The 115,343-nt window shown below is 43.9% G+C and carries 98 protein-coding genes, 2 tRNA genes and 2 riboswitches (2 of these 102 running past the window's edge); of the genes, 44 read left to right on the top strand and 56 right to left on the bottom strand.

Translation table 11 applies throughout. The features are described 5' to 3' along the window. A protein-coding gene (locus QE357_RS09315) for a response regulator (RefSeq protein ID WP_309706903.1) crosses the window boundary here: on the bottom strand, positions 1-1,892 show its 5' portion. Its footprint begins 1,717 nt before the window's first position; only the first 1,892 of its 3,609 coding nucleotides appear in the window; it begins with the start codon at positions 1,890-1,892; the stop codon falls past the left edge of the window. Positions 1,893-1,907: 15 nt separating this feature from the next. Further along, a complete protein-coding gene (locus QE357_RS09310; RefSeq protein WP_106635004.1) occupies positions 1,908-3,488 on the bottom strand; it encodes a response regulator in 1,581 nt (526 codons plus the stop codon). A gap of 271 nt (positions 3,489-3,759) precedes the next feature. On the opposite strand from QE357_RS09310, the gene QE357_RS09305 reads away from it, so the two are divergent. The 3 genes from QE357_RS09305 to QE357_RS09295 all read left to right on the top strand — a co-directional run bounded on the left by QE357_RS09305 (position 3,760) and on the right by QE357_RS09295 (position 7,011). Continuing rightward, a complete protein-coding gene (locus QE357_RS09305; protein ID WP_106635005.1) occupies positions 3,760-4,095 on the top strand; it encodes a winged helix-turn-helix domain-containing protein in 336 nt (111 codons plus the stop codon). A gap of 82 nt (positions 4,096-4,177) precedes the next feature. Further along, positions 4,178-5,242 (top strand): glycoside hydrolase family 76 protein, encoded by a 1,065-nt coding sequence (locus tag QE357_RS09300; RefSeq protein WP_309706901.1) that lies wholly within the window; start codon positions 4,178-4,180, stop codon positions 5,240-5,242. Positions 5,243-5,850: 608 nt separating this feature from the next. Further along, positions 5,851-7,011, top strand: a complete 1,161-nt coding sequence (locus QE357_RS09295) for an iron-containing alcohol dehydrogenase (RefSeq protein ID WP_309706899.1) — start codon at positions 5,851-5,853, stop codon at positions 7,009-7,011. A gap of 142 nt (positions 7,012-7,153) precedes the next feature. Here the strand turns inward: QE357_RS09295 and QE357_RS09290 are convergent, their stop codons facing one another. The 3 genes from QE357_RS09290 to queG form a co-directional block, all read right to left on the bottom strand. Further along, entirely contained in the window at positions 7,154-8,167 is a 1,014-nt protein-coding gene (locus tag QE357_RS09290; protein WP_309706897.1) for a GRP family sugar transporter, read from the bottom strand. Positions 8,168-8,308: 141 nt separating this feature from the next. Beyond that, the gene (locus tag QE357_RS09285) at positions 8,309-8,950 is read right to left on the bottom strand and encodes a porin family protein (protein ID WP_309706896.1); all 642 of its coding nucleotides are present in this window, start codon (positions 8,948-8,950) and stop codon (positions 8,309-8,311) included. A gap of 94 nt (positions 8,951-9,044) precedes the next feature. Next, positions 9,045-9,995 (bottom strand): tRNA epoxyqueuosine(34) reductase QueG, encoded by a 951-nt coding sequence (gene queG, locus QE357_RS09280; RefSeq protein ID WP_307142837.1) that lies wholly within the window; start codon positions 9,993-9,995, stop codon positions 9,045-9,047. A 227-nt stretch (positions 9,996-10,222) separates the two neighbouring features. Here queG and QE357_RS09275 point away from each other — a divergent pair, with 227 nt between their 5' ends. Together QE357_RS09275 and dnaJ are read left to right on the top strand one after the other, a co-directional pair. Then, entirely contained in the window at positions 10,223-10,783 is a 561-nt protein-coding gene (locus tag QE357_RS09275; protein WP_106635011.1) for a nucleotide exchange factor GrpE, read from the top strand. 69 nt (positions 10,784-10,852) lie between these two features. Continuing rightward, entirely contained in the window at positions 10,853-12,004 is a 1,152-nt protein-coding gene (gene dnaJ / locus QE357_RS09270) for a molecular chaperone DnaJ (RefSeq protein WP_106635012.1), read from the top strand. Positions 12,005-12,277: 273 nt separating this feature from the next. On the opposite strand, the gene QE357_RS09265 is transcribed toward dnaJ, so the two are convergent. The 5 genes from QE357_RS09265 to QE357_RS25005 all read right to left on the bottom strand — a co-directional run bounded on the left by QE357_RS09265 (position 12,278) and on the right by QE357_RS25005 (position 16,929). After that, positions 12,278-12,913: a nitroreductase family protein gene (locus tag QE357_RS09265; RefSeq protein WP_307142836.1), complete on the bottom strand. Its 636-nt coding sequence runs from the start codon at positions 12,911-12,913 to the stop codon at positions 12,278-12,280. Between the two features lie 210 nt (positions 12,914-13,123). Next, a complete protein-coding gene (locus tag QE357_RS09260) occupies positions 13,124-15,334 on the bottom strand; it encodes an alpha-galactosidase (RefSeq protein WP_309706892.1) in 2,211 nt (736 codons plus the stop codon). A gap of 129 nt (positions 15,335-15,463) precedes the next feature. Then, positions 15,464-16,168: a lipocalin family protein gene (locus QE357_RS09255; RefSeq protein ID WP_309706890.1), complete on the bottom strand. Its 705-nt coding sequence runs from the start codon at positions 16,166-16,168 to the stop codon at positions 15,464-15,466. Next, on the bottom strand, positions 16,165-16,329 hold the full coding sequence (locus QE357_RS09250; RefSeq protein WP_106635014.1) for a DUF2256 domain-containing protein: 165 nt from the start codon (positions 16,327-16,329) through the stop codon (positions 16,165-16,167). The genes QE357_RS09255 and QE357_RS09250 overlap by 4 nt, the downstream gene beginning before the upstream one ends. 465 nt (positions 16,330-16,794) lie before the next feature. Beyond that, on the bottom strand, positions 16,795-16,929 hold the full coding sequence (locus QE357_RS25005) for a hypothetical protein (RefSeq protein ID WP_409050263.1): 135 nt from the start codon (positions 16,927-16,929) through the stop codon (positions 16,795-16,797). Between the two features lie 397 nt (positions 16,930-17,326). On the opposite strand from QE357_RS25005, the gene QE357_RS09245 reads away from it, so the two are divergent. Both QE357_RS09245 and QE357_RS09240 read left to right on the top strand, forming a co-directional pair. Next, positions 17,327-17,860 (top strand): hypothetical protein, encoded by a 534-nt coding sequence (locus QE357_RS09245; protein WP_309706888.1) that lies wholly within the window; start codon positions 17,327-17,329, stop codon positions 17,858-17,860. A gap of 31 nt (positions 17,861-17,891) precedes the next feature. Then, on the top strand, positions 17,892-18,209 hold the full coding sequence (locus tag QE357_RS09240) for a hypothetical protein (RefSeq protein ID WP_309706887.1): 318 nt from the start codon (positions 17,892-17,894) through the stop codon (positions 18,207-18,209). 703 nt (positions 18,210-18,912) lie between these two features. Here the strand turns inward: QE357_RS09240 and QE357_RS09235 are convergent. Together QE357_RS09235 and secA are read right to left on the bottom strand one after the other, a co-directional pair. Beyond that, entirely contained in the window at positions 18,913-19,410 is a 498-nt protein-coding gene (locus QE357_RS09235; RefSeq protein ID WP_309706885.1) for a DinB family protein, read from the bottom strand. Between the two features lie 527 nt (positions 19,411-19,937). Continuing rightward, the gene (gene secA / locus QE357_RS09230; protein WP_307142831.1) at positions 19,938-23,303 is read right to left on the bottom strand and encodes a preprotein translocase subunit SecA; all 3,366 of its coding nucleotides are present in this window, start codon (positions 23,301-23,303) and stop codon (positions 19,938-19,940) included. A 418-nt stretch (positions 23,304-23,721) separates the two neighbouring features. On the opposite strand from secA, the gene QE357_RS09225 reads away from it, so the two are divergent. Then, positions 23,722-24,225 (top strand): hypothetical protein, encoded by a 504-nt coding sequence (locus tag QE357_RS09225; RefSeq protein WP_106635017.1) that lies wholly within the window; start codon positions 23,722-23,724, stop codon positions 24,223-24,225. 80 nt (positions 24,226-24,305) lie between these two features. On the opposite strand, the gene QE357_RS09220 is transcribed toward QE357_RS09225, so the two are convergent. From QE357_RS09220 to QE357_RS09210, 3 genes are all read right to left on the bottom strand, one after another. After that, positions 24,306-25,253: a 3-oxoacyl-ACP synthase III family protein gene (locus tag QE357_RS09220; protein WP_307142830.1), complete on the bottom strand. Its 948-nt coding sequence runs from the start codon at positions 25,251-25,253 to the stop codon at positions 24,306-24,308. 406 nt (positions 25,254-25,659) lie between these two features. Beyond that, complete coding sequence (locus tag QE357_RS09215) at positions 25,660-27,552, bottom strand: DUF3857 domain-containing protein (RefSeq protein WP_309706883.1); 1,893 nt, start codon at positions 27,550-27,552, stop codon at positions 25,660-25,662. Between the two features lie 24 nt (positions 27,553-27,576). Beyond that, positions 27,577-29,514 (bottom strand): DUF3857 domain-containing protein, encoded by a 1,938-nt coding sequence (locus QE357_RS09210; protein WP_309706881.1) that lies wholly within the window; start codon positions 29,512-29,514, stop codon positions 27,577-27,579. A 496-nt stretch (positions 29,515-30,010) separates the two neighbouring features. Between QE357_RS09210 and QE357_RS09205 the strand changes: the two genes are divergently transcribed. Then, positions 30,011-31,099 (top strand): alkaline phosphatase, encoded by a 1,089-nt coding sequence (locus QE357_RS09205; RefSeq protein ID WP_157830181.1) that lies wholly within the window; start codon positions 30,011-30,013, stop codon positions 31,097-31,099. Between the two features lie 343 nt (positions 31,100-31,442). On the opposite strand, the gene QE357_RS09200 is transcribed toward QE357_RS09205, so the two are convergent. Beyond that, positions 31,443-31,856 (bottom strand): OsmC family protein, encoded by a 414-nt coding sequence (locus QE357_RS09200; RefSeq protein ID WP_106635022.1) that lies wholly within the window; start codon positions 31,854-31,856, stop codon positions 31,443-31,445. 262 nt (positions 31,857-32,118) lie between these two features. On the opposite strand from QE357_RS09200, the gene lipA reads away from it, so the two are divergent. The 5 genes from lipA (at position 32,119) to QE357_RS09175 (ending at position 39,327) form a co-directional block, all read left to right on the top strand. After that, on the top strand, positions 32,119-33,027 hold the full coding sequence (lipA, locus tag QE357_RS09195) for a lipoyl synthase (protein WP_309706878.1): 909 nt from the start codon (positions 32,119-32,121) through the stop codon (positions 33,025-33,027). 133 nt (positions 33,028-33,160) lie between these two features. Continuing rightward, positions 33,161-34,519 carry a lycopene cyclase family protein gene (locus tag QE357_RS09190; RefSeq protein WP_309706876.1) on the top strand — a complete coding sequence of 453 codons (1,359 nt, stop codon included), beginning with the start codon at positions 33,161-33,163 and terminating at the stop codon, positions 34,517-34,519. Positions 34,520-34,560: 41 nt separating this feature from the next. After that, a riboswitch (SAM-I-IV-variant riboswitch) is annotated at positions 34,561-34,664 on the top strand. A gap of 89 nt (positions 34,665-34,753) precedes the next feature. After that, a complete protein-coding gene (gene metK / locus QE357_RS09185) occupies positions 34,754-36,010 on the top strand; it encodes a methionine adenosyltransferase (protein ID WP_309706874.1) in 1,257 nt (418 codons plus the stop codon). Between the two features lie 220 nt (positions 36,011-36,230). Beyond that, positions 36,231-36,995 (top strand): hypothetical protein, encoded by a 765-nt coding sequence (locus QE357_RS09180; protein WP_309706872.1) that lies wholly within the window; start codon positions 36,231-36,233, stop codon positions 36,993-36,995. Positions 36,996-37,158: 163 nt separating this feature from the next. After that, a complete protein-coding gene (locus tag QE357_RS09175; RefSeq protein WP_309706870.1) occupies positions 37,159-39,327 on the top strand; it encodes a DUF2339 domain-containing protein in 2,169 nt (722 codons plus the stop codon). Between the two features lie 108 nt (positions 39,328-39,435). On the opposite strand, the gene QE357_RS09170 is transcribed toward QE357_RS09175, so the two are convergent. The 3 genes from QE357_RS09170 to QE357_RS09160 form a co-directional block, all read right to left on the bottom strand. Continuing rightward, entirely contained in the window at positions 39,436-41,817 is a 2,382-nt protein-coding gene (locus QE357_RS09170; protein WP_309706867.1) for a glycoside hydrolase family 3 N-terminal domain-containing protein, read from the bottom strand. 433 nt (positions 41,818-42,250) lie between these two features. After that, positions 42,251-43,630, bottom strand: a complete 1,380-nt coding sequence (locus tag QE357_RS09165; RefSeq protein WP_309706865.1) for a D-arabinono-1,4-lactone oxidase — start codon at positions 43,628-43,630, stop codon at positions 42,251-42,253. 146 nt (positions 43,631-43,776) lie between these two features. Beyond that, entirely contained in the window at positions 43,777-44,133 is a 357-nt protein-coding gene (locus QE357_RS09160; protein WP_106638027.1) for an HPF/RaiA family ribosome-associated protein, read from the bottom strand. 193 nt (positions 44,134-44,326) lie between these two features. Here QE357_RS09160 and QE357_RS09155 point away from each other — a divergent pair, with 193 nt between their 5' ends. Next, a complete protein-coding gene (locus tag QE357_RS09155) occupies positions 44,327-45,400 on the top strand; it encodes a hypothetical protein (RefSeq protein WP_309706863.1) in 1,074 nt (357 codons plus the stop codon). A gap of 281 nt (positions 45,401-45,681) precedes the next feature. Here the strand turns inward: QE357_RS09155 and QE357_RS09150 are convergent, their stop codons facing one another. The 4 genes from QE357_RS09150 to metE form a co-directional block, all read right to left on the bottom strand. Next, the gene (locus tag QE357_RS09150; protein ID WP_106638029.1) at positions 45,682-47,367 is read right to left on the bottom strand and encodes a VRR-NUC domain-containing protein; all 1,686 of its coding nucleotides are present in this window, start codon (positions 47,365-47,367) and stop codon (positions 45,682-45,684) included. 235 nt (positions 47,368-47,602) lie between these two features. After that, the gene (locus tag QE357_RS09145; RefSeq protein WP_307142818.1) at positions 47,603-47,815 is read right to left on the bottom strand and encodes a cysteine-rich CWC family protein; all 213 of its coding nucleotides are present in this window, start codon (positions 47,813-47,815) and stop codon (positions 47,603-47,605) included. A gap of 101 nt (positions 47,816-47,916) precedes the next feature. Continuing rightward, positions 47,917-48,303 (bottom strand): acyl-CoA thioesterase, encoded by a 387-nt coding sequence (locus tag QE357_RS09140; protein WP_106638032.1) that lies wholly within the window; start codon positions 48,301-48,303, stop codon positions 47,917-47,919. An 84-nt stretch (positions 48,304-48,387) separates the two neighbouring features. Next, on the bottom strand, positions 48,388-50,697 hold the full coding sequence (gene metE / locus QE357_RS09135; RefSeq protein WP_309706859.1) for a 5-methyltetrahydropteroyltriglutamate--homocysteine S-methyltransferase: 2,310 nt from the start codon (positions 50,695-50,697) through the stop codon (positions 48,388-48,390). A 307-nt stretch (positions 50,698-51,004) separates the two neighbouring features. Next, a riboswitch (cobalamin riboswitch) is annotated at positions 51,005-51,220 on the bottom strand. A 281-nt stretch (positions 51,221-51,501) separates the two neighbouring features. Between metE and QE357_RS09130 the strand changes: the two genes are divergently transcribed. The 3 genes from QE357_RS09130 (at position 51,502) to QE357_RS09120 (ending at position 54,077) form a co-directional block, all read left to right on the top strand. Beyond that, positions 51,502-52,692, top strand: a complete 1,191-nt coding sequence (locus tag QE357_RS09130; RefSeq protein WP_106638034.1) for a phosphoglycerate kinase — start codon at positions 51,502-51,504, stop codon at positions 52,690-52,692. Between the two features lie 201 nt (positions 52,693-52,893). Then, positions 52,894-53,841 carry a trypsin-like serine protease gene (locus QE357_RS09125; protein WP_309706856.1) on the top strand — a complete coding sequence of 316 codons (948 nt, stop codon included), beginning with the start codon at positions 52,894-52,896 and terminating at the stop codon, positions 53,839-53,841. Then, the gene (locus QE357_RS09120) at positions 53,838-54,077 is read left to right on the top strand and encodes a carboxypeptidase-like regulatory domain-containing protein (protein ID WP_309706854.1); all 240 of its coding nucleotides are present in this window, start codon (positions 53,838-53,840) and stop codon (positions 54,075-54,077) included. The genes QE357_RS09125 and QE357_RS09120 overlap by 4 nt, the downstream gene beginning before the upstream one ends. A gap of 475 nt (positions 54,078-54,552) precedes the next feature. On the opposite strand, the gene QE357_RS09115 is transcribed toward QE357_RS09120, so the two are convergent. Next, positions 54,553-55,176: a PolC-type DNA polymerase III gene (locus QE357_RS09115; RefSeq protein ID WP_106638037.1), complete on the bottom strand. Its 624-nt coding sequence runs from the start codon at positions 55,174-55,176 to the stop codon at positions 54,553-54,555. A gap of 220 nt (positions 55,177-55,396) precedes the next feature. On the opposite strand from QE357_RS09115, the gene QE357_RS09110 reads away from it, so the two are divergent. The 6 genes from QE357_RS09110 (at position 55,397) to dapF (ending at position 60,962) form a co-directional block, all read left to right on the top strand. Continuing rightward, positions 55,397-55,951 carry an FUSC family protein gene (locus QE357_RS09110; RefSeq protein ID WP_157830436.1) on the top strand — a complete coding sequence of 185 codons (555 nt, stop codon included), beginning with the start codon at positions 55,397-55,399 and terminating at the stop codon, positions 55,949-55,951. A 124-nt stretch (positions 55,952-56,075) separates the two neighbouring features. Then, a complete protein-coding gene (locus tag QE357_RS09105) occupies positions 56,076-56,846 on the top strand; it encodes a glucose 1-dehydrogenase (RefSeq protein WP_309706851.1) in 771 nt (256 codons plus the stop codon). A 190-nt stretch (positions 56,847-57,036) separates the two neighbouring features. Beyond that, on the top strand, positions 57,037-57,693 hold the full coding sequence (locus tag QE357_RS09100; protein ID WP_309706849.1) for an SGNH/GDSL hydrolase family protein: 657 nt from the start codon (positions 57,037-57,039) through the stop codon (positions 57,691-57,693). Between the two features lie 84 nt (positions 57,694-57,777). Beyond that, positions 57,778-59,109 (top strand): alpha-L-fucosidase, encoded by a 1,332-nt coding sequence (locus QE357_RS09095; RefSeq protein ID WP_309706847.1) that lies wholly within the window; start codon positions 57,778-57,780, stop codon positions 59,107-59,109. Between the two features lie 111 nt (positions 59,110-59,220). Then, positions 59,221-60,111, top strand: a complete 891-nt coding sequence (locus QE357_RS09090; protein WP_106638042.1) for a fumarylacetoacetate hydrolase family protein — start codon at positions 59,221-59,223, stop codon at positions 60,109-60,111. A 71-nt stretch (positions 60,112-60,182) separates the two neighbouring features. Further along, the gene (gene dapF / locus QE357_RS09085) at positions 60,183-60,962 is read left to right on the top strand and encodes a diaminopimelate epimerase (RefSeq protein ID WP_106638043.1); all 780 of its coding nucleotides are present in this window, start codon (positions 60,183-60,185) and stop codon (positions 60,960-60,962) included. Positions 60,963-61,126: 164 nt separating this feature from the next. Here dapF and tyrS read toward each other — a convergent pair whose 3' ends face one another. The 4 genes from tyrS to QE357_RS09065 are packed head-to-tail and all read right to left on the bottom strand — an operon-like array spanning position 61,127 to position 65,207. Further along, positions 61,127-62,413 carry a tyrosine--tRNA ligase gene (gene tyrS / locus QE357_RS09080; RefSeq protein ID WP_106638106.1) on the bottom strand — a complete coding sequence of 429 codons (1,287 nt, stop codon included), beginning with the start codon at positions 62,411-62,413 and terminating at the stop codon, positions 61,127-61,129. 44 nt (positions 62,414-62,457) lie between these two features. After that, positions 62,458-63,447: a hypothetical protein gene (locus tag QE357_RS09075; RefSeq protein WP_309706845.1), complete on the bottom strand. Its 990-nt coding sequence runs from the start codon at positions 63,445-63,447 to the stop codon at positions 62,458-62,460. Between the two features lie 24 nt (positions 63,448-63,471). Further along, positions 63,472-64,692, bottom strand: a complete 1,221-nt coding sequence (locus tag QE357_RS09070; RefSeq protein ID WP_309706842.1) for an S-adenosylmethionine:tRNA ribosyltransferase-isomerase — start codon at positions 64,690-64,692, stop codon at positions 63,472-63,474. 5 nt (positions 64,693-64,697) lie between these two features. Continuing rightward, on the bottom strand, positions 64,698-65,207 hold the full coding sequence (locus tag QE357_RS09065; RefSeq protein ID WP_106638046.1) for a hypothetical protein: 510 nt from the start codon (positions 65,205-65,207) through the stop codon (positions 64,698-64,700). A 302-nt stretch (positions 65,208-65,509) separates the two neighbouring features. On the opposite strand from QE357_RS09065, the gene QE357_RS09060 reads away from it, so the two are divergent. The 3 genes from QE357_RS09060 to QE357_RS09050 all read left to right on the top strand — a co-directional run bounded on the left by QE357_RS09060 (position 65,510) and on the right by QE357_RS09050 (position 68,268). Beyond that, positions 65,510-66,061, top strand: a complete 552-nt coding sequence (locus tag QE357_RS09060; RefSeq protein ID WP_309706839.1) for a cob(I)yrinic acid a,c-diamide adenosyltransferase — start codon at positions 65,510-65,512, stop codon at positions 66,059-66,061. Between the two features lie 64 nt (positions 66,062-66,125). Then, positions 66,126-67,190: a branched-chain amino acid aminotransferase gene (locus tag QE357_RS09055; protein ID WP_307142806.1), complete on the top strand. Its 1,065-nt coding sequence runs from the start codon at positions 66,126-66,128 to the stop codon at positions 67,188-67,190. A 109-nt stretch (positions 67,191-67,299) separates the two neighbouring features. Then, positions 67,300-68,268, top strand: coding sequence for an esterase-like activity of phytase family protein (locus QE357_RS09050; RefSeq protein WP_309706835.1), 969 nt, complete (start codon positions 67,300-67,302; stop codon positions 68,266-68,268). Between the two features lie 121 nt (positions 68,269-68,389). Here QE357_RS09050 and QE357_RS09045 read toward each other — a convergent pair whose 3' ends face one another. The 5 genes from QE357_RS09045 to QE357_RS09025 all read right to left on the bottom strand — a co-directional run bounded on the left by QE357_RS09045 (position 68,390) and on the right by QE357_RS09025 (position 73,318). After that, positions 68,390-69,139, bottom strand: a complete 750-nt coding sequence (locus QE357_RS09045) for an alpha/beta hydrolase (protein WP_309706833.1) — start codon at positions 69,137-69,139, stop codon at positions 68,390-68,392. 115 nt (positions 69,140-69,254) lie between these two features. After that, complete coding sequence (locus tag QE357_RS09040; protein ID WP_157830437.1) at positions 69,255-69,911, bottom strand: hypothetical protein; 657 nt, start codon at positions 69,909-69,911, stop codon at positions 69,255-69,257. Between the two features lie 184 nt (positions 69,912-70,095). Continuing rightward, a complete protein-coding gene (gene clpX, locus QE357_RS09035; RefSeq protein WP_106638052.1) occupies positions 70,096-71,346 on the bottom strand; it encodes an ATP-dependent Clp protease ATP-binding subunit ClpX in 1,251 nt (416 codons plus the stop codon). Between the two features lie 27 nt (positions 71,347-71,373). Then, a complete protein-coding gene (locus QE357_RS09030) occupies positions 71,374-72,465 on the bottom strand; it encodes an acyltransferase (RefSeq protein ID WP_309706831.1) in 1,092 nt (363 codons plus the stop codon). A gap of 157 nt (positions 72,466-72,622) precedes the next feature. Further along, positions 72,623-73,318, bottom strand: a complete 696-nt coding sequence (locus QE357_RS09025; protein ID WP_106638054.1) for a ClpP family protease — start codon at positions 73,316-73,318, stop codon at positions 72,623-72,625. 228 nt (positions 73,319-73,546) lie between these two features. On the opposite strand from QE357_RS09025, the gene QE357_RS09020 reads away from it, so the two are divergent. After that, positions 73,547-73,903, top strand: a complete 357-nt coding sequence (locus QE357_RS09020) for a helix-turn-helix transcriptional regulator (RefSeq protein ID WP_309706828.1) — start codon at positions 73,547-73,549, stop codon at positions 73,901-73,903. Between the two features lie 201 nt (positions 73,904-74,104). Here the strand turns inward: QE357_RS09020 and tig are convergent, their stop codons facing one another. Together tig and QE357_RS09010 are read right to left on the bottom strand one after the other, a co-directional pair. Further along, positions 74,105-75,424 (bottom strand): trigger factor, encoded by a 1,320-nt coding sequence (gene tig, locus QE357_RS09015; RefSeq protein WP_106638056.1) that lies wholly within the window; start codon positions 75,422-75,424, stop codon positions 74,105-74,107. A gap of 175 nt (positions 75,425-75,599) precedes the next feature. Continuing rightward, positions 75,600-75,681: transfer RNA gene (locus QE357_RS09010), tRNA-Leu, on the bottom strand. Positions 75,682-75,965: 284 nt separating this feature from the next. Between QE357_RS09010 and QE357_RS09005 the strand changes: the two genes are divergently transcribed. The 3 genes from QE357_RS09005 (at position 75,966) to QE357_RS08995 (ending at position 80,236) form a co-directional block, all read left to right on the top strand. Next, entirely contained in the window at positions 75,966-78,224 is a 2,259-nt protein-coding gene (locus QE357_RS09005) for a bifunctional (p)ppGpp synthetase/guanosine-3',5'-bis(diphosphate) 3'-pyrophosphohydrolase (protein ID WP_106638057.1), read from the top strand. A 145-nt stretch (positions 78,225-78,369) separates the two neighbouring features. After that, on the top strand, positions 78,370-78,870 hold the full coding sequence (locus QE357_RS09000; protein ID WP_106638058.1) for a Fur family transcriptional regulator: 501 nt from the start codon (positions 78,370-78,372) through the stop codon (positions 78,868-78,870). Positions 78,871-78,946: 76 nt separating this feature from the next. Then, entirely contained in the window at positions 78,947-80,236 is a 1,290-nt protein-coding gene (locus QE357_RS08995; RefSeq protein ID WP_106638059.1) for an adenylosuccinate synthase, read from the top strand. Positions 80,237-80,648: 412 nt separating this feature from the next. Here QE357_RS08995 and QE357_RS08990 read toward each other — a convergent pair whose 3' ends face one another. From QE357_RS08990 to QE357_RS08980, 3 genes are all read right to left on the bottom strand, one after another. Beyond that, positions 80,649-81,350, bottom strand: coding sequence for a DUF4253 domain-containing protein (locus QE357_RS08990; protein WP_309706824.1), 702 nt, complete (start codon positions 81,348-81,350; stop codon positions 80,649-80,651). Positions 81,351-81,966: 616 nt separating this feature from the next. Beyond that, complete coding sequence (leuS, locus tag QE357_RS08985; protein ID WP_309706822.1) at positions 81,967-84,750, bottom strand: leucine--tRNA ligase; 2,784 nt, start codon at positions 84,748-84,750, stop codon at positions 81,967-81,969. A 148-nt stretch (positions 84,751-84,898) separates the two neighbouring features. Continuing rightward, the gene (locus tag QE357_RS08980; protein WP_309706820.1) at positions 84,899-87,292 is read right to left on the bottom strand and encodes an HRDC domain-containing protein; all 2,394 of its coding nucleotides are present in this window, start codon (positions 87,290-87,292) and stop codon (positions 84,899-84,901) included. Between the two features lie 221 nt (positions 87,293-87,513). Here QE357_RS08980 and QE357_RS08975 point away from each other — a divergent pair, with 221 nt between their 5' ends. Beyond that, the gene (locus QE357_RS08975) at positions 87,514-88,767 is read left to right on the top strand and encodes an asparagine synthetase B (RefSeq protein WP_309706818.1); all 1,254 of its coding nucleotides are present in this window, start codon (positions 87,514-87,516) and stop codon (positions 88,765-88,767) included. A gap of 78 nt (positions 88,768-88,845) precedes the next feature. On the opposite strand, the gene QE357_RS08970 is transcribed toward QE357_RS08975, so the two are convergent. The 3 genes from QE357_RS08970 to QE357_RS08960 are packed head-to-tail and all read right to left on the bottom strand — an operon-like array spanning position 88,846 to position 91,241. Then, positions 88,846-89,673 (bottom strand): hypothetical protein, encoded by an 828-nt coding sequence (locus QE357_RS08970; RefSeq protein WP_309706816.1) that lies wholly within the window; start codon positions 89,671-89,673, stop codon positions 88,846-88,848. Beyond that, positions 89,624-89,866 (bottom strand): hypothetical protein, encoded by a 243-nt coding sequence (locus QE357_RS08965; protein WP_309706815.1) that lies wholly within the window; start codon positions 89,864-89,866, stop codon positions 89,624-89,626. The genes QE357_RS08970 and QE357_RS08965 overlap by 50 nt, the downstream gene beginning before the upstream one ends. 40 nt (positions 89,867-89,906) lie before the next feature. Continuing rightward, positions 89,907-91,241, bottom strand: a complete 1,335-nt coding sequence (locus tag QE357_RS08960) for an MBOAT family O-acyltransferase (RefSeq protein ID WP_309706813.1) — start codon at positions 91,239-91,241, stop codon at positions 89,907-89,909. A gap of 338 nt (positions 91,242-91,579) precedes the next feature. On the opposite strand from QE357_RS08960, the gene QE357_RS08955 reads away from it, so the two are divergent. Next, entirely contained in the window at positions 91,580-92,464 is an 885-nt protein-coding gene (locus QE357_RS08955; RefSeq protein WP_309706811.1) for a DUF1684 domain-containing protein, read from the top strand. A gap of 76 nt (positions 92,465-92,540) precedes the next feature. On the opposite strand, the gene QE357_RS08950 is transcribed toward QE357_RS08955, so the two are convergent. The 6 genes from QE357_RS08950 to QE357_RS08925 form a co-directional block, all read right to left on the bottom strand. Next, entirely contained in the window at positions 92,541-93,323 is a 783-nt protein-coding gene (locus tag QE357_RS08950; protein WP_307142795.1) for a DUF2490 domain-containing protein, read from the bottom strand. A 122-nt stretch (positions 93,324-93,445) separates the two neighbouring features. Continuing rightward, positions 93,446-94,513 (bottom strand): hypothetical protein, encoded by a 1,068-nt coding sequence (locus QE357_RS08945; RefSeq protein WP_309706810.1) that lies wholly within the window; start codon positions 94,511-94,513, stop codon positions 93,446-93,448. 2 nt (positions 94,514-94,515) lie between these two features. Next, positions 94,516-94,911 carry a hypothetical protein gene (locus tag QE357_RS08940; protein ID WP_309706809.1) on the bottom strand — a complete coding sequence of 132 codons (396 nt, stop codon included), beginning with the start codon at positions 94,909-94,911 and terminating at the stop codon, positions 94,516-94,518. A 182-nt stretch (positions 94,912-95,093) separates the two neighbouring features. After that, positions 95,094-95,873: a LytTR family DNA-binding domain-containing protein gene (locus QE357_RS08935; protein ID WP_309706807.1), complete on the bottom strand. Its 780-nt coding sequence runs from the start codon at positions 95,871-95,873 to the stop codon at positions 95,094-95,096. A 40-nt stretch (positions 95,874-95,913) separates the two neighbouring features. After that, positions 95,914-96,963, bottom strand: coding sequence for a histidine kinase (locus tag QE357_RS08930; RefSeq protein ID WP_309706805.1), 1,050 nt, complete (start codon positions 96,961-96,963; stop codon positions 95,914-95,916). A gap of 133 nt (positions 96,964-97,096) precedes the next feature. Further along, complete coding sequence (locus tag QE357_RS08925; protein ID WP_309706803.1) at positions 97,097-97,558, bottom strand: Lrp/AsnC family transcriptional regulator; 462 nt, start codon at positions 97,556-97,558, stop codon at positions 97,097-97,099. 171 nt (positions 97,559-97,729) lie between these two features. On the opposite strand from QE357_RS08925, the gene QE357_RS08920 reads away from it, so the two are divergent. Beyond that, positions 97,730-98,905 carry an aminotransferase class I/II-fold pyridoxal phosphate-dependent enzyme gene (locus QE357_RS08920; RefSeq protein ID WP_309706801.1) on the top strand — a complete coding sequence of 392 codons (1,176 nt, stop codon included), beginning with the start codon at positions 97,730-97,732 and terminating at the stop codon, positions 98,903-98,905. Positions 98,906-98,962: 57 nt separating this feature from the next. Here QE357_RS08920 and QE357_RS08915 read toward each other — a convergent pair whose 3' ends face one another. Continuing rightward, positions 98,963-99,262 carry a hypothetical protein gene (locus QE357_RS08915; RefSeq protein WP_157830438.1) on the bottom strand — a complete coding sequence of 100 codons (300 nt, stop codon included), beginning with the start codon at positions 99,260-99,262 and terminating at the stop codon, positions 98,963-98,965. Positions 99,263-99,404: 142 nt separating this feature from the next. Between QE357_RS08915 and QE357_RS08910 the strand changes: the two genes are divergently transcribed. Further along, positions 99,405-99,746: a hypothetical protein gene (locus QE357_RS08910; protein ID WP_309706798.1), complete on the top strand. Its 342-nt coding sequence runs from the start codon at positions 99,405-99,407 to the stop codon at positions 99,744-99,746. 26 nt (positions 99,747-99,772) lie between these two features. After that, entirely contained in the window at positions 99,773-100,054 is a 282-nt protein-coding gene (locus tag QE357_RS08905) for a hypothetical protein (RefSeq protein WP_307142791.1), read from the top strand. Between the two features lie 40 nt (positions 100,055-100,094). Here the strand turns inward: QE357_RS08905 and QE357_RS08900 are convergent, their stop codons facing one another. After that, positions 100,095-100,343, bottom strand: coding sequence for a hypothetical protein (locus QE357_RS08900; protein ID WP_106638074.1), 249 nt, complete (start codon positions 100,341-100,343; stop codon positions 100,095-100,097). A 359-nt stretch (positions 100,344-100,702) separates the two neighbouring features. Between QE357_RS08900 and QE357_RS08895 the strand changes: the two genes are divergently transcribed. The 7 genes from QE357_RS08895 to QE357_RS08865 all read left to right on the top strand — a co-directional run bounded on the left by QE357_RS08895 (position 100,703) and on the right by QE357_RS08865 (position 105,771). After that, a complete protein-coding gene (locus QE357_RS08895) occupies positions 100,703-100,912 on the top strand; it encodes a hypothetical protein (protein ID WP_309706795.1) in 210 nt (69 codons plus the stop codon). 41 nt (positions 100,913-100,953) lie between these two features. Beyond that, positions 100,954-101,286, top strand: coding sequence for a DUF6686 family protein (locus QE357_RS08890; protein ID WP_106638076.1), 333 nt, complete (start codon positions 100,954-100,956; stop codon positions 101,284-101,286). Beyond that, positions 101,283-101,720 carry a hypothetical protein gene (locus tag QE357_RS08885; protein WP_309706792.1) on the top strand — a complete coding sequence of 146 codons (438 nt, stop codon included), beginning with the start codon at positions 101,283-101,285 and terminating at the stop codon, positions 101,718-101,720. Before QE357_RS08890 ends, QE357_RS08885 begins: the two co-directional genes overlap by 4 nt. Then, a complete protein-coding gene (locus tag QE357_RS08880; RefSeq protein WP_309706790.1) occupies positions 101,720-102,649 on the top strand; it encodes a DUF6607 family protein in 930 nt (309 codons plus the stop codon). Before QE357_RS08885 ends, QE357_RS08880 begins: the two co-directional genes overlap by 1 nt. Before the next feature lie 431 nt (positions 102,650-103,080). Beyond that, the gene (locus QE357_RS08875) at positions 103,081-103,920 is read left to right on the top strand and encodes a hypothetical protein (RefSeq protein WP_309706788.1); all 840 of its coding nucleotides are present in this window, start codon (positions 103,081-103,083) and stop codon (positions 103,918-103,920) included. Between the two features lie 487 nt (positions 103,921-104,407). Then, the gene (locus QE357_RS08870; protein ID WP_309706787.1) at positions 104,408-105,121 is read left to right on the top strand and encodes an SDR family oxidoreductase; all 714 of its coding nucleotides are present in this window, start codon (positions 104,408-104,410) and stop codon (positions 105,119-105,121) included. A 5-nt stretch (positions 105,122-105,126) separates the two neighbouring features. Continuing rightward, positions 105,127-105,771: a flavin reductase gene (locus QE357_RS08865; RefSeq protein WP_309706785.1), complete on the top strand. Its 645-nt coding sequence runs from the start codon at positions 105,127-105,129 to the stop codon at positions 105,769-105,771. A 293-nt stretch (positions 105,772-106,064) separates the two neighbouring features. Here the strand turns inward: QE357_RS08865 and QE357_RS08860 are convergent, their stop codons facing one another. Continuing rightward, on the bottom strand, positions 106,065-107,615 hold the full coding sequence (locus tag QE357_RS08860) for a S10 family serine carboxypeptidase-like protein (protein ID WP_309706783.1): 1,551 nt from the start codon (positions 107,613-107,615) through the stop codon (positions 106,065-106,067). A gap of 273 nt (positions 107,616-107,888) precedes the next feature. Further along, the gene (locus QE357_RS08855) at positions 107,889-110,051 is read right to left on the bottom strand and encodes a hypothetical protein (protein ID WP_309706781.1); all 2,163 of its coding nucleotides are present in this window, start codon (positions 110,049-110,051) and stop codon (positions 107,889-107,891) included. Between the two features lie 403 nt (positions 110,052-110,454). Here QE357_RS08855 and QE357_RS08850 point away from each other — a divergent pair, with 403 nt between their 5' ends. Continuing rightward, a complete protein-coding gene (locus QE357_RS08850; protein ID WP_309711349.1) occupies positions 110,455-110,694 on the top strand; it encodes a DUF3738 domain-containing protein in 240 nt (79 codons plus the stop codon). Positions 110,695-110,760: 66 nt separating this feature from the next. Here QE357_RS08850 and QE357_RS08845 read toward each other — a convergent pair. The 5 genes from QE357_RS08845 to QE357_RS08825 all read right to left on the bottom strand — a co-directional run. Further along, a tRNA-Thr gene (locus tag QE357_RS08845) sits at positions 110,761-110,833 on the bottom strand. 498 nt (positions 110,834-111,331) lie between these two features. Further along, positions 111,332-111,970: a hypothetical protein gene (locus QE357_RS08840; RefSeq protein WP_309706779.1), complete on the bottom strand. Its 639-nt coding sequence runs from the start codon at positions 111,968-111,970 to the stop codon at positions 111,332-111,334. A 105-nt stretch (positions 111,971-112,075) separates the two neighbouring features. Beyond that, positions 112,076-113,041: a hypothetical protein gene (locus QE357_RS08835; RefSeq protein WP_309706777.1), complete on the bottom strand. Its 966-nt coding sequence runs from the start codon at positions 113,039-113,041 to the stop codon at positions 112,076-112,078. Between the two features lie 498 nt (positions 113,042-113,539). Then, on the bottom strand, positions 113,540-114,517 hold the full coding sequence (locus QE357_RS08830; RefSeq protein ID WP_309706774.1) for an MrcB family domain-containing protein: 978 nt from the start codon (positions 114,515-114,517) through the stop codon (positions 113,540-113,542). A 15-nt stretch (positions 114,518-114,532) separates the two neighbouring features. Beyond that, positions 114,533-115,343 carry the 3' portion of a hypothetical protein gene (locus tag QE357_RS08825; protein ID WP_309706772.1) on the bottom strand. 404 nt of this gene lie beyond the right edge of the window, so the window shows 811 of its 1,215 coding nt (coding positions 405-1,215); its start codon lies beyond the right edge, outside the window — the gene reads right to left on this strand; its stop codon occupies positions 114,533-114,535.

The following is a 115,343-nucleotide window of genomic DNA, read 5'->3' as shown; positions in this document are numbered from 1 at the left end:
ACCTTGAAATCTAATTTTTTATCTTTCGCTAAAGGAGTAAAGAGGGCTTTTAATTCATCGGTAATTTCATTCGTTGATACATTCATAAATTCGAGCTTCATCTGACCTGCTTCGATTTTTGAAAGATCAAGGATTTCATCAATTAAGCCTAATAGTCCATTTCCAGAGTTATTGATTACCTGAGCATATTCAACTTCATCTTTCGAAAGATGATTTTCATTATTCTCAGCTAACAGACGGCTCAATAATAAAATTGAGTTCAAGGGTGTCCGCAATTCATGGGACATATTCGCTAAAAATTCAGATTTATATCGCGTTGATATTTCAAGCTCTTCGGCTTTTCTCTGAATTTCTTCATTTTTTTCTTCCAGTAATAAACTTCTTTCTTCCAGTTCTGTATTAGACTGTAACAATTCTTCCTGTTGTACTCTCAGCTCTTCTTCTGAAGCCTGTAACTTCTGAGACTGAGCTTCAAGTTCGGCATTCAGGTTCTCTAACTCGTTGTGCTGAGCCTGTAACTCTTCAGCCTGAGCCTGCGTTTCTTCCAGGAAATTCTGAAGTTTAATATAATCTAAAGCGGCGTTCACGCCGACCGCTATATCGTCTGCATTACTTTTTAGCAACTCTAGTTCTAGCTCGTTTGGCGATCGTAAAAAGCCCAGTTCAATAACTCCAATACACATATTGGCGTATACCAGCGGCATGATTACCAGAGAAGAAATGGGCGTTTGACCTAAGCTTGACTCCACCACTAAGTAATTGTCAGGCAGATCATTAACGAGCATTATCTGTTTCTCCTTAATCGCCTGGCCCACCAGTCCTTTTTCAATATAAACGACTTCGGGAGCAGTACTGGAAGCGTAACTTGAGATTAATTTATAACTCAAATCTGATTCCATAAAGTACACGGTACCCACCGGAACACCGATAAAATGAGTAAGTGTATTAATTAAATTACTGGCTAGTTTTCGGGCATTACGTTCGCCATTAATGGCATTATTAATTTCAGCGGAACCCGTTTGAAGCCAGTTTCTACGTTCTAAGTCATTAAAGCTCGTTTCCAGCGATTCGGCCATTGCATTAAGAGCTCTGCCAATTCGCCCTAATTCATCATCCCGGGTATCCTGGCTCCGAGAAGTGTAATCGCCCTGTGCAATTCTTCCGGTAATGCCTTCCATAACCGAAATCCGGCGATTGGCCTCTTCGAAGGCCTCTTCTCTTTTAATTTGCTCTTTTAATTTAGTATCTAATTCATTTTTAATTCTCGTGTATGAAAAGCCGGTAATAAGAATAGAAACAATCGCCGCAATAGCCAGAACGATTGGCGTATACGTTATGTAAAAACTTTGTTTTTCAAGACGGCTTTGCAGGATATTATTTTCTTCTTTTTTAATCTGTTCGATGACGCTACGAAGATTATCCATAATCTTCTTGCCTTTTATCATTTCATTGTTCTGACGAGCCGTATCCCGACTAACAGCCATTCCTTTTCTCCTAACCAGATCAATAATCAGTTGCATCTGGTTAAACTTTGCATCGTATAGACGCTTGGCTTCATCCAGATTTTTCTGTTGAACCTTATTGTCAATGGTCAGATTTTTAAGGGTATTATAACTGCGGTTAGCTTTATCATACGCACCCGTGTAAGGTTGAAGAAAGTCCGGGTCCAGCGTAATCAGGTATCCTCGCTGTCCGGTTTCTGCGTCCTTTAAATGCGACATAATGTTTTCAGATTCCAGCAATACTTCATTGGTATGATTAACCAATTCGGAATTGGTAATCAGTCGCTGGGTGCTGTAAAAAGACGCTACTAAGCTAAAGACTAATAATATGACAGAGATTGAGAAAACAACCTGCAATTGTTTAATTACTGAATAATGAGCTCTAGGCATGGCGAATAGAAATGCTTACTTCAATACGTGGTTAGTTTGATTCACAGGTAAAACAATAATAAAGCTTGTCCCTTCTCCCATCTGGCTTTTGGCTGATATGATTCCGTTGTGCGTATCAATGTTTTTCTTGGCAATGGCTAATCCAATTCCCGTTCCTTCGTAACTACTTTGATCGTTTAATCGCTGAAAAATGATGAAGATTCGGTTCAGGAATTTCTCATCAAAACCAATTCCATTATCTTCTACTATGATCCGACAGAATGCCCCATTTTCTTTTGCCGGGCTGTCAATGGACTTATCTGCGACTAATTCACCAGTAATGTGAATAACAGGAGCTACCGTAGGCTTTGAGAATTTTAAAGCGTTACTAATCAGGTTTTGGAACACCTGCCTGATCCGGCTCGGCATCGCTGAAATAACTGGTAAATTACCTACGGATACAATGGCTTCTTTACGGGATATTAAATCGTCAAAATCGATTAATAACTCGTGTAAAATTTCATTTAAATTCGTTTCCTGGAAAGAAGAGCTATTGGATAATCTGGAATACTCTAGCACATCACTGATAAGCCTCGACATCCGGGCTGAAGACTGAATGGAACGATCCAGGTAAGAGATGGCTTCGTTATTGTCTTTTAAATACTTTTCTTTAATTACGCCATTGAAGATTTGAATCTTCCGTAAAGGTTCTTTTAGATCATGCGATACTACCCAGGCAAATTGTTGCAATTCGTGATTGGTTCGCTCTAACTCTACGTTTTTATCCAGTAACTCTTTGGTACGTAATTCTACTTTTTGTTCAAGAATTTCAGCATTGATTTTTTGCTGATGAATATCCGTAAAAGTCCCTACCCAGCGAACCGTTACTTCTTCAAATTTGATAGGGGTAATGCGAAGCAAATGATAGCGGTATTCTCCCGTAGTTAATTCTTTTAATCGTGTTTCTTTGATGTATTCAACTCCCTGTTTCAAATACGTCTCCCACTCCAGATGAATGTTATCATCCGGGTGCATTTCAGGGAATTGATCCAGTTGTCTTGAGTATTTATACCAGTGTTCATTAACATACTCAATCTTCCCTGCTGAAGCAATGGTAAAAGCCATTTGCGGCAGCGATTCTACGATAGACCGTAACTCCTGCATGCCTTTGGCCAATTGCTCTTCGGCTTGCTTTCTAACCTCAATTTCTTTCAGTAGGCTTTCCTGCGTGGCCCTTAATTCCTGCTGCTGCTCGTATAAACGATTGAGTATTTTGACTTTCAACAATAAAATGTCTGGATCAACCGGTTTGGTTAAATAGTCAATTCCACCCGAAGTATACCCTTTGGTAATAAATTCTTTTTCTTTATTGACTGCTGAAAGAAATATGATGGAGGTATCTTTTGCTTTACTATACCCACCGATGAAGTTTGCTACTTCGAAACCGTCCATTCCGGGCATTTGCACGTCCAGAATAATGACGGCATAGTTATTAGCAAGAACTTTCTTCAGAGCCTCTTCTCCAGATTCTGCGGTATCGACAGAAAATTGATGCTGCTCAAGAATTTTCTTCAAAGGAAGAATATTCTCAGGTCTGTCATCTACTATAAGAATCATATCCAAAGAAACTTTTTTCAAAACACTAGAACACTTACCCACAAGGTTGAAACCTTGATTGTGATTTCTTGTTTAAAATTAGTCGTGAATTTAACTGCCCTTCAACTTTATTGTCAGATTAAACAAAATTTTAACCTGAACGAATGATTATTTGTTATCAATTCATAATCCAGTATTAAGCTGGCTTCGTTTCAGCGGGGGAGAGTTACGAATTGCGATCCCTTTCATTTCATCCTTATTTTTGCCGCTGCGAATTCTAATGAGCAATGTTATGGCATTTAAAGTAAACGGGCGAATCTGGATTGAAGGAGAAGAACGCTTCATGGGCATTGGCAGACTGGAATTGCTTCAGCGAATTGAACAGACTGGCTCAATTTCTGCTGCGGCTAAGGGCATGGGCATGTCTTACAAACGAGCCTGGGATTTGATCCAATCGCTGAATAATCAGGCCGCTTCTCCCGTAGTTAGCACGCAGACGGGGGGCGAACGCGGCGGCGGGGCCCTCATCACCCCGGAAGGCAAACGCTGGATTAACCTTTATACGGAGTTGCAGGAACGTTTTCAGGCGTTTGTGGAACAAGAGTCGAGCAAGCTGACCTTAGAATAATTTCTTCGTTGTCAGAGTTCCCAACCGTGACGTATCACTATGTATAGATGAACCATTGACAATTCCTCTATACTTACGTTTTATGAAAAAATCTGCCTTCCTGCTGGCAACATTCCTATCGTTTAGTTTATCCGGCTGGGCTCAAACCGAGCGATTGCATCAAATTCACCAGAATATTCAAAGCGTTTTTTACGAGCCTTCAACCGGGCTCTATAAAGAGACGAATGATACGGCTCACAATGAAAAGCCTCACTCCTACCTGTGGCCGCTTTGTGCTCTGGTTCAGGCGGCGAATGAAATGGAAGTGCTGGAACCCAGAGCATCTTACCTTCAACCCGTTTTGCACACTATTCAGCAGTATTACAACGCCAACCCTCCGGCTCCGGGTTACCAGGCTTATGTCACAAAAGAAATGACAGACACGCGTTTCTATGATGATAATCAGTGGATTGCGATTGCTTGCCTGGATGCTTACAAACGAAACAAACAGCCATCTTACCTCAAAACGGCAGAGCTGATTTATAAATTTATGCTGACAGGTTACAATCAGCGGGGCGGCGGCGGTATCTACTGGAAAGAAGATGATAAAACCACCAAGAATACCTGTTCAAATGGCCCGGGTATTCTCATTGCCTTGCAGTTCTATAAACTTAGGAAAGACCCGAAAGATCTACAAACGGCCCTTGAGCTGTACCGCTGGACGAACCAACAGTTGCAGGCTCCATCGGGCGTTTATTATGATGCAGTGAAGTTACCCAGCATGAAAATCGACTCGGCCATTTATACCTATAATACCGGAACTATGCTTCAGTCTAACGTGCTTTTGTATGAATTAACGAAGGATCAAACGTATCTCAAGGAGGCGAAGCGAGTGGCCGAAGCGGCAAAGAATCATTTTTATCGAAACCATAAATTTCCGGGGAACTACTGGTTCAACGTGGTTTTACTACGGGGGTACGTAGAGCTTTTCGAAGTGGATAAGGACCCGCAGTACCTGCGTTTATTTGCGAAAGACGCTGAGCGAATCTGGAAAGAAGAGAAAGACCAGCAACATTTGGTTGGCCCCCGCCCCTGGAAGTCGCTAATCGATCAGGCCGCCATGCTGGAAATGTACGCCCGGCTGGAAGCTTTGAAAGGGAAAATTTAATCTCTGATTCTGAATACCTTATCAGTAAAGTGCCTCTTCGGGGGCACTTTCTGTTTATGGGTTGAGTTTAGGAGTTCGGGGTTTATGTTTTTTTGTTTAGTGTTTAGGGGTTTGAGTTAATCGATGAATTGACTCCCATCTAATGCGGGGTTGTAAGGGAATGAAGCCTTCCCGAGTTAATGGCCTCAGTAATTACGAAAAAAACAACCCCAGCGGGGTTAAATCACGAATAGCCCCGTATGAAATGCGGGGGTGCCAAGGAGACAACCTACCCGGGTTATAGATCCGGGTAATTATGAAAAAAATAACCCTATCGGGGTTAAATCATGAATAGCCCCGTATGAAATGCGGGGGGTGCAATCCCTCCCCGGTTTAATAGATCCGGGTAATTATGAAAAAATAACCCCAGCGGGTTAAACCATGAATAGCCCCGTATGAAATGTGGGGGTGCCAAGAGAACCTCCCCGGGTTATCACCCGGGGCTATTAGGAATTTAACCCCGCTGGGGTTGTCGTGCAACAATTACAGTTAACTCACAACCCAAAACTCCAAACCCTAAACACAAAACTCTAAACTCCCCCAAATTCCCAACAATTCCTTCAGAGATTATGCTAAATTTTGAATTTAAGAATCCGACTAAAATTATTTTCGGAAAGGGCCAAATTGAAAAATTATCCACCGAGCTACCAGCCCATGCTAAAGTTCTGTTGCTGTACGGTGGTGGAAGTATCAAAAAAAACGGCGTTTACGAACAAGTCATTGCAGCACTCCAAGGTTTTGAGGTAGTTGAATTCGGTGGCGTTCCCGCTAACCCCGAATACGCCGTCCTTTTAAAGGCCCTCCAAATTATTAAGGATCAGTCCATTACTTTCATCCTCGCCGTGGGTGGCGGCTCAGTTATTGACGGAGCCAAGTTTCTTTCGGCGGCGGCTTTATACGAAGGCGACGAACCCTGGGATATTCTTTCCAAAGGCATTCGTTTTGAGAAAGGCTTACCCTTTGCCAGTGTCTTAACCCTGCCCGCTACGGGTTCTGAAATGAATTCGGGTTCGGTCATCAGTCGGGCAGAAACGCAGGAAAAATTATCCTTTGGCGGACCCGGCATGTTCCCGGTTTTCTCCATTCTTGATCCTCAGGTTATTCAATCCATTCCTCCGCGGCAGCTTGCGAACGGAATTACCGATGCCTTTACGCACGTGCTGGAGCAATACATGACGTACCCGATTCATGCCCGTTTACAGGATCGTTTTGCGGAAAGCATTATGCAAACGCTAATTGAAGTGGCCCCGCTGGTCATGGCAAACCCAGCGGACTATTCAGCGGCCGCTGACTTTATGTGGAGTTGCACCATGGCTCTCAATGGACTGATTCAGAAAGGGGTTCCCACCGACTGGGCCGTTCATGCCATGGGTCACGAGTTAACGGCCCTGTATGGCATCGACCATGCCCGTACACTGGCGGTTATTGCACCCAGCCATTACCGTTACAATTTCGAGCGGAAGAAAGAGAAACTCGCTCAATACGGCGAACGGGTTTGGCATATTACGGAAGGAACAACGGAAGAGAAAGCGGAACAGGCCATTGTAAAAACGGAAGAGTTTTTCCATTCGCTGCATATTCAAACCAAATTGTCTGCCTATACCGATCAGTTCGAAAACACGGCTGAGCAAATTGAGCAACGATTTACGCAACGAAACTGGCTGGGCATCGGGGAATATAAAGACCTGAAACCTTCGGACGTGAAGAAGATTGTGGAGATGAGTTACTAAGTAATGGGCAGGACTTGGCAGCCGCCGCTGCGGTCATTAGTTAATAAACTCACAGTCAGAAACTTACCACCAAGCTATTCATTATTAAGTAATTACACGAACTTAATTAAGAACCAGAGCCGGATTTATTCCGGCTCTTGGTTTATCCGGCACTGGCCCGAGCCATGACGATGAGTATTAACCCGACCACGTAAGTTCCGCCCATGATCCATAAATAACGTTTGGCTTTGGCGGGTGCTCCTTCAAATTCCTTCCAGACCAAAAGTCCCCAAAGAACCGACACAACCGTTGCTCCCTGGCTTAATCCGTAAGAAACAGCTCCGCCCGCATCCTGCGAACCCAACAGGAGTGTAATCATTCCAATTCCCCAGATGAATCCACTGCCCAGACTCAGTCCATGTTCTTTGGCAGAAACGTCTCCATACCGCACCTCGTCTTCTCCTTCGAGTAACTTCAGTCGTTTCACGGTCCATTCTATCAGCGGGTTACTGATCAAAATTCCCAACGCAAACAACACAAAGCCTGTGTAGGGCGTAAGCTTTTCAGCTTCAGGTAAAGCAATATCCTCCACAATGGATTGGGTAACCAGTAGAAAAAAGAAACCCGAGAAGACCCCGCCCGCCAGAGCTACCCAAATGCCCTTGGTACTGGAACCTTCGTCTTCCTCCTCTTCTTCATTTTTGGCTTTATAGGCAAACGCACAGGCCGCGATTGAAGCCAGCACCAGGCCGCCCCCAATGGCAAGTAACCCTACGTTTCCTTCAGGTTTAGCTATATAGTTAACAATCAGTCCTAAAGCCAACGACAAACCTGTACCGACGGGCATGGCTACGGCAATACCTGAAATATTAATTCCCACGGTAAGTAACATATTCCCAATATTGAAGATCATGCCTCCTATTACGGCCAGAGCCATATTTCGCAAGGTTGCCTGCTGAATATCGTCTAGAAAGGCTCGCTCGTTGGAACCCAAACTGCCTAGCGTGAAAGCCAATACAAGAGCAGTAATGACAATCCCATAAACGTAATCACGGTAAAAGATGGACAGTGGAGCGGATTGCGTAACGAGTTTCTGACCGCTTGTCCAGGAGCCCCAGCAAAGCATGGTAATGAGGCAAAAGATAATGGCAAGGGTAGCGTTTTCAATAATAACCATGGTTTAGCAGTTTCGTTCTAGTGGATTCCTCCAAACCTTAATAAAACCCGGCCAGTACCCGCACAAAAAAACCGCTGACCTCTACGGCCAGCGGCATATTTCATTAGTTTGAAGGTAAGTTAAAAATCTTTAGCTCTGCTATTAGCGAATTCTACCAGTGCGGGAGTTATAGTTACCCAACGGGAAGCTTAACCCAAGGTTAACGCCCCAGTTGCTGTGGTACACATCGCCGCTTCCTTGAATCGGCTTGGCTACGTCAACCAGCCCTAAGCCGTAACGAACGTCGAAATTCAGCCAGACTTTGTTTTGAATGCGGTAGTTGAATCCCCCGCCCAAGTGCACACCGGCATCAGCCGCCGTCCAGTTCTGACGATTGACGTTGATGTTGTCCCCGTTTTGGTTACGAGCTGCCAGGAGAAAACCAACGTAAGGTCCAGCGAATAGCTTAGGACGCAGGGCATGCCCACGGTCGTTCAGGTAAAAGGTCGCCAGAATTGGGATTTGCAGGTAGTTTAATCTGATCTGCTGATCTGCCAGTCGGTTCTTAGCTCCGAGCTGGGTGTAGAGCACCTGACCACCCACACCAAAGTGTTCGTTTACACTATAGTTGATGAATAAACCGGCGGTTCCACCCGTTTTCCAGGTTGTGTTGCCCGCTCCACCCCCGCGAAAGGTAGCTACTGATAAACCACCCATGGGGCCCCAGGAAAGGTTGTCCTGAGCTTGAGCCTTCGTTCCAATAATGCTTGCAAAGAGGAGGAATAATAAACTGTACTTTTTCATGATTGAAGCAAGTATAAATATTTGTATACTGCGACTTAAAAAAGCTCATTCCAGCCCTTATGTTATGATAATTTGTTGAATAATTTCCCCAATTTTATTTTTCTTCGGTAGTCAGGAATAGCACATTTCGTTGAAGACCTTCGTATTTGGTTCGTTTGAGAGGCGATTTTTTGAAGACTTTTCTGAAGGTTTCTTCGGTAAGTTCTTGCCAATCACGGCTTTGCCAGGATTTCAATTCCTGGGGAAGATCAAAGGCCGATTCGCGGTGCGGTTGGGAAAAACGATTCCAGGGGCAAACGTCCTGGCAGATGTCACAACCAAAAAACCAGTTTTCCATTTTTCCCCGAAATTCATTCGGAATGGCATCCTTTAATTCAATCGTGAGGTAACTAATGCAACGACTGCCATCCACCGAATACGGTTCAGAGATCGCGTCGGTCGGGCAAGCATCAATGCAACGGGTACAGGTACCGCAGTAATCGGCCATTGGGCCGTCGGGCTGCAATTCCAGGTCGATAATTAATTCGGCGATGAAGAAAAAACTGCCGCTTTTTCGAGTGATAAGATTACTATTTTTACCAACCCACCCCAGCCCCGCTTTTTTTGCCCAGGCCTTTTCCATTACCGGAGCCGAGTCAACGAAACAGCGTCCGTCCACCTGGCCGATTTGGTCCTGAATTCGTTGCAGAAACTCTTTCAACCGATCTTTCACTACAAAGTGGTAATCTACTCCGTAGGCGTACTTGGAAAGTTTCAGGTCATCGTCTTCGGCAGGCAAGGTTTCAGAAGGGTAATAATTGTATAACAAAGAAACCACTGATTTAGCCCCTTCTACCAGCAGTCTGGGATCAAGGCGTTTGTCAAAATGGTTTTCCATGTACTGCATCTGACCGTGTTTGCCGAGGGTTAGCCATTTCTCCAGCCGAGGGGCTTCTTCTTCCAGAAAATCAGCCCGCGAAATGCCACAGAAATCGAACCCTAAATCCCGGGCAATTTCTTTGATTGTTAACGCATTGCGTTGCTGAATAATTTCTGATACAGTCATGGCTATCTGGTCAACTCTACGGGTTCCCAGCTGTATAGGTACTGGAGATTCCATTGCAAAGTTACGGCATAATTAGCCAGCATCACTACCCGATGTCGTGGGTTTCAGGACGGTTTGACGCTATGGGTTCCTCAAAAAACTTCATTTAAAATGTCATTCTGTCAGCGAAAACCCAAATGGCAAAGTAATTTTGTAGTTAGGCTAACAGTAACAAGGTACGAAAAGACATGACGAATCCGGAATTTACGCAACCCGAAGAAAACGAAAAGGCTCCTCAGGCTGAACCCGCAACGGATAACTCCGAAGGTACTCCCACCGCTGAAACTTCGGAGCAACCTGTTGATAATAAAGCTGACAAAGCTCAGGCTGAAATTGCAGACCTGAAAGATAAATACGTTCGCCTCGCCGCCGAATTTGATAACTTCCGTAAACGCACCCTACGCGAGAAAGAAGAATTAGTGAAAACTGCTTCGGAAGGAGTTATCAAAGCCATTTTGCCCGTATTGGACGATATTGAGCGTGCTCAGGCAAACTATGGACCAGATGGTAAAGTTGAAACTGAAGGCATTGACCTGATTTTCAACAAACTGGTAAAAGCAGTGGCAGCCAAGGGACTGAAACCTATGGAGTCCAAAGGCCAACCTTTTGATCCTGATTTACACGAAAGTATTACCCAATTCCCTGCTCCTTCCGAAGACCTCAAAGGAAAGGTTGTGGAGGAAGTTGAAAAAGGTTATTACCTGGGTGATAAAGTAATCCGCTTTGCCAAAGTTGTGGTTGGAGCGTAATTGAAATCTAGAGAGACAAAAATTTTCGTTCTCTCCAGTGGTCTTTCTCTCCTCATTTTTTAAAAAACGATGGCACAAAAGCGTGATTATTATGAAATATTAGGGGTAACCAAATCTTCGTCGGAAGACGAGATCAAGAAGGCTTACCGGAAGCTGGCAATTAAATATCACCCGGATAAGAACCCCGATAACCCCGAAGCAGAAGATAAATTTAAGGAGGCGGCTGAGGCTTACGAAGTTCTCTCCGACCCTAATAAGAAAGCTCGTTATGACCAATACGGTCATGCGGGTATGGGAGGTGGTTACTCTGGCCCACAAAATGCAGAAGATATTTTCTCCCAATTCGGCGATATTTTCGGAGAAGGTAGTCCGTTTGGTAGCTTCTTTGGTGGTGGTTTTGGCGGCGGCGGTGGTCAGCGGCAACGCGTGCGTAAAGGTTCTGACCTACGCATCAAGCTAAAACTGGATTTACAGGAAGTAGCTAATGGCGTTGAGAAAAAAATCAAGGTAAAGCGTCACGTTTCCTGTAATGCCTGCGGTGGTAACGGTTCTAAAAACGGAACTTCCCTGCGAACTTGTCCTACCTGTAATGGTCAGGGCCAGGTTCGTCGCGTGCAGCAAACCATGCTGGGCCAGATGGTTACAGCCAGCACCTGCCCTACCTGTAACGGCGAAGGCAAGATCATTGATTCAAAATGTGACGTTTGCATGGGTGAAGGCCGCACGCTGGCAGAAGAGGTAATCTCTATTAAAATTCCGGCTGGGGTTGCCGAAGGCATGCAGCTTTCCATGAGCGGTAAAGGTAACGTTCCTCCTCGCGGTGGCGTGGCGGGCGACTTACTTATCGTCGTAGAAGAAGAAGAAAACGAAGACCTGAAACGCGATGGTAACAACGTGGTTCACGAGTTGTACGTAAACTTCGTTGATGCAGCTTTGGGTACTTCCGTTGAAGTTCCTACCATTGAAGGCCGGGCGAAAATTACGCTTGAAGCCGGAACCCAGAGTGGTAAGATTCTTCGCATGAAAGGCAAAGGCATTCCGCATTTGAATAGCTACGGCAAAGGCGATCAATTGATCTACGTGAACGTCTGGACACCACGCGTGTTATCGTCGGAAGAAAAAGGAATTCTGGAAAGACTCCGCAATTCGCCTAACTTCCAGCCTCGCCCTACAAAAAATGACAAGAGCTTCTTCGAAAAAATGAAGGATTTCTTTAATTAGTTGGAGAAGGTTTAATCAGGTTTGACGTTTGTCTGAAAGTGATTGATCAACGCTAAGTTTGATATACGTTTGAAAGGTTGGCTCAACGCCAGCCTTTCTGCGTTTTATGATTAGTAAACTTTATTTAAGCATTCAAACAAAGCCAACCCTCAAAACACAGAACCCAAACCAATCGAACATTCAAACCTCAATCAAACTCCCTCAAACAAAAAAGACGATTCAGCTAAGCTGAACCGTCCTCATTATTCATGGCTTTCAAAGGGGAAAAGCGTCTTAGCTTAATTCAGTAATGAATTGTTCTTTCGGCTTACGAACTTTCTTCATGCCGTGCAGCCAGTCATTGGCTTCATCACGATAACCCAGCGGTAATAGCGTTACACTGCGAAGGCCTTTTTCTTTCAGATTCAATAACTCATCCAGAGCAGGAGCGTTAAAGCCTTCCATGGGCGTAGCATCTACGCGTTGCTCAGCGGCAGCCGCAATAGCTATTCCGAAACCGATATACGCCTGACGAGCCGTAGCTTGGAAGTTTTCTTCAGCCGTTTTCGATCCGTACACCGATAACAGGTAATTTTTATAGCTATCCATCCGGTCGTCGGGTAAACCGCGTTCGCGAGTGGTGTAGAGAAACATGTCATTAATCCGTTTCGCATCCAGATCATCCCAAGCAGCGAAAATCAGTACGTGTGACGCGTCTGTAACTTGACTCTGATCGTTGGCAATCGCCCGAATTTGTTGTTTCAGTTCAGGATTTGTTACCACCAGAATTTCAAAAGGCTGCAATCCAGACGAAGTTGGAGCTAAACGAGCCGCTTCCAGAATAATGTCTACTTTTTCCTGTGGAACCGCTACACCATTCATTTTTTTTGTAGCGTAACGCCATTCCAGGTTTTCAATAAGGGAACTCATGATGTTCTTTTTTATGAAGGATAAATATTGACTTTCACATTAAATGTCGGTACATATAATACAAAGCCTATTTTGTGAAAATTAGTTTTCGATTGTTGAGATTTTTTAGGAATTGTTTTTACACTTTCCTTTAATCCACTGATAATCAATAAAAAAAAAGAAACTACTCGTCTGAATAGTTTCTTTTCGCAAGGGCAATAATTCGTTCTTTTATTTGACTTCCGTTAATTCAATCATAACACTGGTACGTTTCAGGTTAGCGGCGGGATTGAAACCCACGCTCATCAGGAAATCTCCGGTATAAACGGCGTCAGGCGTAATGCTGGACTTTGTGCCGGGGTATAAGTTCAGTTCTTTCAAAGCGTATTTTTTCTTGGGGTCCAGGCCTTTCAATACGATAGGTCGGCCCGTACCTACGCCATACCGACTGCTTACCATGTAGGTAAACCAAACCGACCGCGATTTATTTTCATTCACGAATAGCAAGGAAGCATACTCATTTTCGCGAGGATTAGCTAGTCGATACAAGTCTCCGTGCCAAACCAGATCGCTGATTTTTTTATAGGTCTCTACCGACTGCTTGCTAAATTCAAAGTCTTTTTCGTCCAGCTTACTTACCACAATATCGTAACCTAACTTACCCATCATTGCCACATCCGTTCGATACTTCAGTGGTTGCTTGCCCCAATCCGTTACGTGATTACAATGAGCAATGGTTGGGAAAAAGTACGAATACTCCCACTGCATAAACACCCTCTCCAGCGGATCAGTATTATCACTCGGCCAAAATTCGGTGAAATATTTAAGTGCCTCATAATCCACGCGGCCACCGCCCCCTGAGCATAACATCATGGGTACTTTGGGGTATTTCGCCCGAACCCGTTCCAATACTTTATACAAGCCTTTCACGTAATCCACGTAAAGCTTCGAGTCGGCCTGTTTGCTGTTTTTCAGATACTCCGAGTGAGCATTATAAATCACCGCATTACAGTCCCATTTAATGAAGGCCAGGTCAGGATTCTTCGTGAATAACTCGTCCAATATACCATATACAAAATCCTGAACTTTAGGATTAGATAAATCCAGTACTAACTGATTACGGAAATAATGTTCAGGACGCTCGGGCTGTTTGATTACCCAATCCGGGTGCTTTTCGTAGAGTTCACTCTTGGGATTCACCATCTCCGGTTCAACCCAAATACCGAATTTTACCCCGGCTTTCTGAGCCTCTTTTACTAGATAACCAAGGCCATGAGGTAACTTTTTGACGTTCTCTTTCCAGTCACCCAAACCCGCGTTATCACCATTCCGGGGATACTTGTTAGCGAACCAGCCATCATCCAACAGAAACAGATCCACGCCTAATTTTTTACCATCTGCGAAAAGTCCGGTTAACTTCTGCTCATCAAAATCGAAATACGTCGCTTCCCAGTTGTTCAGAAGCGTCAGACGCGAGCCTTCGCCGTCCAGAATTCGATACTTACGAGCCCAGCGGTGCATGTTACGACTGGCCTCTCCTTTGCCATGATCCGAGAACGTATAGATGAACGAAGGCGTTTTCAACTCCTGTCCACTGGTCAACGGATATTCCGAGGCATGAGGATTAATCCCCGCGATTACACGAAGATTATTATACGTATCGGTCTCAAAATCAATCTTGAAGTTACCCGACCAGCCCAACGTTCCGAGTAATACTTTCCCGGTTTCTTCCGTAGCCTTTTGATCAAACGAAAGCATGAAGCTCGGCGGTTGAAACAGGTTTGCCCGCGTGCCTAATTTGGAATCCAGCGAGAGAATTCCGGCCTTCAATTCGGTGGTTTCGGGATTCATTTCGTGAGCCCAGCTCCCGTGGTAATGCGTGAGATGGAAAGACTGTCCCACAAAATACAGGTTTGCCGACGCGTATTTATTGAGCGTAATCGTCCCTTTTTCATTGTTACGAATCGTGCTCCATTGCTCCACTACGTTCTCTTTCCGGTAGGTTTTATAATACAGGCTTACCTCAACGGCATAGGCGGGATCTTTCAGTACTACGGTAGTTAGCGTGACGTTATCATCCACTTTCTGTGTTTGATGGCTCTGGTATTGTAACTCCAGCGAAGTATTCCCGTCGGCATGCGTAACTCGAATGGCGGGTTCGAAAAGATTCCAGGTTCCACTGGGGGTATAAGCCGAATTAGAAATACCCGAGTTTTCGTCATTCTGGCGGCTTTCTTTCGTTACCAGAGCATATTCATTCGCTTGTTGCAGCCGCGTACCGAAGTAACTAATCCCCAGCCGTTTGCTACCATCGGTTTGTAATACCAGAGCGTTCTGCTCGGTTTCGATGGGAATGACGGTTTGCTGGGCGTATACGAAGGAAGTGGTAATAATAGTCGCAAGAAAACTGGGAATCCAGCGGGCGGATAAACGGTTTTGCATAGGGTAAGAGTTGAAATGAACCACTAAAAATAAAGCCTGAAATCTTTTCCTGAACACAAAAAAGGCAGCCGTTTCCGACTGCCTCCAAATTGCATCAATAAATGATAAAATACTATTAAACTGTGGTTCTTATTTCGTGCAATTGGTCTTACTCAACGTAATTCCGTTGATAAAGGTAATATTTTTATGATCCTGAAAAACGGTCTTTCCTTCTTTATCATTGACCGGACCAAAACCCTCGACATACGTATCGCCTTTTTTCAGAAAAATCACCTCCCGAACCGACGACCGACCTTCCGCACTGAAGCTATACTCTGCCAGGAGGGTATCTCCCTTTACACGACCATCCAGTGAGCCATGATTGCTATCTTTTTCGTAAAGCTTGTATGTTAAGTCTCCAGTAATGTTTCGGTTCTTTCTGGAAATGTGTAGATAAACAGTGTCTTTAGCGGTCATGTAAGCATAACATTCCTCTTCGTTTTCCTCAGCCGAATCCAGCGTCTTGGTATACGTCAGGGTTTGGCCGTCTTCCGTTTCTACGATCAAGGTATTATCCTTAATCGAGATAACTTTAAGCGTATGATCATAGGGACTAGTGGAACCATTTTGTTGCTTTCTGCCGTGCAGAAGCAGGTTATCCCCCTGCATTTCCCAGGTTTGATAGTCTATATCACCCGCAGGAAAAGCCGATGCAATCCCCTCTTTGTCCAAGGTAAAACCAGTATCCGACTGATTTTCTCCGCTGAGTGTCCATTTTCCAACTACTGAATCTTTGTCTTTGTTTTGACAGGCTAGCAAACTGATGAGCAATAGAAACAGGGCAAAAGGTTTCATAATGTTTCTGACTTGGGTTTGGCTTTTGATTTATTCATCCGGCATTGATCACTGCAATACACCACCTCTTCCCAGTTTTTCTCCCATTTTTTTCGCCAGCTAAAGGGCAACTGGCAAACAGGACAGATTTTGGAGGGAAGGTATGGTTTACGATGCGGCATGGTTGGTTGTACCAATGTTTAATGATAAGCCGTAAATAAACTGTACCATTATCTGTTGCCCAGGCAACCAATGGCGATTTGGAGTCGCTCCATTTGGTAGATTTATTAAAATTTGGATTGATCACCGGTACAAACAATGACCCAAAGCTTTACTATCCACATACTTAAAGACTCTGTTGAAAATCTCGTGTGAAGGATGACATTAGGTAAGCTCAGAAATGTGCGAAGAAATATCTCTTTCTATCTCCATATAGTTGTATTCCTTCATAATCGTTAATTCCACAAATGAAGGCTAGCAGGGCGACTAATAAAATGTCAAGCAGTTAATGTTTATTTTTTCTTCATAAATCCAGCATATCAGCGAAGAAAGTATTCCCAGTTAATACCCAAAGGCCTCATATCAACTCAAAATACCTACTTAAATACGTTTAATCTGTAAAAAATTGATAATGTATTAAAGATAGACTAAATTGATTCAAAAAAGCGATAGTTGATTGCGATACCACTAACCATAGCGTACATAAAACTGGATTTACAAAAGCAAATGACATGTCTAGTTAAACGCTTAACACGTATTTTCAAGTCTAGATGGTTTCGTATAATTTGCTACGTTTTCCGTTTCTTTAATTAATAAATTCTTGCAAGAAGAATATCTTTGTAAGTCCACCAATAGTCAGTACCCATGACGTAACTTGAATTATTTATTGTCTTAATAATTAAATTTTTTTAATAAAACTATCATTTGTTCGGCATCTAAAGCAAATAGTAATACTAATTCTTGTATCGTGATATAGCATTCATCCTAACCAGCATTTATTTCTTTTTATAAACGAAATGGAACTACTAATAGTCTATATTAAAGCACTACCCAAAAAACCAAATAATTTTTTTATTTATTATAATTCAATAGGGCTAATGTTTTTTCAAAAAATTGTTTTCTAATTTTAATTTCTTAAATTTCTACCCAAATATTTTTACAACCTAAACTATCATCCTTATGGTAAATTTTCTTAAAAAGCTATTATTCAACAGCCTTGTAGCAGTTTTTGTTTGTTTTTGGTTAACAAGTTGTAATCAGAAGGAAACCGTAGAGTCTGTTCCTAAAATTAATTTAATTGCTCCCAGCGGAATACAAGTAGCAAGATCCGTTGAACAATTAGAAGCTAAGATTGCTAATATATTCTCAATACATTTTAATGATGTAAATCTTATTAGTGTTGAGTTTTTAGAGGCAAAAGATGGGTATAGCTATCGAGCTAAGTTTGTAAACAAGTTTACCAATGAGACGCAATCCATAGCCTTTGCGGGAGATAAAGAATCCGCTACTTATTTAACTGGAGCAAGAACTGGGTCTATTGTCGCTCCCCCTCCTAGTGAAACCGTTTGCTGGTGTGGATGCGGAAGTGCTAATGCTCCAAGCTCTAGTGGTTGTAATCCCACTGCTACGGCTACCTCTTGTTCATGCACAGCTACTGATAAGTGTGAGCTAGGATGTTACGCACATTTTGTAAAAAAAGAAAAAGAAGAATAATTGAATTTTAACTTCTAATCTTATCATTCTTATGGCAAATTTTCCTAAAAAGCTATTATTCAACAGCCTTGTAGCAGTTTTTGTTTGTTTTTGGTTAACAAGTTGTAATCAGAAGGAAACCGTAGAGTCTGTTCCTAAAATTAATTTAATTGCTCCCAGCGGAATACAAGTAGCAAGATCCGTTGAACAATTAGAAGCTAAGATTGCTAATATATTCTCAATACATTTTAATGATGTAAATCTTATTAGTGTTGAGTTTTTAGAGGCAAAAGATGGGTATAGCTATCGAGCTAAGTTTGTAAACAAGTTTACCAATGAGACGCCAATCCATAGCCTTTGCGGGAGATAAAGAATCCGCTACTTATTTAACTGGAGCAAGAACTGGGTCTATTGTCGCTCCCCCTCCTAGTGAAACCGTTTGCTGGTGTGGATGCGGAAGTGCTAATGCTCCAAGCTCTAGTGGTTGTAATCCCACTGCTACGGCTACCTCTTGTTCATGTGAAGCCAATGATGGTTGTATTTGGGGATGTCATGCTCATTTTGAAAAAAAAGAAGAATAATGTATTCTTCTTGGAATTGCTGAAAATCAATGAGACAGAGAGTAGGATTTAGATGAGTAGTAATGAGCCCGATCAAGAATATCGGGCTCATTGCATTTAAATGCTCCAGGTTGTGTCTAACTTCTCAGGAGCACTCCACTTTCGCCCAACTTATGGATTGACCTAACGCAAACTTGACTAATGTCTGCGTCCTGATGGTAAGTGGCTATGCCTTGTTCAAGTGCCTGCCTATGGGCCGTATTCATCAACAAGAGGATGGGTTTACAGCCTATGACACAAAGTAAAACTCTTTAATATAAATTCGCTTCATTACTTATTCCATCGAACGGTATCCAACATTTAGGATAGCCTCAGGCGACGTAGAAAAACCAATAGTTAGAGGATGATAGAGGTTTGTAACTCATAATCAAATATTTAAAATTCAACAGAAAAAGCCAACCCGAGGGATTGGCTTTTAAGATTTATTTAGAAGACTGCCTACTCTATCTAGTCTTAATGCTGGGTTTCGTCCGCACTTGGACCATAACTTCCGGGAATGGGAATGTTAAGTAACCGCAGGTAAACGCCCAATTGAGCCCGGTGGTGAGTAATTTGAGAAAAAGCCATTCGGATTACTTCGTGTTTAGGATCAACGCTGTAAACAATTTCACCGTTTCGTAAAGTCCAGGGTTTATTCAGGAGGGATTCATTTTCCGGGATTAACTGCGTCCGTCCATTCGCCAGGCTTTCCTCGAAAAAAGCCATCAAATCAGCATTATTCTGAATTTTCTTCTCTTCATAAGGAATTTTGGCAAAGTCCAACTCGTCGGTAGTTAACGCCATGGTTACCCAGGTGGGTAGCTCTGCAATGTGGGTGGCGAGGTTACGCATTTTCATGCTTTTCTGGTGCGGAGCCCAATCCAGCTTATCGTCGGGAATGAGGGTCATAAATTTGCGGGTGGTGAGAGCTTCCTGCTCCATTTCTTTCAAAAACAGGGGAATTAGTTCCATCGTCTGTGTTGTTTTACGGTTCGATTCAAAACTAAAACCGTCCAGTGACAGCCCTATGTCAGTAGGTTTACTGTATCCTATTTTAAATTTCTGTAGAGACGCGATTGATCGCGTCTGGCCGGGAAATGAAAATCATTTAAATGGTAACATCCGCCCTGGTTGGTGTCTCCGCCAACCACTAGGCTTTTAGTAATGGCTGGTAAAGACACCAACCAGGGCCGGAACGAATCACTACTAGTAAAACAGCCGCTTACCCAGACGCGATTAATCGCGTCTCTACCTGATCAGGATAGTAACCGTTGACTTGGATTATCAGGGTTATTTTTATGTGTAGACACATCCCCCCCACCAACCACTAGGCTTTTAGTAATGGCTGGTGAACACACCAACTAAGGCCGGAAATCACTAGTAATAAAATCGTCTCTACCATAAACAAAAAGGTCAGCCTACTATAAGCAGACTGACCTTTCGCAAAAGATAGGTTAGTGCGAGAATTCTACGCACAACACCTTAAACTCAACACAGCATTAGTCGATTACGACACAAATACCACGTTTGACATCTTCCTCTACTTTCTTATACTTCACATCACGCTCGATGCGACCATCGCTGTACTGAACGGAAACCCGTTGGTTAGGTTCAATTTTGTTCACACGAATGGGCTGCTGACGCGGACGTTCTACCACCTCAATTTCCTCCAGTTCTTCTACCGAAGGACCATCGCCACCCGTAAGCCCGCTGACATCATCCTTACTTAATTGCAGTTGAGGCTGTGGTTCAGGACGACGGGGAGGTTGCGGAACCTGTGGCTGTTCTACGTGAAGTTCAGGAACATCGTAACGCATCAACATCTGAACAATGTCAAAGTTTACTTTATTAATGAACTGCTTGAACAGGTCAATCGACTCGAATTTGTAAATCAGCAGCGGGTCTTTTTGTTCGAACACCGCATTCTGAACGGATTGCTTCAGATCATCCATGTCACGAAGGTGCTCTTTCCACTCCTGATCGATTACCGTCAGAGCAATGTTCTTCTCAATCTCACGAGTTACCTCACGTCCTTCGCTGTTCAGTGCTTTCAGGAAGTTCACCTGGAAGCCCATCACGTGCTCGCCATCGGTGTAAGGCAATCCAATTACTGAATTTTCATTCACATTGCCCTGATTGGCTTCGAATAAGTCCTGGAAGAAAGGCTGCATCCGACGAGCGATGTCCGCTCCTTTCGATTGGTAATGTCCTTCTGCCGCGGCATATAACTGCTGCGTGCGTTGCTCAGGCTTCAGACGAACAAATTCATCCTTGGTGAAAGGAACCTGAATCGCCAGTGTTTCGATTACGCGAAGTTCAAATTCTTCGAAACTAGGGTTATTGGAAACCAGTTCTTCGCAAACGTCATAGGTAATGTTGGCAATATCCAGAGCCAGTCGGTCGCCAAACAGAGCATTTTTACGACGCTTGTAAATGGCTTCCCGCTGGTAATTCATGACATCATCATATTCCAGCAGACGCTTCCGAATACCAAAGTTATTTTCTTCTACTTTCTTCTGAGCCCGTTCGATGGACGAAGTAATCATGGAGTGCTGAATTACCTCTCCTTCTTCCATACCCATGCGGTCCATTACCTTCGCAATCCGTTCAGAACCGAACAGACGCATCAGGTTATCTTCCAGCGATACGAAGAATTGAGACGATCCGGGGTCACCCTGACGACCGGCACGACCGCGTAACTGACGATCCACCCGGCGAGATTCGTGACGTTCAGTACCGATAATGGCCAGACCACCCGCGGCTTTCGACTCGGGAGTCAGCTTAATATCCGTACCCCGACCGGCCATGTTCGTCGCAATCGTTACGTTTTGCGAATGACCCGCCGTGGCTACAATCTCAGCCTCGCGTTGGTGTTGCTTCGCGTTCAGTACCTGGTGTTTGATTCCACGCATCCGTAACAGACGGCTCAGGATTTCCGAGTTTTCAACGGAAGTAGTACCTACCAGTACCGGACGACCCGCCTTCACAAGCTCGTCGATCTCCTGTACTACTGCATTGTATTTTTCACGAACCGTTTTGTATACCTTGTCTTCCTGATCCTTACGCGAAATCTTAAGATTGGTAGGAATCGAAACAACGTCGAGTTTGTAAATCTGCCAGAACTCACCTGCTTCCGTTTCAGCCGTACCTGTCATCCCTGACAGTTTGTGGTACATACGGAAGTAGTTCTGAAGCGTTACCGTAGCGTAAGTCTGAGTGGCATCTTCCACCTTAACCCGCTCTTTTGCTTCGATTGCCTGGTGCAAACCGTCCGAGTAACGACGGCCTTCCATAATCCGGCCCGTTTGCTCATCAACGATTTTAATTTTTCCGTCCATGATTACGTATTCCACATCCAATTCGAACAGCGTGTGAGCTTTCAATAATTGGTTGACGGTGTGAATACGCTGGGTTTTGATTGAGTAATCACGGATAATCTCGTCTTTCTTATGTATTTTTTCTACTTCAGAAAGATCCGATTTTTCAATTTTATTCAGGGCAACTGACAAGTCAGGCAGAATGAAGAAGTTAGGATCTTCATTATTTGCCGTCATTACGTCAATCCCCTTTTCCGTCAGTTCAACCGAATTGTTTTTCTCTTCGATCACGAAATACAAGGGAGCATCGGCTTCGGGCATGCGTTTGCCCTGTTCCTGCAAGTATTCGTTTTCGGTCGCCCGCATCACTGCCTGGTTCCCCTGCTCACTCAGATATTTAATCAGAGGCTTGTATTTAGGTAACCCACGGTGAGCCCGGAACAGAGCCAGCCCCCCTTCTTTGGTATTACCAGCGGCAATTAGTCGGCGAGCTTCGGTCAGGAAACCCTGAACCAGTTTCTGCTGCTCTTCTACCAGTCGGGAAATACGGGGATTTAATACTTCAAATTCCTGAACATCATTATCTTTCACCATCGGCCCACTGATAATCAGAGGCGTACGGGCATCGTCAATCAGGACGGAATCGACCTCATCGACCATGGCATAATGGTGTTTTCGCTGCACGAGTTCTTCCGGGCTACGAGCCATGTTGTCACGCAGGTAATCGAAACCAAACTCGTTATTGGTACCGTAAGTAATATCCGCTAGGTAAGCATTGCGGCGGCTATGTGTGTTAGGCTCGTGACGATCAATACAATCAACCGTCATGCCGTGGAATTCAAACAGAGGAGCATTCCACTCGGAGTCACGTTTCGCCAGATAATCGTTGACGGTTACGATGTGAACCCCTTTACCGGCCAGGGCATTCAGGAAAGAAGGCAAGGTAGAAACCAGCGTTTTACCTTCCCCGGTAGCCATTTCTGCAATCTTACCCTGATGTAACACTACCCCACCAATCAACTGTACGTCATAGTGAATCATGTTCCAGGTAATGGGCTGGCCCATGACGTTCCAGGTATTTTTCCAGGTAGCTTTCTCCCCTTCAATCACCACATTTGATTTGCGGGAAGCAACAAAACGGTCATGAACGGTAGCTGTTACCACCAATTCACCGTTTTCAGTATAACGACGACCCGTCTCTTTCACAATAGCGAAAGCACGGGGCAGAATTTCTAATAATACTTCTTCAAGTTTCTGATCAGACTGAACTTCCAGAGCATCAATTTGCTTGAAGAGCGAGTCTTTCTCATTAACGTCCAGATCTGGATTGGATTCAATTCGCTGACGGATGCTATCAACCTGGTCGGTGATAGGAGCCAGTTGTTGCTTGATAATAGACTTCAGAGCAGCCGTTTCCTGACGAAGCTGCTCATCGGTTAACTCTCTTAATTTGGCAAATTCGGCATTAATTTTTCCTACGTAGGGATATAATTCCTTTAGATCCCGATCGGACTTAGTGCCGAAAATTTTGGTGATGAGTTTAAACATAGCTATGTGCTAATGCACCGTTATTCGTGGTTAGTCAGCCGTTTTACCGAGCTGCTCTTTCATAATCCGGCCAGGTTAAGCGGATTTACATGAAACCCCAACCGGGGTACAACAATAGGTAGAATGCAAATTTACTTCATTCTTTTTACCCAAAAACAAAAAAACGATTCCTAAATACAGTTTAGAGTCGAAAGTGGTCAAAACGTTATATCAAAGCGACAAATTGACAGCTTTTCTGAACCGAAGCCCTGAGGCATGAAACTTTCAAACTAAAAAATTCGTTGTAATTTGCCGCCTGATACAAAACCCTAGTGCTGTATCATAGGAAAGTAAGCTTTGAAATTACGACTACTTTGAAACGTTAGTTTGCTTATTAACGTTCTGTAAAAGACACCATAATCCCTACTTCATTTTCACTATGAGCCAAAACCAGCAAGATAATCCGTATTACCGCCCTGTCCACCGTGAGCGTAAGAAAATGTCCATTCCAGGTTTTGGGGGTGGAAAAATGTTCGGTGGCAAAGGCGATAATGAAGGCAGAAAAGATAACGGAGACATCTGGATGAAGTTCATGCCGCTAATTGTGCTGATTTTTGCGGCTTACGCCATGTATGACACTTTCTCGGCTTTCAACAAGAAGGATAAAAATACGGTGGACGAACCCAAGGCCATTCAGGCTATGGAATGGAAACACGAAAAAGTGTATAAGAAATTCGCGGATATTACTCCTCGTTCCAAGCATTATTACCTGGTTATCAGTTACGAAGGAGCCAGCAAGACCATTGATTTTGGTCAGGAAAAAAGTGAATTCTGGGATCAGATTGATACCTATAACTTTTTAACCAAAGCCCCTGGCAGTCTTTCAGTATCGGTGGATGCGTATGACAATTCCCGGGATCGGGTTCTGACTATGAAATTTTAAGCAATCATTGCTTGACAATACAGCAAAAAGGCTAGTCCACAGATTGGACTAGCCTTTTTTTGCTAGGAAATAACGTAGAGTTATTCAACTGCCACCAACATAGCACCGTACGAATAACCACCTCCGAAGGTAGTCACTACGATGTTGTCTCCTTTCTGGAATCGGTAACGGTTTTCGCTGAGACCAATGGCACAGCCCGCACAACCGGTATTACCCAAGTACTGAATGTTAGATAGAAGTTTTTCCATGGGAAGTCCTAATTCCTCCATTACTTTCTTACTGATTCGGAAATTGGCCTGATGAGGCAATACCCAGTCCACGTCTTCCATCGTCAGGCCATTGCGGCCCAAAATCTGACGACTGGCTTTGGGCATGTACTGAACAGCATGAATAAAGACATCGCGGCCATTGGGCATTACAAAACCTTCATCATTGGGTCGCAATACTACACCTTCCAGAGCCTTGCCAACCGTAGCCGCACCGCCCGTCAGAATATCGACCACTTTCAGATCAGAATCAGAAACCCGTTCACTGGACATGAACAGAGCCGCGGCTCCGTCGCCCCACAGGTGACCAGCTACTTTATCAGATTCGTTACTGTAAGCGGTGTTATTATCCGACACGACCACTAAAGCTTTGGTCGCTTTTTTCATGCAGAAGTAGCCTTGCACTACTTCAATCGCATTCAATAAAGACGAACAGGCCGTAGAAACCGACAGAACCGGAATATCTGGAATCTGCAGGTCGTGCTGTACAGCGTGAGCCAGTGAGACAATCGTATCATAAGGGGTGTATGTAGCCCCTACAATCAAATCAATTTCTTGTACTGGGTAAGGTAAAAGGGCTAGGCCCTGACGAACGGCCTCAACGGCCATCGTGTTAGTGTTTTCGTGAGGGGCAGCTTTCCGACGTTCTCGGATGCCCGTCCGCTCCACGATCCACTGGTCAGACAATCCATTCAGTCGGGCAAAATGTTCATTGGTAACAACTTGCTCCGGCAGATAGCTACTTATCGCGTTGATATACATAAGGGTCAAGCGGGGAACAGCTCGTATTTGTACTTTGCCGTGATATTTTGTACTATGCAAAGAATGCGTTTCTTTACGAACTTACCAAATATTTCATTGAATGATTAAATATTTTGTTGGAATAGTTACAGTATTTTTATTAATTACTTAACCTCACCTGTACTTACTACCCATTGAGGTATATTCTCTACTGATCCTCTTGTGCAAAAAAGTTTATGCCTATACGTCCAATTTCACGCTACGTGCGATTTTTCATCTGGTTATTTTAACCCTTTCTAAATTCTTTATAAACCCGGGGAAGGATACACTTCCTGCTCATTGCTTAGCTGAAGGCACCTGCAACATCGAATGAAAAAGCCGAAGCTAATACTACAGCTTCGGCTTTTTTGTTCTAATTAAGGAGAGATTATTGCTTCACAAAGACCGCTTGTGAGCGATCTGCCCGAGCTATTTTCTTGCAAAAATCTACGAATTTAGGGTAAGCTGAAGCGGGTTTACGAAACCGGGGCATTTCCAGCCGCCGGGTATAGACGATAGTCTCGCCCTTTTTAACAGTCTGAGCGGTATAAGTACCAAATTCCGTTTCCAATTTAACAGGTTCGGGCAAGGCTTCCAGCGTATAAGATTCGGGAATATGATAGGTAACCGTATCGGCATCCGTAAAACCCACCGTCCATACCACTTCATGCTGACGATTGGAAAGGGTTTTAGGAATTAGCGTCCAGGGTGTGTACTGATTAACTGACAGGAACATACGATTACCACTCATCGTCGCACTTTTCCGAACCGTCAGACTCAATTTTTCAGTAATCGAAGGAATTCTCTTTACGGGCTTACCCACTTCAAAGACAAAGTCATTCAGATCAAAACTGGCCAGACGCATCCGTTGAATTTTCCAGCGTTTCAGCGTTTCCCCAGCCATCGATTCGGTGGCAGAGCGATAATCATCGTGCTGAATTCCTGAATAGTGGGTAAGCATCTTTGTTGCCGCATTTCCCTCTTTATCCAGGAATACTTCAATGGTACGATACTGCCCATTTTCGGTTTGCTGGTAAGAAGGCGTTTTCACTAGTACCCCACCCTGCGGCGTATTCAGCAAGGCATGTCGGTTACCCGTAAAGCTGCCCATATAACCTGGATCGGCGTGTTGACTCGTACATTCCAGCCAAAGGGTATCCTTCGCCAGTGGTACACACAGAATTTCGTGATTAAAGCGGGCCGATGGAAAATCCGTCAAAACATCAATAGAACTCGCCGAGACCAAAGCGGTGTAAGAAGTCACTCCAGCTACTTTCAGCATTGCCTTCATGTAGTTGGAAAGAGCCTTGCAATCTCCATAGCCTTTCTCAACCACCGTTGCCGCCGGAATACTCTGCCAGCCCCCCACGCCCAATTGAATACTTACGTATCGGGTAGATTGCTGCAAATACTGATATAGTTTTTCTACTTTACGCAGTGGATCGGTTTCTGTTCCAACTACCTTCAAAACGTTAGCCTTAGCGGGTTCGGGTAACTCATCACGATTCACATTCAGGTCATAGAAAAACTGCCCCAGCTCTTTCCAGCTTGCCGCCGAGCCTTTGTTACCTTTCATGTCAAACTGATTGGGAGCTGTCAATACGGCAGGCCCGCAGGAAGCATAAAAATCAACGTATGGCTCTTCTTCTCTGATTTTCAGATTTTTAACCTGCCATTGATACGTCTGAATGCCATCTTTCTCTGATTTCTGAACCGCTCCTACCCCATTCATTTCCCGGAAACGTAATCCCAGCGTAGCAGGAACGATTACCGTGAAAGCTGAATTTTCAATGGCAAGCTCTTCGTCTCGTTGCGGAATCCAGTAAGGGTAAAATAAAGTATTATAAGAAACTAATTCGTAATCAAACTCTACGGTAAACGGATAATTAGCGTACTTAAAGTCAGCCTGCTTTACTTTATTGTCGTCAAACAGTGAATAATCTGAATGAGATGAAACATCAAGAATATCCGATTTTCTTAGTCGTTTTATTTCCTTTCCATTCGCATCATATAACTTACCTTCAAAGTTTTTAACACGGCTCAGCTTATCGTAATACACTTCTTCAGTAGCATATTTATCTCCTTTTTCATTCAGAATGGTAACAACCGTATGTATGCGTTTAACGGCTTCTCCTACCGCTAAAACCTCGAAACTTTCTTCCTGCAAACGAATCACGGCAGAGGCTTCATTTCGTAAATCAGCCGGAATGGACTCTACGGAATACGTCTGAGCGAAAAGGCTCAGCGGAAACAGAAGTAATAAAAATAATACCCTTTTCATAACCAGATTTTTAACCCTATTCAATTATTTCTTTTTAAGAATAATTTGTTCTCCATTTTTTGCAATGGCCATATCCATTAACTGCTTTAAATAAGGATATTCTTCAGAAGAATAAATAGGTTTTTTAAGCTGCAAACGAGTAACAACATTAATAATATCCTCTCCATGCACCTGGACCTGATAGGTAAACCGGCCTCCATCTTCTGGCAATGCTATGACCTGAGTTGCAGGTGAACTTTCCACTACATATCCCTGCGGAATTTTAATATTGGCCATGAAAACTTCTTCACTGGGGCTACCAAAATCGACAGGATACATTCGTTTTTCGTATTTAAAGGGGTTGACGGAAAGAGCTTCCCCCAAGGCAGGGCTTAAGTAAATACGATCGCCCGCTTTATTAAAGGTTTCTTCGTAAGAAACCTCTGTAGTTACAATCAGGGGTTTGTCGATTTCCGTAGCGTTTTCAACTTTGCTTTCGCCTACTTCAGCAGAAGGTTGCTTGATTAGTTCCTTCCCAAACTTCTTAATCCCCGATTTTTGAATAGCATTCCGGTAACGGCAAGCAAGCTCACCCTGCCAGCTATAGGAAATAGATCCTTTGGCTGAACCAGATTCATCGAGTGTATATTGAAGCGTTTTTACCTGTCGAGTTAAGGTGGGTTTGAGGTAAACCCAATTGGCATGTTTAATATCTACAATACGTCCAATTCTGGTTAGACAACGATCTGGTAAAACGCCCAGGGGAAGAAACGTATCCGTTGCGTCTAAAAGCACTTCTTTTCCACCAATGTTCGTTATCCCAACGAGATCGTTGAAGTAGGAAATCATAGGAATTTCCATGAATACAGCTCCGTTCGAGCGGGTACTGAGAATCACGGGGCTGGCCTCAAAACCTAATTCCCGAATCAAACCGATCAGGATTAGATTGATCTCCGCCGAATTACCCGTCTTTTGCTCGAAGATGGTTTTGGGACTGCTGGCCGACCAGTAACTTACGTGCCCGTTCCAGGTCATGTTTGTGCGGATATACCGGTGGGCTTCCTTGATGATTGACAACGTATCCGAGTACTTACTTTTGATTTCCTTAGCCGCTGCTTTCAGGAATGTAGTTTTCCGAATGTAACTACCCACTTCATCGTCGGTAGCCATCTTTTTATCGACATCCAGCCAGCTTTGACTAAACCGCTGTATCCGGCCATTAACCATTGCTTCAACCAGCTCAAAACGCAAACGTGTGGTATAATCATCTATCGTGGTGATGTAGGGTTCAGGCCGTAAAGCCGGTTGATCTTTCACCGCATACCGCATAAATGTTCCCGTATTGGGATTTTCAGAATATTCTTTAATCACCAGATCAACCGGGTTTTGGAAGACCGCCCGATAGCCTAATTTGGGAGGGAAGGTTGCATAATACTCACTATACTTGATAGGAATATCCGTTTGAAAATCCCAGGACGGAAGCTGCAAAATAAAGTCTGACATCAGATCGTATTCATACTCAATAATACAACCTTCCTGCACATGGGGAAGCGTGAACTTCGTCTCGTAAAAGTTTTTGTTAGTTTTGGAAGTAAAAATGGCTGATCTGCTCAGGTCTTCGGATTTAATTTCCCCATTTTCCAGCCAATACGTTTTTCCTTTAATATTGCGAATTACTTCCTCACTATCTGCCCCCCTACGGTATTGATGAACCGATATCGTAGCTCGATCATAAGCTGATTTTTTCAGGATTTTAATGCGTCGAATTCGTCGATGTACCGCATAATAACCTTTAATATCATTATCCGTAATTTCTACGGACCCATACTCTCCTAGAACTACCGCTTCAGCGGCGGAATCCAGAGGATAATACTTGGCGGCCAGATCATCAACTGTTACTTTACTAATTTTAAAGCGTTGGGCAGACGTGGAGAGACTGACTATACATAAGAGTATAGCAAACCAGGCGGACAACCGATTCATAAAGGATATTTATCAGGATAGGTAAAAGAATAAATTTATCTTCAATGAGAGAAGGTCAATTTTTTAGGAGGACTAGCATCTGTACTTAAAACAATGTTAAGTAGTAGGACTTAAGCCTACAACAGTAGTTGGATAGGTGGTGTGAGCATAGGATTAAGGTGGTGAAATGAAGGACATTCGAGGATTGACTCCAACAAATAAAATTAATGGTTTTTATTTTTCCATGTTTTTAACTTAATATTTAGTTTTCTAAAAGCGGGCAGGTTATTAATTAGTAAATTACAAACGAATTCTTATTTATGATCAAAAATCAATTTACATAAAATAAGCATTACTCCTCAGCTATTGGTTTGAAAAGCATTCAGGTAATATTCTTCTATTTATCAATTCATGATATTTAGGTCGCTATTATTAACAATTTATTGACATGATGAGCCGCCGTGAGGTTCAGGAAATAGTGGAATTTTGCAATTCGAAACATTATTCTTTAGTATCTATGAATCGTTACGCACTTCTCTGTTTAGGACTGATGGCCGCCTGTGTGTCGAGCTTTGCTCAAACTACGCCCAAACGACCTAAAAATGTAATCTTACTGATTGGCGACGGTATGGGAGCTAATCACGTTTATGCTGCTCAAATTGCCAATAAAGGCTCTCTTCATATGAATCGTCTTCCTTACATGGGGATGTCGACGACACACCCGGTTAAGGATTTCATCACGGATTCGGGTGCGGGAGGATCGGCCCTGGCTACGGGTGTCAAAACGAAAAACGGAGCTATTGCGGTGGATTCTTCGAACCGTCCTCAGGTAACGTTAGCCGAACTGGCGAAGAAGAAAAAACTGTCAACCGGTATTGTCACTACGTGCGATATTACGGATGCTACACCAGCAGATTTTTATGCTCATCAATCTTCAAGGTCCAAACACGAAGCCATCGCCGAGGATATGGTTACGTCCGATCTTGATGTAGTCATTGGTGGAGGGATGCGGTATTTTACCGAACGTAAAGACCAGAAAAACTTACTAGCGGCTTTCAAAGACAAAGGGTATTCGGTAGCGGATACTTCTGGTGATTTTACGAAACTGGAAGGTAAAAAACTGGTAGCGTTCACAGCCCGCGAAAACCCTAAAAAAGTTAGAGAAGGTCGCGGTGAAATGCTTCGTCAGGAAGTAGAAAAAGCGTTATCAATCCTTTCGAAGAATAACAATGGCTTCTTCCTGATGGCCGAAGGTTCTCAAATTGACTGGGCTGGCCACGCCAACGATTTGGATTACCTCCTCACCGAAACGCTTGATTTTGACAAAGCCGTAGGAGCTGCCCTGGACTTTGCCGAGAAAGATGGCGAAACGCTGGTTATTGTCACTGCTGACCACGAAACGGGTGGTTTATGCCTGACGGGCGGTGACTGGAGAAATGGTAAGGTAGAAGGTAAATTCATCTGGTCGAACCACACTGCCAATCCTGTTCCTGTCTTTGCTTATGGTCCTGGAGCGGAGTTATTCCGTGGTATTTTCCCTAATGTAGAAGTAAATAAAAAAATCCAGCAAGCCTGGTGGGGAGAATCAGTGTTAAGCCGTAAATAAGTGTTGGGATTTTGTTATTAAAACCTTCAGTATTACTCAAAGGAAAAGCCGAAATGATCACTTCATTTCGGCTTTTCCTTTGAGTTGTAGATACTAAACAGCATCTTCAAGCATCGTGGCCGCTGGCAGCAGTGACTTTAGGTCTAAACGCATTCCATAAAGAATTAAACCGATTGCTGCCAGCGAAAAAGCTGGCAGCGGCATGAAAAAAGCCGGAATGAAACAGATCATTCCGGCTTTTTTCTTATAGGATATGATGACAGACAGAATCCCCAAGCACTACTGCCCCTGTGGAGCCGCCACGACGGCAGCGGCACAACATTTAAACTCAAAACGCCAAACCCTACACAACAAATTCAAACGTAACGGCCTTCACTAGGTCGGGATGAAGGCTTTCCGCTACGGGGCAGGTTAAGGCGGCGTTTTCCAGCTTCTTTTTACGAGTTTCAGTTAGGGGCTGACTCGTCTTAACAATCAGTTTAACAGCGATCTCACTGATTCGACGAGGGTTTTCAGCCATACTCTTCGTAACTTCTACCTGCGTCCCCGTAATATCCACCTGGTCCCGCTGGGCAACGATTCCCATGATGGTTAACATGCAGGAACCCAAAGCCGAAGCAACTAAATCAGTGGGAGAAAATGCCTCTCCTTTTCCGTGATTATCCACTGGAGCATCCGTAATAATTTCTGAGCCAGATCTTACATGTGTAGCCTGCGTGCGAAGTTGTCCTAAATACGTAATGGTAGCCGTTGCCATGCCTGTAACTGTTATCTTAATTGAATGAATGAGACGTATTTTCCGAAAAGCTTTTCTCTCACTTTTCCTAAAAAATGCCATTAAAGGTAAGTTATTCTTTCTAACTCATCTTTCTTCACGGGATTATCGCCCTCACAATTCAAGTGAAAAGTTTCATTCTTTTATCAAACGCAACTTTTTATCGTCATTACAGGTTAGCTCATTACCTTTGTACATCTTTTGATAGACCCCACTGTTTATCAAATCAGCAATTGATATTGGGATGATTGAGCTACCCGTAATAACAAAATCCGGTACAGGCACCAAAGGCGAGAACAAGCCAGGTTCCTCTACCCGCAAACCCGACTGGTTGCGAGTGAAACTCCCCACCGGTCCGGAATACCGCAACGTGCGGCAAGTTGTAGATGAATATAAACTCCATACCATTTGTCAGTCAGGAAACTGTCCGAATATGGGTGAGTGTTGGGGAGCGGGTACGGCTACATTTATGATTTTGGGTAATGTCTGTACGCGTTCCTGTACCTTCTGTGCAGTAGCAACCGGACGTCCCAACGAATATGATGCGGACGAACCCCGTCGCGTAGCCGAAGCCATTAAGATCATGGGTGTGAAGCATGCCGTTCTGACTTCTGTAAACCGGGATGAATTGAAAGACCGGGGAGCTGAAATCTGGTATCAGACGGTTCGCCTGACGAAAGAATTAAGCCCCAGCACAACGATTGAAACGCTGATTCCTGATACGAAAGGAAACTGGGCTGCTCTGGAGCGTATGATTGCTGCCGGACAGGAAGTGGTCTCCCATAATATGGAGACGGTAGAACGTCTGTATCGCCCCGTACGTCCTCAGGCGAAATATTCGCGGAGTCTGGAGCAAATCAAACGGACGAAAGACTTTGGCAAACGTACCAAAACGGGCATTATGCTAGGTTTGGGCGAAACGCAGGACGAAGTATTCAAAGCTATGGATGATCTGGTCGCTCATGGACTGGACGTTCTGACGCTGGGCCAATACCTTCAGCCTACAAAAATGCACCACGAAGTTATTGAATGGATTCACCCCGACACCTTCGCGATGTATAAGGAAGAGGGCGAAAAAAGAGGGATTAAATACGTTGAATCGGGCCCGCTGGTACGCTCCAGCTACCATGCCGAACGTCACGTAAACGTATAATTTATATTGATTTGAGTCAAAGGCCTCGTTACCTAGGAGTAGCGAGGCCTTTTTTGTAGAGAGCCGACTTCATCGCGTCTAGTCGGGAGATGGAAATCAGGCAGAGCTAAGAAACTGCCTCTTGCCCTCCGCTATGGTTGGTGTCCTCACCAACCATTATGCTTTATTAATGGCGGGTGAAGACACCAGCCATAGCGGGAGTAACAAAAATTGCCTCTACCCAGACGCGATAAAGTCGCCTCTCTGCATTCAAACAAAATCGAATTTTCCAGGTTCTATTTTCATTCACGAGATTCCCGATTGCTTGAAGTACGACATCATCATAACAGGAGGAGGTATGGCTGGACTAAGTCTGGCCTATTACCTCAATCGTAGTGCTTTACGCGATAAGAAAATTTTGATTATTGATCGTGAAAAGAAAACCCGGAATGACCGCACCTGGGCCTTTTGGCAGGAAGGAGAAAGTGCATTCGAGTCCATCCTCTACCGAAAATGGAATTCCATCTGGTTTCATGGATCTAATGGATTTTCCCGAAAGTTGACCTTAGGCAAGCATCAGTATAAGTTACTTCGCGGAATTGATTTCTACCAGTTTATTCATCACGAACTGGCGACAAACCCTGCCATTGAATTCTTATACAGCCCCATTCAGTCTATTCTGTCTGATAACCAGGAAGCCATTGTTCAAACCGAAGCAGGCGAATACCGGGCAAGCTGGTGTTTCGATAGTACGCACGTTTTGCAAGCCATGAAACCCTTGCCAGCGAGTGGCTTTGTCTACCAAAACCTGTTACAGCACTTCAAAGGCTGGGTCATTCGCACCAATCAACCTGCCTTTGACCCGCAGGTACCGATTATGATGGATTTCCGAATCGACCAGCAGAACGAATGTCGATTCATCTACGTAATGCCTTTTTCTGAAACGGAAGCTCTCATTGAATTCACGCTCTTTACCCCAGCCCTGCTTTCAAAAAAAGAGTACGATAAAGGTTTAAAAAGTTACATTCAGGAATTCACTTCCATTCAGCACTATGAAATTCTGGAAGAAGAATTTGGGATTATTCCCATGAGCGACGAGCCTGCTCAGGAACAGGCAGCTCCACGCGTGATTCGCGTGGGTACTGCGGGCGGTTATACGCGGGCCAGCACGGGTTATACCTTTACCCGCACGCAAAAGCGTTTACAACAATTGGTTCATAACCTGGAACGATCTTTCGACGTTTCGCCCGTAACCCACAAAGCAATCCCTGCTCTGAATTACTTTTACGATCAGGTTTTTCTAAATGTCTTTTTAAAAAAGCGGGTATCTACGGCTGCTATATTTACGGGGTTGTTCCAAAAAAATCCGGCTCCCCGCATTTTCCGGTTTCTGGATGAAGAAAGCAGTCTGGTAGAAGACTTAAAAGTCATTGTTTCCGTACCCATCCTTCCCTTTACAAAAGCCGCCATTGACATTTTTAAACGAAATATTCAGGAATTCCGACAAGGTTAAGCCATCTTGTTTGGTGAATTTCCACGGAATGTACAATTTTGCAAAAGTATCCAGAGGCTCCAGTTAGGGCACCAACCGAGTTTAGAACGCTACGGTGGTTTAACGATACGGGCTTTTTTCTTGAAAATCAGCTTTTTAGAAAAATTCAAAACGTTCAATTCCTTCCTTTGGCCAAGGTTTACGAAACATTACATATTTATCGATTCGTACTCCCAATCAATTAATTAACAGCACATGCCTTATCTATTCACTTCTGAGTCTGTATCTGAAGGACATCCTGATAAAGTAGCCGATCAAATTTCAGATGCCCTCATTGATCATTTCTTAGCCTTCGACCCTCAATCTAAAGTTGCCTGCGAAACCCTGGTAACTACCGGACAGGTTGTTTTGGCCGGTGAAGTTAAATCAACTACCTATCTCGACGTTCAGAGCATTGCTCGTGAAGTAATCCGTAAAATTGGATATACGAAGTCTGAATACATGTTTGAAGCCAATTCCTGCGGTGTTCTTTCTGCTATTCACGACCAGTCAGCGGATATTAACCAGGGCGTGGATCGCTCAAATCCTGAAGAACAGGGTGCGGGTGACCAGGGTATGATGTTCGGTTACGCTACCCGCGAAACGGACAACTACATGCCTTTAGCTCTGGATTTAGCTCACAAAATCCTGAAGGAAATGAGCGACATTCGTAATAATGAGCTGTCGCTGATGCCTTACTTACGCCCCGATGCGAAGTCTCAGGTAACGATTGAATATAGTGATGACAACACGCCTCAGCGAATTGATACCATCGTTGTTTCGACGCAACATGATGATTTCGGTGATGACGAAACGATGCTCACTAAAATCCGCGAAGACATCATTAACATCGTTATTCCCCGCGTGAAAGCTGCTCTGAAACCTGAGTTAAGCCAGTTATTCGAAGGAGAAATTACCTATCACATCAACCCTACGGGTAAATTCGTGATTGGTGGTCCTCACGGCGATACGGGTCTGACGGGTCGTAAGATCATTGTTGATACATACGGCGGAAAAGGTGCCCACGGTGGGGGTGCGTTCTCGGGTAAAGATCCTTCGAAAGTAGACCGTTCGGCAGCTTATGCTACGCGGCACATTGCGAAAAACCTGGTTGCTGCTGGGCTGGCGGATGAAGTATTGGTTCAGGTTTCTTACGCCATTGGCGTAGCAGAGCCTTGCGGTCTGTATATCAACACGTATGGAACTTCGAAGGTGGGATTAACGGACGGAGAAATTGCCTTGAAAGTAGGCGAGATCTTCGACATGCGTCCTTACTTCATTGAGCAGCGTCTGAAACTTCGTAACCCAATTTATTCCGAAACGGCTGCCTATGGTCACATGGGTCGCGAATCGAAAGTGGTAACAAAAACATTCAAATCTCCCGACGGAAAAGTAATCGAGCAGGAAGTAGAATTATTTACCTGGGAAAAACTGGATTACGTGGATCAGGTAAAAGCCAAATTTGGTCTGTAATTCCTTGAATTATATCTCTTTAAAAGGCCCGGATTGTATAAACAATCCGGGCCTTTGGTTTTCTACCCTGTAGAGACGCGACTTCATCGCGTCTGGCCGGGAAATGAAAGTAACGTAGGGGTAACCCAAAACTGCCTCTTACCCAGAAGCGATGAATCGCGTCTCTAGGTTTTTTACCTATCTTAGATTCCTATTCTTTCTTCTCTTGGTCAAATCTGATATGCTGAAAATCCTAACCACTACTTTAGTACTCCTAACTTCCACTTTTACTTTTGCACAAACCACCAAAGTTATCGTTCGGGCCCAGGCCAAAGATGCCAAATTTATTGGCACCGGCATTGGTGGGGCTTATGTCATTATTCGTAATGAGTTGACGGGTGAAATTCTGGCGAAAGGTCTGACCAGCGGAAATTCTGGCAACACGGATTTACTTATGAACCAGCCCTACAAACGCCACAATCGCCTTACCGACGAACAGACAGCCCGATTTGAAGCAGACTTAAAACTGGATGCTCCTACCTTCGTTACCGTCGAAGCCATCGCTCCCGTTAATCGTAAAAGTTCAGCCGTAAAAGCTTCTACCCAGCTCTGGCTCATCCCGGGAAAACCCATCGATGGCGACGGGATTATTCTACAAATTCCCGGATTAATGGTGGACATTTTAGAACCTCAATCTCATCAGGTGATTACCCAAACCACACTAAAGGATAATCAGGTAAAAATTCGGATTAATCTGGTTATGATGTGCGGTTGTGTGATTAATAAAAACGGGTTCTGGAAATCTGATAACATCGAAGTAAAAGCTCTCGTCAAAAAAGATGGCATGAAGTTTGGAGAAATTCCGTTGAGCTTTGCTTCGCAGGATAATATTTTTGAAGGAATGCTTTCCGTTAAAGATAAAGGCATGTACGAAATACAGATTTACGCCTACGACCAGGTAAACAAAAACACCGGAATCGACCGAATTAACTTTGTAATCCAATAAGTTTAGTTTTCTGTTTTCAATTTTTTGCCACAAAGGCTCGAAGACACCAAGGTTCACAAAGTTTTATGCTGAGGTACTCTGTGCAAAACTCTGAGTAACGCTGTGGTTAATCAAAAACAGAAAACTAAGCTCATTACCTTCCAACCTACTCTATCTATTACCTATGAATGAACGTAATCGGATCGATGCATTAGAAGCCGAAGTCCAGCGACTGGCGGAGCAGCTTTCCAGTGCTCAGAAAAATCTTATTCAGATTCAACGGGAGTTAAGTTCACTACGCCCCGACACTACTCCTGTTAAAACCGTTACACAAACCCCCATTGCTCCTCCCTCAGCTCCAGTTTCTGCGGTTTCTCCACCCGTAATAACAAAACCTGCTCCTACGTACGCCAAAACGCCAACGGAAGAATACATCGGAGGGAATTTATTAAGCAAAGTTGGGATTGCCGTCCTAGTGATCGGGATTGCGATTTTCGTTAAATACGCTTTCGACAATGACCTTATTGGCCCCTGGGGGCGACTGGCTCTGGGTTGGAGCATCGGCTCTGCTCTTGTTACGCTGGCCCTATGGCTAAAGCCTAAATACCTGACCTACAGTGCTGTACTACTCAGCGGAGGCGTGGCTACCGTATATCTCACTACGTACGCGGCTTATTACTTTTATCAGTTCTTACCTTCGCCGCTATCTTTTGCACTGATGGTACTCGTTACGCTCTTTACGGTCTGGCAGGCTACGCGTTATGAAGTGCAATGGATTGGCTTATTCGGTCTGGTCGGGGCTTATGCGGTTCCTTTTCTGGTGGGTGGCAATGGGGCCCCCTGGGGACTTTTTGTATACATGACTATTCTGAACGCTGGCGTGCTGAGTCTGGCCTACCAACGCGACTGGCAGTTAATGAACACCTCCGCTTTTTTCGTTACCTGGCTGATATTTATAGCCTTCATCATCAATGGCTTCGACCGTCCAGGCTACGTCTGGATTAGTCTGGTATTCGGCACCATTTTCTTTCTGCAGATGTATGCCAATCAACTGGTTTACCCTTTATTCCAGAAAGCCTACGCTCATCATCGCACGATTTTACAGATTGTATTAAACGCTCTATTTTTTTACATTCCCACGTATTTCATTCTGAAAGAGCAGCATTATTCAACCCTTTCTATCACTGCCTATACGTTTGCCAACAGCCTATTTCACGGGGGAATCGCCTGGTTTTTACGGCAGAGAAATCTGACCTCGTTAGCGGATGCTTCGCTGTCTATGGCCCTTGTATTCCTTATTCTAATGGTTCCTATCCAATTGGAAGGCGATTGGATTACGTTGGTTTGGGCAGGTGGAGCCGCTACCTTATACACGCTGGGCATTCAACGTTCGTCGAAAATTCTGACTCACTTCGGGACGGCTTTGATTAATCTGACAGCCTGTGCCCTACTCATTCACGGATACTCTATTCCCAACCCTTCATTAGATTATCTGCCTTACTGGAATCTTACTTTTCTTACGAATGCCTTATTCCTTGCGGCGGTTATCTTTATGTTAATCCAGTCGATCAAGGCTCAACAAGTTGGTTTTTCAAGAAAATTACTTGGCTTGTTACTGTTTGTAATGGGTTATTACGTGATTTCAATGGAATGGGATCGTTACTTTGCAGCTCAGGGCAATCTTAGATTTCCGCAAGCCGTTCAAAATCTCGTTTTCAGCATTTATACCAGCCTATACATCGGAGCTACCCTAGTAATCATTGCTCCGCGACGATTGTATTTCTGGCAAGTAGCGAGTCTGGTACTCAGTGTGCTGATTTTTATTTATATCTTTTTCCAGAATCCCGTTCAGGCCGTTACCCTGCTTACCATCAAAACCCCAACGGCCTGGATTAACGCCCGTTACCTTCTTTATCTTGGCATTGCAGGCATTACCTATGGTCTATACCGGATGATTCCTGATGATTCTAGTAACTGGAAACAAACCCGAAATCTATTTTTATACGCCATTCACGGCGTTATTCTCTGGGTATTAAGTCAGGAATTGGTAACGCTTTTCATCCTGAATAGTCCCGCCGAAGCCACTGAGCAACGGCTCATGGCGACACAGGCAGGCTTCAGCGTACTTTGGGGCGTTTATTCACTGACCTTGATTGTTCTGGGTTTTAGCAAAAAAATAAAGCGATACCGTCTGGCGGGCATCGCTTTATTTGGGGTCGTATTAATCAAACTGCTGATTTTCGACTTAAGCCGTGTCGCTACGGGCGGAAAAATCATCATCTTCCTAAGTGTCGGTGTGCTTTTACTGGTAACTTCATTTCTCTATCAGAAATTCAAAGACAAATTGCTTTAGAGTTTTTAGTTAGCGGTTTTCCGTTTTCAGTTAAGTATTTCCCATAAAGGTTAATAAAAGAATAACCCCTTTCTAACTAACTAAAGACTGAAAACCGCAAACTGAAATCTATTTCCGAATATCTGATGCTAACTGGAAATCTTTATTTACCCGAATATCATCCGAAGAAGCTCCGACTTGTACGTTGAAGTCACCTTTCTCGGCTACCCATTGGTTTTCCGCATTATACAACATCAGATCTTTAGCCTTTAACTCGAACGTCAGTGTTTTGGTCTCTCCCGCTTTCACATTAACCCGCTGAAACTTTTTCAGTTGCTTCACGGGGCCAACCACCGAAGAAACTTTGTCAGTTAGGTATACCTGAACTACCTCGTCTCCGTCCCGCTTGCTGGTGTTTTTTACCTGAACGGTTACTTTTACCGTTACGTCGTTTTTGGTAGGTGTTACCTGGGTTTGTAAATCGCTGTATTCAAACGTTGAATAACTTAAACCGTATCCAAACGGATACAAAGGCTTGGCGTCCATTTCTACGTAATCGTGCTTAACGGGACTTTTGTAATTGTAATAGACAGGAATCTGACCTATGGATTTAGGAATCGATATCGGCAGACGACCCGCGGGATTATAATCACCGAATAACACATCGGCAATCGCATTCCCGCCTTCTTGTCCGGGATACCAGGCATCAATAACGGCTGGAGCATTCGCCGAAATCCAATTCATGTTCAGCGGACGGCCTTTGATCATTACCACAACAACGGGCTTACCCGTTTTGAGTATCGCTTCCAGCAACTGTAACTGACGTCCCATCAAATCCAGACTCACGCGGTCATATCCTTCCCCACTTTCCATATCACTAATCGATGTTTCAGATGCCTTTACGTGAGCGGCTCCGGTATCCTGGTATTCCGTTTTGAAATCACGGGCACTCGACCCACCGATGACCACCACGGCAACATCGGACTTCCGGGCTGCCTCAATCGCCGCTGCAATCTGAGCCGTCGACGTATCCCGAATACTACATCCTTTGGCGTAGTTGATCTGCGTGGCGTTACCCAGCTTGTTCTGAATTCCTTTGAGCACCGTAATCACGGCTCCGTCCGCCTGCGGTGCCGTGTAATCGCCAAGCTGGTTATAAACGTTGTCCGCGTTAGGTCCAATCACGGCGATGCTTTTCAGGTCTTTTTTGAGGGGTAATAACTCGTTGGTATTCTTCAAAAGGACAATCGCCTCTCTGGATACCTGGCGAGCTAACTGAAGGTGTTCCGCACTGCGAGCTACGTTAGTAACTTTCTGAGGATCAACATAAGGGTTTTCAAAAAGTCCCATTTCGAACTTCAAACGCAACACATGGCTAACGGCAGAATCCAGCACGGCTCCCGACACCTTACCTTGTTTGATGGCTTGTACTAGTGATTTATCGAAACCTGTTCCGCTTAAATCCGCATCCAGTCCGGCGTTAATTGCTAACGCAGCTGCGTCTGTGTTATTGGCCGCGACTTTATGATTGAAAGTTAATCCCTGAATGCTGTTCAAATCTGAAACGGTAAAGCCCTTGAAGCCCCAGTCTTTCCGTAAAATGGACTTTAACAATACCGGATTAGCCGTACAGGGAATACCGTCAATGGAGTTATAGGCGGTCATTACCGACAAAGCTCCAGCCTGAACCGCATCGCGGAAAGGAGGCAAATAGGCCTGATGTAACTCACGATTTCCTGGCGAAACACTACCACCATTGTGCCCTCCGTCGGGAACTCCATAAGCCGTAAAATGCTTCAGCGTCGAAATAATATTTGATCCGCTTTTCAGGTTTTTCCCCTGAAAACCAGTCACCATCGCTATACCCATTTGACCATTCAGGACGGGATCTTCACCATAGGTTTCTTCTACCCGAGACCACCGAGGTTCACGAGCTAAATCCAGCACCGGGCCGTAACCAATGTGAGCTCCCTGCATCCGAGCCTCCTGAGCAATGGCTTTGGCCATTTCGTGAATCAAAGCCGGGTCCCAGGTACTTCCCTGAGCCAGAGCCGTGGGAAAAACCGTCGTGCCAATGGCCATATGCCCGTGTGGACACTCTTCGGATAATAATAAGGGAATCCCTAAACGGGTATTTTCAATGACGTATTTCTGTAAAGCGTTGGTAGCCTGAGCCGCCTGCTCGGGACTCAAGCCCGTTTTTAACGTCTTTTGCGTCCAGGGATCAGCCCGCAGGGTGGCCCAGAGCATGCCGATCTGCTGTTCTTTTACCGCTTTTTTGAATTTTTCACTTACCGTTACCTGCGAGCCATTTTTGTCATACATAAACCAGCCCAGCGGCGTAGCCAACTGACCCACTTTTTCTTCGGTGGTCATCCGCTTGAGCAAGTCCTGTACCCGCCGATGCGTAGGCAACGAAGCATTCTTATACATAGGTTTAGGGTCCGTGAGGGAAGATAAAGACACCAGTGCAAAAAAGGCACCTGCCATGAGAATAGGGGTACGTACCATGCGTTTCATTCCCGAATGATACGGATTATTTAGCAACCGACCGAAGCAGTCGATGATAATTTTTAAATTATTTTATTATATAGAGTATTAGCTTTCCTTATTCTGCTTTTCTGCAAATAGTTCAGACAAAAATGCACTGACAGAAGCTCCGTTCACGAATGGTTTTCTCGCAGTCGCTCGCTTTGCCGAGTGACTGTAAGAAAATACAAAAGACAAATCCATAGACTTCAGCCCAACCGATGCCAGCTTTTTCGCTGGCATCATTCGTCTAACATTCAATTGTTGATACCCAACCCCGCAGTCGCTCGGCTCTAGCCGAGTGACGTTATAGTTTGGTAGACCTCTGGCCGATGTTAGTAAAAAAGCTTTTGTCTGGGAAAGATGTTCTATGATCAGCTACGAGTTTGTACCCTACCGACCAGAGGCGAGTTCCTTAAACTCCATATAAATTCTGCTCTAGAAACTCATTTCTGAACTTCCCTTCCGGGTCATATTCCTTGATTAATTTCTTGAAGTCATCCAGCTTTTTATATTGCGACTGAAGTCTGGATGGCGACATAGTAAATAACTTAGCCCAGTGTGGACGAGCGTTAAAGGGAGCCAGTTTTTCTTCAATCAAAGGTAATACCTGCTTCACTGCCATCCAGTCCTGTTTCCAGGTAAAGTGAATGGCCACGCAATCCTGCTGGTAACAGGGACTCATCCAAAGATCATCAGCAGCGATGGTTCGTACTTCTGAGATTAATAAATGCGGTGTAATTTTTTCATGTAATTCGAAAACAGCAGCCAGAGCTTCAGCTCCATTTTTATACGGAACAAAAAATTCTGATTGTAACTCCTCCCCGCTACTTGGCGTGAAGTTCATTTTAAAGTGCGGTAATCGCTCATGCCAGGGACCGGGAACCCCCATCTGTTCAGTGCAGTTTTCCGCCGAAATTTCTTCGATGGGATGCAGGTTTTTAGTCGCCAGTTTTGATCCGAACCAGTCCGTAGCCAGATTCAGTTTCACGTCTCCCTCAACCTTCCGCTTGACCCACACCTGATTAATATTCTCTTTGGCGTAATTAGTAAATAAACTCACGCTATAACCCGCCGACATTACTTCATCAAAGTGTTTTTTCACCTCCACCAGCGGCATATTCTGGTATACATCCTGTCGTACCTGAAAAGCAGGCTGAATCTTAAGTGTAACTTTTGTAATCGCCCCCAGTGCCCCCAGAGCAACCACCATTCCGGGAAAAGTTTCGGGGCTTAAGGTTCGGGAAGCCCGGAGTAATCTACCAGCTGCCGTAATCATTTCCAGAGCTACCACTTCTGAAGACAAATTTGCATTCTTTACCCCCGAACCATGCGTCGCCGTTGCACAGGAACCCGCCACTGAGATATGCGGCAGCGAGGCCATGTTGTGCAGGGCGTATCCCTCTGAATGCAGGTATTCGGCCAGATCGCCGTATTTTACGTTTCCATCTACGGTAACGGTCTTATTCTCTTTATCAATTACATAAACCGGCTTGATCTTTTGCAGGGAAACGATCTCCTGCGTGCTATCTGCAATGCGATTGAACGAATGCCGCGTACCAAGAATTCTCAGGCTTTTACTTCCCTTAATGAGGCCCTGAATGTCTCGGGCGTATTCGGGATATTGAAAATTCTCCGTACTATATTCAAGGTTACGGGCCCAATTGTACTGTTTGCCACTCTGGGTAGTTGCCCTTGATTCGGTTTGCTTGGTTTGGTTACAGCTCGTCATAGGCGAGAAAAGCGAACCCGTCAGAAAGACGGAAGATAATTTGATGAAAGTACGTTTTTCCATAAGTATCAGGCTGAGTATCAAAACTTCACAAGCTATTTACTTAAAATATGGAGAATATCCACGTTTCGCTGGAAAATCTGATGAACTAGAAAATAAAAGAGGTCGCCTCTGCTATGAAACGACCTCTTTTCCAGATGATGAATGGACTAGAATTCTTCTTCTTCTTCCTCAACGATTAACTCGGCTGCTTTAGGGGCCGTTTTGTCCTTGAGTTTTTCCTTATATTTTTTCACAGTCGTTTTAGCGGCATTCAATACTAAATCTGTAGCCTCTTCGAAAGTGGTTCCGCTTTCTTTAATAAAGATGGAATCGCCGGGTAAATAGAGCTTTAACTCAACGATTTTATTTTGGACCTTGCTCGATTCGCCTTTGTCTAGTTTCAGATAGACTTCGCCATTGGTAATCCGATCATAAAATTGATCTAATTTGTTGAATTTGGCTTGCACAAAGTCGAGCAGTTTGCTATCTGCATCGAAATGAACTGTTTGCACTTGCAGTTTCATACGCACACTCATTTTTAGGGTTTGACCATATTGGCTTGCGTAAAAAAACCATTCTATTCTTCACTAATCGTAGAAAACAGAATAGCTCTTAGCAAGAGTGAACCTAATGACCTCAACCCATAAAGTCAAGCATAAAGTGATTTATTTCATTGCACTTTTTAACTAGCTTTTACGTTCATAGAGGTATAAACCCATGAACTTGAGACATAAACCATCCCTTTGGGGGCTACTATTTTTTCTTGTCGGATTACTAAATTCGGCCCAGGCTCAACGAACGCTTGAGCTACGATCAGAGTCTATTTCGCAATTACCCCATTTATACACAATTCAGGACATTGTAGACGAACGGCCCAATCGGTCCGGTATTGGTTCAATCATTCTGCCCTCGGGTCAGAGCTCTTCTCTTCGCTTTGTGGGAAGTTTGCCCACTACCTTTCAGCGTTTACTGAAGCAGTCGCCCCGGCAGGAACGGGATTATCCGGTTCGAATACGAGTAAAGCAATTCTGGTTTGAGGAGAGAGCATCCAGTCGGATGATTCGCGGTACGTTTCGGGTACAGTTGGCTTTTGAACGTGAAATAGAAGGGCGGTACATTTTATTGACGGAATGCCAGGCAGGGTCTGATTATAATCGCTCGGCTGGCATGGATGGGAATTACGAGATTCAGATCCGGCAAACATTGCAACGCTGTTTGCATGAGTTTGGTAACTGGGTGAAGACGCATGAACTGAAAACCGAGAAACTTGCCCGTCGTGTACAGATTCGGTTTAAGGAGTATGAACCTAAAGGTCGCCTGGGTGATACCGTGTTTTATAGTCCGCAACGAAAGCTAACCTGGAATGATTTCCGAGGTCCGATCCGGCGAGTTAATCCCCGAACGGGAGCTCTGATTTATACCAGTTTTGGCTATGAAGCGATGACAAAAGTTGAAAACGGAACCGTGTTTATTGACATGACGGTCAAGGCATTTATGCTTCAAAATTCGTCCTGGACGGCCGAACCAGCCACAAACATGTACGCTCTGGCTCACGAGCAGTTACATTTTGACATTACGCATCTCATTACGGAACGATTTAAGAAAGCCTTATTAGCGGAAGAGTTGCCGCTGGAAGATTATGATAGCCGGATTCAGTACATTTTTCTGGAGTCTTTCCGGGAAATGAATCGCTATCAGGAATTATACGACGCCGAAACCCGCCACAGCATTAACCACGCCGAACAAGCCCGCTGGGCAGAAAAAGTGGCAACGGAACTAAAAGAATTGTAGGTGAGGATTGTTAAATGCAGGTAGATACGTGACTTTATAGCATTTGGTGGGTAGATGAAAAGAACGGACTAGTCCTAAAAACCGCCTCTTACCCAGACACGACTTCATTGCGTCTCTACAATACTAGTACTAATTTTCCCACTATGGATGGTGAGGATACCAACCATGGCGGAAAGCCGAGCGACTGCGTTACGTCTTTCTGGGAAATGGACATTAATCTAAAGACAGCCCTCCCACCATGGCGGATAAGGCAAAGAAATGGAAATAAGGCAAACCCGTCTCTACTGATCATATCCCCAAACGACGCGTAATACTTTGGAACGGATGCCTGTGGTTTCGAAAAAGCGTAACCAGTATAACTGCTGCGGCGAAAGGTGATCGGTGGGAGATTTCACTTCGATGAAATCATAACTCGTTTCATCCCACACAAACAGGTCGGGAAAGCCCCGCGTATGTTCACGTACGTTGGTGGCCATTTCGATGAGTAACTTCTTCAACAATTCCGCTGGAATCTTTTCTACCGCAATTTTTACCAGTGTTAATAGCTCTGGGAACCAAACCACAAGCGGATTGCTGATACCGTATTTTTCTTCAAAAACGGCTTCCAGAAAATGGAAAGTATCGGCTTTGTTTTCCAGTAAATCCAGACGATCCAGTAAAGCGGGACGGCGTTTTTCGAAGAAGGTAGGTTTATAAATATCCGATGGAGACCGCTGTAAGGGGTGATGAATGGCTGAACTTCCGGCATCAAAAATGATATCCCAGAACAGAAGCCCAAACAGGCCATCAAACAGAAAGTTTTCGGTATGTACCGCCTGTTTTCCTTGTGCCCGAAAATATTCAGCAACGCCCTCCTCTACCCGATACCGCCAGCTAACGTCAATCGTCACACTTTCTGATTTCAACAACCATTCCGTGGTCGATTTACGAGCCCTTTTTTTCTGGCCCTGAGCCGCTTGCTGGTTTTGAAAATCAATTGCAAAAAACTGCTCGTCCGCATTGAAAGGGTTAATCAACATCTCCTCAGCCAGAGCCGTAGCTGCCTCCGGGTCTTTTAACTTCATCAACAACCGAACCTGCCGCTCCCGCGACGGCGGTGCGGTAGTCATCCGAAACAGCACCAGGGCTTCTTCCAGTTTTTTCTGGCGTTCCATGAAACCCGCGATCTTCAGCATCAGGCGATCCAGCGAAGGCTGAGCAATTTCAGCTAGGGGGACATGATTCTCATACCAATCCAGAAACCAGGTATTAATTGCCAAAGGATCTGTTTCGGCGGTTTTCATCAAATGGAAATCTTCCGCCGCCAATGAAACTTTTAGCCGATCTTCGACTTCTTCCCTGGAGGTAAAATGTGGGACAAAACGATCTTCATCAAAGCGTTCAAACCGAATATGGCCGAGATCCCGCACCACAAATTCACTCATATCCGCATGCCGGTTTCCAAAAAATAAAAACTTGAAAAGCATCGTCTGAGCCTCGTAATTAACCTTGACTACGGGTTCGCTTTGGTCAATATAACTGGCTAAATCTGGAAAAGGCACGGATTCTAACAACCAGTCGCTTACCTCGTCTTTTTTGAGACTGGCTTTGCCTTTGGTATCCAACGCCAGTTGTTTGGCAAAACCTAGTACTTCCGGCTTACTGAAAATGTCAAGAATCTCCCCCGCCCGATTCTGGTGATAGTCAGACAAACGGGCGACAAAACCTTTGTTTTCCAATTCAAGCAAAGCCTCCGCCCAGTTATCAATTTCGGGATACTTGATTTTTCGAACCCGAAAAAAGGCCACTCTTCGGTTGGTAAACCGAATAAAAAGGCACTGAGCGTTTTCGCTCAACTGATCGAAATCCTGAAGAAATTCTTTTTCATCGTCGGTTAATAAGTCCAGGTAAAACCGACGCACAAAGGCGAGTAAATAGGTAAAGTAATCGAGGTAATACTTCGGTGGAAGTTCCAGACGTTCAGACATAAATAGCTACGTGGCTTAGAGCTATGATAAGTCTTTTTCTCAGGAAAAAGTTTGATTTGCTATTAGTTTCTGAATATCGTGGCCCGCGTGAACCGACCGGCTTTTTCACTGGTAGCAATACGTTTGATAGGGCCTCACAGGTTGAGTTACCATTATTTCAACTAGTTGCTGCCAGCGAAAAAGCTGGCAGCGGCAGGGCCAGGGCCTTACTTTTTTGTTTCTTTATTTAGTAAGCTTACTCTAATGCCCTCGCCTCCTGCTGTAACTCCTGCAAACAATTCAGACACAAACAGCCGCTGTCATAATCCATGATCGAAATATCGCGGATGTATTGCATTTCCGACGGCGTTAATACGATCTGATTGCAGTCGCATTTTAAGCTTGCATTGAGTTTGCAGGTAAATAACTGCCCACAACGCGGACAGCCTTCAAGGGCATGTTTATTCATATGTTTAGAGTTAGGAGTTTAGGGTTTTGAGTTAATACTTGCGACGTAAATTCTTTTCTTATCAAAATAACTTCCTAACACTAAACTCAAAACCCTAAACATTACTCCAAAATTCGAATTGGTTTTTTATTTGCGTCTATGGCTACGAAGGTGAAGGTGCCGTGTATGGCTAGTTCGCGTCCTTCGGCGTACATGCTTTCTACGTAAATCTCCACGCTCACTCGCATACTGGTGTTCCCCACGTGTACGACGTTCCCAATCAATTCAACCAGCATCCCCGCCTGAATGGCCTGCCGAAAATCAATGCGGTCGCTGGAGACGGTTACCATGGGTTTTCGGGATAAACGGGTCGCAGTAATGAAGGCGATTTCGTCCATCCATTGCATGGCCATACCGCCGTATAAAGTATCGTAATGGTTGGTTGTGTGCGGGAAAACGGCCTTAAACACGCGGGTCTCCGCCGCCTTAATTTTTTCTTCGAGTGACATGGAAAATGGTTTTGAGTTTTGGGTTTAGCGTTTAGAGTTCAATGTAACATTAACTCTAAACGCCAAACCCAAAACGCTAAACTCCTAAGCTTTCACGGTTTGCTGCAATTGTTTAGCGGCAGCGACCATGTGGCGTAGAGCCTGATCAGTTTCGACCCAATGGCGGGTTTTTAGTCCGCAATCGGGATTGACCCACAAGTTACGAGCTGGAATGGTTCGAAGTGCTTTTTCCAGCAAATGTGCCATTTCTTCCACGCTGGGTACACGGGGAGAATGAATGTCATACACTCCCGGTCCGATTTCATTCGGGTACTGGAAGTTCGAAAACGCATCGAGTAACTCCATCTGCGAACGCGACGTTTCGATGGTAATGACATCGGCATCCATGCGGGCGATAGCCTCGATAATGTCATTAAATTCCGAGTAGCACATGTGGGTATGAATCTGCGTTTGATTGGTAACGCCGGCGGCACTGAGTCGGAACGCATCCACGGCCCAGGTCAGGTAAGTGCCCCAGTCGGCTTTGCGTAAGGGTAAGCCTTCGCGAATGGCAGGTTCGTCAATCTGGATGACTTTGATTCCTGCTTTTTCCAGATCCAGCACTTCATCCCGAATAGCCAAAGCGATCTGAAAAGCCGTATCCCTACGCGGCTGGTCATCCCGCACAAACGACCATTGCAGAATCGTTACTGGTCCCGTCAGCATGCCTTTCATTAATTGAGCCGTTTTGGATTGAGCAAACGTCGTCCAGCGAACCGTCATGGCTTCAGGTCGTTCGACATCTCCGTAAATAATGGGCGGTTTTACGCAACGGCTTCCGTAACTCTGTACCCAGCCCAATTGAGTAAACACATAACCCGAAAGCTGTTCGCCAAAATATTCAACCATGTCGTTTCGCTCGAATTCACCGTGAACCAATACATCAAGCCCGACTTCTTCCTGCCAACGAATGGATTTTTCGATCTCTCCCTCCACAAAAGCCTCATACTCTGCTTTGGTAACATCGCCTTTTTTGTACTTCGCCCGCCATTGACGAACCTCTTCGGTTTGGGGGAAAGAGCCAATTGTAGTGGTGGGAAACAGCGGTAACTGAAGGCTTGCTTCCTGAATTTTCTGACGAATCGTAAAGGCTTGCTTCCGTTCGAAATCGCTGGGTTGAACCGCTTGCACGCGGGATTTTACAATTGGTTTATGAATCAGCGAGCTCGTCCTTCGGCTTTCTATGGCCTGCTGATTTTCTGCTAATAGCTCCAGATTTTCGCCTTCGATTAACTGACCCAGCGTGGTTACTTCCTGCAATTTCTGTTTAGCAAATGCCATCCAGTTTTTGATTTCCGGTGTCAGTACCGCTTCGTTTTTCTCTAAATCCAGATCGTAAGGAGCATGCAATAACGAACAGGACGGAGCCACCCAGACACGGGCTTTGCCTAGCTTGGCAATGGCTTCATTCAGCAATTGCAACGACTGGCTGAAATCATTTTTCCAGACATTACGCCCATCCACTACGCCGAGCGAAAGGATTTTAGTGGAAGTAACGAATTCGTGATCCGCCAGAATGGAGGTTAATTGTCCCGATCCACGCACCAGGTCAATATGTAAAGCAGAAACGGGTAATTGCAGGGCCAAAGACTGATTGTCACCTAGTTTTTCGAAGTAAGTCGCCACCAGAAGCTGAACCTGAGGTAATGCTTTTTGAATAGCCTGGTACGCCTGCTGAAAAGCGATTTTTTCATTAGCTGACAAATCGAGCGTCAGGCAAGGTTCGTCAAGCTGTATCCAGGTTGCCCCCCGGTAACTCAGTTCGCGTAATACGTCAATATAAACGGGTAATAACCGATTGAGCAGATCAATTCGGTGGAAACCTTCTTCTTTTTCCTTACCCAATAACAGAAATGAAACCGGCCCCAGAATGACGGGCTTGGTAAGAATACCCATCTGCTTGGCATCTTCGAAGTCGTGAATGACCTTATCGGAATACCGTTTAAACTGCTGATCTTTCAAAAATTCGGGAACGATGTAATGGTAGTTGGTATCAAACCACTTCGTCATTTCCATCGCCTTTATGTCCAGCTCGGCCTTCTGGATTCCGCGAGCCATGGCGAAGTAAATCTCCAGTTCCCGATTGTTTTTTCCATCAATAACCGCCTGATACCTTTCGGGCACGGCTCCCACCATTAATGCAGTATCCAGCACCTGATCGTAATAGGAAAAGTCATTGGAAGGAATCCATTGCAGACCTGCCTGTAATTGCGTCTGCCAGTTTTGTCGGCGAATTTGCCGACCCGCCCACAGAAGTTCGTCTTTCGAAATCTTTCCTGCCCAAAATTGTTCGCAGGCCCATTTCAGTTCGCGTTTGCTGCCCACGCGGGGGTAGCCCAGGTTGTGAGTAACCATGTGTTTTTGTGTTAAAAAGGGTTTATCAAAACGCCTTCGAAACACCCAACCCGCCAAAAACGGTGAATTGTTACGAATCACTGATTCCGCATTAGTAACGTACGAGCCGTCATCCGTTCACGCGAATGACGGAGTTAATGCCTCTGCGATAAGGGTATAGCTTTCCCGGCCCGACTTCGTTGGTTTCGAAATCAGCACAATTCAGGCACAACCGCAAACCTGCCAGTTTCGGGACTAGCAGTGAGCAGAGTTGGGTAATCAGAAATTTGTAAAATCAATGCGTGAATCAGACCCTATGCGTGAAGGTATGACCATTGAGAAGGCTGGCAAGTCTCCTGGCTTGTATCATGCGACTCCCCCCTTCTCATTCCTCAGGGAACAATGGGAAATCTGGGATGCACTTGTTTCGAGGTTCGAAACAGATACTTACAGTAGCACGTCTGCTCGTGATTTTCACACGATTCCTTTTTCATTCCTTTAGCAGCGAAGATCTGCTAATGAAACCAACCATCCGATTGACGGGCGTTACAAAGAACGGGGCAAATATAAAGGATTAAACCCTTTTCCGGTTCTGCCGTTATAATAAAGATGAAGAGGAACAGAGCTTTTTTACTTGGCAAAAGATAAACTAAAGAAGCAAAAATATAACTTATCAAATCTAAATTATCACTTAAAGGCTAAAAAGAAGGGAAGTTTAGGGAAGTTTGGCCGAATGTATAATTTTGTTCCTTTCTCGACCGACTCATCAACACGTATAATAAGAGTTGTCAAATCATTACTCATTTAAACATCTGATTCTTACTGATGAAGACGCTGAACCAGTACAATTTCGCCGGAAAAAAGGCTCTTGTCCGCGTTGATTTCAACGTTCCCCTGAATGACCGTTACGAAATCACCGATGATACCCGTATCAAAGCAACCATTCCGACGATTCAAAAAATTCTTAACGACGGCGGTTCGGTTATCCTGATGTCTCACCTGGGCCGTCCGAAAGATGGACCTACTGAAAAGTATTCGCTTAAGCACTTAGTAAACGCCCTGTCTGTTATCTTCAACCGTCCCGTGAAATTTGCGGATGATGCCATTGGACAGCAGGCCATTGACCTGGCAGCATCTCTGCAACCCGGTGAAATTCTGTTACTCGAAAACCTTCGTTTCTACAAAGAAGAAGAAAAAGGGGACGTAGCTTTCGCCGAAAAATTATCTAAACTGGGTGACGTTTGGGTAAACGATGCCTTTGGAACGGCTCACCGTGCTCACGCTTCTACGGCGGTTATCGGTCAGTTCTTCACGGATAAAGTAAGCGGTTATGTTATGCAGGCCGAGCTGGATAATGCTCAACGCATTCTGGATAACGTAGAGCGTCCTTACACGGCCATTATGGGTGGTGCTAAGATTTCCGATAAAATTCTGGTGATCGAAAAACTGCTCGATAAAGTTGATAACCTCATCTTAGGTGGTGGTATGACGTATACCTTCACGAAAGCTCTGGGTGGTCAGATTGGTAACTCCATTCACGAAGATGACAAAATGGAGCTGGCTCTGGAACTGATTGAGAAAGCGAAAGAAAAAGGTGTAAACCTAGTTATGCCTCTGGATACAGTTATGGCCGATAAATTCTCGAATGATGCTTCCAAAACGACGGTTCCTTCCGGTCAGATTCCTGAAGGCTGGGAAGGTCTGGACATTGGACATCAGTCGATTGCCGTATTCACGGAAATTATAGAACAATCGAAAACAATCCTCTGGAATGGTCCGATGGGCGTATTCGAATTCTCGAACTTCGCCGTTGGAACGAACGCCATTGCAGAAGCCGTAGTGAAAGCAACGGAAGAAAACGGAGCCTTCTCCCTCATTGGTGGTGGTGATTCTGCCGCTGCGGTTAATAACGCGGGTTACGGTGATCGCGTAAGCTACGTTTCTACTGGTGGTGGTGCTCTGTTGGAATACATGGAAGGCAAAACGCTTCCCGGAGTAGCTGCTCTGGAAGCTTAAGAACAAATGCTTAGAAAAAGCCGACTCTGTAAAAAGGGTCGGCTTTTTCTATTTCACACCTTTAATAAAAATCGCGGCAAGCTCTATTCATTCACATGGAATCACTGAATTGTGGTATTTCCTGAAATCCATTTTAGCTGAACCTTTGTCACACCTTACTAATCAGGTAAACGCTTGTTCAACCTAAACCAATTTCAGAAAATGGCTACTAAAAATGGCACCTCCATTCTTTCCAATGACCCTTTTCAGGGTGAAACACTCACGCTCGAAGCTCCTCAAGTAACTGAAGATACACTCGAAAAAGTAGAGGGTTACTTCCCCGGTCGCACAGCTCAGGATGATGATGAAACCGCCAGCTCCAATAATCTCAAAGAATCTGCCTTTAGTACGGAGGAATCCGGTAGCCTGACAGGTCAGCAGGAACCCCTGAAAGATGCCTATTATGCCAGTTACCCCGAAGAAGAACTGCTGTCGGAAGTAGTGATTTACCCGGATGAACGTGTACGAATCACAGCCACCACGACTTACCCCTGGCGAGCTATTGTGGCTTTACGAATGACCGCTCAGGATGGTAGCCGCTGGATTGGTTCGGGCTATCTGGTTGGTCCGCGAACAGTCATTACAGCAGGTCACTGCGTATTCATGCACGAGCATGGAGGCTGGGCGAAAAGTATTGAAGTAATAGCCGGATTAAATGATGCCTCCCGCCCCTATGGCTCAGTTATTGCTACTGATTTTAGAAGTGTGACGGGCTGGACGCAAAGCAAGAACCGTAATAACGATTACGGAGCCATTATCCTTCCTGCCAATGCCCGCCTTGGCGATACCGTTGGGTATTTTGGTTTTGCGATACGAGATGATAATTATCTCAAAGCGAATGCTTTAAACGTTGGTGGTTACCCCGGCGACAAAGGAGGTAATCAGCTGTGGTGGATGGCTCAGAAAGCCTCGTCGGTTTCGGCCCGGGTCATTACTTATCAGATTGATACGGCGGGCGGACAAAGCGGTTGCCCCGTGTGGGTGAAAGTGGGCGAAAGTCGATATGCAGTAGGCATTCACACGAACGGGCACAGCTCGGGGAACTCAGCTACCCGCATTGTGCAGGCGGTATATGATAACATTCAAAACTGGAAAGCCTTAGGTTCATGACCATTGAAGGACAGCTGGTAACTCAGCAAAATCAACCCATTTCGGACGCGACCATTCTGATTCAGTCAGGGCCGGGAGCGTTTGCCGAAGTGGCAGCCTTAACGGATGCGAACGGGAAGTTTAGCCTTTCAGGATTAAATCAACCCGGAGATTATCAGGTACTCGTTACTACAACGGTTCAGCAAAAAAGCTTTACCGTACACGTTCCGGCTACGAGTCAGACATTTGTTTTGTAAGGGAGGAAGGCCAACTAGCCCTGAGTTATTTCAGGGCTAGTTTTTTTATTGTTCTCACAGTTCATAAGTAGAGACGCGACTTCATCGCGTCTGCCGGGAAATGGAAGTTATACAGAGGTAACAAAAACTGCCTCTTACCCAGACGCGATAAAATCGCGTCTTTACCCTTTCAAAACCAAAACTTCGGATTAAACGGCAGTCACTATCACACAGTTTTGCAAGTAAATCCTAGCAGTTACTAATGATAGGTAAGGCCACATCCTCCACCGAGGTTCTTCGCTTCGCTCTGGATGACAGTCCCATAACTTCCTTCATGATTCTCCCCAACGAAGAGACCTTCGCTCTTTCGGATTTGTAATTCGAAAGCTATCTGACAGGGATTTATAATCCCAATCAGCAACAATAACCGCCTCTTACCCAGACGCGATAAAGTCGCGTCTCTACCCTTTCAAAACCCGAAAGAGCGTTTTTTTTATTACTCCTGTATTTTGAACTTCTTCGCCAGGGCAAAAACGTTCTTGAACGATTGCGTGGTTAGCTGAGCGTCTTCCAGGGCATTATGAAATTCCGCATCTTCGCGTTCCAGCCCAAAATAACCCGCAATGGCTTTCAAGCTTAGCGACTTGGGCGTGGGTTTTCCGTTGGCTTTCAGCACTTCGAACGTAAAGTAACCTAGTGTATGTAAATCCAGTAACTTATTGGAAAACGGCCATTTCAGCTTTTCCTCCCGATAGGCAAAACGCAGAAAGTTAATATCGTTGATTACCGACTGACCGCTGATGATAACGTCCCGCAGGTATTGCGAATTATCAACCGTTTGCGTCCGTCCCCGCAAGCGGCCCAGCTTTTCCAGAATCCATTCTTCAAATTCGGGAATGACGTCGTAAATCATGGGAGCATCCTCCAGATCATCCAGACTCAGGCCGTGAATGCGAGCCGAATATTCCGAAAATGCTTCTTCATTTTCCGGGTAAACGTTCGTTAGATACGTTCCTAACTCATTCCACTGGTCGTCGCATAAAACGGCACCGATTTGAATAATCTCATTCCAGCCGGGTTCACCGCCGGTCATTTCAAGGTCTAATACTAAATAAGGCATGCGTTAATCATGAAGATGGCGGTCAAAGATAAGCGGCTGGCGGCGTTAAGCGAGGACGCAGATTAGTAAAATGCTGACAGGCTATTTTGTAAATCTATTTAAAAGATTGCGTAGATTATTAGAATAATACAAATTTATAGAAAACTGAATCGAGCTTTTCTGCGTTAATAATATACAAAGCCACGAAATACACTTCCCTTCAAAAGTTTATATGATTGCTATGATGTCAAGAACGCTGATCAACCCCAAACGCCGACTTATTGAAATAGAAAAAGCTATTATTGCCCAATTTGACCTGAAAAAGGTTGCTTTTTTATACGCTTCCCGGATTCTACTCGGGGCTGCCATTACCTGGATCCTGCTTGATCTACTGCATATTGAGAAAAAAGAATGGGCTTTGATCTCCGTTGCCATCGTTTCTGAACCCGATTTTGGCGATCTTCGCCGTAATACCATTTCTAGGATTATTAATACTATTAGCGGTTGTCTGATTGGTATTGTTTTTATTGTTCTGACGGGTGTCAATATCTACTCGCTTTTCCTCGCCATTGCCGTTGCGATCTTCATGAGTACGATTATCAAGAAATATCCTTCCAGTTGGAAACTGGCTCCGTCGACAGTTATTGCGGTCATGACGCCCGCCATCTTCCAGCAAGCCTCCTGGCAGGATGCTCTTCAAATTGCCTTATTACGCACCTCTGAAGTTATGCTGGGTTGCGTGGTCGCCTTTACGGTAGGCTGGTGTTTTTCCCTCTTCAAAAAGAAAGCCGAATAAAGTTTCCGCTTCTTTCCGGAAATACACGAAACTTGCAAAGTCATAAATTCAGACCGAAAAATCCAGTATTCATAGGGTATTAGCCCGGACGAAAGGGTCTTTAGGTAATAAAAAGCTAAGAAGGATGAGTGTATTTAGTCTTGCCGGAAAAACGGCGGTGATTACGGGCGGCGGCAGCGGCATTGGTCGGGCCATCAGTCTTTTATTTGGTAGCCAGGGAGCCCATGTGCATATTCTTGATTTAAGTGCGGAAGGTGCTCAGACCGTTGCTGATGAAATCACGCAGGCCGGTGGTGTGGCAGCCGTTCATGCCGTAAATGTGGCTAATCAGGAAGAAATACTGGCCGTTTTTGCTCGCATTGGTGCCGTGGATATTCTGGTAAATAACGCTGGCATTGCTCACGTAGGTAACCTCGAAAAAACAACCGAAGCTGACCTTGATCGTATTTATAATGTAAACATCAAAGGAGCCTATAACAGTCTTTTCGCAGCCATTCCCCTAATGAAAGCTCAGGGTGGCGGAGTAATTCTGAACATGGCTTCGATTGCAGCTCTGGTGGGTATCCCGGATCGTTTTGCCTATAGCATGAGCAAGGGTGCCGTTCACGCCATGACTCTGTCGGTAGCAAAGGATTACATCAAGGATAACATCCGTTGCAATAGTATTTCTCCCGCCCGCGTTCACACGCCTTTTGTGGACGGCTTTATCGCTAAAAATTATCCCGGTAAAGAAGAAGAAATGTTCGCGAAGTTGTCGGCTACGCAGCCCATTGGCCGTATGGCGAAACCCGAAGAGGTTGCTCAACTGGCTCTCTTCCTCTGCTCGGATGCTTCGGCCTTCATTACGGGTGTAGATTATCCCATTGACGGCGGTTTCACGACTTTAAATAATTAATACACTGGAATGGTTTGATGAAGATAGGGCTTCTGGTAAATCGCTTACTTTGCGGTTGACCTGGCTAATTTCATCAAACCATTTTAGTAGGTTTTTACCATTAGTTAACCATACAGGGTTCAGTTGTAAAACATGGGCTAGTAACCGCAGCCACTAAAAACAATCAACTACTTACCTCTAATACGCTCCAATGAAAAAAGTACTTGCTTTACTCTGTTTCACCACACTCCTCTTCGCTTTCCGGGCCGATAAGCCTAAAAAGATTATTTTCTTTGGCGACTCCATCACGCAGGCTGGGGTTAGTCCTACCGGATACATTACCAAACTGGGCACCTTACTCGACAAAAACAAGTACGAGTTAGTGGGCAAAGGCATTGGTGGAAATAAGGTCTATGATCTGTACCTGCGACTGGAAGATGATGTCCTTGCTCAAAAGCCCGATGTGGTAGTGATCTGGGTGGGCGTGAATGATGTGTGGCATAAAGCCAGCTCCGGTACGGGAACAGATCCTGACAAGTTCGTCAAGTTTTATCAGGCTTTGATTGATAAGATGAAAGCCCAAAATATCAAAGTGGTATTAACCACTCCTTCCACTATTGGGGAGCGTTACGATAACACCAATCAGCAGGATGGTGACCTTAATAAATACAGTATGTTTATTCGCGAACTGGCCGCCAAGAATAACTTACCTCTGATTGATCTTCGCAAGGCATTCATGGACTACAGCCAGAAAAACAACCCTAAAAACGAAGAAAAAGGCATTCTCACGACGGATCGGGTGCACCTGAATGATACAGGTAATCAGTTTGTAGCAGAGCAGATGGCGAAAGTTTTGCAACAGTTCTAGCACTACCACATGCCGAAAGATGGCGTGCCTCAGTTTACGACTAGGGCGTGCTGCCTTTCGGTACGTTTTTATACCTCATCTCCTATGAAAAAACTATTTATTATCCTTTTCTCCTTGAGCACTCTTCTAGCTCAGGGGCAAGCCTACCAACCTACACCCGAAAATCTGGAAGCCCGAAAATGGTTTCAGGATGCCCGCTATGGTTTATTCATTCACTGGGGCGTGTACAGCGTTTTGGGTGACGGGGAATGGGTCATGAACAACCAGAACATTCCAGTCAAAGCTTACGAAAAGTTACCTAAGTTCTTTAACCCTACGGCGTTTGATGCCAAACGCTGGGTACAGATAGCCAAGAACGCAGGTATGAAATACATCACCTTTACCAGTAAGCACCACGACGGTTTTGCGATGTGGCATTCCAAAATTTCGCCCTACAACATCGTAGATGATACACCTTACCAAAAAGATGTTCTTAAAATGCTTGCGGATGAATGCGAAAAGGAAGGGATTAAGCTTTTTCTCTACCATTCTCATCTCGACTGGCACCATCCCGATTATTTTCCTCGTGGCAGAACGGGCAAGCAAACGGGCCGCCCTGAATCCGGCGATTTTGGCAAGTATCTCACCTATATGGATACGCAGCTAACGGAATTACTGAATGGTACCTATGGTAAAATCGGTGGGATCTGGTTTGATGGCTGGTGGGATCAGTCGGCACACGATCCGAACAATCCTCAAAAAACGGTAGTGGACTGGCAATTACGCCGAACCTATGACCTAATTCATAAGCTTCAGCCTGCTGCCTTGGTTGGCAACAACCACCACGTAGCCCCTTTTGATGGGGAAGATTTCCAGATGTTTGAGCGGGACTTACCCGGTCAGAATCACGCTGGATTTAGCGGTACCAGCAAAATCAGCGAGTTACCCCTTGAAACCTGCGAAACCTTAAACGGTAGCTGGGGCTTTGAACTGAAAGACCAGAATTATAAATCGCCTGAACGACTCATTCATTACCTCGTAGGAGCCGCGGGTCGCAATGCCAATTTCCTGCTGAATGTCGGCCCCATGCCGAACGGAGAAATTCAGCCCGAATTTGTGGAAAGACTCGAATCGGTGGGTCAGTGGCTGAAAAAATACGGCGAGACCATTTATGGAACACGGGGCGGTATCGTTCCTCCTCAGGAATGGGGCGTTAGTACGAAAATAGGCGATTCCCGTCATTTTTTACACATCCTTACCACTCCTCAAACCTCCTCTTTATTTGTTCCTGACTTCAAACCAAAAGTCACTAGTGTTAGTCTCTTTGACGGACATAAAGCTCTGAAATTCAAACAACAACCCGAAGGACTTTTCATCTACCTCAATGGAGTAACGATGGATCCCCGGGATACAATTCTGGAAGTGCAGACCAAGTAATCGCAGATTTAAGCGATAAGCCTGCCGAAGAAAGTATACCTTTGAACGAGTATCAAAGCCCCGAGGGCGAATTCTATTTTAAGAAGTATTATCAAACTTGCATATTAACGAATGAAACTCTTTCGCTACGTTACTGACGAAGATGTCATTCCCGGCATTCTGATCGACGGGAAATCTTACAGCCTGGAACCCTTCTTCGAAGCTTTGGGAGAAGAAACCGGAGCCTATGACTTCGACGAAATCTTTTTCGAAGAAGAAGGTCTGGCCGTTCTGGAAGATTACCTGGATCAATACGGAACCTCTGAGTTACCAGAGTTAACGGGCCCCATCGAATACGCTTCCTGCGTGGCTCGCCCTTCCAAAATTATTTGCATTGGCCTGAACTATGCCGATCACGCGAAGGAAACCAACGCTCCCATTCCAGCCGAACCCATTGTTTTCTTCAAAGCAACGACGGCTCTTTGTGGTCCTAACGATGATGTGATCATTCCCCGTAATTCCGTAAAAACCGACTGGGAAGTGGAATTAGCCGTAGTGATCAGCTCCGAATGCCGTTACGTTTCAGAAGAAGAAGCGGAAGATTACATCGCGGGTTATGCCATTATGAATGACTATTCGGAACGCGAATTCCAGTTGGAACGCGGAGGTCAGTGGGATAAAGGTAAGGGTTGCGATAACTTCGGTCCGCTGGGTCCTTATCTGGTGACACCCGAAGAAATCGAAGACGTTACCAACCTGCCCATGTGGTTAAAGGTAAACGGCGAAACGTTACAAAATTCGTCTACAACTCAGATGATCTTCAACGTTCCCCAAATCATCAGTTACCTCAGCCAGTTCATGACTTTACTGCCCGGTGACGTCATCTCAACCGGCACACCTCCGGGCGTTGGCCTGGGCTTCAACCCTCCCCGTTACCTGAAAGCAGGTGACATCGTGGAGTTAGGTATCGAAGGCCTCGGCGAGCAACGGCAGGTAGCGATTTCCTGGGAAGATGCTTATTAATTTTCGAGGATAAGAATCTATTTTTGCGGGGACGTGTTCAGGCTGGACACGTCCCTCTTTTTCTTGACCAGATGACTATTCCATTTTACAAATACCAGGGCACGGGTAACGACTTCATTATGATTGATGATCGTGAAGGCCTTTTTCCCGTTGCTAAAGAAAAAATTGCTCAGCTCTGCCACCGCCGCTTTGGAATCGGGGCCGACGGGCTGATCTTACTTCAGAAGGATGAGGCGTATGATTTTCGCATGAAATACTTTAACGCCGACGGTGGCGAAGGTTCCATGTGCGGAAACGGCGGGCGGGCGACCGTTCGCTTTGCCCACGACCTCGGCGTTATTGGCGACGAAACTCGCTTCATTGCCGTGGACGGCGAACACGAAGCCTCTGTTACACCCGAACGCATCGCTCTAAAAATGAGTAATGTAAAAGGCCTGGAAGAACACGCTGATTATAGCTTTATGAATACAGGTTCTCCGCATGTCGTAGCGTTTACGGAAGATCTGGAAAATTACAAAGTGTACAACGAAGGTTACGCCATTCGCTACTCAGATGACTGGGTAAAACGCGGGGGCACGAATGTTAACTTCGTAGAGCAACTGGGTGAAGATCAACTGTTTGTTCGCACGTATGAACGCGGTGTAGAAGACGAAACGTATTCCTGCGGAACGGGTGTAACCGCTTGTGCCTTAACGGCTCACGTCAAACGTGGGGTAGCAAGTCCGGTAAAAGTGAAAGTTCTGGGGGGCAATCTGGAAGTGAGCTTCGAACAAACCGGAGCTGATTCCTTCGAAAATATCTACCTAATCGGCCCAGCCGAACGGGTATTTGAAGGAAGTGTTGAAGTTTGAAAGAGTTTGAGTCTTTTAGAGAAAGTTTGATTTAGTGTAAGGTTTTGATGCCTTTGAGAATCACTTTTCTCTTGATACTTAAAAGGTTTGAGGTTTGATTTAAAGTAGTATTCTGCTCTAAATCAAACCTTTTATCAAACAGACTCACACTAGATCAAACCTTCTCAAACCACTTTCACTAAATGGTTTTTCTTGCCTTTGGCAATCAGGAGATATTTACCCTGCAATAACTGAAAATCAACCGTCTGATTCGCATCGGTGATTTTGGCTTTGTTTACTGAAACAGCATTGCCCTGAATCGCTCTTCTAATTTCACCCTTCGAAGGATATACTTCAGCCGCGGCCAACAAGTCCGTTACGTTTGGAGCGGCTTCGTAATCAGCCAGTGAAATTTCCGTTTGAGGAACCCCTTCGAAAACCTGTACAAAGGTCTGCTCGTCGAGCGACTGTAAAGTTTCCAGCGTGCCTTTTCCGAATAACACTTCACTTGCCTGAACGGCCATTTCGTAGGCTTCCGCCGAGTGAACGCGAGTCGTTACGTCTTTGGCAATGGCTTTTTGCAGGATACGTAAATGGGGAGCTTCTGCGTGCTGGGCTTCAAGGGCTTCAATCTCTTCCTTGGAAAGTAAGGTAAATACCCGAATCAAACGACCACAATCGGCATCAGCGGCATTCAGCCAGAATTGGTAAAACTGGTAAGGGCTGGTTCGTTCCGCATCCAGCCAAACATTCCCACTCTCCGACTTACCAAATTTCGTTCCGTCCGCTTTCGTTACCAGCGGCGTCGTTAAGGCGAAGGCACGGCGTTCGGCATCCTCTTCATTTCCCCCTTCTTTACGACGAATAATTTCGGTTCCTGTCGTAATGTTACCCCACTGATCCGAACCACCCATTTGCAGCTTTACCCCACGGGTTTTGTACAAATGATAGAAGTCGTACCCTTGCAACAACTGGTATGAAAACTCCGTGAAAGAAATACCCGTCTCCAGACGCTTCTTCACCGAATCCTTCGACATCATGTAATTCACGCTCAGGAATTTACCCGCTTCACGCAGAAAACCCAGGAATGAAAAATCCTTAAACCAGTCGTAGTTATTAACGATTTCAGCAGCGTTACTTCCGGTAAAATCCAGAAATTGTTCCAGTTGCTTTTTAATACCAGCCTGATTAAGTGCCAGGGTTTCTTCGGATAAAAAGCTGCGTTCAGCGGCTTTAAACGAAGGATCGCCGATCATACCCGTAGCACCACCCACCAGTGCATAAGGCTTATGGCCGGCTCTTTGCAAGTGTACCAGCAACATAATGGTGGCGAGGTTACCAATATGCAGCGAAGAAGCCGTCGGATCGAAGCCAATGTAGGCTGATGTCTGTTCTTTTTCCAGTTGTTCCTCCGTTCCGGGCATCATGTCCTGCAACATGCCCCGCCAGCGGAGTTCTTCAATAAAATTGATTTTCATAAGTGCCAATTCTCGAAATAACTTCGACCAAGGTTTCCCTATAATCGATTCAAAACTTTATTGTATATCTTCTGCAATTTCCGCTTTCCTAACATTTTTGCTATCTGCAATTGCGTTGAAGCAGAATACTGATCCGCATGATAATGCTTGATCATATAGTCTCTGGCCTGTTGCTCAATGTCTTCATAAATGACCCGATTATTATCTGCATCATTCCCATTACTTACAGAACTGAATGGGGCATGGTCTGCATAGTCTTCGTAATAAAGGTTTTCAAATCTTAGGCCATTTAAATACGAATCTCTAAACCAAGCAGCGGCTGTATCACTTCCATTCCAAACTCCACCAAAATAAGGCACTGGTCCATTGGGAATAGTCGTCTTTCGATATAAATCTACGTTAACTAAACAGGCATATTCATTAAGACGGCATTCTGGTAAAGGATGAACAAATCCTTCTGAAACCAATTCCCGACTTCTTTTATACCTGGGTGTTGGATATTGTTCCAGTTGTTCAAGTAACTCCTGTTGGCTAGGTTTATAGTCCTCAAATTTTTCAGGAGTACACAGCTTTGCATAAAACGCCGAACAATTCCAACATTGCCCTATTCTCCCTACTCCTACCAGATTCTCACCTGGATTTCTTTCAAAAACCTGTATCATAGGATGTATTAGATCCTTATGATACAGCATATCATTATGGCAGATTAATAGGTATTTTTTATTCGTTTTTTCCAGAGCGTACTGATAACGTAGACTCAAACGCGTTGTTTCGTCCAATCCCTGAGGCGATACATTTGCCATCCAGGGTACGAATTTATCGAGATGAACGATAATTACTCCCCTCTTTTCAAAAATCTCCTTAATCTTAGGAATGCCCTGCCAGGCATCTTCGTAAGGTTGTTTTTTTTCTATGCAGAGGTATATCTTATCGATATAATTGTTGCTTTGCTCTAATAAACTAAACAGCGTCACCATGGTCTGGTAAGGTTTGCCATAGTAGCTAATTGCAACATCTATTTTTTGCATAGGACTTACGTATTATACTATTTCTTAAAAGTCTGAAGGTAACAACAGCGACGAGTCGCCATAGCTTAAAAATCGGTAATTATTAGTTAGAGCTTCGGCGTACATTCGTTTCCAATCATCACCAATTAAAGCAGCGATAAGTAACAATAAAGTAGAACCCGGCTGATGAAAATTGGTTACTAAACCCTGACAAACCCGAAATTGATACCCCGGAAAAATCATAATCTGGGTTTCGCCCACAATTTCCATTCGGTTCTCTGCTTGCATCTGCTTCAAAATAGCCCGAAAAGCCTCTTCTTTGGTAGGTAACTCCGGGTCAGCGTACTCCTGATGAATAAACTGGGTAATGTAAAACCCATCAGAAAAAGAGGAATACTTCCCCTGTATCACCTGAACGCCAAGCCAGTACATGGACTCCAGCGAACGCATGGACGTTGTCCCTACGGGTATGATACGACTGGCTTGTAATAAATGTTCGAGATTGGCCTGGGTAATAACCAGTTGCTCGCCGTGCATTTTATGCTCCAGAGCATTTTCGGTTTTGACCGGCTGAAACGTTCCTGCTCCTACGTGTAAGGTCAGAAACTCCCGTTTAATACCCTTTTTATCCAGAGCTTCAAAAACGCGATCGGTAAAATGTAGTCCGGCAGTTGGGGCAGCCACGGCTCCCTGTTTTTCGGAATAAACCGTCTGATACGTTTCCAGGTCCGCTTCTTCGGCTTCGCGTTTGAGGTAAGGAGGTAAGGGGATTTTACCAATGGCCTGCACCATATCCACAAACCGAATTTCGTTCGTCCAGCTCAGTCGTACCAGCGATTCGTCGGCACTTACCAGCTCCGCAGAAAGGGTAACCGACTGTCCATCAATCGTCAGTTCTTTCTGCAAAACCTCACCTGACTTCCAGCGTTTCCGATTTCCAATCATACACTCCCAAACGCAGGCCTGTGATTCCTCCATCACTACCGGAATAACCGTACTCGGTTCAACCGGATGCAGAAGAAATAGCTCAATTTGAGCTCCAGTTACTCGCTGAAAATGCAGACGGGCCGGAATAACCCGAGTATTATTGAAAACCAGTAACGTATCTTCCGAAAGTTCACGCACAATCTCGGGGAATTGTGCATGGGTAATCTGTCCTTTCCGGTAGACCAGTAATTTCGAAGCGTCACGTTCGGTCAGCGGAAACCGGGCAATCTGTTCATCCGGTAACTCGTATTCAAAATCAGCAATGGGTAGATTTTGCATACGCTTTACTCTTTTACGGGGCCGGTTAACAGCAAACGCAAGGGGATATATACCATCCACATAATCATCAGGAATGTTCCCGCACTAGTAACCCAACTGAATTGGGGTAATTGCACCGTTTCCTGGGGGTCATTAATAAGGGCCAGAATATATACCGATGCTCCTAATAATACATTCGTGAGGGTTGCTCCGAAGTTCATCCATTCGGTAATGATGTAATTCAGCTGCTTGCGGTAAAACATCCATTTTACCGCTCCAGGTAACTTAATAAATCCGTCGGGTAACTTGGGAAACAAGCGACTCATCCACAAAAACAGCATATTAAGGACCAGCATGGTACCACCCGTAATGTAGAAGATTAACTCCTTCGAGTACATTTCTGTAGCCTCTTTTGAAGGATCAAAGGAAAGTGGAACTTCGGTGGGAAGTTTTTGGTAAGCCATTAAAATAGCCACGATAAATCCGAGAATGGATACGTATCTGGTAATCTGGGAAATGAAATATGCGATAGTCATCTGCTCAATGTTCCTGACCACTTTACCTGTTGCTCGTATTGGCAGGCTGTGGTTTCGGGCCGCAAAGTTACGACGAACTCGTCGTTGAGATTGTGATTACTTCCGAAAACCTTTCATTTATTCCTTGCTTCTGGCTTCATAGGTCACTAAATTTTCCTCATTCCGTGTTATAACATTCATTTTCAAAGAACATCGGGCTAGTTATTAAATTAGTTGTCAAGACAATTAATTTTTAAATTCTACGGACGGGCTTTGCCGAAAACCTTTAGTTTTGCAGTTACTATAACACGCGAAGGTCAGGCATGAAGATTTACACCAAAACCGGAGACACAGGTACTACCTCTTTAATCAGTGGTCGTCGTATTTCGAAGGCCGATTTACGCATTGAGGTATTCGGCACTGTAGACGAACTGAACAGTTACGTAGGTCTGGTTCGGGATCAGGCGGTGAATGAAAACCGCCGATCTCTTTTAAAGGAGATTCAGGATCGGCTTTTTACCATTGGCTCCCATCTGGCAGATGACCCGGAACGGCATTCCAGAAAACCGCTGCCCGACTTACAGCGAGAAGACGTCACGTTAATTGAACTCGCCATCGACGCTATGGAACAGGAACTTCCCGCTCTGCGTCATTTTGTCCTACCCGGCGGCCATCCTTCCGTTTCTTTTGCTCACCTGGCCCGAACCGTTTGCCGGAGGGCTGAAAGACAGGTGGTTCTCCTCAGCGAGAAGGCTCAGGTAGAGGACATCATCATTCAATATTTAAACCGATTATCCGATTACTTTTTTGTACTTTCCCGAAAAATGGCTCAGGAATTACAGGTCGAAGAAGTAAAGTGGATTCCCAGAGTCTAATTTCGAAACCGATTCTGCAACAAAACATAACGCATTCCCATTCATTTTGTAAATTCTTTGCCCCATGATTGACACACTGCCCATAGACATCCAACAGACCAGTCAAAGCCGGATTGGCGAGTTAAATCTTGATCAACTGGTTTTTGGCCGCACTTTTGCCGATCATATGTTCGTCGCGGACTTTGATGGCAAAGAATGGACCGATCTACGTATCGTACCTTACGGCGACATGGCTTTCTCTCCGGCCCTGATGCCCTTACATTATGGTCAGGCTATTTTTGAAGGCATGAAAGCCTACAAATCAGCGGATGGCGAAGTATTAATTTTCCGTCCCCAGGAAAATGCGGCCCGCCTGAACAGATCGGCTCATCGCCTTTGCATGGCCGAGATTCCAGAAGATATTTTTCTGGCGGGGTTGTATGAGTTGTTAAAGCTCGATTCTCAGTGGGTACCCCAACGCGATAACTACTCGCTGTACATCCGTCCGTTCATGTTCGCTACGGATGAGTACATTGGCGTATCTCCTTCTAAAAAATACCGTTTCATCATTTTTAACTGTCCAGTAGGAGCTTACTACTCGAAACCCGTCAAGGTGAAAGTAGAAACGCAGTACGTTCGGGCGGCTCCCGGCGGAACGGGTGCTGCCAAATGTGCAGGTAACTACGCGGCTTCGCTTTATCCCGCTAAACTGGCTCAGGAAGAAGGCTACGATCAGTTGATCTGGACGGATGGTGCCGAGCACAAATATGTAGAAGAAGCCGGAACTATGAACTTCATGTTCGTGATTGACGGCAAACTGGTTACGCCTGCCGTAAGCGACAGCATTCTGGACGGCATTACCCGTAAATCCATCGTTCAGATCGCCAAAGATTGGGGTATGGAAGTGGAAGAACGTAAGGTTTCTATCGCTGAGTTAATCGAAAACCTCGAAAATGGCCGTCTGGAAGAGGCTTTTGGAGCGGGTACGGCAGCCGTAGTTTCGCCAATCTCGACGATTGGTTACGAAGGCAAAAACTTCGAACTTCCCGAAATTAAGGCTGATAGTTTCGCTAATCGCGTAAAAGCGTATCTGGACGATATCAAATACGGTCGTGTAGAAGATACGCACAACTGGATCGTTCGTCTCTAATTCTTTTTTGAGTAGTGATGCGTGTTCAGACTACTTTTTGATTTCATGGGAAAGCCCGCCTAACGGTGGGCTTTTTTCGTATCTTTCTTGAGCCATACCTTACTTAGCTATGAAAACGATAGGATTATTTTTTCTGCTCTGGACCGCCGCTCTGGTAGCCGAGGCCCAACATTTCCGGCTGGAATTATTGAAATGGTATAACCTCAGCGATTCCACCACTCTTCAGAACGATCCCTATTTTGGGGGCTTGTCGGGCATTGAATACGTCCCTAAACTTGGGAAATGGTACCTGGTAACGGATGGAGCCGATTCCACTCGCCAGAGTTACTTGTTTGAATTTGATTCCTTATTTAATACCTGGAATTACAAACGCTGGAAACTTAATAAAATCCATAGTGCCGAGTCGGTTAGATTTGACAAAGCAGATTCTTCGCTGTATTTCACTACTGAATTAGGAGCTGAAAAAACGTACGGGGAGTTTCTGAAATTGAAGAAAGACTCAACCGTTCATACGCTGGCCAGCTACCAGGATTTTGAAGACAATAAAGGTTTTGAAGCCATGGCTCTGGACAGCAACCGGGTTCTGTGGGGAGCCAGCGAATGGCCCCAAACACCCAATAATCCTTACTGTCAGGTAACCGGATATGGACTGAATCAGGGGGATACTTTGGTTCGGGCCTTATATCCGCTGGACCGGAATGCTTGTGGTTATCCCGATAATGGCATTTCTGAAATGTTACTGGCTCGGGATGGGCAGTTATTATTTCTGGAAAGATGCTGGACGGGTGAACGCGATCAAAGTAACTATTCCATTCGTCTGTTCACGACTTACATTCCCAAAACCGGCTCTACCGTAGGTTCACAGTCAACGAGTCTACTGGAAAAGAATCCGGTAGAGGTGAACTGGGGCGGTGTTCATCTGGATAATATTGAAGGCATGTCCTGGGGTCCGATTGTTAACGGAAACCGAACGCTGGTATTAATTTCGGATAATAATTTCAACAAGTTTGATCGGAATAAAACGCCAGAAAATCGCCAGAAATCTCAGCTAATCATCCTGAAAGTGTTACCCGATTAACTTAATAATTCATCGTTTGAGCGTTTGATTTGGGTTAAATGGGTGATAGCGAAGGGTAACTAGAAGCCTCGCTGTTCACTAACTCAACCGATGGATCAAACGCTCAAATCCAATTTTCAAACTATATTTCTTTCAAAGAAGCTTCACGTTCTACTCTTTGCCAAAAAGACTGAATGATTTCCAGACAGTCGTCAGGTTCTTCCGTCATCCCCATGTGACCCGCTTTTTCCAAAATCAACTGACTGCTATTAGGCGTTAACTGCACCTGTTCCATGGCCTCCTCAGGCTTCACGGCTTTGTCTTTCATGCCAATAATAAACAACACAGGATAGGTCGCCTTCTCCAGCACCTGCCGCCGATCCGGGCGGTCTTTCATCGCCTGCATCCCGGCGATGAGGGCTTCTGGTGGCAGTTGGGAGACGTGCGTAATGTGCTCTTCCAGAACACCAGGGTTATTCTCCGCAAATGCATCGCTGTACATATTTTTCACAAATCCCTGAAGAAAACCTGCGGGTCCTTTTTCCTTAATTGCGGCTACATTTTTGTCGCGATTGGCTTTTTTTTCTTCCGTATCCGCATAAGCCGTAGAATGAAACAAACCTAGTCCTTCTATAAACTCAGGATGTTTTTCGGCCAGAGCCAAGGCTATGTAGCCCCCCATCGAATGACCAATTACCACACCCCGCTCCACGCCCTGAGAGCGTAGGTCCTTATACACCGCTTCGGCATATTCGTCAATCGTCTTTAAATCGGATCGGGACGCATAACTGGGTGTTAGTACATTGGTGGCAGGCCAGAAAGCCGCTTTGATGGTGTCCCAGACTTTAGCATCTTCTCCGTATCCGTGTAATAAAATGAGTGGCGTTATCATATCTTTTCCTTGTTAATAGGTTTGAACAAATTTCCGGAAAGTTGTAAAAAAAATACACCCGAAAAAAGATAGGCTCTTTCCCCGGGTGTACGTTGATGAAGTGTGACTGTTATTCCTATACGCTATCTAATAAACCGATCAGCAGGATTACCGCACCAATAACCATCATAATCAAACCAATGATCTGTACCACGTTCACTGGGATAATCAGGAAGATTACGCCGACTAATAACAGAATCAAACCCACTTTAACGTTCTGGCTTAGTGCGTTTGTTTTGTTAGCTTTTTTCGCTTTAGCCAGTTGCTTCTGCACTTTCTTAGTGACCAATTTGGTCATCATTTTATTAGCTACTACGCTTTTCTGAGCAGCATTCAGGTTATCTGAACTAGCTTTTTTCTGAATTTTAGCCAGTTTCTTCTGAATTACTAATGCTTGTTTTTCGAACGCAGTACCCTTCGTCTGAGTTACCAGTCTTTCAGAAGCACTGGCAATCATTTCGGGAGTAACTTTAGGTAACGTAACAGGCTTTTCAGCAGAAGCGGGTTGATCTGTAGTTTTCGCTACCGCTACTGGAGCCTGCGTTTCTGGCGTTTGCACTGGCGTTACTTCCGTGGCAACCGCCTCTGAAGTGGCAGGGGTAGTAGTTTTTGCAGCTACTTGACGCTCGTAAGAAGGAGCGGTAGATTTTTGAAATCCTGTCGTTGCAGAGCGATTACAGGACGTCAACCATAACATCGACCCGACAGTCGATAACAGTAAGATTTTACGCATAGGGAAAGTTGATTTAAATAGAGTTAATACAGGAAATACAGGCACGGACCTAAAAAAACGAATGCCCTAGTCGAAACCAGAGCATTACATTTTAACCTACCTGAATTTTTGTTTATCGACTTTCCCAATATGAGGAATTTATTACTCCAAAAGACGGATCGTCAGTACAACCCGGTAGAAGCTATTACGCAACTTTCTTCATCATAAAGAAAGCCGACCGTTCGAATTTCTCACGGGCATAATTCAGCGAAATCGTGAATTCCTGTACGCCTTCTTCGGAGGGTAATTCAAACATGGCATCGGTCATGATGGCTTCGCAGATGGAACGCAACCCCCGAGCTCCCAGTTTGTATTCATTGGCCTGATCAACGATGTATTCCAATACGTCGTCTTCAAACTGAAGCTGAATTCCCTCCATGTTGAAGAGCTTTTCGTATTGCTTCGTCAAAGCGTTTTTAGGCTCCGTCAGAATTTTACGAAGGGTAAATTTGTCCAATGGGTCCAGCGAAGTAATGACTGGTAAACGTCCCAGCAATTCAGGGATTAGACCATAAGACTTTAAATCCTGGTGGTTAACCATCCGCAGTAATTGCTGAGATTCGAGCAAACGAGACGTATTGTCGTCTTTTGTGAATCCAATTGGGCGAGTATTCAGACGCTTCGAGATGTGACGTTGTACGCCGTCGAAAGCTCCACCGCAAATAAAGAGAATGTGTTCGGTATTAATCGGAACCAGTTTCTGTTCGGGGTGCTTGCGACCACCCTGAGGAGGAACGTTAACGATTGACCCTTCCAGTAACTTCAATAAAGCCTGTTGAACACCTTCGCCAGATACATCACGGGTAATGCTTGGGTTATCCGACTTACGGGCAATTTTATCGATTTCATCAATGTAGACAATACCGCGTTCGGCTGCTTCAACGTCGTAATCAGCAGCCTGAAGTAAACGGCTCAGAATGCTCTCCACGTCTTCGCCTACGTAACCAGCTTCGGTAATAACTGTGGCATCGGCTACAGCGAAAGGTACCTGAAGAATTTTAGCAATGGTACGAGCCAGGTACGTCTTACCCGTACCCGTCTCTCCTACCATGATGACATTGGATTTCTCAATGTAAATGTCATCGTTGGTTTTCTGTTGCTGTAAACGCTTGTAATGGTTATATACGGCTACACTCAGTACTTTCTTGGCATCGTCCTGACCAATCACGTACTGGTCCATGAACTTTTTGATTTCCTGCGGCTTGGGTACTTTTAGAATTTGAAACGCTGGTTGGGGTTCTTTTTTCTTCACGGGTTGTTTAACACCCAGTTCCTCCTGCACCAATTCAAACCCCTGCTCAATACAGAAGTTACAAATCAGAGCGTCCATTCCTGATAATAATAAATCTACATCCTTCTTTTTTCGCCCACAAAACGAGCACGTACTTGCATCCATTCGCATGTCTTTCTCAGGTGATACTATCTATTTTTTTGCCGACTGTTTAGCACTCCCTCTGGACCATTTGACAATGGGCATCTCTACATTCTTGTGGATTTTCCAGCTTAGCCAGAAAATTAGTAACATAAGACCCATGTCTGCCATTCCGAGAGCCCAAACCGAAGAAAAGCCAGCCTTGAAAAGTAATTTATTCGCAAAAACAATGACGGGGAAGTGCATCAGATAAATCACGTAAGAAGCATCTCCCAGGTGAATCAGCAAATTTGGAACCCGATACGCATGAGAACGATCGGCTTCCACAAATCCCCAAACTATCAATAGTGAAGGTATACCCAGATTCCAAACGCGGGTCATATCGCCTCCCGTTCGGGGTGCCAGATAAAAAGCTGCTAAAAGCCCAATCAAAATTACTAACCAAAACTGATTCAAGCGGAATCTTTTGTGGAGATAATAAACCGAAACTCCGAAAAGAAATTCCAAATTAATGGGACTTAGTAAAAAAAATCTGACGATGCCACTGCCAAAAAGCCACCCGTGGGAAAAGATGTAAAAGGAATTAACGATGGTTCCCAGGGTTAAAGCTACTAAAATCCAGGCAGAATGCCGGGACACTAGTAATAAGGCAAATAACAGATAGAAATATATTTCGTGCGACAATGTCCAGGTAACGGCATCGAGTGCAATATGTTCTGGATATAAAGTCAACGTTTTTATTAAGTTAATCCAGTCAAACGGATAAGCATCGGCCACTAACGCGGGTTGTAATTTTTGAATGGCGAGCATTGCCAATAATAAAGGCACTACGAAAAACCAGTAAACGGGATATACCCGATAGAACCTTTTTTCAAGATAAGGAACCAGTTCACGAGGCTGATTAATGTATTTGGCACTGGTATGAGCAATGATGAAACCGCTAATGACAAAAAACAGATCGACGCCCGCATAACCAATGTTGAACCAGTCAAAAAGAAAGGTCTGCTGATAGGTACGGGAGATGTTTTCGGAAATATGATATAAAGTAACGACGATGGCTGCTAAACCCCTCAGCATTTGAATAGAGTTATAACGAACGACAGCATTACTCAACGTTGAAGGGCTCAAGGGGACGGAACTCATGGGTTTGAAATAAACTAGAATTTGCGTGGGTTAAGGGCTTTTATATAAAGTCTATAGTATTCTACTTATTTCCTACTCATTTGTTTTTTTCACAAAGATATAAAAATCCCCCGACCTCTTTGAGAAGCCGGGGGATTCGTTTACCAGGGGTATTCACCTATTTTTCACGGTGTAGTACTTCATCAATTAAACCATAGGCTTTCGCTTCGTCAGCACGGAACCATTTATCACGATCTGAATCAACTTCGATTTGCTCCTTGGTTTGTCCGGTATGGTTCGCCAGGATCGTGTATAATTCATCCCGAAGTTTCACGATTTCGCGAGCCGTGATTTCAATATCTACCGACTGTCCCTGAGCACCACCACTAGGTTGGTGAATCATTACCCGGGCGTGGGGAAGAGCCGAGCGTTTGCCCGCTGCACCACCGGCCAATAATACCGCTCCCATCGAAGCCGCTAAGCTCGTACAAATGGTTGCTACGTCAGGACGGATATACTGCATGGTGTCGTAAATACCCAGACCGGCGTATACAGAACCACCGGGCGAGTTGATATACATCATAATATCCCGCTTGGAATCAGCTGATTCGAGGAATAGCATCTGAGCTACTACAATGTTAGCAATACTATCGTCTACGGGCGTTCCAAAAAAGATGATACGGTCGGCCATTAAGCGGGAAAATACGTCTACTTCACGGAAAGGCATGGGACGCTCTTCGATCACGGCACGGGTCATGTTTTCAATGTGATGGCTAGCTGCTCCTCCTACTTGTTGCAGGTAACGATCAACAGATAAGCCATTCAGACCACGGTGGTGTACGGCGTATTTACGGAATTCTTCAGCGTTCAACATATAATTAGCGTTTGTATTAATTAGTTTCTGATTCTTTATATTGCCGAACCAGGAATGTACGAATCTGTTCACTGAAATCTAAAAAAACAAATCCAGCGAAAAAACAGACGATTTCTGGCCGAAATTCTGACATTCTGTCCGATCTTTTAACTGGTACAAAGTTGCTAGCATCCGCAACAATCTGTCGTTGAAATTTCCGGTAATTCATCGGAATAACTTGAGATCTCCATGAAAATTCACGAAAAAATACGGACACTTCGCCTCGAAAAAGGCTATTCCCAGGAAGCTATGGCCGAGGAATTACACATTTCAACTACGGCCTATGGAGATATGGAACGAGGGAAAACTGAACTGACGATTAGTCGGCTGGAGCAGGTATTACAGATTCTAGGAACCCAGACAGAAGTCTTTTTCAATCCAAATTCCAGCGAAAAAATTATGCTGGAAAATGAGAAACTTCGGATAGAAAACGAAAAGCTAAAACAGGAGAATCGATACTTAAGGGAAAAATTTGAAGAACGCGTTTTGTCTGAGCTCTACCGAATCGGTGCTGCCACCCGCCGCGAACCCATTGGATTTAAATAAATTTGAGGAAGTTTGACATGCGTTTGCTGTGTGAAAGTATGAATGACGGCGAGATTTAGCACCTGCTCTAATGCTCAAACGATTTTTTATCAAACACTCAGCCGATACTCAAACCCAGTAACGAAAAAAGGTTTGAAGCGGTAACGTGTTTTAACGCTCCAACTTCAAACCTTTTTAATCTATACTCAAACTTTCTAATGCTTACTCAGCTAAACCCGACTTTGCTTTGAAGCTTTCTACGTCGATGGGTTGTGCATTGGTTTTAACCTGAGTCAGGATGAAGTCCATCGTTTTGCCACCGTATACGCGGTTAAACACGTTCATGTAGTTCTGACCCTTGTTTTCCTGGAGGTAGTTCTGAGCAACTTTTTTGATTACATCGCCCATTCCGTTGTCATCACCGTAGATACCGAATTGCTGACGAACCATTGCTTCTGCGTACGTATTTACGTCTTCTGCTTCTACTTTGATATCAGCCGCTTCAGCAACTTTGTTACGGATCAGCGTCCAGCGAAGATCACTAGCGAATTTGTCGAAATCTTTCTCAACTTCTTCTTCCGTGATTTCACCCTGATTTGTTTCCAGTAACCACTGCTTCAGGAATTCGTTAGGCAGTTCGATCTGAACGTTTTCCAACAACATTTTCTGAATGTCGTCACGTAACAGGAACTCTGCTTCACGCTTGTAGTTTTCCTGAATAATCTTAGTCAGTTCCGTTTTGAATTCCTCTTCGGAAGAGACTTTTCCAGGGCCTAATACTTTATCAAAAAACTCCTGATTCAGTTCAGCTTCCTGATTACGAGTAATGTCTTCAATCGTGAATTCAAATTCACCAGAAAGATCCTCACGGCTCGTCGCCAGTTTCAGACCATTCGCATCGGCGAATAATTTTTGAATATCGAATGTCAGAACTTCGTCTTTTTTCTTACCTAAGAACCAGCCTAACGCTTCTTCCGTCAATTTGTCCGTAGGGATGGCCGATTTCTCTGTGTACTCCCCTTGTTTGAACGTTCCGTATACGAGGTCGCCAGCGGCTACTTCTTCTACGTGAGCGTGTTCGCCCGTACGTTTTTTCAGGTCAGCCAAGGTATCTTCGTATTCTTTCTCACCCGCCTGGATTTCAAAGGCATTAACTTCAGGAAGTTTCGTAAAGTCAATGTCAAAATCAGAAGCCAGACCTAAGTTGTAAACAAATTCGAATTCTTTCTGCGTATCCCAATCGATTCCGTTAGCCTTCTCACGGTCGGGCATAGGATCACCTACTACTAATAACTTAGATTCACGCAGGTAATCATTTACTGCTTTGGAAAGCGTCTCGTTCACTTCATCTACGAGGATGCTTTTTCCGTATAAACGCTGAATAACCGAAGCAGGAACTTTACCAGGACGGAATCCTTTGATGTTCGCTTGTTTCGTATATTCTTTGATTTTCTTATCTACCTGAGGCTGATAGTCTGCGGGAGTTAACGCAATTTTCAGAGAAGCTTCGGTAGTGCTGCTTTTGTCGAGCGTAATGTTCATGTTGATCTAGAATCGAAATCCGTATCTGAGTCTATTTGCTCTTAAACGTAAGTTCAGATATGAAATGAATACGGAAATTAAAGAATACAAATGGACTAAAAATTAAAAAAACCCTCAGAATCAGGGACTCTGAGGGCTAAATCACCTGCTGCACTCAGCATCGGTTTTTTCTACGTACGGACGGGGGGACTCGAACCCCCACGCCTTGCGACACTAGATCCTAAGTCTAGCACGTCTACCAATTCCGCCACGTCCGTATAACCTGGGATCTTCCGTTTCAAAGTCGAATCTGCAACAGACCTTCCTTTGATTTCGGAACGCAAAGGTAAGCTCTTATTTTACCTTTGTCAATACCTTTTCACACTTTCTTATAATTTTTATTTCAAGTCGCTAATGTTACCATTCTGTTATATATATTAGTTCTATGATGTTTTCTCCGTTAGAATACTTCACTACCTTAATCCCCAAAAACTGAAGAGTTGTTCTTCTTTGTAATAAAAGACTTAACCCTTCTTCAATCCCATTTGATAACAGGGTGCTAATGAGTACTGTGGAACTTACGATTGACCTAGAGGCGGAACGCCAGGAAATACTGAAACGCTACCGCAAACTTTTGCGGACAGCTAAACCTTTTTTGAAGGACAATGATGCCAAATTAATCAAGAAGGCATTTACGCTGGCCGCTGACGCCCATAAGGACATGCGACGCAAAACGGGGGAACCTTACATTTACCACCCCATTGCTGTTGCTCAGATTTGTGTGGAAGAAATCGGCTTAGGAACAACGGCCATCATCTGTGCTCTTATGCACGATGTGGTGGAAGATACCGACATTACACTGGATGATATTGAAGCCATGTTTGGGAACAAAGTGGCTAAGATCATTGATGGCTTAACTAAAATTGCTGGGATTTTTGAACAGGGAGCTTCGGCTCAGGCGGAAAACTTCCGCAAGCTGTTATTAACCCTTTCAGAAGATGTTCGGGTAATCCTCATCAAGCTCGCCGACCGTTTGCATAATATGCGGACACTCAGTTCGATGAGCCGGGATAAACAGCTAAAAATTGCTTCTGAGACTACGTATCTGTACGCTCCCCTCGCCCACCGGCTGGGTTTGTATACGATCAAAACGGAGCTGGAAGATTTATACCTGAAGTATGCAGAGCCCAAGATTTATAAAGAAATCGCGGCAAAACTGAAGTCAACCAAAACCCGGCGACAACAGTTTATTCGGGAATTTATTCGGCCCATTGAGAAAGATCTTCGCAGTGAAAACATTCCCTTTATTATCAAAGGACGGCCCAAGTCCATTCACTCGATCTGGAATAAAATTAAAAATCAGGGCAAAAGCTTCGAAGAGATTTATGATCTTTTTGCCATTCGGGTGATTATTGATTCTACCCCTGATCAGGAAAAGTCGCTTTGCTGGCGGGCTTATTCTATCGTAACGGATCATTATCGTCCTAACCCTGAGCGTCTCCGTGACTGGATTTCTAATCCACGGGCCAACGGTTATGAATCCTTGCATACCACCGTCATGAGTAGCTCTGGTCAGTGGGTGGAAGTGCAGGTTCGTTCCCGTCGGATGGATGAAATTGCCGAAAAAGGGTACGCCGCTCACTGGAAATACAAGGGGAACAACACTAACGTTAACGAAGGCATCGACGCCTGGCTGAATCAGGTTCGGGAAGTGCTGGAGCATAATGATAGCTCAGCCATCGAGTTTATTAATGATTTCCGGGGCCATTTATTTCAGGATGAAGTCTTTGTCTTTACTCCCAAAGGCGACCTGAAAGTATTGCAGGCCGGCTCGACTGCTTTGGATTTTGCGTATTCCATTCACTCTCAAATTGGGTCACGCTGTCTGGGAGCCAAGGTCAATGGCAAACTCGTTGAGATTAGTCATGTCCTGAAAAATGGCGATCAGGTAGAAATTTTAACTTCAACCAAGCAATCGCCCCGCGAGGATTGGCTGAAGTTTGTGATTACGACGAAAGCCCGGGCTAATATCAAAGAAGCCCTGAAGGAGATTAACCGTCAACATGTTAATGAAGGACGGGAAATGGTAAGCAAGAAGCTCAAAAACCTGGGCATTGACTTATCCTTTGACGTAACCAATCAGCTCCGGGCTTACTTCAACGCCCGCGACCCGAATGATTTATTCTACCGTTTCGGGAAAGGCTACCTGCATACAGATGATATTAAACGCTGGAAAATTGCCCGTGATACTCACAAGCGTGCTCTGGAAGCCAAAAACGTCCTTAACAATAGTAATGATGCTCAAGATAGCAAAACCATTGTTAAGGAATTAAAACGGGTACACGGCGACCGGCCCGATTCCGACATGCTGTTGATTGGCGAGGATATGGATAAGTTTGACTATACCCTTTCCGCCTGCTGTCACCCCATTCCCGGCGATGAAGTTTTCGGTTTTGTAACGGTGAATGAAGGCATTAAAATTCATAAAACTACCTGTAAAAACGCCCGTGAGTTACTGTCCACCCATGGCAACCGGGTGATTAAAGCCAAATGGTCAAGCCAGTTAGTAGCCTTTCTGGCGGGTATTCGCATTAAGGGAACCGATCGGGTGGGTCTGGTAAATGATGTGACCAAGGTCATTTCCAAAGAGCACAAAGTGAATATGCGGTCAATTATTGTGGATACTAACGAAGGTGGAATTTTTGACGGAAAAATTAAGTTATACGTCCACGACACCGAGCATTTGAATACGCTGATTTCGAAATTGAAAAAAGTAAAAGGCGTATTCGAGGTTTTGCGTTTTGAATATTCTGAAAATTAAGCAGCTATTCTAACCTCCTCACTACTGAATTATTCATCCAAACTACCACGGACAGGGCTATAATGAATCTAAATTCTTAAGGAGTTGACAATTCTCTGAGATAAAGTCCCAAAATGCCCTTTCTTTGCACTTTATTCTGAAAACAATGCCTCTTAACGAATCGAGTTTTACGACGGTGAGGCAGATCTTCACCGCGTTTCTGGAAAATAAAGGTCTTCGTAAAACCCCCGAACGTTTTGCGATTCTGGAGGAGATTTATTCTCGCGACGACCATTTTGACGTAGAAGAACTTTACGTTTCCATGAAGAACAAAAAGTACCAGGTTTCCAGAGCAACCGTCTACAATACCCTTGATGTATTGGTAGAATGTAACCTCGTAACCAAACACCAATTCGGTAAAAACCAGGCTCAGTACGAAAAATCATATGGCCGTCGCCAGCACGATCACCTGATCTGCACCGACTGTCACCACGTAACTGAATTCTGCGATCCTCGGGTGCAGAACATCCAGAACATGGTGGGTGATATGATGCAATCGAACATCATGCACCACAGCCTGATTTTCTACGGGTCTTGTACCAAGCAGAATTGCGAGAATCGTAAATCAATGCTCACAGGGCAACCTTACGCCCTAACGAACGAATAATACGGGTCAGCACTACATCCGGCTTCACAAACGAAGCCGGATTTTTGTGTTTACTCTCTAAATTTCAAATTGTACAATGAAAGTTGACGTATTGCTGGGCCTTCAATGGGGCGACGAAGGCAAAGGGAAAATTGTGGATGTGTTAGCTCCACAATATCAGGTAGTAGCCCGTTTTCAGGGAGGTCCCAATGCTGGACACACACTGGAATTCGAAGGAAAGAAGCACGTGTTGCACCAGATTCCTTCGGGTGTGTTCCGTTCCGAAGTTCTGAATATCATTGGAAACGGTCTGGTACTGGATCCTATCGTATTCAAGAAAGAAATTGAAGGTCTGAGTGAAAAGTTCGGTATGGATCTGACCAAGAACCTGCTGATTTCTAAAAAAACCGCCATTATTCTTCCTTCGCACCGCCTGTTGGACGCGGCTTACGAAAAAGCGAAGGGTGACTCTAAAATTGGTTCAACTCTGCGTGGCATTGGTCCTACTTATACGGACAAAGTATCTCGTCAGGGTCTACGCGTGGGTGACGTGCTTTCGCCAAACTTTCAGGAAAAATACAACCGCCTGGTAGACACGCATAAAATGATTCTGGGCTTCTATAATTTTGAATACGATCTTGCAGAAGCCGAACAGCAATTCTTTGACTCCATCGAATTCCTGAAGCAATTTAAACTGGAAGAAACAGAATACGTCATTAATCAGGCCATCTCTGAAGGTAAGACCATTCTGGCGGAAGGGGCTCAGGGTTCTTTATTAGATATTGATTTTGGTTCGTATCCTTTTGTAACGAGCTCTACGACAACGACTGCTGGGGTTTGCACCGGCTTGGGTGTTGCTCCTAAAAATGTAGGCGAAGTATACGGAATCTTTAAAGCTTACTGTACTCGCGTAGGAAGTGGTCCATTCCCTACGGAATTGAACGACGAAGTAGGCGAACGCATCCGTCAGGAAGGCCGTGAGTTTGGAGCTACTACGGGTCGTTCCCGCCGAACGGGCTGGCTGGATTTACCTGCCCTCAAGTACGCCATGATGATCAACGGGGTTACGCAATTGATCATGATGAAAGTAGACGTGTTGAATATCTTCGACGAAATCAAGGTTTGTACGCATTACCAATTGCCTGACGGCACGGTAACTGAACAGATTCCTCATGATTTGAACGACATTGAAGTAACGCCCGTTTACAAAACCTTTAAAGGCTGGCAAACGGATCTGAGCAGTTACCACTGCTACGATGAGTTACCCGCCGAACTTTCAGCGTACATCAGCTTCCTGGAAGAGGATTTAAAATTACCCATTAGCTTTATCTCTACAGGCCCTGACCGTGAAGCCATTATTCACCGGGAATCTCAACTGAGTGCGTAAGCATCGTGAGTTTTGAGTTTAGGGTTTAAGTTAAAAAAGAGAAGCCCTTTCCTGAATGATTCAGGAAAGGGCTTCTCTTTTTGTATACACTCTTTTGAATCTACAATCCGAAAGCCCTTTGTAAGGGATTTATAATCCCTAAAGTAACGCTGAATGCCTCTTAATCAGATGCGATTTCATCGCGTCTCTACTTGAAATGCTTGATTGTATCTTTTCGGATTGACAGTCATCCGCCCTAATTGGTGTCCTCACTAAACACTATGCTTTTATATTGATGGCTGGTGAGGACACCAGCCAGGGTGGGAGAAAATTAGAATAGTGTAATCGATCTTGATAGTGGAAGTTATAATATTGATTACAATGGTAATGAAATAGTGCTTAATTGATATTCTGAATTATCAGTAAATCTAGCCTAATCAAACCATAAATACAATCGCTTCGTTTGCTCTAGTTCTTTAGCTAAAGATTCAACATTACCCGCTCCCTGATCTACAATATCGGGGCACAAACGGTATACTTTCTCAGCCACTTTCTGCCAATTGTCGGGTTCTTTTTCGATTTCAAACTCACACCAATCGTAATCCGCACCAATCAGTTTTAAATTTAAGGTTTCATTTAAATCTTTTAAGTGCGTAATTAGTTTAGGGGTATTAAGACCATAATTAGCTCCATGAGTTTGCATGTATACTAATGGAGTCCATTCATCCTCCGAATGAACAACAGCTAATTTGGTAGTAGAATCACTTTCGTCAACAAGAAAAAGTCTATAATTTTTTGATTCAATATATGGACGTAGTTTTTTGATAATTTTTATCCCAGCTTCTTTCGAGCTAATAGGATAATAAATCCCTGGTAATAGCACTGTTTTTTTGTCAGGAAAACTCTGAGGTGCTACTAAAGAATCAGAGATCAAGACAGTTTGTGAAAAATATGTTTTTAAATGCTCCCCTTTACCCTTAGTTTCTTTTTCTAGCAAATTAATCAATGAAATTTCTATTCCTGTTTGAAAAGATAACTCAGGGGTACTAATGCTATACTCAGTGCTAGAAATACTACTGTTGTTCTTACAAGAAATCAATAAAACTAAAGTTGCAAATAAGTATATTTTACTCATAAGATGATGTCAATATATTTGAATCTTAAAAGTAGAAATATGTTTTTTAAATTTATAATACGCTCTTTCGGATTTGTAATCCGAAAGCCATCTGTAAGGAATTTATAATTCCTAAAGTAACGCTGACCGTCTCTTACCCAGATGCGACTTCATTGCATCTTTACATCAATAATCGCCTGTTATTGGGGATTGTAAACTCAAAAACTCCGTCATAGTTGGTGTCTTCACCAACTACCAGGCTTTTAGCAATGGCTGGTGAGGACACCAGCCATTGCGGAAGATTAGCGTATGGGCCAGTCCAACGTTTACCCCGGATTTTATCCGGGGCTACCCATATTGAACCCCTACGGGGTTAGGGTCTCGATATCCAAACGTCTTGCCTACCTTTACAAGTTTTTCCTTCCCACACTCAAAACTCAAAACCGTAGCGACGGTCGCTCAAAACCCATACAAACAAAAAACCTCAGCATTACCGAGGTCTTTCTGCCTAACCATTAAACATTTCAACTTAAACACTAAAGCCGGAAGGCCTCTTGCTTTTGAAGAGACGATCCGGCTTGGGTATTACTCTTAGTTCTGAAATAAAAAATATTTAATTTCAGGATAGTACAGGATACTAGATCACGACGTTAACGATTCGCTTTGGTACAACGACTACCTTTTTCGGAGTCTTCCCTTCGAGCCATCTGATCACCGTTTCATTCGCTAATACCTCAGCTTCAATCTCTTTCGGATTCGCGTCAGCGGGGAACGTTAAGGTTGTTCTTACTTTACCATTAATCTGAACGGGATATTCAAAGGAATTCTCTACCAGATACGAAGCATTGAATTCAGGAAAACTTTGCGTAGTTACCGTTCCGGGTTCATTACCTAAAGCCGTCCATAACTCTTCACTAATGTGCGGAGCAAAAGGAGCCAGAATGCGTACAAAGTCAGCCAGAATAGCTTTTTTGTGGCATTTCAGCGTGGTTAACTCATTGGCAAGTACCATGAAAGCCGGAACTGACGTATTGAATGAAAGTACTTCAATGTCCTCTCCTACTTTCTTAATGGCCTTGTGTAAAACCTTGAGTTCTTCCGCCGTGGGCTGGTCTTCCGTAACCAGATATTTACCCGTCTGATCTTCGTAGAATAAACGCCAAAGTTTACGCAGGAAATTGAACGTTCCACTGATTCCGTTTGTATTCCAGGGTTTGGAATCCGTCAGCGGGCCCAGGAACATTTCGTACAGACGTAAGGTATCAGCACCGTATTTCTCAACAATGTCATCCGGGTTTACTACGTTGAACTTCGACTTTGACATCTTTTCAACTTCCCAGCCACACACGTATTTGCCATCTTCCAGGATAAACACGGCATCGGCGGGAACATCCGTACGTGAAGACTTGAACTTCTCAATGTCCAGCACATCCTGATCTACGATATTTACGTCTACGTGCAATGGCGTTACTTCGTACTGATTTTTCAGGCCCGCACTCACAAACGTTACCGGATTTGATTCTTTCACCCGATACACAAAATTCGAGCGACCCTGAATCATGCCCTGATTCACTAGTTTCTTCGCAAATTCTTCTTGCTCGGCTACGCCAATATCTTTCAGGAATTTGTTCCAGAAACGAGAGTATAGCAAGTGGCCCGTGGCGTGTTCCGAACCTCCCACGTATAAATCAACCCCTTTCCAGTATTGAATCGCTTCTTTCGACGCCAGTTCGTTCTCGTTTTTCGGATCCATATACCGGAACCAATACCAGGACGAACCCGCCCAACCGGGCATGGTGCTTAATTCATATTCGTATTCACCCTTATACTTCCAGTCAGTAGCACGGCCCAGTGGCGGCTCCCCCGTTTCGGTAGGCAGGTATTTATCAACCGCGGGTAACTCCAGCGGCAGGTCATTTTCGTCCAACAGATAAGGCAATCCATCCTTGAAGTAAACCGGAACCGGTTCCCCCCAATACCGCTGCCGACTAAACACGGCGTCACGCATTCGGTAATTGGTTTTGCCTTTACCTAATCCTCGTTCTTCCAGCCACGCGGTTAAGGTTGCCGTAGCTTCCTTATATCCCATGCCGTTAATGATACCGGAATTAATATAGGTCCCCTCTTTGGTAGGATCAGCCTGCTCACCGATCCCTTTCTGAGCATCCAGAATCGGTATAATCGGTAAGCCAAAATGGGTCGCGAAATTCCAGTCCCGCTGATCGCCGGAAGGAACGCCCATGACGGCTCCCGTTCCATAGCCTGCCAATACGTAATCGGCCAGATAAATAGGGACTTTCTCTTCGTTAAATGGATTAACAACGTAGCTACCCGTAAATACCCCAGAAACCTTCTTCACTTCCATCATCCGATCCAGTTCGGAACGGCGTTTGGTCGCGTTTACATATTCTTCGACGGCTTCTTTTTGCTCAGCGGTAGTCAGCTCAGGCACTAATTCATGCTCGGGAGCGATTACCATGAAGCTTACGCCATAAATCGTATCTACGCGAGTGGTGAATACTTCGATGGTCTGATCTTTACCTTCCACCTGAAACTTCACACTGGCTCCGTACGAACGTCCAATCCAGTTCCTCTGCTGTTCTTTGATAGACTCCGACCAATCGATGGTTTCCAATCCATCAATCAGGCGGTTGGCATACGCTGTAATTCGCATCATCCACTGACGCATCAGCTTCTTCTCGACGGGATAACCACCTCGTTCCGAAACACCGTCTTTTACTTCATCATTGGCCAGAACGGTTCCTAAGGCTGGGCACCAGTTTACCACGGCATCCGCCAAATACGTCAGGCGATATTTCAGAGTGATTTCGTACTGCTCCGTTTCGCTTTTGGCATTCCATTCTTCCGCAGTAAACGTTGGTACGTCTTCGTCGCAAACGGCATTCACCGCTTTCGAACCTCCTTCGGCAAACGCCTTTGTCAGCGAAGAAATAGGTAAAGCTTTGTCCGCGTCTTTATCGTAATAGTGATTGAACAACTGCATGAAAATCCACTGCGTCCATTTGTAATAATCCGCATTGGACGTGCGAACTTCCCGGCTCCAGTCAAAGCTGAAACCTACGTTTTTCAATTGCTCAATGTATCGGTTAATATTCTGTTCAGTCGTAATGGCAGGATGTTGCCCCGTCTGAATGGCGTACTGCTCGGCGGGAAGGCCAAAGCTGTCAAAACCCATCGGATGCAGCACGTTATATCCCTTCATCCGCTTGTAACGGCTGAAAATATCACTGGCGATGTATCCCAGCGGGTGACCTACGTGTAAGCCAGCCCCAGAAGGATACGGGAACATATCCAGAACGTAATACTTGGGTTTGTCGGTTTGATCTTCAACGCGGTAAATCTGGTTTTTCTCCCAGAATTCCTGCCATTTTTTCTCGATATCGCGAAAAGCGTACTCCATTTGTTCAGTTATCAGTTGACGGTTACCTCTTCGGAAAGAGATAACGGTTTTCGAGCCGCAAAAGTAGGCAATTTTAAGGGGAGAACCGTGTCCCTCTGATGAATCTTAAGCGGACGTGAAAGTATTCCTGAAAAGAGAAACTTGACTTTTAGGCAGCAGTATGCTCCAGATGGGTTAATACGCCCTTAATTTCCGCCATCGTTACCGTACCGCCCAATGCCTTTTGAATCTTCTTTAATGATCGCTGATTCGTTTCGGTTACATACTCCAAAATGAGGGTAATGTTCCGGCGGCTAAATACATCATAGATATCCAGTTTGCCCGTGCCAATGTATTCGATCAGATAGTCTTCAACGGTTTCTACCTCAAGACTCAGGGCAGTGGCTATCGCTTCGGTATTGATTCCATCCCGATAATAACGCAAAACTTCTGCTTTCGGATTTACCTTTTCGGCTGTAGCCGTTTCTTTAACGATCTCATTTTTAACACAATATTCTTGAATAATCGTAATAATTTCCTCCCCAAACTCTTTCACCTTAGCCTTTCCAATGCCCTTTATTTTACCTAACTCTTCCAAAGTTACCGGCAACTGTTCAGTAATATCAGTCAACGATTTATGAGCCAGGATTTGAAACTCCATCACGTCTTTTTCATACGCTTTATTATCCCGCCATTCTTTAAGCTGATAGTATAAGGCTTGATGGGTATAGCCTTTCACCGCCTCCTTCCCTTTCGGTAATTGAATCATTCCTTTGAATTCAATGTCAGCATTAGCCTTAATCTTCAATAATTCGTTCATCTGAAGGTTACCCATGCCGGATTCCAACATCTTTTTCTTGATAAATAAAAGGCGTTGTAATTTTTCCAGGGCTTCATGAAAGGTCTTCTTAATGGACTGATTATCCGTTTTCACCTCCAGCTTTTGGCTTTCCAGAAATAACCCCGTCTCCAATTTGTCGAAGAAATAAGTAGACGCTTTCTGAACCCGTTCAATAACCGCAGGTTCTTCTTCCGGCAGGTTCGTTTTTTTAGAGAACAAAGTGATTAACTGACGAATGAATTTTTCGGATACCTCCTGTATTTCAATCATCGTCTGACCCATCTGCTGAACTACAGCGGCATCAAACCAGATTTCAGTGGTTACAGCCTTCAAAGACTGATACGCGTAGATTAATTCGTTGAATGTGAATAGCTCTTTTATTACCTTTTCCTGAAAACTAATCTTCTCCGTTAACAACTGCTGAGCCGTTGGTTTATCTTTTTCCGCCTGCCGACTGTAAGCCGAAACTACCCCATCCGTCCGTACGCTTCGACTGCTAATGGGGCTACTTAAGACCATGCCTTCCAAACTTTTGCAGCGACTCAAAGCGACGTACACTTGACCATGAGCAAAGGATAAATTTGCATCAATAATGGCTTTTTCGAAAGTTAAACCCTGACTTTTATGAATAGTAATGGCCCAGGCCAGCTTGAGAGGGTATTGGGTAAACGTACCAATGATCTGTTCTTCGATCTCCTTGGTTTTTTCGTTCAAAACGTATTTTACGTTCGTCCACTCGACAGGTTCTACGGCAATTTCGGCGTAATCGTCCTTGCCTTTGACGTAAATAATGTTGTCAACGATGCGGGTTACTTTACCGATTTTTCCGTTGAAGTATAACTTATCCCGGGATGAATCATTCTTCACAAACATGACCTGAGCATTGATCTTCAAGCCTAGCTTCAACTCCGTAGGATACGCATTTGGAAATTCATCTTTTATCTCCGCATCAAAGGTTCTTAATGAACCCTGCAATTCATCCAGTTTCGTTCTATTAATCTTCTGAGCGGAAGCATTATGAGTCGATAAGGTGATGTAACCTTCCTCGTCGGCAGGTTTAAAATCCGGGATATACCGCTGATTTAAAAGATCTAAACTTTCACGATTCAGTCGATTTTCCCGAACCTGATTCAATAACTCTACAAAAACGGGCTCCGACTGACGATAGATATGCGTTAACTCAATCCGAACGGGATGGGTCTTCTGTAAAGCTTTGCTACCAAAGAAATAAATTGTCTGATAATGGGGTCGCAATAACTCCCATTCCTCGTCACTGATTACCGGAGATAACTGATGTAAATCCCCAATCATTACCAATTGGGTTCCGCCGAACGGAAGGCTCCGGTTTTTATACTTCCGCAGCACTTCATCGATCCCATCCAGTACATCCGCCCGCACCATGCTGATTTCGTCAATCACCAGCACATCCAGACTTTTAATCAGATTAATCCGCTCTTTGGTAAATCCCGTTTGCCGCTGATTTTTCCCATCGGGAATGTAAGGCGTAAAAGGTAACTGGAAGAAAGAGTGAATGGTCACACCACCCGCATTTATCGCAGCAACCCCTGTCGGAGCAACCACTACCATTCGCTTTAGTAAATTCTTTTTAAGGTTATGCAGAAATGTAGTTTTCCCGGTACCGGCTTTGCCCGTCAGAAAAACGTTTTTATTCGTAAAGTGTATAAACTCGGTGGCTAACTCCAGGGGGTTGAGTTGTTCCATGTAATAGCAATCAGACTGATTTTTAAGTATAAAATACTAAATTGGTTCTTTCCAGGAGAATGTTCCAAACCGTTTATGAAGTCTTTGCGTTCGTTTGTTTTTTTCTTTTCATTCAAACGTACCTAAACTTCTATATTCCTTTATAATTCTGTAACTTACAGATACTCTCCCTCTTACCTGTCCATTTTCAGATCTATATCCATTTCGAAACTGCTACGCTTATGGGTAAAATGTGGACTTTCTTTTCGTTACTGGTATTGCTAAGCCCTTCGCTTCTGGCCAATTCTATCCTGATTCCAATGGATGTTCAGCAAACCAATCACCTCAAAGCGTACGGTCTGGCGTATCGGGAGTTGAAAGCCGACCGCGAAGTTGACTGGCTGGTGAATTATCGGGGCGGTAGTTTTCTGATGAAATACACCTCAGAACTGGAACTGGAATGCAAACTACGCAGTGTTTCCTATGAAGTCGTTACGGAGTCAGTGGAACAGTCCATGATTCAGTCTATAACGAATCCGGACGTGAACATGGACGTGGTCAAGTTATACAAAGCTGCAAAAATAGTGGTTTACAGCCCAATTAAGGTCAGTAAGGCCAGTTTTGAAGATACCGATGCGGTACTTCTGGTGCTGAATTACGCTGAAATCCCCTATGAAGTGGTGTACGACGAAGAAATTCTAAAGGGCGATTTACACCTCTACGATTGGCTTCATCTGCACCACGAGGACTTTACGGGCCAATTTGGTCGTAATCGCCGTCGCATGAGTGCGGCTGATCTGGAAGCCCAGAAAGCCATTGCAGAGAAGTATCACTTCAAAAAAGTATCGCAATTGAAACTCGAAGTGGCCCGTACGATTAAAGAATTCTGTGCGGGTGGAGGTTACCTTTTTGCGATGTGCTCTGGAACCGAATCGCTGGATGTGGCCCTGGCCGCTGAAGGTCTGGATATTGTCCCCAGCGTTTTCGACGGTGATGGCGTGGACCCTAAAGCTCAGCAAAAACTGGATTTCAGCAAAACCATTGCCTTTCAGGATTTTGAACTGGAGGTTTCAGATGAAGATTTTCCCGGCATGTCTTTCTCCAGCATTAATGCCTCATCGGGATACGGCTGGGGTGATGAGACCTATTTTTCGCTTTTCGATTTTTCGGCGAAATGGGATGTTATCCCTTCCCTACTGGTCCAGAATCATGAATCTACCATTCGGGAGTTTTTTGGTCAAACCAGTGCTTTTAACAAAAAAACGCTCAAGCCGGGAGTGCTGGTTTTGGGACAGAGCCAGTCAACCTATCGTTACGTCTACGGAGAGCTAGGCAAAGGCCAGTTTACTTTTTACAGCGGGCACGACCCGGAAGGGCAACGCGGTTTCCATCGCATGCCTACCGATTTAAACCTTCATCCCAATTCGCCCGGTTACCGATTGATTTTGAATAATGTGCTTTTCCCTTCCGCCCGAAAAAAGCAACGGAAAACATAAACCAATGAGCCCGGCGAAATACTAGATTTCGCCGGGCTCATTGGTTACTACGTTCAGCATTTGATGTATACTAAAAGATTAGTGTATTTCCGTAGTCTCTTTTTGATTATTTCGAAAAGCAAAGCTGGTTTTTTCGGTTAAACCACATTCCAACATTCGATTAGCCAGCAAATTACTAAACAGCTCCGTACCTGCCTGATTCAGGTGATTGGCATTGAAGAAATAGGCTCTGCTTTGGGCAATGGGATGATCATCAAATTTCCAATAAGGCACGTTTGCTTCCTGGCATAATGCGTCCAGTTTAGAAAGCAGTTGAGAGCGGTTGGTGTGTAAATCCGTATACTCTTTTAACAAAGGAGCTTCATAAACAATGAGTTCAATCCCTTCGGACTTAGCCAGATTAATAAACTCCCGATAAGCTTGTAGTTGTTTTCCTGATACCTTTAGAGCATAACCTTTAGGATTATGACTTTTTATTTCATCAAAGGTATGGTCAAATTTAGTATAGGGTGTGCGGATGTATCCGTTCTGGGCCTGCCATTCTCTTCCCCCACCACTCAGCCAAAGACCCAAGCCAACCATAGCTTCAGGCACTAGAATTGAATTGTAGTGAGCGTATTTCAGCAAAGGGATATATCTGGTATCTACAATTTTCTGATTCTTGTCTTTCAGAAGCGATTGTCCAATCACTTCATCCAGAAACGGCACAAATGAGAAATCATAATAGCCCCGCTTGGGAGTAGCCAGATACTCGGGTGTCGCTTCCAGAAAAACGTACTTGGGTTTCGGACTGTAATGTAACCACAATTTCAGCATGGCTAGCTGATGCTCAATATTATTACCGTTAAGTCCAAAGTCATAACAGCTTAAATTGGTTTTCTTTTCGACAATGCTGGGATCCATCATGTAATCCACCCCGTGAAGGGCCAATTACCAATACATCAAAGGGATTATTACCCGATGCAGCCATAGCCGGCTTGAAGTCGTAATTATGCCGGATACCAAAATCAAGAACTTTTTCAATCGCCCATCCTAATCCATACAAGGACACTAAAATGAAGCTGGCTTTAAGTAAGGTTTTTCTGGTGGAGGTCTTCATAATACATTTAGTTAGGTGAGTATATGAATACTAGGCAATCTTAAAACTGAAAATAAATAAACTGCTTGGCAGTATCAAACAAGGCAAAAAGAAGAAAGAAAATAACCATTAAGGAATACAGTACCGGACGCATCATCCGTAAACCAGCTGTTGGCAGATAGTTCTTCCGGTATTCGATCAATAGATCTCCGATGCCTAAAACCAGTAGTACCAGTAAACTGACTATGATTCGTAAAGGAGGCTTGAAATCGCCTGTTCGCAGTATCCAATACCTAAATCCTTCCCATTCGATAGCCCAGCCTTGCCAGGTAAAAATGGTATCAATGATAGAAAAGGCGTTGGCAACTGAGCTGGCCCGAAAGAAAATCCAGGCAAAAGATACCAGACTAAACGTGGTGAGCATACCCAGCAAATTTACCCACCAGCGATTTGGTAATTGAATGAGTTTAAAATCCCGGCTAATCATGGTGCCCAGATTAAAAACCGAATGAAGAGCTCCCCAAATGAGGTAAGTCCAGTTGGCTCCGTGCCATAACCCACTTATAATAAATACGACAGTAACGTTAAAATATTTCCTGAGCAGTCCTTTTCGGTTACCCCCCATTGGAATATACAAGTAGTCTCTGAACCAGGTAGAAAGGGAAATATGCCAGCGTGACCAGAACATTTGGATGTTTGTAGCGATGTACGGACGCCTGAAGTTTTCCATCAGTTTGAAGCCCATTACTTTCGCTGTTCCAATGGCTACGTCCGAATATCCCGAGAAGTCGCAATAGATCTGAATGGAGAAAAAAGCGGTTGCTGCCATGGTGGCTAGAGCCCCGTATTGACTTGATCCGGGGTTGTCAAAAATCGGATCTACGTACATGCTAAGCCGATCGGCTACCACCATTTTTTTGAATAAACCCCAGTAAATCCATCGTAATCCGTCTACAACGTCTGGGTAATTAAATCTATGTTTTTCGTGAAACTGGTGTAGTATATTCTGTGGCCGCTCAATGGGGCCAGCTACGAGCTGCGGAAAGAACATCACATACAAGGCATAAATCCCAAAATGCCGCTCTGCTTTCTGATTGCCCCGATACACTTCAATGGTGTAGCTCATGGCCTGAAAGGTATGAAACGATAAGCCTACGGGTAATAGAATTTGCAATAATGGGACATGCCGATGATTAGGTCCAATTAGGAAATTAATGTTATCAACGAAGAAATTGTAATATTTAAAAACGGCCAGAACACCGAGATTGGCGATTAAACTAAGAATAAGAAAAAGTCTTCGTTTTTGCCCGGAACTTTGCTCAATCCAGAGACCTGCGAAATAGTCAACAACAATGGTAGCACCTAAGATGACAATGTAGATGGGAATGAATGCCATGTAGAAATAACAACTGGCTATCAGCAACATTAGCCACCGAAATCGATGGGGTAAGGTGTAATATAAAAATACGACTATAGGAAAGAAAATGAGAAATTCAATCGAATTAAAAATCATACCGCAAGGGTCTTCTTCAGGATACTAGGTTAGGCAATCATCACAAAAATATCTAAGTATTTAGAGATATTCCATTGATAAGTATTTTTTTATACTCCGTAAAGCGTAAACTACTAACAGAAAAGCAATTACAAAATTTTAAACTTCTTAACACACATAATCTATATAATTAATAGATATTAAAGTATCTTCGTCTCTCAAATCAAAATAGGTAGTCGCCCATGACTTATCGATCTATCATCGTTCTTTTCACTGTTCTGTCGCTGGCTTCATTTACGCCCGCTTCGGAAGACCCAGCTTATAAAGCTAAACTTGAAGCCTGGCATCAGAAACGGATTAACTCTTTGAAAGAGGAAAACGGCTGGCTGAATCTGGCCGGACTTTTCTGGCTCAAAGAGGGCGATAATACCGTGGGAAGTGTTTCGGATAATAAAATAGTTTTTCCTGCTGGAGATCAACACATTGGGAACTTCCAGTTGAAAAATGGAGAAGTCACGTTCACGCCTGATGCTCAGGCGGAGGTGCTAATGAATGGTGAAAAAATTACCGCAACTCAAACGATTTTTTCTGACCATTCCAGAAATGTGCCTACCCTTCAGCATCAATCGCTGCGTTGGGTGATTATCAAACGCGGCGATAAATACGGCGTTCGTCTGCGTGATCTGGAAAGCGAACAACTGAAAAATTTTCATGGCATAGAGCATTACCCCATCAATGAAACGTATCGGGTGAAAGCTCATCTTGAAAAACCGGCTACGCCAACCACCGTTTCTATCGTAAACATGATTGGTCAGACTTCAGAGCAACCACTAGCGGGCACGCTGGTATTCAAACTCAACGGAAAAACGTACCGTTTGGATGCTACGGGCAAAGGTGAGCTTTTCATTGTATTTGGTGACGCTACCAATAAAACCGAAACCTATGGATCAGGCCGCTTCATTTACGTGGAAGAGCCTGATGCGGATGGCAATACCATTCTGGATTTTAATCAGGCTATCAATCCTCCCTGTGCGTTTACGCCATACGCTACCTGCCCTTTGCCACTCAAACAAAATAAACTGGCGGTGCGAATTCCCGCCGGAGAAAAGCGTTTCGGCGATCACTAATTGCTGATTCCTAAGCATAAAAAATCCCGGTTCGTAAGTGCTATGAACCGGGATTTTTTATGCTAGGCGACTAGGATTAATCGACTTGCGAAGGAAGTTTTTCTGACGCCACACTATTGAGACGATAGTTTAGCGAAATGAAAACATTATTCTTTCCAGAATGGGCGATGGGCTTAAAGATGCCCTGATCGAACGTAGCAGGGCTATAATTGGTCTGATTCACCCAGCCTAACTGAACCGTTACGTGCTTGTTCATCTGGTAACCTAGGCCCGCAAACAGACGATTTCGTTCAAAAGTCGGCCCAATGGGATTAAGGAATATCTCATCGAAGATGGAAATGAAATACGTTTTTTCTTTCAGACTTGAGTTATTAAGCGGAATAAACATATTGAGCCGATAACGTATCCGATTCCGATACGGATGTGTTCCGTCCCGAAAACTAAACCAGCGTTGTTCGACGCGATACCGATGTTCAAAACGAAGTCGGGATAGATACTGATTAATCGTGAATTGCTCCCACAAACGGCCTTCAATGTTGAGTGGCCCATCGGATAACTCCTTATAATCATACGTAGCATAACGTCCTCCAGCAATGGCGGCGGTGAAGTTTTTATTGATGTCGTAGGTAACTCCTCCTTTTAATTCGTTGTAGAAAACCTGCTGAAAAAGGGCGTTACTTCGAAACTGAACTTCCGCGAAACCGCCCCATTTTTTCTCACCGCCAGGAAGAACGACGGTTCCGATAAACCAGGAACCCCAGGGAGCCGGAGAGGTGAGTGAAGTTTGGGCGTGCGAAGCGAGTTGCACACTAATGAATAGACTGACGGTCAGTCCAATACGTACCAGTATCTTGTTCACTTATTGGGAATGTTGAAAACGCTGCAAAAGTACAGCACGTTATCAAATTGTTTTCTCATCCCTATTAATCTTAACAATTACATAATATTTAAATAAAGCTTTATGTCATTGTCTTTCGTGTCTTACTCGCAATAGTTTACTCGTGGATTAGTCGTACGGCTACAGGGGAATTGGTATTTACTTTGCGGGTACTTAGCTACGGGGGAATCCGTTACTTCCAGCGGAGCCATTGTTTGTCCATGATAACTAGGCATGGTTATCTGAGCAAGGGAACCATTGCCTAAAGCAATCTTTTTACCCGCTGGGCTATGGTTGAAACTATAATCCATCATAGCGTCCAGCAAACGATAAACTCCGTAGTAATCCAAGGCATCAAAGGCTTTACGTGAACTAGGCATGACATGATCAGTAGTATACGTGTAGCCTGCTATAGTTGACGATCTGAAATAAATAAAATCCTTTTCACTTTCCTCAATACGGATATTCTTATAGATGTCAATGGCCATGCGATGATCGTTGATTATATCCTCATCGTACACCTGAGTAATCATTTGAGTATTAGCGGGAAAATTCAGTAATTGCTGTTGAGTAGTACGTTCACTATCCCAATTGAAACTATACCAGGGAGCCATAATAAATAAAAAACGGCCCTTTGTTCCCCAGTTTTTTTCCGTAAAAGCTTTATAGGCCAGGTCAATGCTGGCTCCGCCCCCAAAAGAATGCCCCATAAAACCCACTTTTTGCGTATCAATGATAGCTGGATAATCGGTCGCTGCCTTAACAAATCCCTCCCAAAGTGTCTGATAACGGTGCTCTATACCCGTGTCTACGGTACGGTAGGGTACAAAAACCACTACGTACCCTTTTTTAGCAATGAATTTGAATAATTCTATATTGTATTTTTTATCCTCTCCCCCAAAAGGATGAGAAAAAAATATAGTGGCCCTAGGTGAGGTAATGCCCTGAGGATAAAAAATGGATACCTGAGTATCCGTATATTCAGGATTAGTGAAGGCTATTTCAGCAACCGTATAGGATCCCTCGGCACCGTATCCAGACGTAGGTTTTTGTATAGGCCCCCGCAAAGTGCTATCCGGCACATCAGATTGCGTATTTTTTCCTTCGCTATCCTTTGAGCAAGCTGTACTGGAAAGCCATATGGTAATCAGTGCAAAGACGACGATTCTCATTTTCAGTACGTTTTTTTCAGTTGATTTCTGCTTCTCAATTCTTCCTTTATTTCGCTCTGAATGGCTTGGTATTGTTTGAATTGTTCTTTGGAGAAAACCTTTCCCAGCTCCTTCTCTTTTTCCTTTTGTTTGGTTTTCCATTGCCTGAGTTTGGCTATTTTACTTCCCTCATTTTTTAACATGGAATCATTTTCTAGGGCATATTTCAGATTAATTACCTGTACCTGACTGATTTGCTTTTCCGAGAGGTTCAGTTCTTTTTTCATCCATTCGGTCTGCCATTGGGCTTTTTCCTCAGGGGATTTATTTTTTAGTTTTGCAAAATCCTGTGCGGACCCTATGCCTCTGCCAATGACCCAAACCACCAGAAAGGCAGCTATCTTGCTTACATTTTTCACGTTGAGATTTGTTTAGGTGAGTAATGATGCAAAGATGAATCGTTATGATCTAGTTGTTTTTAATGATTCGGCCGAACCTGCTTAAAGAAGGGGCGAATGATCTTAATAACGTAGTAGACTCTATGCGGAAAGAATGGAGAAACAGAAAAAAGCCCGATCTATAAATACCTTTGATAAGTCCGTTAATAATTCATCCAGTTTTTAAAACTCGTAGCCCGTGCCTTACTAATGAGCACGTGTTCTGGAGCGGAAGGCTCAAGTTTTACTAAAAGTCTTCCATTGAAATAATATTCGACTTCCTTTATGCTACAGCGGTTAACGATGTATTGTCGATTGGCCCTAAAAAATAGCTCTGGGTCGAGTTGTTGTTCCAGTTGTTCCAACGTCTCTTCACTAGTAAACTGCTGATTATGCATCGTTTGTAGATAGACCACTTCGTTGGAAGTATAGAACCACGCTATTTGGGCTGACCCTATGGGAATAAGCTTGTTACGGTAATTAATCAGAAAAGATTTTCGGTAAAATTTTGCTGACTGATGGAATAGGTCCGATAGAACTGGCCGCTTCAATTGCCCGGCCATAGATTCCACCGCGTGAACGAGCTTGTAAAATTTACTGAGGGCCCGGCGAAGTTCCTCTTCATCAAAAGGTTTCAGGATATAATCAATACCCTGATTTTTAAAAGCTTCAATGGTATAATTGTCATAGGCCGTTACAAAAATAACGGGTCTGTCAATCGGGATTTGCTCAAAGATCGCAAAAGACAGTCCATCTGTTAGTCGTATATCAGAGAAGATCAGATCGTATTCATCCGGGTTTTCATTGAACCAATCTATAGCCTCATCTATACTCGGTAACAGAGCCATGATATGTACCTTGGCTTCTATGGACCTTAGCAAGTGGGCTAAATTGCGTGCAGTGACTGCTTCGTCTTCTATTATCACGATTCGTAATCTGTTCATATCATCTTATCTGCTCATTTATGACTGATAGCTTTTAGTATTATTTTTCTTTGGCTAAACTCCGGGCTCCTTTTAGTAAAGGTAACCGAACGATGAACCATTCATTTGTACGCTCAATCTCGATTTCACGTTCTGTAAGTAAGCGAAAACGCTCATTTAGGTTTACCAATCCAGTACCCGTACTATAACCTGCATTGATTAAGGGCTGATGGTTATTACGGATGATCAGCCAGCCATCTTCATCGCAGAAAGTCACTACCAAAGGTTTTTTTCGGGTGGCTATGTTATGTTTGGCTACGTTTTCCAGCAAAGGTTGCAAAGAAAGATGAGGCAACCAGGCATTCTGTGCCTCCAAACTAACCTCTATCTGTAGACAGAAAGCTTCTTCGAGTCGCATATAAATCAACTGAGCATACGAATGAATGATAGTCAGTTCATCAGAAACTCGAACCAATGCTGTTTCAGTATTGGTGATCGTATTGCGGTACACTTTGGACAGGTGTAGGATATACGATTGAGCAAGTACCGGATCTTCTCTCACTATCCCTGACAAAGTGCTTAGTGAATTGAACAGGAAATGCGGGTCAAGCTGTCCTTTCAGTAAGGCTAACTGAGCTTGGTAATACGCTTCTTTCAACTGTGCATTCGCATAGTCTTTCTTTTGGCTTTCGCGTATTAGTAATAACAAGCGTACACTAATAGCTACCAATATCGTACTTAACAGAAACCGTGTTATGTAGCCTTTCAATACCAAGCTATGTAAATGAGCATTTGGAAAGAGTATGTGTTGACTTATACTGCCTAAGCCAATCAAGAAAATAACGACAAGAGCATTGAAGAAGTAATACAAGCCTAATTGTCCCCTTTTTCGGTAGCCGGCCAGAAATTCTCTGTTTCCCAAATTGAGCGTGAATAATACGATACAGAACCCATAGTTGAACAGAAATTGGAAGCTGTATTCAGCTACGTTAAACTGCCAGTACCGGGCCATGATTCCATTCTCACGCAAAGCCAGTAATCGGGCTGAATTAATCACCAGCGTAATGAATAATGCCGAATACCAGCAGAGGTTCCGTTCGTTTTTGTCCATTTGACAAATTTGTAGAAACTACAAAAGCAGAATGCATAGACCGAAGGGCGAAACTGCCTTCAGATAGGTTGAACTGACTAAAACAGAAGGTAAAGTGCTATTGTATTTATCTGTAAATGGATCAACTCATCTTTTATAGGTCATATATAGTTGAAACTTTAATTTCGGCCATGACAAAGACACTCTGCGGCCCGCCAATATGGGCTAGAGCTGCCAGTTGCTCCACCACAAAACGACGGTAATCGTCCATGTCTTTTACCACCACTTTCAGTAGATAATCATACGGCCCGGCAATATTATAACACTCCATTACTTCCGGTAAACTACCGATTTTTGCCTCAAATTCTCGGATAAACTCCTGCGTATGTTCTTTTAGTGATACCTGACAAAAAGCCACCAGTTCCCGACCAATTTTCTTGCGGTCCACCAAGGCCACGTAACTCTTTAAATACCCATCCCGTTCCAGACGTTTGACCCGTTCGTGCACGGGAGTCAGGGATAAGCCTACCTGTTGCGAAAGTTCTTTGTTCGAGACAAAAGCATCCCTCTGAAGAATTGCCAGAAGCTGTCGATCAATTTCATCCAGATTTTCCATAGAATATTTTTCTACTAAGGATTTAAAAAACCATTACTCACCAAACATATCTACTGTTTATTACTCATTGTATAGATTTGTTTTCCAAATTAAAAGATAATTACCTGTTTTATATACTAAATCTCGAACTTTGCAGGCAGAAAATTGAATCCAACGAATCTCTTCGCATACATGGCATCTAAAGAAACGCTGGCGATTCGGGCCCAGGCCGAACGCTCTCAAAATCGTGAACACTCTGTTCCTTTATACTTAACCTCCAGCTTTACCTTCGAGGACGCCGAAATGGGCCGGGCGATGTTTGCCGATGAAATATCGGGGAATGTGTACTCGCGTTATTCAAACCCTAACGTCGACGAATTCATTACTAAAGTTTGTCTGCTGGAAGGCGGGGAAGACGGCATTGCCTTTGCCTCTGGAATGGCGGCTATTTTCGCAACCTTTGCGGGAAGTCTGCAAGCAGGCGATCATGTCGTGGCTTCGAAAGCTCTGTTTGGTTCGGCCATTCAGATTTTGAACAAGATTATGCCCAAATGGGGTGTTACGACCACTTTCGTAGATGGCCATAATCTTGAACAATGGGAAGCTGCTACGCAGGAAAATACAAAATTCTACTTCTGCGAAAGTCCTTCAAACCCCGGTCTGGAGCTGACGGATTTACGGGCTCTTTCAGCCATCGCCAAAAAACATAACGTAGCTCTGGCGGTAGACAACTGCTTTGCAACGCCCGTTATTCAGAACCCAATTGAGTTAGGGGCTGATCTGGTTATGCACTCGGCTACCAAATATATGGATGGTCAGGGTCGCGTACTGGGCGGTATTCTGGTAGGCCGTAAAGACCTGATTGAACCCATTCGCTTTTTTGCTCGTCATACCGGCCCTGCGATGTCACCCTTTAACGCCTGGGTTCTATCGAAAAGTCTGGAAACCTTATTCGTACGGATGCGTGCTCACAGCGAAAATGCTCTGACGCTGGCTCGTGCTCTGGAGGGTAACACGGCATTAGCAGCAGTGCATTATCCCTTCCTCGAAAGCCACCCTCAGTATGACTTAGCCAAGCAGCAAATGAAGTACGGCGGAGCCATCCTGACTCTGGAAGTCAAAGGCGGTTTTGCGGCAGTAAACGCCCTTACGCAGCATTTGGAGATTGCTTCGATTTCTCCTAACCTTGGTGATACCCGTACAATTCTGACGCATCCTGCCAGCACAACGCACTCAAAATTGAGTAAGGAAGAACGAGCTGAGGTAGGCATTACCGACGGGTTGGTTCGGGTAGCCGTGGGGCTGGAAGCCATCGATGACCTGGTAGCTGACTTCAAGCAAGCTCTGGACAAAGTAGCGGCTCTGTAGTTTATAGATATAGTAAAAAAGAAAGCGGCAGGAATTCGATTCCTGCCGCTTTCTTTTTTACCTCGGTCCTCTGGTTCTGGGCCCACCACCCCGATTCCCCCGGAATGAATCATTTCTTCTTCCACCATTTGGTGCGGGTCGATAGTTATAATTCCGGTTCCAGTTTTTTCGGTATACCCGAGGAGCGGGAGCTCTATAAACCCGGGGCCGGTAATAAGGCCGGTATCCGTACGATGGGCCATAATAGGGACCGTAATATCCGCTATTGTATCCATATCCATCTGAATAAACCCGAGACGAACAGCCCGTCAGCAAACTGCCGAGAGCTAGTATTCCTATGATCAATAATTTTTTCATGGCTTCAGCTATTTTCTTCCTATGACTCAAATTTCGTGCCTGAGGTTTAAAGCTTTAATTCTCTGCGTGTTAAAAAGAGTTAAGGCTTCGTTCTATACTAGAGGTACGAGTTTTTTGAGTCTAGCGTTTTAAAAAGAGAGCTATGGCTACAGCAACTACAAGACTTCCGAAGGTAACCCAGTCGATGAAAAAGCTGCTGGATTACGCTGAAGATATTCGTCAGAATCATCCCCAAATCTGGAAAAAAGGCGGCAATACGCAGGGGAACGACAGTTACGATACCCTCAAAGAAATTGTTAATCGCGGTCATTTTGAAGAGAAAGACCGTGCGTTTGTACAAACCTGGAATGCCTGGAAAGCCCGCCATCAGAACCACACCAACATTGCAGGTATGGTAGCCAGCTTGAAATGGCTGGCGGTGCCGGAAGTAGGCCTTCGGGAAATGAAGAAAGTGATTACCGAAGAAGTCAAAAAAGAAAAATAACCATCAACCCAGATTAATCTGCTTTTATGAAAAAACTAGAAAATCAAGTGGCTGTAATCACCGGAGGAGCCGGAAGCGTAGCTACAACCCTGGCAGAAATTCTTCGCGAACAGGGAGCAAAAATTCTTTTGGTCGATGAAGATAAAGAAGCTCTACAAACCGCTCTGCATCGACTCGGCGTGGGAAATGGCGATGATCTGGCCTATGAAGTAGGCTCTAACTCAGAAGATCCTTCCCTTTATAAACAGAAAGCAATCGAGCGTTTCGGCCAGGTTAACCTATTCATTACGCTTCACGATACCATCTGATTCTAAACAAAAAACGCCTTCAGTTGAAGGCGTTTTTTGTTTAGAAGTTTGCATACTGATTTGTATTCTTGGCAGGCCTGAATTCCTTACAGGTAATTCCCTTTTTCTGCATGGCCTGAATGATTTCCTGTGACTGTAAACTCTCCGTGTCGATGGTCAGTAGGTGATTCGCTTCCAACAGATCTACACTATAGCGGTAATAACGCCCCCGTAGACCATCCAGACCATACGAAGCCTGAGCCAATCGGGATGGACAATCAATGTTTGTCCGAAAAAGTAATGTTTTCATAAGGCTTATTAGGTTGTGTCTGAAATGTGGGATTGTCTTCCCCGCAACAAATGTAACAGAGTTATTTTATTTATAATCATTCTAAATAAAATAATTTGTGTTTTCTTTACTGCCTACTCATTTCCTGATACACATTCCTATTACTCTGGTTACTTTACTGATAATTAGCTATTTAATTAAAAAATCCATGGTACCGGGGTTACCCAAAGCACTTTTTCTAAAGTTTTAATGAAAAGAGCTTGCCAGAAAAAAAAGTATCATGCACATTTGCATTAATTATATTTAGTCTAAATAAAAGAAGTGGTTTTTAAACATGTAGTACCCTTTACTTGAACATTCCCTTATTCAACTCTACTACAATGAAACAAATCAGCTTTCAAACCAATCTGGATTCGCCTTTGGGGATTCAGCTCATCAAAGAAACACTGGCTTCACTCGGCATTACCCGCTTCAGCGTGGATTTCATTAGTCATTCACTTGAAGTATTCAGTGAGTGGATTGCTCCTGAACGCATTGCTGAAGCCTTGAAGAAACTGGATATTCATTGTCAGCTACTGGCCGTGAAATAAGCCCATCCGATTGTTAGTCATCACGCTCAAAACTGGCTTTTATGCACCAAGATCACTGCTTCCGAACGCTCACGCAGCATCCCAATGGATACATTGGCTATTGTGAAGGCTGTCTTACTTACAACGTCGCCTATAACAATATCCTGCTGATTTTCAACGGAGATGACTATCAGTATTTTCTGGAAATGCTACATGAACGTTCTAATCTGGTGTATTTCCCCACCAGCCACGGCAAGGAATTACTGATGCGTTCGCCAGTTTTGAACTTAAGTATCATTCTTTCCGAAAACGAGCTGGAAGAACTCATCAGCATGATGGAAGAAGTCAGCCTGATTGTAGAAGCTCAACGTATTTTAAACACCTATCCCCAATGATCACCCTTTCCCGTTTACGCATTTTATTTTTCTGGGTTCTGACGACGATATGCATGATTTTGCACTTCAATTTTCACGTTGGCGATCTGTTTTACGGAATTAATATCGTACAGGAAGGGGCGAATGGCCAAAAGCCTACTTCGCTGGTAATCATACGCTTTATCTTCGAAATTTTCCCGCTCATCTGGGCGGTAAGCCTGCTTTATCTTCAATCTATCGCGTGGCGGAGGGTAAACTTCTTTCTGAGCGTTCCATTCACGCTGGCTCATATCAGCCACGTCGTGGGCGAGCTTAAGGAAGGGGACCCTTCGCAACTTTTATTACTCACGTTTGTGATGATCATGAGTTCTTTATTAACCCTCGAATCCTGGAAATGGATGAAATCCCCCGAGTCAATGCCCGTGTCCGAGCAACCATCTAAAATTGTTTATTAATGAAACGTATCTTACTTACCCTAACCTTAGGCGGTTTATTTACCTCAGCTTTTGCTCAAAAATCCGCCGACATTCAGGCCATCAAAGGGCAGTGTGGCTGTCATGCCATTACGTTCAAATACGCCGAGACATTCTCCCCCAATCCTGAATACAAGTTCAAGGAACGGAAAGAAATGGGAGCTCTTGAATATGTTTTCGTGGACGAAGAAACGCCTAACAAGCTGGTGCTGATGCACTTGTTGGTTATTAACGATAGCACGATTATCAAACACTGGCGGGAAGACTGGAAATTTCAGAATACCGATCTGCTCGCTTACGACAAAGAGGCCAGTTGGAAATACAAATCATTACCCACTTCCGAAGCCAAAGGTCAGTGGTCACAACAGGTTTTTGAGGTAGATGACAGTCCACGTTACGAAGGCTCGGCAACCTGGTTCCACGCCGATGGTCGTCACGTGTGGGAAAACACCACAGACGCCCCCCTGCCCCGCCGCGAGTATACTACGCGTAATGATTACAACGTCATGCGTCGTGGCAACCAGATCGTTATTACCGATTACGGCTACCTTCACGATCAGGACAATGGCAAAATCTTACGCACACCCGAAGGCGAAAAAGTAATTGCTTACGAAAAAGGCATTAACGATTACCATCGCGTAAAAGACGCCGCCTGCAATTCTGCCAAAGAATGGTGGAAAACCAATCGTACCTTCTGGGTGGACGTTCGTAACGTCTGGGGTGACCTGATTGCCCAGAAAAAAGGCATCGAACTAGAGAAAAAAGTAGACGGTAAAAGCCTGAATCAATCCCTCGATGCTCTGGCGAGTGCCTATCTGAAAGCACCCAAAGCTTCCGCTGCTAACAAAGCCGAAATCAAAGCTACTATTCAGAAATACCTGAAAAACAAGGATTTGATTGGCATGAAATAATGTCTTGTGTTTGGAGAAGTCAAGCGGCTTTCAGCATTGCTGAAGGTCGCTTTTTTTATGGGCTGTTGAAATGTATATTTTTCTAAAGATCAAGGAATTGTCTAGAGTTATATAATCGCCGGACCTTAGTATAAACGAATTCCCACAGCTGTCTTCTCGAACGCAGGGAGAGAGCTTACCTAGTCTTAGGATAACCTTACCTGACTGAAAGTATATGGAAAGACCCGTAAGTTCCTTCGCTTCGCTCTGGATGACAGGCTTGGAAGAGGCAGGTAGAAACCTGCCGTGATCGTAGGAACGAGAGGATATCTTGAACCAGGGGTAAGCGAGGAAGTTTAGGGTGAAAAAGAACTCTTCATTTTATTTGAAAGTCCTTTTTATCGAGTCTTTGACAATGGTTGAAAAAATATATATTTGGACGCATCCTCACCTTGTCAAATAGTCTAAATGGATCAAAAAGCGTTAAAAATATTAATTACGGAAAGTACATTCGGGAGACAAATTCATATCATATTCCATCAGCTGAAGAGTTTGAATATGCCAAGCGTGCGGGATTAATGTTTGATGCGATAACTTTATCTCATAATCAGGCAATTGACTGGCTATTTGAAGCAAGGGGAAAAGTTACAAAAAGACAAGTAACTTCTGCTTTTGTAGCAAGCTTTTCAAGTAATAGACTGGATTGGAGAAGTGGCTTATCAGCCTACGTTTTAGCTCTGAATTTTCCTGCTCATTCGTATTCTAAACCACTAAATGATTGCAAACCTTGTCCTATTTGTGGAGACTTTTTTTTGGAAGACCCAGAAAGAATCGACTTATCTGGCATTAATAAAGACAGATTCACCCTAGGTTGTGCTTCTACGCCTGACGATCATTTATCGGTTCCACTGCTGGCATTTCACCTAGAGCAGCACTCTCTTTTACCAGAGATAAAACCCACACTAAATGATGTTTCTATACTAAAGGAAATTTTTAATACGGTATCTCAAGCGAAGGAAAATGATACGCCAAATGATTTGGAAAAGTCAATAGCAAGCAAAAAATTGTTTAAATCCAATCACTGGCAAAGAAGATGTGTATTACAAACATTAAGTTTTTGCAATATCATTGAACATCCAAGGGCTCAAGGTTATACGAATCATTTTGTTTCTCCAGAAAAACGTTCAATCAATAATCATATCAGTGAATGGGATTACCCCATTAGACTTTGGAAGGGTAAGTTTGGCATCCATAAAGCTGCACTTGAATATTGGTTTGGTGAGTTCTTTTAATCTTTATAAAGAAAAATACGCCTCTCTTAACACCTCTAATGTGAGATTCCATTACTTGGTTGCTTCCCGAATTTCATCCGGGTCCATCCAGACCGGGGCTATTCATAATTTAACCCCGATGGAGTTGTTGTTAAGATTATTAAAATAGTCTTACGACAAATAACCCCGGAGGGGTTAAACACGAATAGCCCCGGATGGAATCCGGGGACACTTTTCCCACAATCGCTCGGCTCTTAGCTGTAGGCTTGGCCGGTAAGGTGCAAACTAATAGCGGGTCAGAAAATCCCGTTCACAATCAAAACTGGCTTGCTAACCTCGGTCAGAGATAACCGAAACAACTCCTCTGGTGCGAGATTCTATCTCGTTCCTACCCTAAGGCAGGTTCCACCTACCGTTAGATACTCCACCGGAATTAGCTAAACAATGCTTCCCATCGCGGGTTAATGCATTGCTTTTCTACGCAAACACCATTTCATCTCTGCCCCACATGAATTTACAGGGAAAAAATATCCTAATCGCAGGCGGAAGCTCGGGCATTGGTCTTTCGACCGTCAGCTTACTCTATGAACAAGGAGCCAACGTATACATTGTTTCAAGAACCGCTCACGAGCAATGGCCCGCTGAGGTGCATCACCTTGCCCTGGACGTAACCGATCCCGCTGCATCTGTGCAGGGCTTTTTACCCGACGTATTACATGGGTTGGTCTATTCCGTAGGCAGTATTAACCTCAAACCCTTCAACCGACTTACAACAAGTGACTTTTTGCAGGATTATCAGCTAAACGTCCTAGGGGCCGTATCCCTAATTCAGCAAAGTCTGAAACCCCTGAAAGAAGCTAAAGGTGCTTCCATTGTGCTTCTTAGTTCAGTAGCAGCGAAGGTCGGGGTGCCTTTTCATGCCAGTATTGCCTCGGCTAAAGCGGCCATTGAAGGGCTGGGCGTATCACTAGCCGCGGAATTTGTCACTCAGAAAATCAGGGTTAATACCGTTGCTCCTTCCTTAACGGATACCCCACTGGCTCAGTCTTTACTCAATACATCTGAAAAACAGGAAGCATCGGCCAAACGTCATCCGCTGGGAAGAATTGGGCAGCCCGAAGACATTGGTAATTTGATCGCTTTTCTACTTTCCGACCAGAGTTCATGGATAACGGGCCAAGTTATTGGCGTAGACGGAGGCTTGGGCCATTTAAAAAACTAATAGACATGACCATTTTTCGAGACAGTGATATCGCGGCAATGGAGAAGTATTTCCGCATTAACCTGATTAATAGTTTACCGGGTTACAAGTCGCTCAACATGTTGGGTAGCGTAAGTCCTGAAGGAGTAACTAATCTAGCTCTGGTCAGTTCTGCTTTCCATCTGGGGTCAAATCCACCGTTGATTGGATTGATCATGCGTCCTCAGCGACCCGAAAACGACACGCTTCATAACATCAGATCAACCGGCCAGTATACGCTTAATAACGTTCTGCCCGACTGGTACGAAAAAGCTCATCAAACCAGTGCTACCTATCCCAGCGGTGTATCTGAGTTCGAAGCCTGTGGCTTTGAGCCTCTTTATATTCAGGAGTTAAAGGCTCCCTTTGTGAAACAGTCCTCCATAAAAATGGGACTCCACTTACGGGAAATGATTGACATTAAGCTGAACGGAACTACGCTGGTAATTGGAGAAGTAGTGGCCCTGCTGGTAGACGAACCTCTCATTGAACAGGATGGCTTCATTAACCATCATCAGGCGGGTACAGTAACCGTGGCCGGGCTGGATGCTTACTACCTCACACAGCCCTTGCAACGGATGGCCTATGCCAAGCCGGATAAAGAGCCAAAGGCCTTATCCACTCATTCATAACAGACAAGGGAGCAGGTTATTTGTTGGATTTTTAGAGCCTCTCATTCGAGAGGAAAGTTAGAATTAATTTATCTACCGAGTCCCCTGGTGCGAGATACCCTCTCGTTCCTACCCGAAGGCAGGTTCTGCCAGCCGCCATCTCCTCTAAGCCTGTCATCCAGAGCAAAGGACCTTATACCCTTTGCAAACTAACTGGGTCCTAAGGTACTTTACGTCCCTTTCTACGGAGGGTTATATTACATGAAGAGGCCACCAGAAAAATTCCGGTGGCCTCTTTCTATTGCTAACGGGTATTAATACTTCGCAGGCTGTCCAGCTTTTGGAGTGCTTTTCTTAATGAATTCGCGTAAATGCTCGTTACTGGTAGCGAGGTCTTCTTTCCGCAGGTACATCATGTGGCCACTGCGATACCCTTCCCAACTCATCCGGTCTTTCAGCTTGCCGTTGGCGTTAATCTGCCACATGTTATACTTAGCGTTGAAATAATCGCAAGCTCCGTCGTAATAACCCGATTGAACCAGCAGGTGCAAATACGGATTCTGGGCCATCGCTGCACGTAGGTTTTCGCCGGTATGATCGTTTGTGCGATCCCAGGGAAACGTTGGACCGAACATGTAATACTTCAGATCAGTCTTATAATTGAGTTCTTCGCGGAGGTACTGGTTAATGGCCGGAGTAAAGGAATGCAACCACGAAGTTAGTTCGGCATTATAATCAGGGCTGGTTCCAGCATCTTTTACATCGATGCCCAGGTAACGTGAATCCAGACGGCCTACGGTATAGCCTTTATCCCGCAGTAATTCTTTCCAGAAATAATTGGTTGGAATATCCAGATTCTGCTGCAATACTGCTTTCTCGGATAAACCGGAATAACGGGCTACTTTCGTCGCAATTTCCTTCTTTTTCTGTTCAGAAATTGAGCCTCCCATGGCCAATGCGGGAAGGTATTCATTGATGGTGAAGCTTTCTACCTCAGGTAACACTTCTGTCAGATCTTTTTTCTGCAAATCTGCTGCCAGAGCTTTATGATACCAGGCCGTTGCGGCCATGTATGGTAAAGTCAAAGCTCCTTCCGTGGGGCCTTCGCGTTTGATACCCAGATCCGTAGGCGATACCAGAATAACGCCATTCAAATACATCCAGTGACGACTTTGTAACTCCAAAGCAAGTCCAGACACACGAGTGGTGCCATAACTTTCGCCAATGAGATACTTCGGCGATGCCCAGCGATTGTAGCGACTTACGAAGGTATTAATCCAGTCAGCCAGATACTTCACATCGGCATTCACCCCAAAAAACATCTTCGCCGCAGGGACATCTTTGTTGGCGGGACGCGAGAAACCCGTATTAACCGGATCGACGTACACAATATCAGCTACATCCAGAATGGAATTCGGATTGTCCTTCATGCCGTAAGGCTGCACAGGGTAACCCTCATCATCTACTTTCAATATCCGAGGACCGGTATACCCAATCATCATCCAGACCGAAGCTGTGCCGGGGCCCCCATTAAAGGAAATCATCAGTGGCCGCGACGAGCGATCCGTAACGTCGGAGCGTTCAAAATAAGTAAAGAAAACGCCTGCGGCGGGTTTGCCTTCTTCGTCCCAAACCGGGATAGTTCCAACGGTGGCTTTATAAGGCACTTTATGTCCTTTGATGGTAACTTCTCCCTTCGTGACCACCTGAGAATCCAGATTCAGGCTCAGGCTTTGAGTAGAAGATTTATCGTCTTTCGGAGCGGGTTTTTCGGTAGGAGTCGCCGCCGGACGCTGAGAATTTTGAGCATGAGCCACCGTAGCTAATTGCAGAGCAGCCAGTAAACCCAGGAAAACGTGCTTCATGAGGGAAGAAGAATTTTATAGAGGTGATGAGCTAAAAATACTAACAATCCTCTTCAATAAGAAGTATAGTAGAGACGAAAAGTGGATTTTGTAGCGATGAAGGGAGAAATGGGGACTTTCTCCTGCCTATCCTCCGACGTTAGTTAGGCTCAAGTAAAACGCCGCTTTGGCAAAACATCTTTTTACAACAGTTATTAAGAACGTTTCGCTAAACCTCATCAACGATGAGGATATTTAGAGCGGCTTGCTTTAGAAAGCAAGCCGCTCTAAACGTTAATATTTAATTTCTACCATTACCCCTTCCGAAAAATTCTCGAATTTTAATAACAGCGTATGCGTTGCTTCGTCCCAGTTTTGTTCAAAAGGTAAGGCCTTCTTCTGATGCAGAACCGTAATCGTCTGCGGTTTTTTCGGCAGACTTATTCGCATGACGTTATTCGTTTGCGAAGGGCTTTTTGTCAGGAAACTGACAAATTTCGAACCTACTTTAAAATCATACACTCGGGAAGCCGCTGCCAATACCTGAGGCTTTTTCGAAATTCCCTTCAATCGATACACAAAAGCCTGCTGATCGGGCTGAACTACTTTAGAAGCCAGCACCGGCAAACTTGGATCGTATAAGTCAATCACTGGCCCAGGAATGGTTAAGGGCGTTTTATCCGGATGCTCATCCATCACCGCCGCCAGCGTATACGGCCCCCGGTCAAGCTGATACGAGTTTTTAAACCTCAGCGTTCCTGCCTTTGCCTCGCCTTCGTAGGCCTGCTGAATCTGCTGGATAAAAGCCTCATCCCGACCCGGCTGCATGGCCAGCTCCTTCGGGTCCACTTTGGTTATAAACACTTTCCCTTTACCATAAGTATACGAAGCGTCATTCGTCGTTACGGGTACATTCATGAGTTTTAACAGGTGCTCGAGGGGCGTTTTATACTGGTTATCACCCGTATTCCACCATTCCCGCACGTGTTGAAAGGCATCCGTATCCCGTCCATAATATACCAGTACGCCTCCCCCTTTTACCCACTCCGCCAGCTTTTCGTGCACACTTGCCGCAAAAGGTTTCATGTTGGCGTATGACATAATGAGTACTTTCGTGCCTTGCAAAGCTTCAGGGTAACTCAGGTTTTCCATGTGTACCAGATCAACCGGAATGCCGCGTTTAAAGAGCGGTAAAGCCATGCCGTAAAAATTCGATAGCTGTGGATCTTCATACCCCTGATGCGTCGGAAATCGCTGGAACATCATGGAGTTACCCAGCAACACCGAGACCCCCTGACTACCCGTTACTTTATTCGTCGAAGCAGGCATATCATTGAGCGAGTTAATCATCACCTGCATTTGCGTGGCATAAGCCGGAGAAATGGACTGCGGCTCGGGGTTATCTCCCACCTGATACTTTCCTAGGTAAATCCGGTGTGGCCAGGGCATGACCTCAAAATGATCCACACTGGGAAACATTAATTCAGCCGTAAAAGTCGCTTCGTAGTTCCGCTTGTAATCATCCCAACTACGAGTGCCATCTTCGATGGGGTCGGTCAGGAAATATACCGTTTTCTTCGTCGGTGCCGTCATGGATACTACGGAGCTATATTCCAGAAAAGCATTCTCAAAAACCCGCTCCTTTTTGACACCATTAAAATAGTTTGGCACCCGCGACGTGCCCGTCCAGACCTGAGCGATATAGCCATCCATTCCCGGCAAACTCGCCAGACTCGCTTCGGGACTCACAATTTGCCAAGCCGAATAATTCAGCAGCGAATGCGTGGGTACGTAACATTTGATACGCGTGCCTTTGCTCTCGCTGTATTCTTTCGCGTAGAGGAACACTTGCTGAAGAGCCCGGTAATACAGATGATATTTCAGTTTGGAAGACAGATACGTCGCCTCGGGTGATTCATGCTGGGCCTGCCAAGGCGTTTGGTAATACGCCTGCCATTCCTTCTTGAAAGAAGGACTATACCCACCCTGAGCCCAAAATTCGGGTTCTTCCAGATACAAAGCCGAGACGCCCTGGTCAATCGCTTTTTTGACCTGAGCTTTCAGGTAACTGATATAAGACTCGGTGGGTACGATATAAGGCACATCCACACCGTGTAAAATGGGTTTCCCCTCGCGATCCGTCTGTACATCGTCTTCGTGAGTTTTACCGTCGAATGTTCCGTGGAAATAGTCCTGATAATTACCCCAGGATACTCCCGTCATGAATTGCAGATTATAGCCCTTCTCCCGCCAGGACTGTGCCCGGTAGTTAAAGGTACTATCCATGGTATAAAGCATAGCAATGTCCGAACGTATATCATAAGCAGCACTCCAGGGGCGGTCAATCTGCATGGACGTTTTCTCTGGCAATTGCTTCTGAGCCAGTACTGAAGACGCGAAGGGTAATAAAAACAGAGGGATATAGGCTTTTCTCAAACACATGGTAATCAGGGACATTTTGTATGAAAGAACTCGCAAATAAATCACCATTGCAGCATAAAATACAGAATCCCTAATGCGAAGTACTTAAATTACTAAAGGTTCTTTTTATAGTACACAATTATTGTATTATATCCTTTCTGAAGAATAAATTTTTAAAATATCAATAAACTACAAAATAATATTCCAAATCGAATGGTTTGGAATTTACTATTCCAAAGGAAGCCTCTCCGTTCCAAATGTGTAGAATAGCTTAGTAGTAATTAGTCTCTAGCTATATGGTACCGGATTTATCTGACTGATAATGAATGATTACCAATCCATGCTGAATTGCAACTAAATACCGTATCCGTTTATCTGCTAGTCAGACGCAAAGATAAAACTGCTCTTCCTTCTTCAAGTAAACCGTACTCTATGAGTTATAGGGGCAGAGGGCTCCAATCCACCGGAGTTCCCATCGAAGTTTTTACGAAATTATACTGAAATAACACTCAGACGTCCCGTATTGGATGAGACCGACTACTTTAACCAATATGATTTGAATCTGGAACTACGCCTGGAAGACAAAAAGCAAAGCTTACTGGAAGGACTTCAAAAATTAGGTCTGACACTTGTCGAAAGCAAACGACCCATCGAATACCTTATTTTAAGCTCTAAGTAAATAAATGGATAAGAAAAGTATAAAACAAAAGGTTACGAATGACTTCGTAACCTTTTGTTAACTAAGAGCCCCCTATCGGGATCGAACCAATGACCTACTGATTACAAGTCAGTTGCTCTACCAGCTGAGCTAAGGAGGCCTTTCTTTGTTTGACGAAAGCCTATTCGTTCAAACGGGATGCAAAAATAGGCAGGATAAATGCGTTTGTCAAGGGTTAGGGATAAATAAATTAGAATATTTATTGGTTATACTTTTTAATTATCTCATTGTCAGAATAGTACTGAGGTCTCTAGTACAAGAATTAATAACTTCTAATCAGGTCCCTTTCGAGAAGATAATTATGGGAGTTGTTCTGCCTTCAACCTGTCATCCAGAGCGAAGCGAAGAAACTTACTTGCCATTCCCATTAGCTCTTGATTAGAAAAGATTGCCCCAAGCTCAATCAAGATCGTTCAGTGAGTTAGAGAGGATAGTTAGGGCCATTCAGTCCTAACTTATTGATACCGCAAACAATGTTTAGCCTGGCAGCATTACGAACTATTAAAAAAGAAACCCGCCGTTACTGGTGACGCTCCACTAAGCACCCATAACAACAGAATTCTTTTTCACCTATTTTGAGAATAGGATTGTTGTAAATCTACTTTAGCTTATCTAACCATTTGAAACCATACTTCACCTGTAATCCAATTTGATAGCCTGAGCCATAGTTAGCAATAGTCCCACTTCCTGATTGCCCTTGATTGTAAAATGAATAAGAACCTTTCTCTAAAGGAACTGAACTGAGAATATTCCTGACTGTATACTGTCCATACAAAGACAAGTATAAGGATGCAAATATTTTTTTCTCTAACTCTAGTCTTACCTGTGGGAATAGGGTTAAAGTGCTTTTATAGTCACTCTCCGTTTTTAAATTTGAAGAGAAAAGAATATTCCCGTTACCATCCTTAATGTAACCCGTTCCCTGCTGTACATTTAGATACCGATAGTTCCCTACCCCAGCTCCGGCTAAAGCATATATTTTAAATTTTTTATTAGCCTGGTTAATCAATTCCCTTCGATATAAAACCGATAGCAACGTCAAATTATTAGGATTAATATAATCCGAAAAACTATTTTTAAAAAGCATAGCAATCCGGTAGGGATAATTTATCATATCAATTTCAATTCCATTCTTAGTGGGTTGATAGGAAGCTACCAATCCATATGAAAAATATCTACCTTCTCGGTTTTTCACCACATCAAGTCCTTGCTTAGGACTAACCTGTTGAAAACCCATTTTTTGAAACCCAGTCAATCCTACTTGAATTGACTGGGAAAAGCATGAGCTAAGGATTAAAAAGTATAATCCACAAGATAAAACTATATTTTTAACCATATCTAATTATTGATCTTCTCTAAGATCATCGCTATGAACGTTTCCTCTCCAAGTAACTTGACTATTAGCAATAAAATATTTAAAATCAAAAGGACTGTCTATTAGATCAGCTGTAAATCCTGATTCACCAATGCCAATAGACAAAGTAGATCCATCAATATAATTATCAATAAGCCCACAGTTCGTACATGACCTTGCAGGAGGAGAAACATGTCTTAAATCTACAATAGTAGGTAATGTCGATATGTCATAAACTACGTCATAACTCATGTATAAGGCATCTGTATCGTCTTGCCACCAACCACCCCACCATCTTTTATTCTGAAACTTAACTTTACAACCTATAGACTTATAAATCAACCAGTTATCATTATAAATCACTGTAGCCGAACGATGACGATCATCCCAGTCATATATGGTATGATCTACTCCATTGAATAATGTTCTTCCGCCAGCTAATGAAGTACGTTCATGATATACTCTACCGATTTTTATACCATCTTGTATGATGGTTTTATTAGGCTGAATGTTAAGAAAAGCAAAAGGATCAAGTGCTCTAACCTTATCAATTTTATCAAAGGTGCTCATAAACACAATATCAGGAGTAACTCTAATAAACAAATCGCCTACACTAAATTCTCCATTTTTATTTAAGATAGAGGCAAATATCGGATCGAGCATTTCATCATATAGAGCAAGTTGACTTGAATCTACACTAACACGACCACCAGTAGAATAATTATCATTCTTCATATCCAGTATAGATAATATGACAGTAGAATCATTCCATTTCTTAAGTTGTTCAGGAGAAAGAGTTTTCAATTTATCTATTTGATTTTTGAAATCAACGGAAGATGTAAATTTCATAAAATCGGTTACAGAACTTATTGATGTTGGTTGTAATGAATTATAATCTCTACAACCTAAAAGAATAAAAACAATACTAAAGAGAGTAAACACTTTAATTTTCATAATAATTTGATTAAAGGTGATATTTTATTTCCGCCTCTAATCTAGGTTTTTTTATTTTTAAGACATCTTAAGATATAATTAAAACAGAATATCATTAAGCTTTACGATATTACTAATAACACTCCGCTAAGTATTAAATAGAAATAGGAAGCTTAGATTAAGCTTCTTATTTCTATTTTGATGACCTTCGCATCATAATATCTTAAATTATTCATGTTCAGTCATCTCCATTCATGCCATTATAAGTATTTAGGCTAACTGATCGCACGTTCTATAAATTATCAATTATATACCTGTTATCCTTATAAATTATTTTGATCGTATCCTAAATTCTTCCCGCATCTGGTTTATACAAAATATTTAAGCAAGACAAAGGTAAAAACAGAAAGCCCTTACGAGAATCTCGTAAGGGCTTTCTGTTTTTACCGTGATCCCAGCAGGATTAATAAATTACCATATAACAATTTAACTATCAGTAATTTAATACAATAATTATAGTTAAGGGTGTAACTTAGGTGTAATTAATACTTTCAAAGCATGTACATCGCTAGGGTCCTTCAACTTATGAATCATTCTATGACAGTTGGAACAAAGCACAACAAAGTCTTTTCTAGCATCTAATTCTACCTCAATACCGTCTAGCGTAGAAATAGGGACTAGGTGATGTGCTTCAATAAAACTTTTACCTAGCTCTCCGTATTTCTCTTCAAAGTTAAAGTCACACGCTTTGCATGTATAACCTTGAACATTCTTGACCAGCTTTACCAACCGGCCATTCCTTTCCACTGCTTTATGAAAGTTAAATTTCTGTAACTTCTCAATTCCTTTGAATTTTCCTTCTTCATCAGTAACAGCTATATCGATTTCATCAACATTAGCATCACCATTATGAATACTTTCATTAAAGCTTAAGGATTTGTATATGAGCAACATTTCATCGATGTCAGCGAATAGAGTTGTTTCATCTGGCATCATTTGAGCATCGTAGAATTTAGCCAGGATATTACCACTCTCATATAACTCCCCTAGCTTTGAAGCTCTAGAGCTTGAATTAACAAGTTTGATAGGGTCAAAAGTGAAGTTCGCTGAGAGTTTTCCTAACTGAGCTCGATAATCTTCAGCTTTATTTTTAAGAACGTCACTAACCTTCCGCCGATATTTAGCTTTCAAATCCGTAACTCCCTGATTTAGTGAAAAGTATACTCCAGACATATCCTCTTTGAAAAGAAAAACTGGATAGAAACCTGTCTGAGCTGTTTGAGTCACTAAAATATCAAAAATAGCAATCCATGGAATAGTATTCCAGTTTCCTTGACCAGCAGAACCTTTAATTATATATCTACCAGTATCAGATATATGATTTCTAATTATTTGTGGAATAGAGTTTCTTAATAGTTCAGCCGTCGGATGTTTAGCTATAGACTCAGATCGAGCAGTTAAGTAATTATCGAAAACTAAGGTTAGACTATCTTTCATACAGTTGAGCAATACTTAGTAAGACGCTAACTTTGGATTTTGAATTACTGGTTTCGGTAAACCAATTTTATCAATCTGCTCAAACATAAAATATAAAAATGTAACAGCTAAACCAGCCAGTATAATCATAAAAGACCAGTAAAATATTTGTGTAAAAAAAATTTTCCTATTTACAATCTTACTTTTGGGTACTATTTCGCTTAACTTAAGGCCGGACTTATTTTTAATTGTTTCAAAATCAATCTTGAAATCCTTTTTAACTAAAAGTAAATCATGGTAATTATAGGTCTGAACAACTGAACAATAAATCCAATACAGAGAGAAAGCTATAATAATGTATATTATAGTTTGCTTACTTTCTATTTTATAGCTAGAAAATAAAGTAGCCCCGATCGAAATAGGAATAGCAATAAATTGAGCAGACATTTTATTGACTATTTCTCGAATCGATACGAAATATTTATCCTTCTCCTTATCCAAGTCACTTTTCAGTTTATCGAACGAAAAGTTTTTAAGCTGCAATTGATAATTATTGTCTGCTTGTTGTATCAAAGAATCAAGCTTGTCAAATATTGAATTTACTTGACTAATAATATTGTTTGTGCCATTAGAAAATAAAATATTCTTAAAATGATTTTTAAAGTCCTCGTTAGAGCATTTAGTAATTAAATTATTCACCTCCGGCATATAATTAATATTATTATTCAATGGTGCTACTGAACTAGGGTATTTAATTTTTAATATACCCTTAAGTGTTGAATAAATAACTATTTCATTATAGGCCGAGTTATAATAATCGCAAAACTTATTTGATTTTAAATAATCT

The organism is Siphonobacter sp. SORGH_AS_0500 (genome assembly GCF_031453245.1).
Lineage (GTDB): Bacteria > Bacteroidota > Bacteroidia > Cytophagales > Spirosomataceae > Siphonobacter.
The sequence above is the reverse complement of the archived record's forward strand: the minus strand, read 5'-3'. Positions and strand labels throughout refer to the sequence as shown.

Coding starts and splice junctions, on each gene's coding strand:
- QE357_RS09310 (WP_106635004.1), bottom strand. CDS start 3,488: ATGATTCTTATAGTAGATGACAGACCTGAGAATATTCTTCCTTTGAAG.
- QE357_RS09305 (WP_106635005.1), top strand. CDS start 3,760: ATGGCATTTAAAGTAAACGGGCGAATCTGGATTGAAGGAGAAGAACGC.
- QE357_RS09300 (WP_309706901.1), top strand. CDS start 4,178: ATGAAAAAATCTGCCTTCCTGCTGGCAACATTCCTATCGTTTAGTTTA.
- QE357_RS09295 (WP_309706899.1), top strand. CDS start 5,851: ATGCTAAATTTTGAATTTAAGAATCCGACTAAAATTATTTTCGGAAAG.
- QE357_RS09290 (WP_309706897.1), bottom strand. CDS start 8,167: ATGGTTATTATTGAAAACGCTACCCTTGCCATTATCTTTTGCCTCATT.
- QE357_RS09285 (WP_309706896.1), bottom strand. CDS start 8,950: ATGAAAAAGTACAGTTTATTATTCCTCCTCTTTGCAAGCATTATTGGA.
- queG (WP_307142837.1), bottom strand. CDS start 9,995: ATGACTGTATCAGAAATTATTCAGCAACGCAATGCGTTAACAATCAAA.
- QE357_RS09275 (WP_106635011.1), top strand. CDS start 10,223: ATGACGAATCCGGAATTTACGCAACCCGAAGAAAACGAAAAGGCTCCT.
- dnaJ (WP_106635012.1), top strand. CDS start 10,853: ATGGCACAAAAGCGTGATTATTATGAAATATTAGGGGTAACCAAATCT.
- QE357_RS09265 (WP_307142836.1), bottom strand. CDS start 12,913: ATGAGTTCCCTTATTGAAAACCTGGAATGGCGTTACGCTACAAAAAAA.
- QE357_RS09260 (WP_309706892.1), bottom strand. CDS start 15,334: ATGCAAAACCGTTTATCCGCCCGCTGGATTCCCAGTTTTCTTGCGACT.
- QE357_RS09255 (WP_309706890.1), bottom strand. CDS start 16,168: ATGAAACCTTTTGCCCTGTTTCTATTGCTCATCAGTTTGCTAGCCTGT.
- QE357_RS09250 (WP_106635014.1), bottom strand. CDS start 16,329: ATGCCGCATCGTAAACCATACCTTCCCTCCAAAATCTGTCCTGTTTGC.
- QE357_RS09245 (WP_309706888.1), top strand. CDS start 17,327: ATGGTAAATTTTCTTAAAAAGCTATTATTCAACAGCCTTGTAGCAGTT.
- QE357_RS09240 (WP_309706887.1), top strand. CDS start 17,892: ATGGCAAATTTTCCTAAAAAGCTATTATTCAACAGCCTTGTAGCAGTT.
- QE357_RS09235 (WP_309706885.1), bottom strand. CDS start 19,410: ATGGAACTAATTCCCCTGTTTTTGAAAGAAATGGAGCAGGAAGCTCTC.
- secA (WP_307142831.1), bottom strand. CDS start 23,303: ATGTTTAAACTCATCACCAAAATTTTCGGCACTAAGTCCGATCGGGAT.
- QE357_RS09225 (WP_106635017.1), top strand. CDS start 23,722: ATGAGCCAAAACCAGCAAGATAATCCGTATTACCGCCCTGTCCACCGT.
- QE357_RS09220 (WP_307142830.1), bottom strand. CDS start 25,253: ATGTATATCAACGCGATAAGTAGCTATCTGCCGGAGCAAGTTGTTACC.
- QE357_RS09215 (WP_309706883.1), bottom strand. CDS start 27,552: ATGAAAAGGGTATTATTTTTATTACTTCTGTTTCCGCTGAGCCTTTTC.
- QE357_RS09210 (WP_309706881.1), bottom strand. CDS start 29,514: ATGAATCGGTTGTCCGCCTGGTTTGCTATACTCTTATGTATAGTCAGT.
- QE357_RS09205 (WP_157830181.1), top strand. CDS start 30,011: ATGAATCGTTACGCACTTCTCTGTTTAGGACTGATGGCCGCCTGTGTG.
- QE357_RS09200 (WP_106635022.1), bottom strand. CDS start 31,856: ATGGCAACGGCTACCATTACGTATTTAGGACAACTTCGCACGCAGGCT.
- lipA (WP_309706878.1), top strand. CDS start 32,119: ATGATTGAGCTACCCGTAATAACAAAATCCGGTACAGGCACCAAAGGC.
- QE357_RS09190 (WP_309706876.1), top strand. CDS start 33,161: ATGGTTGGTGTCCTCACCAACCATTATGCTTTATTAATGGCGGGTGAA.
- metK (WP_309706874.1), top strand. CDS start 34,754: ATGCCTTATCTATTCACTTCTGAGTCTGTATCTGAAGGACATCCTGAT.
- QE357_RS09180 (WP_309706872.1), top strand. CDS start 36,231: ATGCTGAAAATCCTAACCACTACTTTAGTACTCCTAACTTCCACTTTT.
- QE357_RS09175 (WP_309706870.1), top strand. CDS start 37,159: ATGAATGAACGTAATCGGATCGATGCATTAGAAGCCGAAGTCCAGCGA.
- QE357_RS09170 (WP_309706867.1), bottom strand. CDS start 41,817: ATGGTACGTACCCCTATTCTCATGGCAGGTGCCTTTTTTGCACTGGTG.
- QE357_RS09165 (WP_309706865.1), bottom strand. CDS start 43,630: ATGGAAAAACGTACTTTCATCAAATTATCTTCCGTCTTTCTGACGGGT.
- QE357_RS09160 (WP_106638027.1), bottom strand. CDS start 44,133: ATGAAACTGCAAGTGCAAACAGTTCATTTCGATGCAGATAGCAAACTG.
- QE357_RS09155 (WP_309706863.1), top strand. CDS start 44,327: ATGAACTTGAGACATAAACCATCCCTTTGGGGGCTACTATTTTTTCTT.
- QE357_RS09150 (WP_106638029.1), bottom strand. CDS start 47,367: ATGTCTGAACGTCTGGAACTTCCACCGAAGTATTACCTCGATTACTTT.
- QE357_RS09145 (WP_307142818.1), bottom strand. CDS start 47,815: ATGAATAAACATGCCCTTGAAGGCTGTCCGCGTTGTGGGCAGTTATTT.
- QE357_RS09140 (WP_106638032.1), bottom strand. CDS start 48,303: ATGTCACTCGAAGAAAAAATTAAGGCGGCGGAGACCCGCGTGTTTAAG.
- metE (WP_309706859.1), bottom strand. CDS start 50,697: ATGGTTACTCACAACCTGGGCTACCCCCGCGTGGGCAGCAAACGCGAA.
- QE357_RS09130 (WP_106638034.1), top strand. CDS start 51,502: ATGAAGACGCTGAACCAGTACAATTTCGCCGGAAAAAAGGCTCTTGTC.
- QE357_RS09125 (WP_309706856.1), top strand. CDS start 52,894: ATGGCTACTAAAAATGGCACCTCCATTCTTTCCAATGACCCTTTTCAG.
- QE357_RS09120 (WP_309706854.1), top strand. CDS start 53,838: ATGACCATTGAAGGACAGCTGGTAACTCAGCAAAATCAACCCATTTCG.
- QE357_RS09115 (WP_106638037.1), bottom strand. CDS start 55,176: ATGCCTTATTTAGTATTAGACCTTGAAATGACCGGCGGTGAACCCGGC.
- QE357_RS09110 (WP_157830436.1), top strand. CDS start 55,397: ATGATGTCAAGAACGCTGATCAACCCCAAACGCCGACTTATTGAAATA.
- QE357_RS09105 (WP_309706851.1), top strand. CDS start 56,076: ATGAGTGTATTTAGTCTTGCCGGAAAAACGGCGGTGATTACGGGCGGC.
- QE357_RS09100 (WP_309706849.1), top strand. CDS start 57,037: ATGAAAAAAGTACTTGCTTTACTCTGTTTCACCACACTCCTCTTCGCT.
- QE357_RS09095 (WP_309706847.1), top strand. CDS start 57,778: ATGAAAAAACTATTTATTATCCTTTTCTCCTTGAGCACTCTTCTAGCT.
- QE357_RS09090 (WP_106638042.1), top strand. CDS start 59,221: ATGAAACTCTTTCGCTACGTTACTGACGAAGATGTCATTCCCGGCATT.
- dapF (WP_106638043.1), top strand. CDS start 60,183: ATGACTATTCCATTTTACAAATACCAGGGCACGGGTAACGACTTCATT.
- QE357_RS09075 (WP_309706845.1), bottom strand. CDS start 63,447: ATGCAAAAAATAGATGTTGCAATTAGCTACTATGGCAAACCTTACCAG.
- QE357_RS09070 (WP_309706842.1), bottom strand. CDS start 64,692: ATGCAAAATCTACCCATTGCTGATTTTGAATACGAGTTACCGGATGAA.
- QE357_RS09065 (WP_106638046.1), bottom strand. CDS start 65,207: ATGACTATCGCATATTTCATTTCCCAGATTACCAGATACGTATCCATT.
- QE357_RS09060 (WP_309706839.1), top strand. CDS start 65,510: ATGAAGATTTACACCAAAACCGGAGACACAGGTACTACCTCTTTAATC.
- QE357_RS09055 (WP_307142806.1), top strand. CDS start 66,126: ATGATTGACACACTGCCCATAGACATCCAACAGACCAGTCAAAGCCGG.
- QE357_RS09050 (WP_309706835.1), top strand. CDS start 67,300: ATGAAAACGATAGGATTATTTTTTCTGCTCTGGACCGCCGCTCTGGTA.
- QE357_RS09045 (WP_309706833.1), bottom strand. CDS start 69,139: ATGATAACGCCACTCATTTTATTACACGGATACGGAGAAGATGCTAAA.
- QE357_RS09040 (WP_157830437.1), bottom strand. CDS start 69,911: ATGCGTAAAATCTTACTGTTATCGACTGTCGGGTCGATGTTATGGTTG.
- clpX (WP_106638052.1), bottom strand. CDS start 71,346: ATGGATGCAAGTACGTGCTCGTTTTGTGGGCGAAAAAAGAAGGATGTA.
- QE357_RS09030 (WP_309706831.1), bottom strand. CDS start 72,465: ATGAGTTCCGTCCCCTTGAGCCCTTCAACGTTGAGTAATGCTGTCGTT.
- QE357_RS09025 (WP_106638054.1), bottom strand. CDS start 73,318: ATGTTGAACGCTGAAGAATTCCGTAAATACGCCGTACACCACCGTGGT.
- QE357_RS09020 (WP_309706828.1), top strand. CDS start 73,547: ATGAAAATTCACGAAAAAATACGGACACTTCGCCTCGAAAAAGGCTAT.
- tig (WP_106638056.1), bottom strand. CDS start 75,424: ATGAACATTACGCTCGACAAAAGCAGCACTACCGAAGCTTCTCTGAAA.
- QE357_RS09005 (WP_106638057.1), top strand. CDS start 75,966: ATGAGTACTGTGGAACTTACGATTGACCTAGAGGCGGAACGCCAGGAA.
- QE357_RS09000 (WP_106638058.1), top strand. CDS start 78,370: ATGCCTCTTAACGAATCGAGTTTTACGACGGTGAGGCAGATCTTCACC.
- QE357_RS08995 (WP_106638059.1), top strand. CDS start 78,947: ATGAAAGTTGACGTATTGCTGGGCCTTCAATGGGGCGACGAAGGCAAA.
- QE357_RS08990 (WP_309706824.1), bottom strand. CDS start 81,350: ATGAGTAAAATATACTTATTTGCAACTTTAGTTTTATTGATTTCTTGT.
- leuS (WP_309706822.1), bottom strand. CDS start 84,750: ATGGAGTACGCTTTTCGCGATATCGAGAAAAAATGGCAGGAATTCTGG.
- QE357_RS08980 (WP_309706820.1), bottom strand. CDS start 87,292: ATGGAACAACTCAACCCCCTGGAGTTAGCCACCGAGTTTATACACTTT.
- QE357_RS08975 (WP_309706818.1), top strand. CDS start 87,514: ATGGGTAAAATGTGGACTTTCTTTTCGTTACTGGTATTGCTAAGCCCT.
- QE357_RS08970 (WP_309706816.1), bottom strand. CDS start 89,673: ATGATGGATCCCAGCATTGTCGAAAAGAAAACCAATTTAAGCTGTTAT.
- QE357_RS08965 (WP_309706815.1), bottom strand. CDS start 89,866: ATGAAGACCTCCACCAGAAAAACCTTACTTAAAGCCAGCTTCATTTTA.
- QE357_RS08960 (WP_309706813.1), bottom strand. CDS start 91,241: ATGGCATTCATTCCCATCTACATTGTCATCTTAGGTGCTACCATTGTT.
- QE357_RS08955 (WP_309706811.1), top strand. CDS start 91,580: ATGACTTATCGATCTATCATCGTTCTTTTCACTGTTCTGTCGCTGGCT.
- QE357_RS08945 (WP_309706810.1), bottom strand. CDS start 94,513: ATGAGAATCGTCGTCTTTGCACTGATTACCATATGGCTTTCCAGTACA.
- QE357_RS08935 (WP_309706807.1), bottom strand. CDS start 95,873: ATGAACAGATTACGAATCGTGATAATAGAAGACGAAGCAGTCACTGCA.
- QE357_RS08930 (WP_309706805.1), bottom strand. CDS start 96,963: ATGGACAAAAACGAACGGAACCTCTGCTGGTATTCGGCATTATTCATT.
- QE357_RS08925 (WP_309706803.1), bottom strand. CDS start 97,558: ATGGAAAATCTGGATGAAATTGATCGACAGCTTCTGGCAATTCTTCAG.
- QE357_RS08920 (WP_309706801.1), top strand. CDS start 97,730: ATGGCATCTAAAGAAACGCTGGCGATTCGGGCCCAGGCCGAACGCTCT.
- QE357_RS08915 (WP_157830438.1), bottom strand. CDS start 99,262: ATGAAAAAATTATTGATCATAGGAATACTAGCTCTCGGCAGTTTGCTG.
- QE357_RS08910 (WP_309706798.1), top strand. CDS start 99,405: ATGGCTACAGCAACTACAAGACTTCCGAAGGTAACCCAGTCGATGAAA.
- QE357_RS08905 (WP_307142791.1), top strand. CDS start 99,773: ATGAAAAAACTAGAAAATCAAGTGGCTGTAATCACCGGAGGAGCCGGA.
- QE357_RS08900 (WP_106638074.1), bottom strand. CDS start 100,343: ATGAAAACATTACTTTTTCGGACAAACATTGATTGTCCATCCCGATTG.
- QE357_RS08895 (WP_309706795.1), top strand. CDS start 100,703: ATGAAACAAATCAGCTTTCAAACCAATCTGGATTCGCCTTTGGGGATT.
- QE357_RS08890 (WP_106638076.1), top strand. CDS start 100,954: ATGCACCAAGATCACTGCTTCCGAACGCTCACGCAGCATCCCAATGGA.
- QE357_RS08885 (WP_309706792.1), top strand. CDS start 101,283: ATGATCACCCTTTCCCGTTTACGCATTTTATTTTTCTGGGTTCTGACG.
- QE357_RS08880 (WP_309706790.1), top strand. CDS start 101,720: ATGAAACGTATCTTACTTACCCTAACCTTAGGCGGTTTATTTACCTCA.
- QE357_RS08870 (WP_309706787.1), top strand. CDS start 104,408: ATGAATTTACAGGGAAAAAATATCCTAATCGCAGGCGGAAGCTCGGGC.
- QE357_RS08865 (WP_309706785.1), top strand. CDS start 105,127: ATGACCATTTTTCGAGACAGTGATATCGCGGCAATGGAGAAGTATTTC.
- QE357_RS08860 (WP_309706783.1), bottom strand. CDS start 107,615: ATGAAGCACGTTTTCCTGGGTTTACTGGCTGCTCTGCAATTAGCTACG.
- QE357_RS08855 (WP_309706781.1), bottom strand. CDS start 110,051: ATGTCCCTGATTACCATGTGTTTGAGAAAAGCCTATATCCCTCTGTTT.
- QE357_RS08840 (WP_309706779.1), bottom strand. CDS start 111,970: ATGGGTTTTCAACAGGTTAGTCCTAAGCAAGGACTTGATGTGGTGAAA.
- QE357_RS08835 (WP_309706777.1), bottom strand. CDS start 113,041: ATGAAAATTAAAGTGTTTACTCTCTTTAGTATTGTTTTTATTCTTTTA.
- QE357_RS08830 (WP_309706774.1), bottom strand. CDS start 114,517: ATGAAAGATAGTCTAACCTTAGTTTTCGATAATTACTTAACTGCTCGA.